We start from the raw sequence: 81,081 nt of genomic DNA on the forward strand, positions 1-81,081 counted from the left end.
ATTGTCGGCCCGCGTGCCGGGCAAATTCAAGCTCCCGGACGGCGGCAAGCAGGTGCTGAAAGAAGCTGCGCGCCGGGTCATTCCAAGCGAAGTGATCGACCGCAAGAAAGGCTATTTCCCGGTGCCGGGGCTCAAGCACTTGCAGGGCGACACGCTCAACTGGGTGCGCGAGCTGCTGCTGGATCCGAGCCAGGATCGCGGCCTGTTCAACCCGACCATGCTCGACAAGCTTTTGACTGATCCGCAAGGCCAACTGACCCCGTTGCGCGGCTCGAAACTGTGGCAACTGGCGGCCCTGAACCTGTGGCTCAGTGAACAAGGAATCTGATCGATGAAACCCCATGCCACGTCCATCAACCAACGCCTGCTGCGTGGTCAGGCCCCATCGTATGAACGTTTGCAGGCGCGCCTGGCCGAAGACGGCAGCGAACCTGCCACCGCCCCGATTGCCGTGCACTGCGGCTGGGGCCGGCTGCTGATCGGACACACCTTTCCAGATCCGGCGTCGCTGGCGCAGGAGCTGCTCAACGAGCAGCCCGGCGAGCGCGATATTGCTCTGTACGTCGCCGCACCGCAGCAGATTCTAGGCCTGGAGCCGACTCAGCTGTTTCTCGATCCTTCTGACACCCTGCGCCTGTGGTTCAGCGATTACCGGCAGGCCACGCGGGTGTTTCGCGGCTTCCGTATTCGTCGCGCGCAGAGCGAAACCGACTGGCAGGGCATCAACCGTTTGTACCAGGCGCGCGGCATGTTGCCGATCGATCCGGAGCTGCTCACCCCGCATCATCAGGGCGGCCCGGTGTACTGGCTGGCGGAAGACGAGGACAGCGGCGCGGTGATCGGCAGTGTCATGGGCCTCAATCATCAAAAAGCCTTCAACGATCCGGAACACGGCAGCAGCCTGTGGTGCCTGGCGGTCGACCCGCACTGCTCACGTCCGGGCGTCGGTGAAGTGCTGGTGCGGCATTTGGTCGAACACTTCATGAGCCGTGGTCTGGCGTACCTGGACCTGTCGGTATTGCACGACAACCGCCAAGCGAAAAACCTCTATGCCAAACTGGGTTTCCGCAACCTGCCGACGTTCGCCATCAAGCGCAAGAACGGCATCAACCAGCCGCTGTTTCTCGGCCCGGGCCCTGAGGCGAATTTCAATCCTTATGCGCGGATCATCGTCGAAGAAGCGCATCGACGCGGTATCGACGTGCAAGTGGATGACGCCGACGCCGGGCTGTTCACCCTCAGCCATGGCGGCCGTCGCGTGCGCTGCCGCGAGTCGCTGAGTGATTTGACCAGTGCGATCAGCATGACCCTGTGCCAGGACAAAAGCCTGACTCACAAGGTGCTCAAGGCCGCAGGCTTGAAACTGCCGGCACAGCAACTGGCGGGCAATGCCGACGACAATCTGGCCTTTCTCGATGAATACCAGCGCGTGGTGGTCAAACCGCTCGACGGTGAACAGGGCCATGGCGTCGCCGTGGATCTGAGCACCATCGAAGAGGTGCAGAAGGCCATCGAAACCGCCAAGCAGTTCGACAGCCGCGTGTTGCTGGAGAGTTTCCACGAAGGCCTCGATCTGCGCATCGTGGTGATCGGTTTTGAAGTGGTCGCGGCGGCGATTCGCAAGCCCGCCGAAGTGGTCGGTGATGGTCAGCATTCGATCGGTGCGCTGATCGAAGCGCAAAGCCGCCGCCGGCAAGCGGCCACCAGCGGCGAGAGCAAGATCCCGCTGGACCACGAAACCCAGCGTACGCTGCACGCGGCCGGTTACGACTACAGCAGCATTCTGCCGGCCGGCGAGCATCTGTTCGTGCGGCGCACGGCCAATCTGCATACCGGCGGTACGCTGGAGGATGTGACTGACATTCTTCATCCGACGCTGGTTGACGCGGCCGTGCGCGCGGCGCGGGCGCTGGATATTCCAATGGTCGGCCTCGATCTGATGGTGCCGGCGGCGGATCAGCCCGAGTACGTCTTCATCGAAGCCAACGAACGCGCCGGCCTGGCCAATCATGAACCACAACCGACGGCGGAGCGCTTTGTCGATCTGTTGTTTCCGCATAGTCAGCCGGCTGTCTGAACCCTTCCTGATCGTTCCCACGCTCTGCGTGGGAACGCCTCATCGCACGCTCCACGTCCATTCGAGGGACGCAAAGCGTCCCGGGCTGCATTCCCACGCAGAACGTGGGAACGATCAGTGCTCAACCCTTCAGGAGTTTCCATGACCATGACCACACAAATCCCTGAACCGGATCTGGCTTACCTGCAAAAAGTCCTGCTGGAAATGCTCGCCATTCCCAGCCCTACCGGTTTCACCGATACCATCGTGCGCTACGTCGCCGAGCGTCTCGAAGAGCTGGGCATTCCGTTCGAAATGACCCGGCGCGGCACCATTCGCGCGACGTTGAAGGGCAAAAAGAGCAGCCCTGACCGCGCCGTGTCTGCCCATTTGGACACCATCGGTGCCGCCGTGCGTGCGGTGAAAGACAACGGGCGCCTGACCCTCGCCCCGGTCGGCAGCTGGTCGAGCCGCTTTGCCGAGGGCAGCCGGGTCAGCCTGTTTACCGACACCGGCGTTATTCGCGGCAGCGTATTGCCGCTGATGGCCTCCGGGCATGCGTTCAACACGCAGGTCGATGAAATGCCGATCAGTTGGGATCACATCGAGCTGCGTCTGGATGCTTACTGCACAACCAAGGCCGATTGTGAGTCGCTGGGCATCAGCGTAGGTGACGTGGTGGCGTTCGATCCACTGCCGGAGTTCACCGAAAGCGGCCATATCAGCGCACGCCACCTTGATGACAAGGCAGGCGTCGCAGCGCTGCTTGCCGCACTGAAGGCGATTGTCGACAGTGGCCAGGAACTGAACATCGATTGTCATCCGCTGTTCACCATCACCGAGGAAACCGGCAGCGGCGCGGCGGCGGCATTGCCGTGGGACGTCAGCGAGTTTGTCGGCATCGACATCGCACCGGTCGCACCGGGCCAGCACTCCAGCGAACACGCGGTAAGCGTGGCGATGCAGGATTCCGGCGGGCCTTATGACTATCACCTGTCGCGGCATCTGTTGCGTCTGGCCGGCGAACACGAATTGCCGGTCCGCCGCGACATGTTCCGCTACTACTTCAGCGATGCGCACTCGGCGGTCACCGCCGGCCACGACATCCGCACTGCCCTGCTCGCTTTTGGCTGCGATGCCACGCATGGCTACGAACGCACGCACATCGATAGCCTGGCGGCGCTCAGCCGCTTGCTCGGCGCATATATCCTGAGCCCGCCGGTATTCGCCAGCGACGCAGCGCCAGCCAATGCTTCACTGGATCGCTTCAGCCATCAGATCGAGCATGACACGCAGATGGAAAGCGAAACCCGCGTACCGCCGGTGGACAGTCTGGTGGGACAGCGTTCCGAAAGTTGAGCCTTCGGTGAACAGATAACCGCCTTCGCGAGCAGGCTCGCTCCCACCTTTGAAATGCGATTCCTGTGGGAGCGAGCCTGCTCGCGAATGGGCCGGCACTATCGATACATAACTGGCAGACGAAACCCAATCCCCGTAGCATCCCGACATTGATTTGACCGAGGTGCCCATGCTCATTCCCCACGACGCGCTTGAAGTCGACACCCTCACCCGCCTGATCGAGGACTTCGTCACCCGCGACGGTACCGATAACGGCGATGACACCCCACTGGAAACCCGCGTGCTGCGCGTGCGCCAGGCATTGACCAAAGGCCAGGCCTTGATCGTGTTCGATCCGGAAAGCGAACAGTGCCAGTTGATGCTCAAGCACGACGTACCCAAGCACCTGTTCGACTGAAAACTTCAGCCAGCCTTCGCAGCGGCCTCCTTGCGCTTGATCCGGTCGTAGACCTCGGCGCGGTGCACATGGACTTGCTTCGGCGCCTCGACGCCGAAGCGAACGCTGGAACCATTGACCGACAGAACACGCAACGTGATGTCGTCACCGATTGAAATCAACTCACCGACCACACGGCTGAGTACGAGCATGGGATTCATCCTTCAGGACTGGCAAACCCTGAAGATGCGCGGCTTACAGCGGCTTAACAATGCGTGACGGGCAAATCAGTCTTGCCCTACAGTCACCCACGCCTCTAGCTGTCAGACGCTTCGCACAAAGACATCAACCGGTGGAAAAGCGCGGCCCGAACAGAATCACACTGGCACCGACCACGCACAGCGCCATGCCGATCCAGTCCGAGCCCAGTGGGCGCACCCGTTCAATCAGCGCCAGCCAGCCAATCGAAGCAACGATGTAGATTCCGCCGTACGCCGCGTAGGCGCGCCCGGCGTAGGCCGCTTCGACACGGGTCAGCAGCAGCGCGAACACGGTCAGGCTGAGCAACGCGGGAATCACCCACAACGCACTCTTGCCCTGGCGCAGCCACAGGTAAAAAGCAAAACAGCCGGCGATTTCAAACAGCGCCGCCAGAAAGAACCACAGGTAATTGAGCATGAACGCGTCTCGACAGGGTGACCATGGCGGCCACCCTAACGACGCGGCAGGCAGCGAACAAGATCAAGCGTTGTTTTGTTTGGCCTTGGCGCGCATTTTCTCGGCCATGGAAGTCATCTCGTTATAGAGCAATTGCGGATTCTTCTGTTTGAGCGCCCAGGCCATACGCCCTTGTTCGTGCGGCAGAATCATGAACTCGCCAGCAGCGACCTGCTGATAGATGTAGTCAGCGATGTCGGCTGCACTGATCGGCGAACTTTCCAGCAACTTGCCGACCTGGGCTTTCATTGCCGGAGTCGGGCCACGAAAAGAATCGAGCAAGTTGGTCTGGAAGAACGATGGGCAAACCACATGCACCGCCACTTCCTGCTGCGCCAGTTCAATCAGCAGACTTTCCGACAACGCCACCACGCCGGCCTTGGCCACGTTGTAGTTGCTCATCGCCGGGCCTTGCATCAGCGCGGCCATGGAAGCGATGTTGATGATCTTGCCTTTGCTCTGTTCCAGCAGCGGCAGGAACGCCTTGCAACCTTTGACCACGCCCATCAGGTTGATCGCGATCTGCCAGTCCCAGTCTTCCAGGGAGAGTTCGCTGAAGAACCCGCCCGAGGCGACGCCGGCATTGTTGACGATGATGTCGATGCCGCCGAGCTTCTCTTCGCAGGCTTGGGCGAAGGCGGTGAGCTGGCTGTAATCGCGCACGTCGCAGCGCTGGATGAAACCGTCACCGCCCGCCTCGCGCACCAGTTTCAGGGTTTCCTGCAGGCCGGGCTCACTGACATCGGACAAGGCCAGCCGCCAGCCTTCACGGGCCCAGCGCAGCGCGATTTCGCGACCCAGGCCGGAGCCTGCACCAGTGATCATCATGCGATTTTGCATAGCGGACAGCCTTGTTGTTCCGGGAAAGATGCGCCGAGTGTAGCGAAGGTTCCACCGCCACCCACGCTCCATCCAGTTGCTGAATGGAGGATCAAAAGATTGCTGCCCCCGGAAACTTCGCAACCCGATCCTGTAGGAGCTGACGAGTGCAACGAGGCTGCGATCTGTTGCTTTAAAGGAAATAACAGAGCAATCCAAATACATTAAAAAAACATTGAATTTTTTTTCATCGGCACAAGTCGGAACATGTAAGCCGGCTGGAATTTAGTTGCTCTCCAGCTGCCCACTGAGCATCAAGACTCTTCCAGACTCTGAACAAGGAAATCACCCATGGGCACAATTCTAATCATCATCCTGATCCTGTTGCTGATCGGTGGTCTGCCGGTCTTCCCGCACTCCAGAAGTTGGGGTTATGGCCCGTCGGGCATTATCGGCGTGGTGTTGGTCGTGCTGCTGGTGCTGTTGTTACTCGGCAAGATATGACGATTTGAAGCTTTAAAAAAAGAGGCCCTTTTTCAAGGGCCTCTTTTTTATTGCACGGACTTTAACCAGTCATCAGTCCGGTTTGCCGTGAATGACACCGGCGGTGTTATCCAGCAGGCTCTTGGTCGCGGTTTGCAAAAACGCCTCGAGCTTGAGTTTAAGTTCGGCAGTACGCGGCGCGTTTGGCACCACTTCGGCGTGCGGATTGGCACCCAGTTGGTATTGCCAGATTTTCGGGCCCATGTCCTTGTCACGTGGCAGTACCAGAATCTGGTCGGCGGTGACGATGGCAGTGGTCTGCTCGCTGCCCGATGGCTTGATCACACCGAAACCGGTATCGCCCTGCGGCAGGTTGAGCAGGTCGCGGCCCCAGCACTGATGACGCACTTCCCCACCGAGACGGCCCATGATGGTCGGCACGATGTCGATCTGCGTACCCACGGTGTGGTCGCGGGTACCGAACTTCTGCTGAATGCCCGGGGCGATCATCAGCATCGGCACGTTGAAGCGACCCAGGTCCATTTCGGTGATCTGGCGCTCGTTACCGAAGCCATGGTCGCCAACGATGACGAACAGGGTTTCGTTGAAGTACTTCTCTTTGCGCGCCTTCTCGAAGAACTGGCCCAGCGCCCAGTCGGAGTAGCGCATCGCGGTCAGGTGTTCATTGAGGCTGCCACGATCAGTCACTCGCTCGACCGGCAACGGCGTCGGCAAGGCGTACGGCGTGTGGTTGGACAGGGTCTGCAGCAGCGCGTAGAACGGCTTGCCGTTTTCTCGTGCCTTGAGCTCCTGCAAGCCACGATCGAACATGTCCTGGTCGGAAACGCCCCAGGTCGGATCGGAGAACACCGGATTGACGAAATCGTTGCGGCCAACAAAGTTGGTCATGCCCTGGTTGCTGAAGAAGCCGGACTGGTTGTCCCAGGCAAAATCGCCGTTGTAGACGTAGACGTCGTCATAGTCGCGGGCGCTGAGCAATTGCGGCAGGCCGGACAGTTTGTGGCTGCCTTCCGGGGTCTGCATCAGGTATTCGAAACCTGGCAGATTGGGGAAACAGGCCATGGTCGCGAACATGCCCTGATGCGTGTGGGTGCCGTTGGAGAAGAAGCGGTCGAACAGCAGACCTTCCTTCGACAGCTTGTCCAGGTACGGGGTGATGTTGCCCGGCGCACCCAGCGCACCGACCGAGTGCCCGGCCATGCTTTCCATCAGGATCACGACGACGTTCTTGATAGGCAGTGTCTTGTCGGCAGGCGGCATGTAATCACGGCGTACGGCAGCGATGTCGGCATCGACCAGTTTGTCGTCCGGCATCAGCAGCATGTCGCGCACCATCTGCTGGGCCTGCTCTTGCGGCAACGTGGCTTTCCAGATGTTGTCGCGGTCCTCGCCCATGCGCGCCTTGGCGGCAGCGATCAGCGACAGCGTGCCGTTGAGGCCGAGCTGGTTGGCGAAGTTGGAATCGGTGGTGTAGACGTCGCCCCAACGCATCGGCGGCCCCTGGCGCAAGGTGCCACGAGCGGCGACCACGCAGATCAGCAGGCAGACCACGAATACCGCCAGACGCGTGTACCACGGCGCAACCTGGCGGGAGCTGACGCTGCCGCCGCTGAACGGCCCACGCGGGCGGGTCGCGCGGTCGGCGCCTTTGAACGCCAGGGTCAGAATGACTGTGCCGATGACCCACGCCAGAAGGTAGCGAACCACCGGAAAACCGTACCAGAGCATGCTCATCACGGTTTTCGGGTCTTCCTTCACGTACTGGAACACCAGACCATTGAGGCGCTGGTGAAACTCGCGGTAGAAGTCCATTTCCATCAGGCCGAGGAACAGCGCGATGCTCGACGCGACGGTCAGCCACAGGCGGAAGAAGCCGCGCGCAGCCATGGCCCGGGCGCTGAACAGTGCCAGCACCAGCGGAATGCACAGGTACACCACCAGGCGCAGGTCGAAACGCAGACCGTTAATGAACGCCTCAAGAAAGGTCGCGGCCGGGGTATCGAGGATCATCTCGCGGTTGTAGACCAGCAGCGCGAGGCGCAGCGCGGAAAACATGACCATCATGACCAGTGCGCACAGCAGCGTGTAGGCCAGATGCGATTTGACGGTTGGTTGCAGCAGGCGAGCAGATGATCGCTGCTGATTCAGGGCGTCCGGGTTTGCCATGTCGTTTTAGGACCCATTGGAAGTTGAAGTTGCAAAAATACAGCGGCGCCAGGCCCTCTATTGGTCATTACAGACCCCGGGGCGTGCGCGGTGCGCAAATGTTGCACGATCGTTCACACCATTGCCATTGATTACTCACCTGCTCTTCGAGACTTTCGTTAACAGGCTGGCAGCGCTGTGGCAGGCAACAAGTGCGGGCGAATTGTCTTGGAGACTTTGTGAAAATTTCGTGCAACGCATATCTGGAAATACAATTTAGAGACAAAACAAAACGCCCCGAACCGGTCGGGGCGTTTTGCTTACAGCGCGGAGATTATTTCTCGGCGCGCTCTTTGAGTGCTTTCAGGGTATTGAATGGCGCATCGACCACGAACTTGTTGGCAACCATGGCTGGCACGCTGCCGCCAGGCTCGGTGTGCACTTGGTACGTCACTTCAACCTGATCGCCTTTGGGCACGAACTTCCAGAAGCCTTTGACCTGCTGAACCCGTACGAAGCCTTTCTCTTCCGGCAGATAGGTCGGCACGCCTTCAAGGTTACGGGTCAGGCTGCCATCGGCGCCTTCAACGGTGGTGATCTTCAACACCGAATCACGCGGGGTCACCGGCCATGGCGTGTTGAATTGCGAATAGGTCCAGCTCAGATCGCCTTCGTGCTTGAGCAGTTTCTGGCTCTTGCACTCGTGGATCCATGCGCAGGCGCCGGAGACGTCTTCCTGCAAGGCGCGCAATTTGGCGATGGTGGTCTTCATCAGCGCGACGCCCTGGTAGGACTTGTAGTCCGAACCCGGCACTTCGGCCAGCGAGACCTTGATGCCATCCTGTTCCTTGGCGACTTTCCAGCCCTCAGCGTGAGCGATGGACGTGGCCAGCACAGCGGTCAAACCACACAACACAGCGATACGGTGCAGCGAACCCATAGTTTTATTCCTTATTGTTGAAGTTCCGTTCGTGAACACATCACGCCGCCGTCATCTGCTCCCACCAGCCGATCAATCTGATCGCTTCTTGCGAACTGCTGCCGCAAACCTCGACATCCGCAGCGAACCCCGAGCAAACAGGCGGACGCTCCGGGCGGCCGAAAATGCTGCACAGGTTATCGACTGACAGCTGCACGCAACGTTCGCCGGCGGGTTTGCCATCGGGCATGCCAGGGATCGGCGAACTGATGGAGGGGGCAATGCAGCAAGCGCCACAGCCTTCACGGCATTTCATGACGTACAGATCCTCGCAACGGGCGATGTGTAAAGAGACGGGAACAGAGTAACCGCTAAAACGACTGTTTCAAATTGCTGCAAGCGGGTTTTCAACGATAAGTAAAAATGACCGGGCAGTCTCCGACGAAGCGTCTGGTCTGCACATTGCAGATGGCCGGGGCCTACTGTTTGAATTCAAAATCCAGTGCCGCGCCTTCCACATCGCGTCGCGCTTCATTGCGCAGTTGCAACTGCATTTCATTGCTGAGCAAACGGCCGTTGAGCTGGAAGCCGCTGTCTTTCTCACCAAACATTTGCGGCAGGATCGCCTCGCGTTTGGGCAGCTCCACGGTACCCTTGGGCTTCAACTCTTCAACCATGTCCTTGGGCAGGCTGAGATCGAGTTTTGCCGGCGGCAATTTGGTCCTCGCCACTTCGCTGGCTGATTTCGATTTCGAGGCAACCGGGCGGCGCTTCTTCACCGTGGCGCTTTTTTTGGCCTGAGTTTTTTTTGCTGGAACCGCAGTTTTCACGGTTTGCTTCGTTGTACTCGTCGCTGCCGGGTTTTCCTGGGCCGCGGCCGCCATGACACCCGGCGCCTGACCGGTCATCAGCAAACCCAGCAATACCCACGCGGCAGGAACAATCGCTTTCATGGACCCAACGAACTGACGGCAGAGGGCCACATGCTCGCCTGTTGTGCGCCACATGACAAGCCTCACCTGCCCACTCGTTCAGAATCCGCCAGCGGTTTCCTGACACAATTGGGTCGCCAACAGACCCAGCGTCATCAGTGCCCTCTCCGCCTCGCGGTTCCACGGAATGCCGCAATTGAGGCGGATACAGTGGTTGAACTGCTCGGTGTTACTGAAGATCAGCCCCGGCGCGATACTGATGCCTTGTTGCAGCGCGCGAACATGCAATTCCTGGGTGTTGACCCGCCCCGGCAAGCTCACCCAAAGGATGAAACCGCCCGTGGGCCGGGACATTTGCGTGCCTTCGGGGAAATGCTGCTGCACCGCCAGCTGGAACGCGCTGAGGTTTTTTCGGTATTCCTGACGGATGTAGCGTAAATGCCGGTCATAACCGCCGTTTTCCAGATAGGCGGCGATCGCCATCTGCGTGACGCTGCATGCCGAATGGGTACTGAAAGTCTGCAGGCGCTGGATTTCCTGCTGGTACTTGCCAGCGATCATCCAGCCGATGCGCACACCTGGCGACAAGGTTTTGGAGAAGCTCGAGCAGTAGATCACCCGATCCAGTCGATCGTAAGCTTTCAGCGCCTTGGTGCGGCCCTGTTCGAACATCAGTTCGCCGTAGATATCGTCTTCGACGATCTGAATATCGAAATCCGAGGCCAGGCGCAGCAACTGTTTCTGTCGCTCCTCCGGCATGGTTCCGCCGAGGGGATTGCTCAGGCGCGTAGTCAGCACCAGCGCCTTGATCGACCATTGGTTGGCGGCCAGTTGCAAGGCCTCCAGGCTCATGCCGGTGGCGGGGTCGCTGGGAATTTCGATGACTTTCAGCCCGAGCAGATCGGCCAGTTGCAGCAGCCCGTAATAGGTCGGTGATTCGGCCGCGATCAGATCCCCCGGCCGGGTCAGCACGCGCAATGACATCTGCAAGGCATCGACACAGCCGTGGGTGATGACCACTTCCGATGGATCGACCACCACGCCGGCGTCACGCATGCGGATCGCGACTTGCCGACGCAGCGGTTCGAAACCGGGGCTGAACATGTAGCTGAACGCCCGAGGGCTGTGAAACCGGGTGACCTTGGCCAATTGCTGATGCAGCGCGCGCACCGGCAGATAATCGACACTCGGCACCGCAGCGCCCAGGGGAAACACGCCTTCGCGGCGGGATTCGACCAGTACCTGTTGAATGATGCTGCTGCGCGTGACCAGCCCCGGCCGCTCGACCCGGGCGATGTCCGGGGTCGGCGCGGTGAGCGCGGGGGTCTGGTGCACGTAATAACCCGATTGCGGACGGGCGCGGATCAGGCCCTGGTCTTCGAGATTGGCATAAGCCTGTAACACCGTCGCATGGCTGACGTTGAGCTGCGAACTCATCTTGCGCACCGAAGGCACGCGCTCCCCCGGTTGATAGACACCACGGCGGATGTCTTCGGCCAGTTGCTGAGCAATACGTTGGTAGAGCAAGAGATTGGTCATGACGCAGCACTCGATTTCACGGGCGTTTTATTCTTGTGTGGAACAATACCGGAACAGTTTAGAAGTGTACTGGGACAGTTGCCAGATTACTCGACAGTACAGTGGGGTGTCTGCCTCATCTGTACGGTTTTGCGCAGCAATCGACAGTCGTAAAAAAGCCCGGCACTGCATGACAGGCCGGGCTCTCCAGAGACGCAGCCCTCAGCGGGCAGCGCCGAGCTGGCCTTTTTCGTCGGAGAAAACAATTTCCACGCGGCGGTTCTGCGCCCTGCCGCGCTCGGAGGCGTTGGCGTCGACCGGGAACTGATCACCGTAACCTTCGACCTGAATACGCTTCTCATCGATACCCAGGTCGACCAGCACATCGGCCACCGACTGCGCACGATCGCGGGACAGCTTGAGGTTTTCCTGCTTGCCGCCCGTGCTGTCCGTATAGCCCTCGATGCGCACAACGCGCTTGGGGTTCAGCTGCAGGAACTGAACAATCTTCAGCACGACCCGGTTAGCCGAGTTTTTCAGTTCAGCCTGGCCGGTGTCGAACAACACATCGCCGAGGGTCATGACCAGACCACGATCAGTCTGCGTGGTAGCCAGCGCCACGATCTGTTCCTCCAGCCACTTGCCTTGCTGCTGCACGCTGAGCAGCTTGGACTCGCGCAGGGCCAGTTGCAGCCGTTGGCGCTCAAGTTCGAGCTTGGCCGCTTGCTCCTCGTTGAGTACCTGGTTGGTGTGCTCGCGGGCAATTTCGCTGTAGCGCTGGCTCAGGTAGGCGTAGTGCACCACATCGGCACCGCTGCCCCAATAGGTCGACAGCCGATCGGCACGCGCGAGGGATTCGCCGGCACGGATCACGTCTTTCGGCGCGATGCGCAGCACATTGGAGTCTTCCTTGACCTTCTGGAAATTAGCGCCGGCCTGTTGCAGCGCCGCCTCGCTGTGCTGGCCGGCGCAGCCGTACAGGCTGGCGCAACCGGCAAGAAGCAGAATGCGGAGCGCGTTGGACTTGAGGCTCATTGCGCGTCCCCCAGTTGCAGCTGCTTGCGCAGGCGGACAATGCGGGTATTGAGCACATTCAGTTGCTCTTCGCTTTTTTTCGTCAGCACCTTGGCTTCGGCCAGACGTGCATCCAGTTCGGCCTGCTCGGCACGCATGCGCGCGTTGCGATAGGACTCGTCCGCCATATTGCCTTTGGCACGGTTGTACTTGGTTTCGGCCAGCTGCATTTCCGGCACTTCGTCAGCGGTGGCGCCGACTGCCCTGGCCTGCATGATGGCTTGTTCGGTCAAACGCATTTGTTCACTGGGTGCCGGATCGCTCGCGCACCCGGCCAGGGCCAGAACGGCCACGGCCGCGAAAAGAGGTCGAATACTCACTAAGAATCCCTACTGTTTTGGGGCACTGACGGGTTGTGGCGGCTGTTGCTGTTGCGCCTTCCAGCGCTCGATGTTGCGTTGCAGCGCGGCTTCCGTCAGTCCGGACGCGGGCAATTCTGTCATCTTTTTGGCGAGCTGTCCGCGCAACCACGGATCGTTGCAGGCCGAGTTATGGGAAACCGCGAGGAACAGACCCGGGCGGTCGATGGGTTGCTCGAACGCCAACAGATCGCTGGTCATGCCCAATGCCTGCGCGGCGGCCAGCCCTGAGTAACGCCCGGCGAGGACATATTCCACCTCGCCCAGCAGCAATTTCTGTAGCGCCTGGGTAAGGTTGGCTGTCCGCGTCAAGGTCAAGTTCTGTTCGGCGAAAGTGCCGAATGCCTGTGTCATCCGAGACTTTTCCGACACCGCGCCGGTGTGGGTTTTGAGGTCGCTGGCTTCGCCGTAGGTCAGCGTCGCGCCTTTGCGCGTCCATACCAGATAGTCGTTCTCCAGCAGTGGCGGATGGATGTAATCGAGGTGTTCAAGCTCATTCACGGTCAGTGGCGCGTCGGCCAGCATGTCCATGCGCCCGCTGCGCACTTCATCGAGCGCCTGTGAGCGTTTGCCGGCATACAGCAGGTCGACTTTAATGCCCAGGTCCTTGGCCACTTGCTGCAACAGATCGGCACTGGCGCCGATCAGGCGCTTGGGGTTTTGCGGGTCCTGCCACAGGTATGGCGGCGCATCCGGGCTGCCGGTGACGATCAGGCGCTCGCACTTGCCAGCCGCCATGACCACACCTGGCAACAGGGCCAATCCCAACAACCATCCGCAGCGCAGATCCATGGCAAAACGCTCCCCACTCAAATCCGTGACAAAAAAAAGCCCGACCAACAGGCCGGGCTCTTTATAAGTGAAGCCGCCGGATTAGACCAGCTTCTCCAGCTCAGGTATTGCTTCGAACAGATCCGCCACGAGGCCGTAATCGGCCACCTGGAAGATCGGCGCTTCTTCATCCTTGTTGATCGCAACGATCACCTTGGAGTCTTTCATACCGGCCAGATGCTGAATCGCGCCGGAGATACCGACGGCGATGTACAGCTGTGGTGCAACGATCTTGCCGGTCTGACCGACCTGCATGTCGTTGGGTACGAAACCTGCGTCGACCGCAGCGCGCGAGGCACCGACGGCAGCGCCGAGTTTGTCGGCCAGCGCGTACAGGTGCTTGAAGTTGTCACCGTTCTGCATGCCGCGACCGCCGGAAACGACGATCTTGGCAGCGGTCAGCTCAGGACGATCGGACTTGGCCAGCTCTTCGCTGACGAAGCTCGAAGTACCGGCATCGTGCGCAGCACCAACAGCTTCAACGGCAGCCGAACCACCTTCAGCGGCAACCGGATCGAAACCGGTGGCACGCACGGTGATCACTTTGATCGCAGCAGTCGACTGCACGGTAGCGATGGCGTTACCGGCGTAGATCGGACGCTTGAAAGTGTCAGCGCTTTCGACCGAAATGATCTCGGAGATCTGGTCGACGTCCAGCGCAGCAGCAACGCGCGGCAGGATGTTTTTGCCGTTGGAAGTGGCGGCAGCGAGGATGTGGCTGTAGCCAGCACCCAACTCGGCAACCAGCGGCGCAACGTTTTCCGGCAACTGATGCGCGTAAGCGGCGTTGTCAGCGTTGAGGACTTTGCTCACGCCAGCGATTTTCGCCGCGGCTTCGGCTACCGGGCCAGCGCCCTGACCTGCTACCAGAACGTGAATGTCGCCGCCGATTTTGGCAGCAGCGGCCACGGTGTTCAGTGTGGCCGGGGCCAGCACTTTGTTGTCGTGTTCAGCAATAACCAAGATAGTCATTTAGATTACCTTCGCTTCGTTCTTGAGTTTTTCAACCAGTTCAGCCACCGACTTGACCTTGATACCCGCGCTGCGTGCAGCCGGCGCTTCGACTTTCAGGGTCTTGTTGGTGGAGGCGGTGGAAACGCCCAAAGCGTCCGGAGTCAGCACTTCGAGAGGCTTCTTCTTGGCTTTCATGATGTTCGGCAGGGACGCATAGCGCGGCTCGTTCAAACGCAGGTCGGTGGTGACGATGGCTGGCAGTTTCAGCGAAACGGTCTGTGCGCCGCCGTCGATTTCGCGGGTCACGGCAACGCTGTCGCCCGAGACTTCGACTTTCGAAGCGAAGGTGCCCTGACCGTAGCCGCTTAATGCAGCGAGCATCTGGCCGGTCTGGTTGTTGTCGCTGTCGATCGCCTGTTTGCCAAGGATCACCAGCTGAGGCTGTTCCTTGTCGACAACGGCCTTGAGCAGCTTGGCCACGGCCAGGGAGGTCAGGTCTTCAGCGGATTCGACGAGGATGGCGCGGTCGGCACCCAGAGCCAGTGCGGTACGCAACTGCTCCTGAGCGGTGGTCGGGCCGATGGAGACGACGACGATTTCAGTCGCAACGCCCTTCTCTTTCAGGCGTACGGCTTCTTCCACGGCGATTTCGCAGAATGGGTTCATCGACATCTTGACGTTGGCGAGGTCGACGCCGGAATTGTCCGCCTTGACGCGGACCTTGACGTTGTAATCCACAACGCGTTTGACAGCTACAAGAACCTTCATGGATTCCTCGTTACTCTCCGGTGAAAAGAAAGTCGCCTAGGCGAACCTGGCGGATGATGCTCATCGGGCGACAAGGGCACCTCTAAAAACGCCGGCTTGAATGTGAGGTGATTCACTTCGCGATGGGAGGTGACCGTTCGTCAGCGGTGACTGTCGGGTCATTCATTCTCACGCTGTGTAAACTGCGCGCCGGACTTGCGCTGCGCATCACCGTCTACTGCCTGTGCCCTGTCTTTAGAGGTGCTCTTGAAACCGCCAGTCTGCCTACGGCGAGCGCAAAACCGCCCGTATCTTGACCGGAACGCCCATTCTGGTCAATACGCCAAAATGCCCCGTCATAAGCCGCGCTTCTTTGATTTATCAGGGCTGGAGGCAATTCAAACAAACGTTTGTATTGGACGCTCGGAGTGGTGTAGATATAATGCGCCGCCTAGAGAGAAAGGTGGATTCGCCAATATTCCCTTTGACGTTAACGTAAAGGCAATACGGATGCGACACCAAACCTCCAAATCAGAAAAAAAACTGTTGAGCCTTGAGTAGGAGATAGCCTGTGGAACGCGAATACATGGAATTCGACGTCGTCATCGTCGGTGCCGGCCCCGCTGGTCTGTCAGCCGCCTGCCGCTTGAAGCAGAAGGCCGCTGACGCCGGTAAGGAAATCAGCGTCTGCGTGGTCGAAAAAGGCTCCGAAGTCGGCGCACACATCCTTTCCGGTGCGGTGTTTGAACCGCGCGCACTGAACGAACTGTTCCCGGACTGGAAAGAACTCGGCGCGCCGCTGAACACGCCAGTCACGCGCGATGACATCTTCGTGCTGAAAAACGCCGACAGCGCGCAGAAGATTCCTGATTTCTTTGTGCCCAAGACCATGCACAACGAAGGCAACTACATTATTTCCCTCGGCAACCTGTGCCGCTGGCTGGCTCAGCAGGCCGAAAACCTCGGCGTGGAAATCTACCCCGGCTTCGCCGCTCAGGAAGCGCTGATCGATGAAAACGGCGTGGTGCGCGGGATCATCACCGGTGATCTGGGCGTCGACCGCGAAGGAAACCCGAAAGAAGGCCTGTACACCCCGGGCATGGAATTGCGTGGCAAATACACGCTGTTCGCCGAAGGCTGCCGTGGTCACATCGGCAAGCAACTGATCAAGCGCTACAACCTCGACAGCGATGCCGACGTTCAGCATTACGGCATCGGTCTGAAAGAAATCTGGGAAATCGACCCGGCCAAGCATCAGCCAGGCCTGGTGGTGCACACCGCCGGCTGGCCGCTGGACATCATGGGCACCGAGAACACCGGCGGCTCGTTCCTCTATCACCTGGAAAACAATCAGGTGGTGGTCGGCCTCATCGTCGACCTGTCCTACAGCAATACTTACCTGTCGCCCTTCGATGAATTCCAGCGCCTCAAGCATCACCCGGTGCTCAAGCAATACCTGGAAGGCGGCAAGCGCGTCAGCTACGGCGCCCGCGCCATCGCCAAGGGCGGCCTGAACTCGCTGCCGAAAATGGTCTTCAAGGGCGGCGCGCTGATCGGTTGCGACCTCGGTACCCTGAACTTCGCCAAGATCAAAGGCAGCCACACGGCGATGAAGTCCGGCATGCTCGCGGCAGAATCGGTGGCAGACGCGCTGTTCGCCGAGCAGGACTGCACGGTCGAACTGACGACTTATGTCGACGCATTCAAAAACAGCTGGCTGCACGAAGAACTGTTCGCCAGCCGTAATTTCGGCGCGGCGATTCACAAGTACGGCGCGATCATCGGCGGTGGGTTCAACTGGCTGGACCAGAACATCTTCGGCGGCAAACTGCCGTTCACCCTGCGCGACACCAAACCGGATTACGCCTGCCTGAAGCTCGCGGCCGATTGCAAAAAGATCGACTATCCAAAACCCGACGGCAAACTGAGTTTCGACAAACTCAGCTCGGTGTTCATCTCCGGTACCAACCACGAAGAAGAGCAGCCGTGCCACTTGAAGCTGACCGACCCGAGCATCCCGATCAGCAAAAACCTGCCGCTGTACGACGAACCGGCGCAGCGCTACTGCCCGGCCGGCGTGTACGAGGTCATCACCAAGGAAGACGGCGAGAAGCGCTTCCAGATCAACGCCCAGAACTGCGTGCACTGCAAGACCTGTGACATCAAGGACCCTGCGCAGAACATCACCTGGGTGGCGCCGGAAGGCGCCGGCGGCCCGACTTATCCGAATATGTAAGTCGTAGCGCTGAACAACAAGGCTCCCGCAATGGGGGCCTTTTTGTTGCCCGCGTCTCCCCCTGCAGGAGCTGTCGAGTGAAACGAGGCTGCGCCTACAGGAATGAGTGATAACTCAAGCAGCGCGCTCATCCCCCGGGCTGCGTTCGAAGTAACGCTTGTACTCGCGACTGAACTGCGACGTGCTCTGATACCCCACGCGATGCGCCACTTGCGCCACACCCAGCCCTTCAGCCACCAGCAACGTCTGCGCCTTCAACAAGCGTAAACGTTTGAGATACTGCACCGGCGACAGCAAAGTGCTGCGTTTGAAATGCTCGTGAAAGGTCGACACGCTCATGTTCGCGCACCCGGCCAGTGTCTCGACATTCAAAGGCTCGGTGTAATGCGCATGCAGATGGCTGATCGACGCCGCCACCCGGGCGAACTGCCCTTGCTGTTCGACCAAGGCGCGCAACACATCCGCCTGCGGCCCGCGCAGCGCGACGAACAATAATTCACGCACCCGCGCCGGGCCGAGAATCTGGCATTCCAGCGGATCGTGCAGACAGCTGAGTAGCCGTTCGACGCAACCGCGCATGCCATCGTCGAGCACCACCGAGGTCATCGATTCCGGCGTCTGCGCCGGAATATGCCGCCCCGGCGCCAGCCCCATGGCCAACACCAGTTCGCCGAGCAGAACGCGATCAATCGCCACCGACACACCAAGCAACGGCGCATTTGGCAAGGCGAAGGTTTCACACTCGAAAGGTACCGGCAGCGCCTGAATCAAATAATGCCCGGCGCCATATTCCATGGTCCGAGGGCCGAGAAATGCCAGTTTGCTGCCCTGAGCGATGATCATCAGGCTCGGCTCGTAAATATGCGGGCCACGGGCGACGTCGCAACTGGCGCGCAATATCTGCACACCGGGCAGACCGGTCTGGCTATAGCCATCGCGTAGCGCCAGCGGTTCGATCAGCGAAACCAGCCGGGCATTGGCATCAAGATGACGGGTCAACTGCATCGAATAGGTCTTCGTAAAAATCAGGGAAAAAGGGAGGAAAACATCATCGCAGATCCGCTGGCCAAAGCGACTGCCACAACCCGCATGCCGGAGGATTAGGCATGAGACCCGGAGAATTCGTCATGGCCGCACCCGCGCTTGGCGCCCAGAATTCACCGCCTCACTTGTCACTGCTTTTGCGAGGTCACCCATGTACACCGCCATCGGCTATGCCGCCCAATCGGCCACCACTCCCCTCGCCCCGATGAAATTCGAACGTCGCAGCCTGCGCGCCGACGACGTGTCGATCGAAATTCTTTACTGCGGCGTCTGCCACTCCGACATCCACCAGGCACGCAACGAATGGGGCATCGCCGTTTATCCGCTGATGCCCGGCCATGAGATCGTCGGAAAAGTCACCGCTGTCGGTGCGAATGTCACCCGTCACAAGGTAGGCGATCTGGTCGGCGTCGGCTGCATGGTCGACTCCTGCCGCAGCTGCGAAGCCTGTCAGGCGAACCTCGAGCAATATTGCCTCGAAGGCCCGACCATGACTTACGCCACCCCGGATCGGGTCGACGGCAGCAATACCATGGGCGGTTATTCCGACAGCATCGTGGTCAGCGAACATTTTGTTGTGCGGATCCCGGAACGTCTGGCGTTGGCCAGTGCCGCACCGATTCTCTGCGCCGGCATCACCACCTACTCGCCGCTCAAGCACTACGGCGTGAAAGCCGGTGACAAGGTCGGGATTCTCGGCATGGGCGGCCTCGGCCACATGGGCATCAAGTTCGCCAAGGCCATGGGCGCTGAAGTGACGCTGTTCACCCGCTCGGCGAGCAAGGCCGAAGAAGGTCGGCGTCAGGGCGCCGATCATGTGATCGTGTCGACCGACGCCGAGCAAATGAAAGCCGCGGCCGGTTACTTCGATTTCCTGCTCGACACCATTCCGGTGCAACACGATCTGAACCCGTACCTCGACACCCTGCGTTTTGACGGCGTGCACATTCTGGTCGGCCTGATCGAACCGATCGATCCGCCGGTGCATGCGGCCAAACTGGTTCTGGGGCGTCGCGTGTTGGCCGGCTCGTTGATCGGTGGCGTCGCGGAAACCCAGGAAGTGCTGGATTTCTGCGCCGAACACAACATCACCTGCGACATTGAAATGCTCGACATCCGCCAGATCAACGAGGCTTACGCGCGGATGATTGCCGGCGACGTGAAGTACCGTTTCGTCATCGACATGGCCACGCTCAAGGCTTAAACCTCAGAGGCTTATACCTTCAAGCCTAGCTCCGCCGACAGCCGGGCTGTGACCCCTTTGATCAGGGGAATCAGCTCGGCCATTTTTTCCAGCGGCATATAGGGCACGGTGCTGGCGATACTGATAGCCGCGACGATGCCCTTGCTCGCATCACGAATCGGCGCCGCCACGCAGCGGATCGACGGTTCGTTGTCTTCCAGGTCGAACGCGTAGCCACCGGCGACGTATTCGCCCATGCGCTGCTCAAGCTGTTCCCACGACTGCTGGGGATGCTGCGGCCAGAACTGACTTTTCCCACCTGCCGGCAGACTTATGTCGTACAGCCGCCGCCAATCCTGCAGCGAATCATCGAGCATCAAGGCCTTGCCGATCCCGGTGCGCACCAGCGGCATGCGATGGCCGACCCGCGAGCGCATTTCCGGGCCGTTGCGGCCAGGATTCTTTAGCAGATACAACACCTCGTCGCCTTCGCGAATGCCCAGGTGCACCGTGTCGCCAGTCAGCGCCGACAACTCATCCAGATACGGCCCGGCCAGGGTCACCAGCGGCAATTCTTCGCGGGCCTGAAAGCCCAGTTCGATCAGCTTCGGCCCGAGCAGATAACCGATTTGCGGCACCACGCGCAGGTAGCGCTCGTCGACCAGGCAACTGGCCAGACGATGGGTGGTGCTGCGCGTGGTGCCGATCAGTCGGGCAATCTCTTTGAGATCACGCGCGCCACTGGCCACCGCTTGCACCACACCGAGGCCGCGCAGCAGCGTCTGGGTGCCGGTGGGCGCGGCGTCCTTGGTTTTTTCCGGGGCGTCTTCCTGCATATCCAGCCTTTTACCGTTGAGCGAAGGAACGGGCGGCATTATGGTCGCCCGACGCAGAGCACTACAACTCGATACGCTCGACCTTGCCCACCAGCAGCACGTAGGACAAGGCACCGACCAGCGCGAGCACGGCGATGTAGGTGATCGCTGGGGCGAACGAATCACCGGTGGCAAGAAAGCCGATAACGATCGGTGTGGCGATCGCCGACAAATTGCCGATGAAATTGAACACCCCACCGGTCAGACCGAGCAAACGCGCCGGTGCCAGCGTCGATACCAGCGACCAGGTGATCGACGCCAGGCCGTTGCCGAAAAATGCCAATGCGAGAAAGGCAATCACCAACGGCGTCGACTCAACAAAGTTGGCACCGATGATCGAGGTCGAAATCAACAGCCCGCCAATAATCGGCAACTTGCGCGCAAAGCCCACGGTGTAGCCGCGACGGATCAGGAAGTCGGAGAAGAATCCCGAGCACAACACACCGACAAAGGCTGCGAGAAATGGCAGCGACGCGAGCAGGCCGGACTTGATGAAGTCCATGCCGCGATATTTCACCAGGTAGGTCGGAAACCAGGTGAGGAAGAACCACAGCGTCGAGTTCAGGCAGAACTGGCCGAGGTAGATACCCCACAATTTGCGCTTGCTCAGGACAATGCCCAGATCGGTCCAACTGAATTTGGCCTTGACCTTCGCCGTTTCCGCCTGGATATCGACCAGGCCGCCACCCTCGCGGATCAGATCGATTTCCGCTTGGTTGGTGCCTTTGAATTCACGCGGCTCGCGATACACCGCGTACCAGATCACTGCCCAGAGAATGCCCACCGCACCGGTGGCGACGAAGACCATGTGCCAGCCGAATTCGTGTTGCAGCCACGCCAGCACCGGGGTCAGGAAGGCCAGACCGACAAACTGCCCGGAGGTGTAGAAACCGATCGCCGTGGCGCGTTCGCGCTCGGGAAACCAGGTGGTGACCACGCGGCTGTTGATCGGATACGCCGGGGCTTCCAGCGCACCAACGGCCATGCGCAGCACAAACAGCGCGATGAAGCTGCTGACGAAACCGAGCATCACCGTGGCCACCGACCACAGCAACAGCGCCACGCTGTAGAGGATGCGTGGCGGCACGCGATCGACCAGCCAGCCGCCGGGGATCTGCATCGCGGCGTACGTCCAGCCGAAGGCAGAGAAAATAAGACCGACGTGAACCGGATCGATGCCCAGCTCGCTGGTCAGCGCCGGCGCGGCAATCGACAGGTTGCTGCGGTCGAGGTAGTTGATGACCACGGTGATGAACAGCAACACCATGATGAAAAATCGCTTGCGGCTAGGCGTGACTAAAGACGCCTGCCCGGAGAGGGTGTGCGTTTGCATGAGAGATGCCTCTTTTTATGTTTGTTTGAGGTCATGACGCAGATCTCCTCTCCCTCGGAGAACTGATCGTTCCCACGCTCCGCGTGGGAATGCAGCCCGGGACGCTCCGCGTCCCAGCAGCGGACGCAGAGCGTCCATTGAGGCATTCCCACGCAGAGCGTGGGAACGATCTGATGCTAGCGAGTCACAGACTCACCACTCGGCAAAACTGCCATCGGCATGGCGCCAGATCGGATTACGCCAGCGGTGGCCGACTGCCGCGCGTTCGATCACGTATTCCTCGTTGATCTCGATGCCGAGTCCCGGGCCATTCGGAATCTTGACGAAGCCCTGGTCGTAGTCGAACACGCGCGGATCCTTCACATAGTCGAGCAAATCGTTGCTCTCGTTGTAATGGATGCCCAGGCTCTGTTCCTGGATAAACGCGTTGTAGCAAGCCGCGTCGAGTTGCAAACACGCCGCCAGCGCAATCGGCCCCAGCGGGCAATGCAGCGCCAGCGCGACGTCGTAGGCTTCGGCCATGTTGGCGATCTTGCGGGTTTCGGTGATGCCGCCGGCGTGTGAGGCGTCCGGCTGGATGATGTCGACGTAGCCTTCGCTCAACACCCGCTTAAAGTCCCAGCGCGAGAACAGCCGCTCACCGAGGGCAATCGGCGTGCTGGTTAGAGGCGCAAGTTCTTTCAGCGCTTCGTAGTTTTCGCTGAGCACGGGTTCTTCGATGAACATCAGTTTGTAAGGGTCAAGTTCCTTCATCAGCACCTTGGCCATGGGCTTGTGCACGCGGCCATGGAAGTCGACGCCGATGCCGACGTTCGGCCCGACTGCGTCACGCACGGCGGCGACGTTGGCCAAGGCGAGATCGACTTTCTCGAAGGTGTCGAGGAACTGCAGCTCTTCGGTGCCGTTCATTTTCACCGCCGTGAAACCACGGCTCACCGCCTCTTTTGCCGCACGCGCAGTGTCGGCCGGACGGTCGCCGCCAATCCACGAATACACACGAATCTTGTCGCGCACCTGGCCGCCGAGCAAATCGCTGACCGAGACACCGAGCGCCTTGCCCTTGATATCCCACAATGCCTGATCGATACCGGCCAGCGCGCTCATGTGGATCGCGCCGCCACGGTAGAAGCCGCCGCGGTAGAGCACGGTCCAGATGTCTTCGATATTGCGTGGGTCTTTACCGATCAGGTAGTCGGACAATTCTTCAACGGCAGCGGCGACCGTGTGCGCGCGCCCTTCGACCACGGGTTCGCCCCATCCGGTCACGCCTTCGTCGGTTTCGACTTTGAGGAAGCACCAGCGCGGCGGGACGATGAAGGTCGTGAGTTTGGTGATTTTCATCTCTGCTCTCTTTTGTAAATGCAGCTTTTATTAGATGCAGCGCACACAGCGCCAAAAAGTCTTAACGCAGGGCTTTCCAGGCAGCCACGTAGGCCTTGGCGTTGACCGCCATCTGCTCAGGCGTCATGCCCGGTTTGAACAGGCCCGAGCCGAGGCCGAAACCTTTTACCCCAGCGTCTATAAAGGCCTGCATGTTGTCCGGCGTAATCCCCCCCACCGGCGCCAGCACCGTGCCGGTTGGCAACACCGCGAGCCAGGCTTTGACGACCGCCGGGCTCATTTGCTCGGCCGGGAACAGCTTGAGAATGTCCGCACCTTCGGCCAGTGCCGCAAAGGCCTCGGTCGGCGTAGCGACGCCCGGCGACAGGTACAGCCCCGCCGCTTTCGCCGCGCGCAGGACCTTGGCGTCGCTGTGCGGCATGACGATCACTTGTCCGCCAGCCGCTTTGACCTGCTCGACCTGCTCGGGGCTGAGTACCGTGCCGGCACCGATCAGGCAATCGGCGGGCAGCGCATCACGCAGGATGCGGATACTTTCGTACGGCGATGGGGAATTGAGCGGTACTTCGATGACGCGAAATCCGGCGCAATACAGGACTTCTCCGACAGCCGCGGCTTCCTGCGGTTGCAGGCCACGCAGAATCGCGATCAGACCGTTTTGTGCCAGTGCTTGCTTGAGCATGTCAGGCCTCCAGTCAGGGTTAACGGGATGAGGAATCGATCAGTCCGGCGGCGCGCGCCAGTTGCCACAGGCCACGCTCGGTAGCTTGCTCGGCCAGCGTCACCTGGGCGAAGCCGCAAGCGTCCAGGGCTCGGCGATAACGCGTGCACAGCTGCGCATTGCCGATGAGCACGATCGCTGGAAGATTCGGTTGGTGGCGCCGGCGACGTTGCACATTGGCGAGTGCGGCCAGCTCATGGCCGATCATCAGACCCGAGAGATAATCCGCCTGAGCGCTCGGGCTCAGTTCGCCAGTGAGGCCGAGGGTGCGGGCGCTGAACAGGGTCGACAGCACGCCGAGTTCAGCATCCACCGACAGCGCGATTTGCACGCCACGATCGAACGCTTGCGCATCGAAGGTCGCGCTCGGTTGTTGGGTACGACCAAGGATGCTGTGCTCGCTGAGCACAGCGAAAACTTCGCCGGTCATGAACGTGTCGAAATGGGTGATGCGACCATCGACCACTTCCACCCATTTCGAGTGGCTGCCCGGCAGGCCGATCAACAGGTCATTACCCGCCGCGTCCGGCAGACTTTGCAACACACCGAGGACTTGGGTTTCTTCGCCACGCATGACATTGGGCAGACGTGAGCGCTGAACCACGCCCGGGACAATATGCACCGGCGTGCCGCGCAAGCTGACAACGATTTGTAGGGAATTTCCGAGATGGGCGACGTCGGCTGGCGTCTCGCAGTAAGCCGCTTCGCGCCAGCCCTGCGCACTGCCGACCATGCCGCAAGCGATCACCGGCAGACCTGGCTGCGCGTCGAGCCAGTCACCACAGGCCTCGTCGAAGGCCAGTTCAAAACCATCGGCGCATTCACGACCGTGGATGATTCGCGGGGTCTTGGGCAACTGCATGATTCCGGACGACAGCGCACGCTGCTCCAGCACCACACCGTCGGCCGCGAGTTTGTAAGCACGTAATGAGGTTGTCCCCCAATCGAGCGCGATCAATTGCGCCTGCATCGCTTCACCTGTTTTGTTTTTGGCAGTGAGTGCGACGGACTATAAACCCGGGGGACAAGAAATCTCAATATATAAATATGAGTCCCATATTATGGGACGGAATTCGTCCATTTCGTCCAGCGCTCGACAACGTTCATCTGAGCGTTGATCAAGACCTTCACCACTTCGTGCTCACTGGCACCCACCTCATGGGTACGGCCTTTTTCGTCGGCGATTCCAGGCTCTTGGCGTCCGTCACCACGAAGTATGGTGTAAGCCGCGAACGGTTCCGGGGCCTGCTCGGAACCAGAGACAATTTTCAGCTTCGTCGTATACGGCGCAAACGATGCCAGCATGCCGGCGTAGGGCACATCACTACAGGATCCCAATCTGTCGATATGGTCATATCCGCCTGCCGGGTCATAACGCCAACGCACAATGCAAACGGACGCAAAAGGCAGCAGCGACCTTGGTTGCTGTGACAACTCAAGGGATATACGCGCAGGGGCCAGCCAAGGATTTTCGACGGCATGGATGAATCGGGATGCAGGCACGTACATGACTTTCGAGTAGTACGCCACGAACGGGAACGCGGTGATGACCACCTTGCACGGGACGTACTGCTGTGGCTTGAGAATTTGTACCAACTCACTGGGCCTGATGTAGTTGCGGCCGTCATCAAGGGCATGATTTTCGACACTGATGGCCGCGAGCATCTCATAGCGGCGATCGCCCTCGATCAAACGCATGCTGCTGACGATTCCCGAGGCTTCCAGGACAATGGTGTGTTCGATGGAAAAGTCTGGGTCACCATTCAGCGAGCAATGAATCCAGGTGCCAATCTGACCTTCGCGTCCATGCGCCTTATACAGGTCGACAAGATTTCTATCGGATGTAAATCGCAAGTCGTAATAAGAAGAGTTCACGCGGTCGATGGAAACAAATTCCAGTCTTGCGGGCGGAACGTTGAGGTGCATGCATGACGAACACAATAAAAAACCGCACAGCATCACTTGCTTGAAGTGTCGAAAACTCAAGATTCAATCCTTTGAAATACAGCTGAAAAGACAACGGCAGGCGACTGCCTGACAAAACGGGCGCAAGGCTATTTCAGCTTGCGGATCGACAGACAGACGTCCGAGCGGCAGTGACTCAGCCTTGCGCAAATTCGCGCAACACCTTGCCATCCATGCGATACCGCACCCACTCTTCCTGCGGCTGGGCACCGAGGGATTTGTAGAATTCGATGGCCGGGGTGTTCCATTCCAGCACGCTCCATTCGAAGCGGCCGCAGTCGTTGGCGCAGGCGATTTTTGCCAGGTGGCGCAGCAGCGTTTTGCCGGCACCGCCGCCGCGTTGTTCGGGGGTGATGTAGAGGTCTTCGAGGTACAGGCAGTTGCTGCCCAGCCAAGTCGAATAACTGAAGAAGAACACCGCGAAGCCGATCGGCAAGCCGTCGCGCAGGCAGATCAGGCCGTGGGCGGTGGCACCTTCGCCGAACAGGCTGCGTTCGATGTCGGCGACGCTGGCGATGACTTCGTGGCGGGCCTTTTCGAAATCGGCGAGTTCGGTGATAAAGGTGAGGATTTGTGGCGCATCGCTGGGGGTCGCCGGGCGGATTTCGATCGTCATGGACGGGCCTTGTGTGCAAATTAAAGCGCCATACTAAGACGCGCAGCGGCGCTCGTCACATGGCAAAACGGGATTAATGTACAGTCATTACCAACACCGCCCCCACAGGTACCAAGCCAACCTGAAAGGAATCTGATGAGCCTTAATGCATTCGTGCCGATGACGACCCTTGCGGCGCAGTTGCTGCCCCACGCACTTGAACCCTCAGACGACGGCGCCCACGACCTTGCCCACCTGCAGCGCGTTTGGCACAACGCACGTACTCTGCAGGCAGCCGAAGGCGGCGATCTCGAAGTTTTGCTGGCCGCCGTGCTGCTGCACGATTGCGTAGCGGTCGAGAAAAACTCCCCGCAACGCTCGCAGGCTTCGCGTCTGGCAGCGGAAAAAGCGGCTTGCGTGCTGAAGGGAGTGAATTGGCCCAGCGAGAAAATCACTAACGTCGCCCACGCCATCGAAGCCCACAGTTTTTCCGCCAACATCACTGCGCTGACCCTCGAGGCGAAAATCGTCCAGGACGCCGATCGCCTCGACTCGCTGGGCATGCTCGGCGTCGCCCGAACCTTCTACGTGGCCGGACGCATGGGCTCGGCGCTGTACGACTCGCAGGATCCCGAAGCGCTTGAGCGTGAGTACGACGACACGCGTTTTTGCCTCGATCATTTCCAGACCAAACTGCTGCATCTGGCTGACGGTTTTCAGACCGTGAGCGGCCAGCGGCTTGCCAAGATTCGTCATCAACGCCTGAAGGGTTTCATGGAGCAGTTCAAGGAAGAGATCGGCATCGTCGAAACCGATTACTCCGGCCAAAAGCGATCCTGACTTCAGCAACCTCACACCTGACGCGCACGCCCTCCGTGGTAAACAGATGGCGCTGATTTCCCCGCACAAGGAAGCGCGTCATGTCGCAAGCAACGCCTGCGGTCTCGAACAAACTGTTCGGCCTGCTCTGTCTCGCCAGTTATCTGTTGTCGCTGTCGTATGGTTCGACGTTTTTGTTGTCGCTGTTGATCGCCGCGCGTGGCGGCAATGAACACGACGCCGGCCATGTGATTTCTGCAGCCATGCTCAGTACCTTTGTCGCCGTACTGGCCTGCGGTCACCTGTCGGATCTGCTGGGCGCGGCGCGTTCGATTGCTTTGTTCGGGTTGCTGCTGGTGGCGGCGAGCCTGGGTTTTGCAACGACGCCGGGGGTCGGTCACTGGCTGCTGTTTTTTGGTTTGCTGCTGGGCTTGGGTTGGGGAGTGTTCTACACCTTGGGGCCGATCATCGTTGCCAGTCTGGTCATTCCCGCTCAGCGCGCGAAGTATTTTGCTTTGTTGTCCGGCAGCATGATGAGCGGCATTGGAAGCGGGCCACTGCTTGGGCGCGCCGCCCGCGCACTCGATCTACCGGTGACGGCAGCGTTTCATCTGGCGGCGCTGGCGAGCCTGATCGGTGCGCTGCTGTTCTGGCACCTCGCAACGAAGCTGAAAGGCACGCAGGTCATGACAGCGGCAAAAATCACTTGGCGTGCGACCACACAAGTACTGAGTTCGCGCGCGGTTTTGCCGATCATCATGGTCGGACTGGGCGGCTGTGTGTTCGGCGGTCTGTCCAGTTTCCAGACCAGCTATGCCGCCGCGCGGTCGCTGGATTATTCGCTGTTCTTTGCGGGATTCACGGGCGCGGCGATTTGCAGTCGAATGTTGATCGCAGGTTACGTGGTCAAACGCGATCCGCTGCGCGCGTCTTGCCTGTTGTCAGGCTTGATGCTGGCCTCGATTGCGCTGCTCACTTTCGGTGTCGACAGTAGCCTCTCCTATCTGCTGGCAGCGGTCATGCTCGGCGTCGGTTACGGGCTGACTTACTCGGTGATTAACGGCCTTGCCGCCAATCAGGCACCGGATGGCACGACCTCCCAGGCGCTGCTGCTGTTCAGTCTCGCGTACTTTATCGGTGTGTTCGGCTTCCCGTTGCTGGCCGGCAAAATCATCGTTGAGCAGGGCCTGCCGGCATTGCTGCTGACGGTATTGGGCGTGGCGCTGGCGAACTGGCTGGTCACTGTCGGCAGGTTGCTCTGGCGCAGATTTCAGGTCACGACCACCACGCCGGTTTAGACCGTTCGTCGATCCTCAGGCACCAATCCGTCACCAGGGCTGACCAACCAAGTGTAAGGATTCCAATCACTGGAGAAGCCCTATGATCCCGTCAAGGTTGACCGCTTTAGTCTTCAGCGCCCTGCTCTGCCCTGCGGTGTTCGCCGCCTCGTCCACGGCAGCGGGCACTGGCCCTACCGATCCGACCCCGCCACGCGCCCCCGCCATCAACAGTGCCCCCGGCATGAACACCGATGGCTCCGGCGTGCCGCTGATCAATCAGCCACCGGCCACCGGCACCGACCCGCGCACTCAAGGCAGTGATCCGGGCCGTCAGGGCGGCATGAATACGCCTGATTCCCCTACCGTGGCGCCTGACAATGCCGGCCCCGGTGTTGGCTCGAAAACCACCACCGGTGGCTCCGGTTCCGAAGGTGCCGGTCAGTAGTTCGCCGACGCGAGCGCCCTATTCACGCCCATGAAGAGGTAACCATGAACGTCGACAAAGACCTGGAAAAAGAAGTTCTCACCCGCCTGCTGCACGCCCATCCCAACGGCCTGGGCAAGGAGGTGCTGGACAATTACCGGGGCGAGAAAGTCGTGGCCAGCGCCCTCGCCGCCCTGCAGGATCGCGGGCTGATTCACCATGGTCATGTGACCTGCAGCGAAGCGGGCGAACACTCGCTGAACCTGCCGATCAAGCTCAGTTCTGCCGGCGTCGAAGCGGCGCGCAAACTGGATCTGCAGTAGTGCCACGCCGCTCGCCGTCGAAGCGGCGAGCGGCCGGATCCGCAAATTGAGGAGAAATCCCATGCCTCGTGGAAGCAAAGACAAATACACCAGCGAACAGAAGCGCAAAGCCGAGCACATCGAAGACAGCTACGAGCAAAAGGGCGTGTCCAAAGATGAGGCTGAGGCTCGCGCTTGGGCGACGGTCAACAAGCAGTCCGGTGGCGGTGAGAAGTCCGGCGGTTCGGGTCGCAAGAAGCCCGCCGGTGCCAAGTCGGAAGATCGCAAAGAGTCATCGCGCCGCGCGGTGGCCAGCCGCAAGGGCCATTCGCGCAAAAGCGAAACTTCGAAGGATACCCAGACTGTCGACAGCCTGATGAAAGAGGCCCGGGCGAAGAACATTCCGGGGCGCTCATCGATGCGCAAGCAGGAGTTGATCGAGGCGTTGCGCAAGGCTGGCTAGAACGACGCCCACTGTAGGAGCTGCCGAAGGCTGCGATCTTGTGCTTTTCAAGATCAAAAGATCGCAGCCTTCGGCAGCTCCTACAGAAGATTTGTATACGACTTAGATCCTGTGTGGGAGCGAGCCTGCTCGCGAAGGCTTGGGGTCAGTCACCGCAGGACTCGCGGATGAAAGCATCCAACTCACCCGCCCCCGGCGATGTCGCCGGCCCCCACCGAGTCACCGCCAGTGCCGCTGCCGCATTCGCCCGCCGCGCCGCTTTCAGTGCATCCAATCCGTGCGCCAATCCGGCGATGAACACGCCAGCGTGGGCATCACCGGCGCCATTGCTGTCCACCGCTTTCACAGCAAACCCCGGCACCTGTCGGCGTTCGCCACGCTGCTGAATCCAGCAACCTTGCGGCCCGTCGCGCACCACCATCAGCACATGGTCCGGCAGGAGTTCCGCGAGGCGATCCATTGCGACGCCAATCTCATCGGCCCCGGTGAATCGCAGCGCCTCGACACTGTTGCTGGTCCAGACATCAATGCGCGGCAGCAACGTCTGCATCATTGGCGCATCGGGGGATTCCACCAACGGCCCCGGATCGAACACCACGTTGACCGCCGCCGGCAGCGCCATTGTCCAGTCGAGCAATGCCAGCGCCTTGCCCTCGTGCAGCAGGCTGTAACCGCTGAGATACACATAATCGCCGGGCTCGGCAGCCACGCTGCTCAGATCCTCCTCCGTCACCTCGCCCTCAGCGCCGATGTAGGAAATGAAACTGCGCTCGGCCGACGAATCGGTCAGCGCCACGCACAAACCGGTGTCGCGCTCGGCCGGCTCGCGGACGCCAATACAGATACCTTCTGCCTGCATCGCTTGGCGCGCCAGATCGCCGAAGCGCCCGCTGCCATGGCGACCGAGATAGACCACCGGCAGCCCGTTACGTACCGCTGCCGCCATCACGTTGAAGCCGCCGCCGGCTTCGAACCCCGCCGACTGCGCCAGCACGTCGCCGCCAATCTGCGGCAATTTATCCACGGCCATGACCAGGTCGATGATGACCTGGCCGGTGTGCAACATCTTAGGCATGAGCATTCTCGGGTTGCGCGGCGCGGCGATCTTTCGCGCCGCCCAGTACCAGGTAAATGCCACCGGCGACGACAAAGGTCACGATCCAGCCGAGGCCGTTGTGGCCTAGCCAGGAGTCGGACAGAAAGCCCTTGAACCAGACGTTTTGCACCGTGGTGCCGATGGTGGTGAAGCTGAAACCGAGGACGATGGCGATCGCCCAGGCGCCGAATGCGCGCCATTCTACGCCGCCGCGATACCAGTAAGCGCTACTCGGGCTGACATCGAGCAGGTCTTTGGGGCTGTAGTAGTGACGGTGAATCAGGTCGACCACAAAGATCCCGACCCATGCGGTGATCGGCACCGCCAGCAGGGAAATGAAGGTAATGAACGGTCCGTAGAAACTGTCGGCGATCAACATGAAGTAGATCGAGCCGGCGAAGATCGCGACGATGTCGACCACCACCGCATAGACGCGTTTGACCTTGAGGCCCAGCGTCAGAGTGGTCAAACCGGCGGAGTACACCGACAGATTGTTCGACAGCAGCAGACCGCCGAACGCGGTGATCAGGTACGGCACGGCCATCCAGGTTGGCAACATGTCGCGGATCGCTACGATCGGGTCAGTTGCGGACGCGAGATCGTTGTTGCCCACCGAGAGCAAGCCGCCGAGGGTAATCAGCAGCACCAGCGGAATGCCCGCGCCGAACGCTGCGGAAGCGACCAGTCGTACGGCTTTGACGCTGCGGTGCTGGTAACGCGACATGTCGGCGCCAGCGTTGGCCCAGCCGATGCCGGTGCCGGCAGCCATGGTGCCGATGCCGATGATCATCGCGCTCAGCGGTGCCGGCGTGGCGTTGAACACCGCGCTCCAGTCGATCGTCGCGCAGAGGAAACCACCCACGAAAATATTCAGCGCACCGAACACGTAAGTCGCCCACTTCTGAATCACCAGCAGGGTCGCGTGGCCGAGGCCGGATACCGACAAGGTCAGCAGCACGAAAATGGCGATAAAGATCAACGTCAGTACCGGCGCACTTTTCGCCTCGACCGGCGAACCAAACAGGATCGAACACAGCGACAGCAGCACGAACGCCGCAGTGGTGGTGTTGACGGTTTCCCAACCCAGACGCGACATCAGCGAAACCAGCGTCGGGCCGATATTGCCGCGTACGCCGAAGATCGCGCGCGACAGCGTCAGACTCGGCGCGCGGCCACGTCGCCCGGCAATCGAAATGATCCCGACCACGGCAAACGAACCGGCGGCGCCGAGGATCGCGACGATGATCGCCTGCCAGATCGCCAGCCCGCGAAACGCCACCAAAGTGGCGCCCAGCGGCAGGCCGAGAATGGAAATATTGGCGGCGAACCAGACCCAGAACAGTTGCAACGGATGACCATTGCACTCGGCTTCCGGCACCGGCTCGATGCCGCGGGTTTCCAATTGCCCGACACTCTGCCCGGCGGTTGATGAACTCATGAAAAATGCTCCTGTTGCCATTCTTGTGTTTATGGGCAATTGAATACCTGCACCTCTCCCCTTTAGGAGCTGCCGCAGGCTGCGATCTTTTGACGTTGATTTTCCACCGACTGAAGACTGCTGAAGATCAAAAGATCGCAGCCTTCGGCAGCTCCTGCACTGGGTTCCTCAGCGTAGGGTGAGGAGTCCTTTTACGAGGGGTTCCAGCTCAAGATGATTGACAGCTTTCACCGTCTCGATCATCTGCTCGGGCCAGCATTCAAGACCCAGGCAGGCCCCGAGCATGGCACCAAGAATCGCCGCGATGGTATCCGTGTCGCCACCGAGGCTGGCGGCCATGCAAAGCGCTTCGAATGCCGTCATCTCACCGATGGCCACTTGCTGGGCCAGAGCGAATGAAACCACCACCGACTCCTGGGACGCCACCGACGTACCGATCACGTCGTAAAGCAGATCGGCGAGCAGTGCCTGGTCGCTGTCGACGCTGATACTGCGCGCCCAACTGATCCGCGAGGCCATGCGCCCGCCCGCCACCCAGTGCCCATGGGCTTCAGCTTGCTGGGCAATCTGTTGGCCGAGGTTCAGCGCTTCGCCCAGATCGACGCCGTTGATCCCAGCGGAGACCACCGCCGCCACCGCCGCCGCGCTGGAGATCCCCAGCGTGGTGTTGTGGGTCACCTGACACGCCTGCACCACTGCCGCGATAAAACGCACGGGGTCGGTCACATTCGCGGCGATCCCCACCGGGGTAATGCGCATTGCCGCGCCGTTGGTGGTGCCGTAGCGCCCGGCTTCTTCCGGAGAATGCCCGGCGAGGATCATTTCAATGGCGCGTTTGGTCGAGGGGCCGAGCAAGTCCTGCGAGCCTTTGGCCTGCATCTCGGCTTCCCATTCAATCAAACGCTGGGCGAGGACGGCCGGCTCGATGCGGCCCTGGCCTTCGACCAACAACTCGCCGACCAGAATCGCCTGTTCGGTGTCATCAGTGATCGAGCCTTTGGGCATGTTTGCGGCGATCGGTTGCAGCGGCCCGGCGTCCTGCAGATCGGTGATCTGGCCGAAACGCGCCTTGATCGTTTGGCGATCGAGCGATTGTGTCGGCATGCCCAGCGCATCACCCAGGGCCAGACCATAAAAAGCGCCGAGGGCACGGTTGAGCGAGGTCATTTCGATTCTCCAAATTGCAGGTGCAGACGAAAATGCACCGGGTCGAGCAGGCTTTCGACCTGTTCCATGAAACGGTTCTGCCGGTCGTAGGTGGTGCGCAGGGCTTTGAGAAACACCGTGCCAACCGGGCGACCGAGCAGTTCGGCATCTTCGGCATTCAAAGGCTCGGCACCGATCCATTGATCGCCGCGCTCGCCGATGTAGCCATAGGCGGCCAGGGTGATGGTCAGGGAGTTGTCAATCAAACCGACGCGCGGCAGGCTTTCCAGGCCACCGGTGGCCGGCATCAAGGAGCGTTCCAGCGACACCAGCGTGCCGTCGGTAGCGCGCCGGCGACGGTCGAGAGTGATGAATTGGTCGGTGCCGAAACGCACCAGCAGATCCGGACGAGTCACGGCTTCAAGGCGCAACACTTCGGTATTGATCAGCGCCCCGCTGTCGGCCAACGCCTGCGCCCAGCCGCTGCGCTGATCGAGGGCGACACCGTCGAAGGTGACGATGGAGCCAACTCCGCTCTGCGTGGCGATGTATTTGCGCCGCTTCAGTTCGGCGAGCGCCTCACGCAAGGTGCCACGGCTGACCTGGAATTCTTGAGCCAACTGATGTTCGCCGGGCAATAGAAAACCGTCCTCCATGAGGCCGCTTTCGATGCGTCGGACGAGCTCGTCGACCACCCTTTGTTTCTTGTCAAATCGTACCTGTCTAATCATGTACAAATTGATAACCGAAACGAGGCGCGGCGGGCAAGGGATATTTGCGCGAGGTGACCGATGGAGAAAGGAGGATGCGATCACTGTGGGAGCGGGCTTGCTCGCGAAAGCGCTGTGGGGCGCCGAACGTGTTGCGCCGGATGACGCTTTCGCGAGCAAGCCTGCTCCCACAGGTTGATGGATGAATTGCAACTTTTGATGCAATCCGAATCTGTGCAGGCGCGAGGGTGTCAGCGCTGTTTCAGGCGGTCGATGACCACGGCCAGCAACAGAATCGAACCACGAATCACATACTGATAAAACGTGTCGATGTTCTTCAGGTTCATTGCGTTCTCGATGATCGCCAGAATCAACACCCCGGCAATCACATGGCGGATCATGCCGATCCCGCCGCTCAGCGAAACCCCGCCCAATACGCAGGCCGAAATCACCGTCAGTTCAAAACCCTGGCCGATCATTGGCTGCCCGGAAGTCATCCGCGATGCCAGAATCACACCCGCCAGCGCACCGATCAAACCGTGCACGGCGAAGATGATGATCTTGGTGCGATCAACGTTGACGCCCGCCAGCAGCGCCGCTTCCTGGTTGCCCCCGATGGCCATGGTGTTGCGCCCGTAAGTGGTGTAGTTCAGCAGCCAGCCGAAGAACAGGAAGCAGACGATAGTGATCAGGATCGGCACCGGCACGCCAAACAGTTGGCCGTTGCCGAACACGAAGAACGATTCCTGCGAAACACCGACCGCTTTGCCGTTGGCAAAGATATAGGCCAGACCGCGAACGATCTGCATGGTCGCCAGCGTCGTGATCAACGCGTTGACGCGCAATTTGGCGATCACGATGCCGTTAATCAGGCCAACGATCAGGCCCATCGCCAGCGCCGCGCTGACGCCGAGAAACACGCTGTTGGTGTCGCGCATCACCACCGCCGCAACCACACCGGCGCAGGCGATTACCGAGCCGACCGACAGGTCGAAATGCCCCGACGCCAGGCAATACAACATGGTGCACGCGGCGATGCCGGTGGTGGAAATCGCCAGGCCCAGACCGCGCATGTTCAAAGGCGAGAGGAAGTTGTCGATCAGCAGCGTACAGGCGACGAAGATGCCGATCGCCGCCAGCAGCATGACCCAGTCATCGAGGAAGCGCCGCATGTCCAAAGGTTTGCGCTCGGTCGGCAGGGTTTCGTTTTGGGTAGTCATCATAGTCACCTCTCAGTTCGCCACGCCGTCAGCGCGGTGGCGTGGCAAAGCCAGTTGCAGCAGGTTGGATTCATTGGCCTGGTCGCGGCTGACTTCGCCGCGCAGGGCGCCTTCGCACAGCACCAGGATGCGATCGGAAATGCCCATCACTTCCATCAGATCGCTGGACACCACGATCACCGAAATGCCGTCGGCGGCGAGGTTATGGATGATCTGGTAGATCTCGGCCTTGGCGCCGATGTCGATGCCACGGGTCGGTTCGTCGAGCAGCAGGACTTTCATCGGCATCGACAGCCAGCGGCCGAGAATGGCCTTCTGTTGATTGCCGCCGGAGAGAAACTTGATCTGCTGGCCGGCGTGCGGGGTTTTCACTTTCAGGGCCTTGATCTGCTTGTCGGCGTTGCCCTTTTCCCACAAGCCGCGGATCAGGCAGCCAAGCCCGGAATGCGCGCCACGGGCACTGATGTTGATGTTTTCGGCAACGCTGGCCAGCGGGATGATGCCTTCCTTCTTGCGATCTTCCGGGCAGAGCAGAATGCCGGCTGCAATCGCGTCACGCGGCGAGCGCAGCTTCAACTCATGACCGCGCAATTCGAGACGGCCGGCGGTGTTGCGTTCCAAGCCACTGAGCAGGCGAAACAGCTCGGTTCGCCCTGCCCCGACCAGTCCGAACAGGCCAAGGATTTCGCCCTTGTGCGCTTCGAAACTGATCGGCTCGCGCAGACCCGGGCCGAGCAAACCATCGACCTTCAACGCCACGGCGCCACGCGGGCGATGGCGATAATCGTAGATGTCCTGAATGTCGCGACCGACCATGCAGGTCACCAGTTGATCGTGGGTCAGCTGGCTCATGTCATCGAAGGTACGCACGTAGCGGCCGTCCTTGAACACGGTGACGGCGTCGCAGATGCGGAACACTTCTTCCATGCGATGGGACACGTAGAGCACCACTTTGCCTTCGTCGCGCAGACGACCGATGATCGCCATCAAGCGATCGATCTCGCGCGCCGAGAGGCTGCTGGTCGGTTCGTCGAAAGCGATAACGTGGGCGCCGCGCGACAAGGCTTTGGCGATTTCTACCAACTGGCGCTGGCCGAGCGACAGGCGCCCGACCTTGGTTTGCGGATCGATTTCATCGGCCAGGCCGTTCAGGCAATTCAAGGCTTTCTGGCGCAGCTCACTGCGATTGATCAAACCGAAGCTGGCCGGCAAGTGGCCAAGAAACAGGTTCTCGGCCACAGTCATTTCCGGAACCAGATGCAGTTCCTGGTGAATCACTGCGACGCCACTGCCGATGCTGTCGGCAGTAGACTTGAAGGCCATTGCCTGCTCGCCGATCTGCAGCTCGCCGCTGCTCGGAATGTAAGCGCCACCGAGGATCTTCAGCAGAGTCGATTTGCCGGCGCCGTTCTCGCCCATCAAGGCATGAACCTGGCCGGGATGGGCGACGAAGCTAATGCCGTCGAGCGCTTTCACGCCGGGAAAGGTCTTGCCGATCCCGTTAAAGCGCAGGCTGCCGCTGGCGCCGTGTTGTTCTTGTGTCTGTAATTGCGCGTGCATAAAGCCACCTCTTCACACCGAAAAACGGCCCGGATGCCCGGGCCGTCGCTGCGTCAGTTCCACAGGCCGATTTTTTCCAGCTCTTGCTTGAAGTTTTCGCGGGTGATCAGGGTGACGTCATCCATGGCGGTGTACTTCGGCGGTTCTTTGCCGGCGGTGATCCACTCGTACATCATCTCGGCGGTCTTGTAGCCTTCGATGTGCGGACTTGGCAGCATCGAACCGAAGAAGCCGCTGTTAGGCTTCTTCAATTCGCCGATGGCGTCGGTGCCGTTGATGCCGATGCCGATCACGTTGCTCGCGGCGAAACCGGCCGCTTCGGTAGCGCGCACGCCGCCCAGCACGGTGTTGTCGTTCATGCCGCCGATGATCAGGTTTTTCGCCGCGCCTGGCAGCTTGACCAGCGCCGAGTTGGTGGCGTCCATGCTGCCCGGTACGTCGAGGGTTTTCAGGGCGGCGAAGAGGATGTGATCTTCCGGCATGCCGGCCTTTTTCAGGGCATCGACCGAACCGTCGGTGCGCTTCTTGCCGGTGTCGAGTTCGTTGTAGGTGTTGACCACCGCGTAGGTGTCTTTCCAGTCCCAGTTACGCTTCTTCGCTTCGGCAGCCATGGCGGCGCCCTGCTTCTGGCCGACTTCGAACGCGGCCATGCCCAGGTACGGCACGTCTTCCATGAACTTGCCGTTGGCGTCGACGAAACGGTCATCGACGGCAATCACTTTCAGGTCGTTGATCTTGGCTTTGGCCATGATGGCCGGGCCGAGGGACACGTCCGGAGGGCAGATCACGAAGCCCTTCGCGCCGTTGGCGGCCAGGCTGTCGATCGCCGAAAGGGTCTTCTCGCCATCAGGCACGGCGATCTTGATCAGTTCAAAGCCTTTGTCCTTGGCGGCTTTTTCGGCAAAAGCCCATTCGGTCTGGAACCAGGGTTCTTCGGCCTGCTTGACCAGAAAACCGATCTTCACCGCGTCGGCGGCGAGCAGCGCGCTGCTCAGGCTGAACGCAGTAACCGCCAGGGCAGTGCTGCACAGGGTACGAATCCCGAATCGACGTTTCATCAGATGACTCCTTGTTATTTTTTTTGAGCAAGGTTTGAAAAGCTTGAAGCGTGTTCTCAGTGAAGCTGTTTGAAAATAGTCATATCGTATGATGATTGGATTTCAAGCGTAGTTCAGCGCTGGAAAATCGTTTTATTCAGTCGTGGTACATCACCGAGCGACCACCATCGATGGTGATGCACGAGGCGTTGATAAACGGCGCTTCATCGCTGGCGAGAAATACCGCCGTCATCGCCACTTCCAGCGGCTGGCCGATGCGTTTCGGCGGGTGCAGGTCGAAGGCGCGTTGGCGCTCGGCATGCGGATCGGCGAAGCCATTCCAGTAATCGACATTCAGCTGCGTTTCGATATAGCCCGGCGCGATGGCGTTGACGCGAATGCCCTTGGGCGCGTATTCGATGCCGAGCGCGCGAGTCAGGCCGAGCAAGCCGTGCTTGGCCACCGGGTACGGAAAGCAGCCGGGAATGATGTGGCTGGAATGGGTCGACGCGATATTGATGATGCTGCCTACGCCCTGTTCGAGCATTTGCGGCAACACCGCTTTGCAGCCATACCAGGCGCCGTCCAGATCAATGGCGAAGCAACGGCGCCAGTCTTCCTCGGTCATCAAGAGCGGATCGCGGAACACATTGACTCCGGCGCAGTTGACCAGCACATCAATGCGGCCATGCAATTCCACCGCGCGTCGGGCCAGAGCGTGCAGATCCTGCTGACTCGACACATCGACCTTGAGCGCTTGCACGTCATGGCCCTGGTCGCGCCAATGAGCGGCGACCTGCTCGACCTTGTCGGCCTGGATATCGCAGATAAGTAATCTGGCTTGCTGTGAGGCGAAGGCGGCAACAATGGCTTCACCAATACCCTGAGCTGCCCCGGTCAATAGCACGACCTTGTTTTTCAGGCGCTCGCCTTTGGGCGGGGCCGGCAATGCCGGCAATGTCAGCGCTTCAGCCACGGCTCAAGCCTCCTGCACACAGACGCAAAAAAACCGGGCATCGGTCGATGTCCGGTTCTGACGGCAACGGGAAGGAAACAGGCAAGCGTCGCTGACGGCATGGAGCCGTGGCGAAAGGCGGATCCCGCTTGCGCGGGCGACAAGAATTCGCTGCATCACTTCACCTGTTTTGTTCTTTTTAAGTGTGAGTGCGTGTTACTGCTGGAGCCGACTATAAACCCGACCACCAAATAATCTCAATATATAATTTTGCATCCCATATTTTGGGATTTAGCCAGCAAAACGCGTACAGAGTTTTCCTGCAACGTCGACGCGCATGCTCAGCACCGCGCCGTCCAGAGGATGATTCAGCGGACTCTTCGCGCTGGTGATGAACAGGGTTTTCAGGTCTTCACCACCAAACACGCAACTGGTCGGACGACTGACCGGCAGATCGATTTTGCGATCCACCTGCCCTTGCGGCGTGAGGCGCAACAAGCAACTGCCGTCCCAGCGCGCGTTCCAGACAAAGCCTTCAGCGTCCATGGCCGAGCCGTCGGGGCCGCCGTGTTGATCGGATGAGTGAAAGGCCTGCGGCGCGTCGAGACTGCCGTCGGTGCGGATGAAATATCGATTGAGCGTGCTGTCGAGACTTTCACCAAACAGCAGCGTGGTGCCATCGTCACTCCACAACAAGGTATTGGGGATGCCCAGACCGAGCAGCAACGGTGTGACGCGCTGATCGGGATCGATGCGAAACAGGCCACCGGAACGGCGCACCAGCGGCAGATCCTCGCCTTGCTCGCCGATGTTGTTTTGCATGGTGCCCAACCACAACCGGCCCAAGGCATCACAACGGGCTTCGTTGGCGCGGTTGCCCGGTTGCGGGTCGGCGACGCAAAACAGCGTCAATCGTGGCTCGAGCCCCGGTGAATCCAGATCCAGTCGGTAGACACCGCTGCTCAACGTCACCAGTGCATCGCCGCTGTTGCAAGGAATGAACGCCGAAACATGTTCGGGCATCTGCCAGATCTGCACATTCTGACCAATCAGACGCAGCGCTTGTTTACCGGCGATATCGACCCAGTACAACGCCTGGGTCGGTGCATCCCAGAACGGGCCTTCGCCGAGTTGCGCGCGGTGTTGGGTCAGGGCGGTGAACGGCATATCAAGTCCTTCTGAGTTGTTGTTTTACTGTGGGAGCGAGCTCGCTCGCGAAGGCGGAGTGTCAGTCAATGAATGATGTATCTGACCTGACGCATTCGCGAACAAGCGCGCTCCCACAGACAGGATGTCTCGACAATTTCAGCTAGCTTTTCTACCGGCCATGACTTTCGGATAGAAACGTTTTATCGCCAGATCGGCATTGTCGATCAAGGTCATGCACGCCCACACGCCACGGGTCGAATCACGCGCCGCGATGGCATCGGCCATGTCTTTATGGATCGGCAAGGTGCGGCGCAGTTCATCGGGGTCGGCGGCGGAGACTTCGAACGACACCGCCAGTAACGCACCGAGGGCCGGGACCATTTGTTCGATGAACTGATTATGGCTGGCGGCGAGAATGCATTCATGGAAAGCCTGGTCGGCGCGGTTGTAATCGATGCCGCTGTCGACAGCACGTTCCAGCGCATTGAAAGCCAGTTGCACTGCTTCGATCTGTTCCGGCGTCGCCCGCTCACAGGCCCAGCGAACCGCCATCGGCTCGATGGTGCGGCGTAAATCGAGCAAGTCATCGACGAAGTTTTCCGGCAAGCCATTGCGCGACAGCCAACCCACCACTTGCGGATCGAACAGATTCCAGCGCCGCACCGGCAACACCCGCGTACCGACTTTCGGCCCGACTTCGAGCATGCCTTTGGCGACGAGGGTTTTGATCGCTTCGCGAATCACCGTGCGGCTGACGCCAAGCTGTTCGCCCAGATCCGCCTCGACCTTGATGGTCTGCCCCGGCTTGACCTGGCCGGCAGCGATCCAACTGCCCAGCCAGTCAACGGTTGACGCATGAAAGCTGCTGGACATGAACACCTCAAGGCGAATCGCGTGGGTGCCTACGCTAATCATCATACGAATAACAGTCAATCGGATTTTGCAGGCGATCCATAAGCCAGATGTGTGTGCGGGCTTGCTCGCGAAGGCGTGGTTTCAGTCAGCGAATTATTGACTGAACCAACGCTTTCGCGAGCAAGCCCGCTCCCACATGAGTTTGATGTCAGGGAATGAAACGCTCAGGGTTCCAAGCCAATGCGGAAGAACTCGCCGCCGCTCCACACGCCCAACCAGCGCTGGCCATCGATCTCACGACTTACCGCCAATTCGACCAACTGGTAAAACACATTGCGGTGAATCAACGCTTCGAGGTTGCTGCGCACATGCACATAGGGCGCAGGCTCTTGAGTCTCGGGATCAATCTCGACACGGATCGGATGCTCAGCCCCCGCCTCGGTGGTTTCCTCTACGTTGGTGGTGAAGCGCAACACTTGCGTCTCGCCCTCGCCTTCCACTTCCAGAGACACCGCTACGAACGGTGCGTCATCGACCTTGATCCCGACCTTCTCGACCGGGGTGATGAGGAAGTAATCATCGCCGTCGCGGCGGATGATGGTGGAGAAGAGTTTGACCATCGGCTTGCGCCCGATTGGCGTACCCAGGTAGTACCAGGTGCCGTCGCGGGCGATGCGCATGTCGATGTCGCCGCAGAAATCCGGGTTCCACAAATGTACCGGTGGCAGGCCTTTGGTCTTGGGGATCTGCCCCAGCAGGTCATTGGCTGTTTGCGGGTCACTCATGGCGTACTCCTTGATTACTGGTCGCCGATCCCCAGCAGGCTGCGTGCGTATTGCGCCAGCGGCGGACCGATGAGGTCTTCGGGTTTGGAGTCATGGAACGTCAGTAAACCGCCACGACTCTTGATCCGTGCAGTATCAATCAAATACTGGGTGCTGGTCTCGATCAACATGATCTGAATCACGCCGCCATCGATACCGAGGCGATCCACGGCTTCCTGGTCCAGCCACTCATCGGAGTTGCCGATACGGTCGTCAGCCTTGGCGAAACGTGTGTAGAGCAGGTAATGCGCGCCGGCATCACGGGCTTCGCCCATGGCCTGATCGAGGCCTTCCGGCGCACGGGCGCGGCGGACCATTGGAAAGTATTCGACAAAGCCCTTGAAGGCTTCTTCGGCGACCACGTTCGGCCGTGGATAGGAGCCCCCCGGCGGTGCGAACGCGCCTTGGGCGATGAAGATGAACGAGTCCGGCTGAATGCGGATATTGTTCACCCGGCGACTGTCGCTGTGATCCAGAAGCCCCGCATCGCTCATGTGAGAGCGAGTGCCTTCGGCCATGTCGCTGACATTCATGCAGCCGCCAAGCGCCAAAACGGCCAGCAGCAAAACCAGGCTACGCATCCTATTCCTCCAGAAGCCGGTGTCGGAAAACCGGCGAATGGCCGTTGGATGCAGCTTTTGCGCCAGCTCGTGAATTTCGCCCTTGATAGATCGCCTTCGCGAGCAAGCTCGCTCCCACATATGAATGCATTCCAAATGTGGGAGCGAGCTCGCTCGCGAAGGCGGATAATCAGCCGCCGATGATCTTCATGACGGTCGCACCACCGGAAAACGCCACCTCCTGCTTGTCACCCAACGCCTTGACCAGCAACCCCTGCAGCGCCGGCAATGCTTGATGGCGCGGTTTGTCGAGCAGATCGCCGACATAGTGACGGTTGCTCGACGACAGGCAGCCATGCAGCCAACCGGTCGATGACAGGCGCAAGCGCGAACAGGTGCGGCAGAACGGCACGCTTTCGTTGGCGATCACCCCGAAGTTGCCGCGACCTGAAATCACGTAGCGCACGGCCGTAGCGTCCACCGGTGCATCGGTCTGGGCGTATTCATAACGCTCGCCAATCAGGCCGAGCAACTGCTCAAGACTGACGAACTGCTGCAGGAAGGCGCTGGAATTCCTGGCCAAGTGGCCCATGCGCATCAGCTCGATGAAACGCAGCTCGAAGCCACGCTCCAGGCAGTAATCAAGCAGCGGCATGACCTGATCGAGGTTCTGCCCGCGCAACGGCACCATGTTGACCTTGATCTTCATTCCGGCGGCGGCAGCCTGATCCATACCATCGAGTACGCTCGCCAGATCGCCGCCACGGGCAATGCTGCGGAAGGCCGCAGCATCGAGGGTATCGAGGGAAACGTTGATCCGACGCAGACCGGCATTCACCAGTAGCGGGAGTTTTTTTGCAAGGAGTTGACCGTTGGTGGTCAGGCTGATGTCGTCCAGGCCCATCTGGCCGACGGCATTCATGAACGATTCGAGTTTGGGGCTGACCAGCGGCTCGCCGCCGGTGATGCGCAGGCGCTCGATACCGGCCGCTTCGATCAGGTATTCGACGCCACGCGCCATGGCTTCGGCCGACAACTCATCCTGCGCAGCCACCAACCGCTTGCCGTTGGGCACGCAGTAGGTACAGGCGTAGTTGCAGGCAGAGGTCAGGCTGATGCGCAGATTGCGAAAACGCCTGCCTTGACGGTCAACGATCATGAAGCACTCCGGCAAAAGAAAATCGAGCGCACAAAACTTGACTGACAAATCAGGTTTTTGCAAGCCCTATGCCCGAGTATATTCCTGTGCTATTGCGCCATGTTGCGAAAACACAGCGCAATCAGCCCGCTGAATGGCTTACGTGCTCGGCGTTTCCGGGTCGCGCTTGCGCTTGTTACCCATGCGCACGCCAATGTCCATCAGGAACTGGAAGAAGCCTTCCTGATCTTCCAGCACATTGCTCCAGAACGGCGAGTGATACAGCGCGACCGCGCCATGCACCAGCGCCCAGGATGCGCAGTAATGGAAGTAAGGCGGCACGTCTTCGAGCTTGCCTTCGCTGATGCGTCCCTTGATCAGCAGCGTCAGGCGTTCGAAATTCGAGGCGCGAATCTTGTGCAGCTCCTCGACCATCTCCGGCACCTGATTGCCCTTGACCACTTTCTCTTCGAGGCGGTCGAACAAGCGATAGCGCTGCGGGTCACGCATGCGAAATTCGAAGTAGGCGCGGGACAGCGCTTCCTTGTCCTTGTCGACATCGGCCGAATGCAGCAACTCGTTCAGATCGCGCTCGTAATCGAGCATCAGGCGCAAGTAGATCTCGGCCTTGGATTTGAAGTGCTTGTAGATCGTGCCTTTGCCGATACCCACGGCATCAGCAATCATCTCGACGGTGACACTGTCTTCACCCTGGTCGAGGAACAGCTTGAGCGCGGTATCGAGAATTTCCTGCTCGCGGCGACGAAATTCACGGACCTTACGAGGTTCTTTATGCATAAGAAAAAGGTCTGAAGGGTCAAAATTCGAAGCCGCGTATTATGCCTAACTTGCACAAAAAAGCACGGTTCATCGACCAAATCTGTGTTTCTTGTTCATTTCGAGAACGATTTGGACGCAATGAGAACTCAACTGAAGCAAACGTATTCCAAATTTGTTTAAAAACCCCGACCGGCTCACTGGACTGCACGCCAGACTGATCAATACTTGAACTGTCGGGCGACATCTCCCCCAAGTGTCGCGCCGGTAAAGGTACCAACGGACCGCGTGCCTTTGTTTTACTCCTAATGGTCTTAACCCGGATTCACCCCCCAGAACCCGGGTTTTTTTTGCCTGCGATTTGACCCACCGTCAAACGGCAGATTTAACACTCGCCAGCGGAAACAGGCGCTTGAAGTTTTCCGTGGTCTGCTCGGCAAAGCGCTCATAGTCCTCACCGCGCAGCATCGCCAGAAACTCGGCCACTTCGCGTACGTATTGCGGCAGGTTGGGCTTACCGCGATACGGGATCGGCGCCAGGTACGGCGAATCGGTCTCTACCAGCAGGCGATCGGCCGGCACTTTGCTTGCCACATCGCGCAGAGCGTCGGCGTTGCGGAACGTGACAATGCCCGACAGGGAAATGTAATAACCCATGTCCAGCGCCGCTTTGGCCATGTCCCAGTCTTCGGTGAAGCAATGCAACACGCCAGCCTGGGACAGCGCCGCTTCGCGCAGCAGTTCGAGGGTGTCGGCGCGCGCACCGCGAGTGTGGATGATCACCGGTTTGCCGGTCTGCTGTGCCGCTTGCAGATGCAGGCGAAACGACTCCTGCTGCAACTCGGCGGCTTCCGGCTCGTAGTGATAGTCGAGACCGGTTTCACCGATCGCCACCACCTTCGGGTGATTGAGTTCGTGCAGCAGCCAATCCAGCGCCGGCGCCGCGCCCGGCTGTACATCCAGTGGATGCACGCCGACCGAACAGTCAACGTCGTCGTAGCGTTCAGCGAGCGCCTTGACGTCGGCGGCGTTGTCGGCACTGACGCCGATGCACAGAAAGTGTCCGACCCCGCGCTCGCGGGCCGCAGCGAGTGCGGCATCCAGCGAGCCGTCATGGGCGGCGAGGTCGAGACGGTCCAGGTGACAATGGGAATCTACGAGCATAAAAAGGACTGCAACTTACATCGTATGAGTAGGACGGTCGGATTTCAGCGCTCCGGCCAGATGAGTTTCGATGCGACTGCGCGCCGTGTCGTCGCCGTCGTTGAATTGCACGCCAACGCCGGCGGCGCGGTTGCCTTGTGCGCCTTTGGGGGTGATCCAGGCGACTTTGCCGGCGACCGGAATTTTTTCCGCTTCGTCCATCAAGTGCAAAAGCATGAACACCTCGTCACCCAACCTGTAGCTCTTGTTGGTCGGGATGAACAGGCCACCGTTCTTGATAAACGGCATATAGGCGGCGTAAAGCACCGACTTGTCCTTGATGGTCAGGGACAAGATGCCGTTACGCGGCCCCGGGCTGACAGGTTCAATCATGTTCACCTCCACTGCTGATCTCCAGAGTCTAGGTAAACATTTCTATCTTTGACCAGGCAATCCCGCCCATTGCACCAACAATGCTTCCAGCAACAGGGCCGGATTGAGGTTGGCCTTGCTCAGCACTTTCTGCCGCTGGGCAAGAATCCAGTCCTGTATTTGCAGCACTTTGCCCTGTGCACTTTTCTGCGCCAGGTACTGCACGACCTTGCGCATATCGGCCAGGCCGAGGCCGGCTTCGTCCTGCGTCAACTGGTAGCGCAGGATCAGGCTCGACCAATCGCAGAACCAGTCGAACAGACGCAGCATCGGAATGCTTTTCCACTCTTCGGCCAGTTGCGTCGGCGATTGCTGGCCCTTGAGCAGCTTCTTCACACCTTCGACCACTTGTGCGCGTTGTTCACGCACACCCTGCGATTGCAGGCTGACCGCCATCAGCGGCGAACCGGCGGCCAGCGTCAGCAGTTCGACGCGCTCTTCCTCCGCGCAATCGGGTAGCGCCTGAGCCAGCCACTGCAGGCTCATCGCCTCGCCCGGCAACGGACAGGCCTGCTGCACGCAACGACTCTTGATGGTCGGCAACAACCGGCTCGGCTGGTGGCTGACCAACAGCAGCACAGTGTCGCCGGACGGCTCTTCGAGGCTTTTAAGCAAGGCGTTGGCCGCGTTGATGTTCATCGACTCGACCGGCTCGATCAGCACCACTTTGCGCCCGCCGAGCTGCGCGGTCTGCACGACGAAGCTGACCAGATCACGAACCTGGTCGACCTTGATCGCCTTGTCCGCCTCTTCCGGCTCAAGAATGTAATTATCCGGATGACTGCCGGCCTTGAGCAGCAGGCAGGATTTGCACTCGCCACACGCCTCCGGCGTCGGGCGCTGGCACAGCAGGCTGGCCATCAAGCGCTCGGCGAGCGCACGTTTGCCGATCCCGGCCGGACCGTGCAGCAGATACGCGTGGGCATGCTGATTGCGTCCGGCCAGTTGCTGCCAGAGGCTGGCTTGCCATGGATAGGCCTCAGCCACGGGCCAGCTCCAGCAAATTCGGCAGCAAGGTGTCGAGCGATTGCTGAACCTTGGCCAAGGGCTGACCGGCATCAATCCGCACATAGCGCGACGGGTCGGCTTCCGCGCGTTTCAGAAACGCATTGCGCACGTTTTCGAAAAACGCCCGGCCTTCGAGTTCGAAGCGGTCCAGTCGGCCTCGGGCACTGGCGCGGGCCAGACCGATTTCCACGGGCAGGTCGAAAATCAATGTCAGATCGGGGCGCAGGTCGCCTTGCACGAAGTTTTCCAGGGTCGCGATGCGTTCCAGCGACAAACCACGACCGCCGCCCTGATAGGCGTATGTCGAATCGGTGAAGCGATCACACAGCACCACAGCGCCACGGGCCAGCGCCGGGCGAATCACTTCAGCCAGATGCTGCGCGCGCGCGGCGAACACCAACAACAGCTCGGCGTCCGGGTGCATCACTTCGTCGGCCGGGGTCAGCAACACCTCGCGAATGCGCTCGGCCAGTGGCGTGCCGCCGGGTTCACGGGTCAACAGCACTTCGATACCGGCGGCGCGCAGGCGCTCGGCGAGGTATTCGCGATTGGTGCTCTTGCCCGCGCCTTCCGGGCCTTCCAGAGTAATAAACAAGCCAGTCACAGGAAGTCCTTCATCAAAGTCATTGCGTGCTCTGCGGTGCAGCGGCATCCGGCTCCGGCGCTGGCGCAGGTTCTTGTGTTGGCACCTGCGGCAGCGCGTCGGGCGCAGTGTTGGGCGAGGCTGCCGGAATCGCCTCATCGGCGGCCGGCGCGGGTGCGGGTGCCGGTGCCGGTGCCGGTGCCGGTGCCGGGCTGGAACGGTAATCGGCACGGCGTTTGAGCTGGTATTCGCGCACTGCGTTGTTGTGTGCATCCAGGTCGTCGGAGAACACATGACTGCCATCGCCACGGGCAACGAAATACAGGCTGGAGCCTTCCACCGGGTTGAGCGCAGCATGAATCGCTTCGCGCCCGACCATGGCAATCGGCGTCGGCGGCAAGCCGGGAATCACGTAGGTGTTATAGGGCGTCGGTTCTTTCAAATGCGCGCGGGTCAGTTTGCCGGTGTAGCGATCGCCGAGGCCATAAATCACCGTCGGGTCGGTCTGCAACTGCATGCCCAGTGCCATGCGCCGCACGAACACCCCAGCAATCTGCCCACGCTCCTGCGGTACGCCGGTCTCTTTCTCGACCAGCGAAGCCATGATCAGCGCCTGATACGGCTCTTTGTAAGGCACATCGGCGGAACGCTGCGCCCACTCTTTGGCGAGCACCTCGTCAAGACGTTCAAAAGCCTTCTTCAGAAGCTCGGCATCGGACATGCCGCGCACGAAACGATAGGTGTCCGGGAAAAACCGGCCTTCAGGAAACAGGCCTTTGTGGCCAATCTTCGCCATGACGTCGCTGTCGCTCAGACCGTTGAGGGTCTGCTCGAGTTTGTCGTCCTTGGCCAGCGCGGCGCGCACTTGATGAAAAGTCCAGCCTTCGACCAGCGTCAGACTGTACTGAACCACGTCACCACGCTTCCACGAATCGATCAAGCCGTTGACGGTCATCCCCGGCTGCATGCGGTACTCGCCGCTATGAATCGGCGTGCCGGCGAGATTGAAGCGCCAGTAGACGCGCAGCCAGAACGCGTCCTTGATGACGCCGTCGGTTTCGAGCTCAAGGAAGGTACGCGTCGGTGTAGAGCCTTTCGGCACATCCAGCAGTTGTTCCTGCGGGATATTGAGGGGCTGCTCCAGTGCCGAATGAATTTTCCAGGCGCTGGCGCCCAACAGCAGCCCTGCCAGAACCAGTCCGGTTTCCAGCAGCAGCAAAAGTTTACGTCTCACGAATCAAGCATCCAGTAGCGCGCGGGCAAGGGTTTGCAGTTTACGGGTGAGCGGGCCAACCGGCCAGCTCAGTGCAGCGCAGGCGCGTACCGGCCAGACGCCATAAACGCTGTTGCAGACAAACACTTCATCAGCCCATTGCAGCTGTTCGAGGGGGATATCGGCGATTTGCGTGGGGATGGCCAGTGAATCGGCCTGAAACAATATTTCAGCGCGCATCACACCAGCGACGCCGCAGCGCTTCAAGTCCGGGGTGATCAGAGCACCGTCGCGCACCAGGAAAATATTGCTGAACACACCTTCGACAACGCGCCCCGCCTGATCGAGCATCAAGCCTTCGGCATGCTGGCTATCCTGCCATTCGGCACGGGCGAGCACCTGTTCCAGCCGATTCAGATGTTTGAGCCCGGCCAGCAACGGCTGCGTGGATAAGCGCGTGCTGCAGGGAAACAGGCGGATGCCGTGCTCGGCGTGGACAGCGGGATAAACCGCCGGCGGATTGCCTTGCAGAATGCGTCGGCCCTGCGCCGCAGGATCGGACGCATAACCGCGCAAGCCGTCGCCGCGAGTGAGGATGAGCTTGAGCACACCCTCCTCCATCGCTGCCGCATAGCTGAGCAGCTCATGGCGAACCAGCTCGAGATCAGTCGCGATGGCCAGACGCGCGCAGCCATCGGCCAGACGCGTCAGGTGCCGATCGAGCAGGACCGGCCGACCACCGTGCACAGCCATGGTCTCGAACAGACCATCGCCGTAAGCCAGGCCGCGATCTTTCAGCGACAAAGCGTCAGCCGGTTGACCGTCGACCCAGCTGTCCATCAGCCTGCGAACCGGCGGAACGCCAGGGTGCCGTTGGTGCCGCCGAAACCGAACGAGTTGGACAGCACGACATCAATGTCCATGTTGCGCGCCGTGTGTGCGACGAAATCGAGATCGCAGCCTTCGTCCGGCTCATCCAAGTTGATGGTCGGCGGTGCCACCTGGCTGTTGATCGCCAGAACGCTGAAGATCGCCTCGACTGCGCCCGCTGCGCCCAGCAGATGGCCGGTCATCGACTTGGTCGAGCTGACCGCCAGCTTGTAAGCGTGATCGCCGAATACCGTCTTGATCGCATTGGCTTCTGCAAGGTCGCCGGCCGGTGTCGAGGTGCCGTGGGCGTTGATGTACTGCACTTGGTCGACATTGATCTTCGCATCGCGCAGGGCATTGGTGATGCAGCGCGCGGCACCGGCGCCGTCGGCGGGTGGCGAGGTCATGTGGAACGCATCGCCACTGGTACCGAAACCGATCAATTCGGCGTAGATCGTCGCGCCGCGGGCCTTGGCGTGTTCGAGTTCTTCGAGAACCAGCGCACCGGCACCATCGGACAGGACAAAGCCGTCACGGCCCTTGTCCCAGGGACGGCTGGCGCGGGTCGGCTCGTCGTTGCGGGTCGACAGCGCACGGGAGGCGCCGAAGCCGCCCATGCCCAGACCGCAAGCGGCCATTTCGGCGCCGCCGGCAATCATCACGTCGGCTTCGTCGTACATGATGTTGCGCGCTGCCATGCCGATGCAGTGCGTACCGGTGGTGCACGCGGTGGCAATGGCGTAGTTGGGTCCCTGTGCCCCCAGATGGATCGACAGGAAGCCGGAAATCATATTGATGATCGAGCCAGGCACAAAGAACGGAGAGATCCGTCGCGGACCTGTCTCGTGCAGGGTGCGGCTGGTTTCCTCGATGTTGGTCAGACCGCCAATGCCCGAACCCATGGCCACGCCAATGCGTTCACGGTTGGCATCGGTGACTTCCAGACCGGCGTTGCGCACGGCTTGAAAGCCTGCGGCCAGACCGTACTGAATGAACAGGTCGAGCTTGCGCGCTTCCTTGACCGACAGGTATTCCTCGACATTGAAACCTTTGACCGAACCGCCAAAGCGGGTCGAATAGGCAGAAAGGTCGGTGTGTTCGATCAGACCAATGCCACTGCGGCCAGCCAGAATGCCCTGCCAACTGCTCGGCACATCCGTGCCCAGTGGCGACAACATACCCATACCGGTGACTACGACGCGTCTACGCGACACAGCACTCTCCTTTTCAAATGACGACTTTGCATCAGGCCTAAAGAAAAAACCGCACGCCATGATGGCAGTGCGGTTTTTCCATGACAGCAAGCAACGATTACAAACTATTACGCCTGATGGCTGGTAACGTAGTCGATTGCAGCTTGTACAGTAGTGATCTTTTCAGCTTCTTCGTCAGGGATTTCGGTCTCGAATTCCTCTTCCAGAGCCATCACCAGCTCAACGGTGTCAAGGGAGTCGGCACCCAGGTCTTCTACGAAGGAAGCGGTGTTGACCACTTCTTCTTCTTTAACACCCAGTTGCTCGGCAACGATTTTCTTGACGCGCTCTTCGATGGTGCTCATACCTTGTTTTCACTCCTAATGGACAAATTCAGGCAGCTGGCCAGTGGGTAAGTGTATAGAAAGACTTTTCAGCTTTTCAACTGAAAGCTTCACTCCTCAAACCCTGCGACCCTCTGCCTATAAATAGATTGCAGCTTTATAACGGATTTTAGACAGCTCGTATGACATTTTTTTGAAGCAATCCGTCACATTTTACTTACATGTACATCCCGCCGTTCACCGGGATTGTAGCCCCGGTAACGTATGCCGCACCGTCGGATGCAAGAAAAGCGACCACGGACGCAATCTCTTGAGCTTGTCCCAGACGGCCCAGCGGAATCTGCGTCTGCAAGGCTTCACGCTGTGCTTCAGGCAGCTCGCGGGTCATATCGGTGTCGATAAACCCTGGGGTTACCGAGTTGACCGTAATAGAACGCGAACCGACTTCACGCGCCATCGCCCGGCTGAAACCTTCCAGACCGGCCTTGGCGGCTGCATAGTTTACTTGGCCGGCGTTGCCCATGGCACCCACCACCGAGCCAATACTGATAATTCGCCCCCAACGAGCCTTGGTCATGCCGCGCAGAACGCCCTTGGACAGGCGATACAGACTGTTCAGATTGGTATCGATCACGTCGTACCACTCGTCGTCTTTCATGCGCATCATCAGGTTATCGCGGGTGATACCGGCATTATTGACCAGAATCGCCACCGGCGCACCGAACTGTTCCTGAATGGCTGCCAACACGGCGCTGACCGATTCGTCGCTGGTGACATTGAGTTCGAAACCGGCACCCTGGATACCGTTTTCCTTCAGGGTCGCGGCAATGCGCTCAGCGCCCGACGCGGAGGTCGCGGTGCCAACAACGATGGCGCCCTGACGACCCAGTTCCAGTGCGATGGCCTGGCCGATACCGCGGCTTGCACCGGTAACCAGTGCAACTTTACCTTGCAGACTCATGCAAGTTTCTCCTGATTCAGGCCTGCGCTGCGCGAGCGGCAGCGAAGGCGTCTGGGGTATTGAGATTGGAAGTCGAAACGCCTTCAGCGCAACGCTTGTTCAGGCCAGCGAGGACTTTGCCTGGGCCGCATTCGACCAGATTCGTGGCGCCCTTGGCGGCCAACGTCTGCACCGATTCAACCCAGCGCACTGGCTTGTAGAGCTGTTCGAGCAGATCGCGCTTGAGGGTTTCCAGATCGGCCGGCACTTGCGCGCTGACGTTCTGCACCACCGGGATCTGCGGAGCCTGCCAGTCGATGGCAGCAATGGATTCGGCGAAACGCTCGGCAGCCGGACGCATCAGCTCGCAGTGCGAAGGCACGCTTACCGGCAATGGCATGGCGCGCTTGGCGCCACGGGCCTTGCAGCCCTCAATGGCGCGCTCGACGGCTGCCTTGGCACCGGCAACCACGACTTGGCCCGGCGAGTTGAAATTCACCGCGCTGACGACTTCGCCTTGCGCCGCTTCGGCGCAGGCAGCCAGCACGTCGGCGTCTTCCAGACCGAGGATCGCGGCCATGCCGCCCTGCCCGGCCGGAACCGCTTCCTGCATCAACTGACCACGGCGCTCGACGAGCTTGACCGCATCAGCAAGGGTCAGGCTGCCGGCAGCAACCAGCGCGCTGTATTCGCCAAGGCTGTGGCCGGCAACGAATGCCGGACGCGCACCACCTTCGGCCAGCCACAGACGCCACAGGGCGATCGAGGCGGTCAGAATGGCCGGTTGGGTCTTGTCGGTTTGGTTGAGCAGCTCTTCCGGGCCCTGCTGGGTCAGTGCCCACAGGTCGTAGCCCAGTGCAGCAGAGGCTTCTTGAAAGGTTTCGAGGATCAGCGGATGTTGCGCGCCCAGCTCGGCCAGCATGCCGAGGGACTGCGAACCCTGTCCTGGAAAGACGAATGCGAGGGAAGCAGACATGTAACAAGCCCCTAATGATCTTGTCGTCGGAAAATAACGCCCCGTTGGGACGCCAGAAACTGACAGTTTGGATGGCCCTTTGAACCGGGCGGTCACATTTAAGCATTGTCCGACGAAAACGCCTAAGACAACAGATCCTCCAGGCGACCGTGAAGACGCTCGGGCAGGTTCTCCTCAATCTCGATCAGCGCCCGCTGAATCGCACTCTGAAAGCCTTGAACCCCGGCCGATCCGTGACTCTTCACAACGATGCCCTGCAGGCCGAGAAAGCTTGCGCCATTATGTCGCGCCGGAGCCAGATCGGCCTGCAGACGCTTCATCAACGGCAGCGCCAAGGCGCCGACCGCGCGAGAAGCCATGTTTTTCTTGAACAAGGCTTCGATGCGCGCCGCAATCATCGTCGCAAGGCCTTCGCTGGACTTCAGCAGAATGTTGCCGACGAAGCCGTCACACACCACCACATCCGCCTCACCGCGATACAAGCCGTCGCCTTCGATGAAGCCGACGTAATTGATCCCGCGTGCAGCCTGCAGCAGCGTCGCTGCCAATTTGACCTGCTGATTGCCCTTGATGTCTTCGGTGCCGATGTTCAGCAACGCCACACGCGGACGGACGATGCCCAGGGTTTGCGCGGCCACCGAACCCATCACCGCGAACTGCAGCAGGTGCTCGGCGCTGCAATCGACGTTGGCGCCAAGATCGAGCAACTGGCAATAACCGGTCTGCGTCGGAATCGCCGCAACCATCGCCGGACGATCAATGCCTGGCGATGTCTTGAGCACGAATCGCGACAACGCCATTAACGCGCCGGTATTGCCAGCACTGACACAGGCTTGCACCTTGCCATCGCGGAGCAACTCAAGGGCAACACGCATCGACGAATCCGGCTTGCCACGCAGGGCCTGGGCAGGTTTTTCATCCATGGTGATGACTTCGCTGGCCGGCACAATCGTCAGGCGCGCGCGATCGGCAGCCGATTGGCCGTTGATCAGCTCTTCAAGAAGGGAGGGTTGACCGACGAGGGTCAGGTGCAGCGAGGGCGTAGCAGACAGGCAAGCGAGGCTGGCCTGAACAATGCTGCGGGGACCGAAGTCCCCGCCCATTGCGTCAATCGCGATGACTTGAGCGGACAAGTGATTACTCGTCAGCGCCCTTGTCGATCACTTTACGGCCACGGTATACGCCTTCTGGCGATACGTGGTGACGCAGGTGAACTTCACCGGTGGTTTTTTCTACAGACAGGGTGCTAGCCTCGAGAGCGTCGTGCGAACGGCGCATGTCACGGGCAGAGCGGGATTTTTTGTTCTGCTGAACAGCCATAATTGATTAACTCCTAAACGTTTGGGTCACGCTTTAACTGCGCCAATACACTGAACGGGTTGGACCGCGTTACCTCGTCCTCGCTCGGTTCGGGCTCATCTGCTCCCGCCGGCTGCTGGCATTCTTCCGGATGATGAGCAGGCACAATGGGCAAGGCGAGCAGAAGCTCCTCCTCGATCAGTGACTGCAGATCCAATGGATCTTCGCCCAGTTCCAGCACGTCATAACCTTTCGGCAACGACTGGGTATTCGCACCCTCCTTCACCACGGCATAACTGCATTCGCTGTGGATCGGCAGGGTGACCAGCTCAAGACAACGCTGGCAGACCATTTTGACTTCGGTGTCGATAAAGCTGTGGATCACCACAGATTTACGTTCATCTCGTTCAAAAACGAATTTGGCCTGCACCGTACCGACATTGTCGGAAAGCGGGTCGCAGAGTCTCTTCAAATCGGCCAGCAGCAGTTCACCTTGAAGGGTGGTGCCACGGTCAGCCAATTTGCGCGGGTCAACGTGAGGTGGAATCGGGTCATTCAACATAGGCGCAGCATTATAGGGATGCACCCACCCATGTCAAAGGAAATTGTGCCCTGTCCGTCACCTGCGCGCCTCCGCTAGAATCCGCACCTGCCCCAGGAGACGTCCATGCTGCCTTTATTGCTCGCTTCAAGCTCGACTTATCGCCGCGAACTGCTCGCCCGCCTGCATCTGCCGTTCGTCTGCAGCGCCCCAGACATCGACGAACGTCACCGTCCGGGCGAGTCCGCGATCGACCTGGTCAAACGCCTCGCCGAAGAAAAGGCTCGGGCATTGGCCGGCAGCCATCCCGGCCATTTGATCATCGGCTCGGATCAGGTAGCTGTACTCGGCGAGCAAATCATTGGCAAGCCGCACACCTTCGAGAAGGCTCGCGAGCAATTGATGGCGGCCAGCGGCGCAAGCGTGACATTCCTAACCGGCCTGACCCTGCTCAACAGCCAGACCGGGCAATGCCAGGTCGACTGCGTGCCGTTTACCGTGCACATGCGTCAGCTGGATCAGGCGCGCATCGAACGCTATCTGCGCATCGAGCAGCCGTACGACTGCGCGGGCAGCTTCAAGGCAGAGGGATTGGGCGTGAGCCTGTTTCAATCGACCGAAGGCCCGGATGCCACCAGCCTGATCGGCCTGCCGCTGATTCGCCTGATCGACATGTTGTTGGTCGAAGGCGTGCAAATCCCTTGAAAGCAAAAGATCGCAGCCTTCGGCAGTCCTGCACCGATCCATGCAAGAGCTGTCGCAGACTGCGATCTTTTGAGCTTGAAACGATTTAACGCAACGAAGGCCCGTGGAAACCCATCCACATCGCCAACTGCTCAGCCACGCTGGCACCGAGCTTTTTCGAAAAGCGATCGAACGGCGATTCCTGCACGGTGAAATCCACCAACTCCTTCTCGCCAATCACATCACGCGCTACCGAACTGGCGCTGCCCAGGCCATCGATCAGGCCCAGCGGCAACGCCTGTTCACCCGACCAGACCAGCCCGGAAAACAGCTCAGGATGCTCCTTATCCTTCAGGCGATCGCCGCGACCCTGCTTGACGCTGTTGATGAACTGCTTGTGAGTGGTGTCGAGCACGCTTTGCCAGAACGCGGTTTCTTCAGGCTTTTGCGGCTGGAACGGATCCAGGAACGCCTTGTGCTCGCCCGAGGTGTAGGTGCGACGCTCAACACCGAGTTTTTCCATGGTGCCGACGAAACCGTAACCCGCCGCCGTCACGCCGATCGAACCGACCAGACTGGCCTTGTCGGCGTAAATTTGATCCGCCGCGCTGGCGATGTAATAGGCGCCCGAAGCACCAAGATCGGAAATCACTGCGTAGAGCTTGATCTCCGGATGCAAAGCACGCAGACGCTTGATCTCGTCATAGACATAACCGGACTGCACCGGACTGCCGCCCGGGCTGTTGATGCGCAGGACCACACCTTTGACCTTTTCGTCCTCGAACGCCGCGCGCAGACTGCCAACGATATTGTCGGCGCTGGCCGGCTCCTTGTCGGCGATTACACCGTCGATCTCGATCAACGCCGTGTAGTTCGGCCCGCGGGTGGCGCTTTTTTCCATATCCATCAGCGGCGTGAACAGCAGCAGCGCAACAAACAGATAAACAAACGTCAGCAACTTGAAGAAAATCCCCCAGCGCCGCGAACGACGTTGCTCCTGGACTCCGGCCAGCAGGGTCTTTTCCAACAGCTTCCAGCTTTTCGCGTCACCGTCGTCGGCACTTGCCTTGGCCGGTGCTTTCCATTCGTCGGTCATGCCATCTACCCCAGCAAAAACGTATTAAGCCCGCTGACCCAGCCAGGCATGCAATTCAGAAAAACGGTCGATCGACAGGCGCGGCTCGAACTGCTGCAGGGACTCGATCGATTGCGCGCCATAACTGACCGCCACCGAATCCATCCCCGCGTTGCGTGCCATCAGCAGATCGAAGGACGAGTCGCCGACCATCAGCGCCTGCTCCGGACGCACGCCACAGTGACTGACGATCTGCTCAAGCATCAGAGGGTGCGGTTTGCTGGCAGTTTCATCGGCAGCGCGGGTGATATCGAAATAATCGTCCCAACCGTTGGCTTTGAGCACACGATCCAGTCCGCGACGGTTTTTGCCCGTCGCTACCGCCAGGTGATAACCCTGTTCGCGAAACGACGCCATCGACTCGACCACGCCTTCGAACAGCGGCGAAGGCACCGCTTCGGCAGCAATGTAGTGATCGGCGTAGTACTCGCGAAACGCGAGCATTTCTGCGTCGCTGATTTCGGGATACAGCGTGCGAATCGCTTCCGGCAAGCCGAGACCGATGATGCCTTTGACGGCGAAATCATCGCGCAGCTCGAAGCCGGAACGCCCGGACGCCGAGTGCATGGCCTCGACGATCCGATGAATGGAATCGGCGAGGGTGCCGTCCCAGTCGAAAATCAGCAGCTTGTAATCAGATGGGCGCACTCAATCGCTCCACTGTTTTGGCCCACATTTCATCGACGGGCGCTTGCAAATTCAGCTTGCCGCCGTCGGGTAGCGGCACGGTCAGCATGTAGGCGTGCAGGAACAGACGCTTGCCGCCCAGATCGCGGATTTCCCTGGTGAAATCCTCGTCTCCATACTTGCTGTCACCCGCAATGCAATGGCCAGCATGCAAGGTGTGCACGCGAATCTGGTGGGTACGACCGGTAACCGGTTTAGCCTCGACCATGGTGGCGAAATCGCCGAAGCGGCGCAGCACCTTGAACATCGTCAGGGCTTCTTTGCCTTCATCGTTGACCTCGACCATGCGCTCGCCGGAACGCAGATTGCTCTTGAGCAACGGCGCGCGAACCTGCTTGATCGACGTAGCCCAGTTGCCACGAACCAAAGCCATGTAGCGCTTGTCGACGCCATCGCCGCGCAGTTGCTCGTGCAGGTGGCGCAACATGCTGCGCTTCTTGGCAATCATGAGCAGGCCGGAGGTGTCACGGTCGAGACGGTGAACCAGCTCCAGCTCCTTGGCATCGGGACGCAACTGACGAAAAGCTTCGATCACACCAAAATTCAGCCCGCTTCCGCCGTGAACCGCAATGCCGGCAGGCTTGTTGATCACGATCAGGGCCTTGTCTTCGAAGACGATCGAAGCTTCCAGGCGCTGCAACAGCCCCTGGGCCAGCGGCACCGGTTCGTCGCGTTCAGGCACGCGAACCGGCGGCACGCGCACGATGTCGCCGGCCTGCAGCTTGTATTCGGGCTTGATCCGCCCCTTGTTCACGCGCACTTCGCCTTTGCGCAAAATGCGGTAAATCAAGGTCTTGGGCACGCCTTTGAGCCGGGCGAGGAGAAAGTTGTCGATTCGTTGGCCGGCATACTCCGGCGAGACTTCAAGCAATTGAACGCCTGGAGTCGAAGGGGCAGTAGTTGTCATGCCGCGGATGATAACAATTTTTATGGAATTGAAGCACTTAATCATTGCTGCTATAGTCGCGAACGCCGCCAAAAGCGGCCTGGACAGCGGAACCACGGTCAACGACCGGCCCTGACCAACGCAATTCACCAGGGCGCGAGGCCGTCCTACGGGGCTTTCGCTACGTAACGGTGGAGTTTGCGGTTGTAACGAGCGCAGGTGACATGAGGCCTGAATTACACCGCCGAGCAGAGTTCTGACTCGCACGGCAGGCAACATTCAAGGCCAGTTCACAAAGTGCAGTCGACTGCGAATGACCCCGAGCGAATGTTCCGGAAACATCGCCTGAATTAGCCATGATGCGTGACCTCCCCTTTCGGAGCTCACGGTAAATGCCAACCCGCTGCGGATTCTGCGCGCGGCAGCACCCGAATTATCAGGGAACGTGTAGGGTGGAGATGCACAACCGCCGGACTGTGTAGCAACAAGCTTTGATCAAGACGCTTCATCTCGTCCACAGCCGCTGGTTGATTCCTCCTCCTGACTGAGTGCTTAAGTAGCCACAGCAAGCAGGACGCGTACGTCGCGGTGTCGGCCCAATTGGTCGGACATCGCTGGACACGGGAATGGCCAACCACTCCCGACGCACCTGACACCGACCGTGAGAAGTCGTGTGTGCCGAACGCCGTTTCCGGCAGCCCGGAAACCGACGGTACTACATGAAAAGAATGCTGATTAACGCAACTCAACCCGAAGAGTTGCGTGTTGCACTGGTAGATGGCCAGCGCCTCTACGACCTGGACATCGAATCCGGTGCACGCGAGCAGAAGAAGGCCAACATCTATAAAGGCCGCATCACTCGCATCGAACCAAGCCTTGAGGCTGCCTTTGTCGATTTCGGCTCCGAGCGCCACGGCTTCCTGCCCCTCAAAGAAATCTCCCGCGAATACTTCAAGAAAGCCCCTGAAGGCCGCGTCAACATCAAGGACGTCCTGAGCGAAGGCCAGGAAGTCATCGTTCAGGTCGAAAAAGAAGAGCGTGGCAACAAGGGCGCCGCCCTGACCACCTTCATCAGTCTGGCCGGCCGTTACCTCGTGCTGATGCCGAACAACCCGCGTGCCGGCGGCATCTCCCGTCGCATCGAAGGCGAAGAGCGCAACGAACTGCGTGAAGCGCTGAACGGTCTGGTTGCTCCAGCCGACATGGGCCTGATCGTGCGCACTGCCGGCCTTGGCCGCAGCAGCGAAGAAATGCAGTGGGACCTCGATTACCTGCTGCAACTGTGGACCGCCATCAAAGAAGCCTCGCTGGATCGCTCCGCGCCATTCCTGATCTACCAGGAAAGCAACGTGATCATCCGCGCCATCCGCGATTACCTGCGCCAGGACATCGGCGAAGTGCTGATCGACAGCGTTGAAGCCCAGGACGAAGCCCTGACCTTCATCCGCCAGGTGATGCCGCAGTACGCCAGCAAGATCAAGCTGTACGAAGACAGCGTGCCGCTGTTCAACCGTTTCCAGATCGAAAGCCAAATCGAGACCGCATTCCAGCGCGTCGTCGAACTGCCTTCCGGCGGCTCCATCGTCATCGATCCGACCGAAGCCCTGGTGTCCATCGACATCAACTCGGCGCGCGCTACCAAAGGCAGCGACATCGAAGAAACCGCCCTGCAGACCAACCTTGAAGCCGCCGAAGAAATCGCCCGTCAGTTGCGCCTGCGCGACATCGGCGGCCTGATCGTCATCGACTTCATCGACATGACTCCGGCCAAGAACCAGCGCGCCGTGGAAGAGAAAGTCCGCGAATGCCTGGAAGCCGACCGTGCACGCGTGCAGATCGGTCGCATTTCGCGCTTCGGCCTGCTGGAAATGTCCCGCCAACGCCTGCGTCCATCGCTCGGCGAAAGCAGCGGCATCGTCTGCCCGCGTTGCAACGGCACCGGCATCATCCGTGACGTTGAATCGCTGTCGCTCGCAATCCTGCGCCTGATCGAAGAAGAAGCTCTGAAGGACCGCACCGCCGAAGTTCGCGCACAAGTGCCGATCCCGGTCGCCGCGTTCCTGCTCAACGAAAAACGCAACTCGATCACCAAGATCGAACTGCGCACCCGTGCCCGCATCGTCATTCTGCCGAACGATCATCTCGAGACGCCGCACTTCGAAGTCCAGCGTCTGCGTGATGACAGCCCGGAAGCTGCGACCAACCAGTCCAGCTACGAAATCGCTGCAGCCGCTGCCGAAGTCGAAGAAGTCCAGCCAGCCGCCGCGACCCGCACCCTGGTTCGCCAGGAAGCTGCAGTGAAGACTGCGCCGGCCCGTGCCAACGCGCCGGTGCCGACTGATGTTGCACCTGCCGCGCCTGCTCCGGCACCGGTTGCCGCACCTGAGCCAAGCCTGTTCAAGGGTCTGGTGAAGTCGCTGGTGAGCCTGTTCGCCACCAAGGAAGAGCCAGCCGCACCGGTTGCCGTTGCGAAACCGGCTGCCACCGAGCGTCCGGCCCGTAACGAAGAGCGCCGCAACGGTCGTCAACAGAGCCGCAACCGTAACGGTCGCCGCGATGAAGAACGCAAGCCGCGCGAAGAACGTGCTCCACGTGAAGAACGCGCACCTCGCGAGCCACGTGAAGAGCGTCAGCCACGTGAAGCCCGTGAGCCGCGTGAAGCGCGCAGCGAAGCACCGGTGGCCCGCGAAGAGCGCGCACCACGTGCCCCGCGCGAAGAACGTGCACCGCGCGCACCGCGTGAAGATCGCAAGCCGCGTGGCGAGCGTGAAGAACGCGTGCGTGAACTGCGCGAACCGCTGGACGCCGTGCCAGCCGTAGCCGCAGCAGCCGTAACCGCTGAAGAGCGTCCGGCTCGTCAGCCACGCGAAGAGCGCGCTCCACGTCCGCCGCGTGAAGAGCGTCAACCGCGTGCCGAACAGGCCGCTGCTGCCGTTGCCGAAGAAGAAGTGAACACCAATAACGAAGAGCAACTGCCGGAAGACGGTCAGGACAACGCCGAAGGCGATCGTCCACGTCGTCGCTCCCGCGGTCAGCGTCGTCGCAGCAACCGTCGCGAGCGTCAACGTGATGCCAACGGCAACGTGATCGAAGGTTCGGAAGAATCCGAGTCCGGCGAAAACGCTGGCGAGCCAAGCAATGCCGATCTGGCCGCTGGCCTGGCCGTTACCGCCGCCGTTGCCAGCAGCACCATTAGCGCTCCGGCTGAAGCCGAGGCCCACGAGCAGGCTGAACGCGCCACCGCCGCTACTTTGGAAACTGTTCCAGTTGAAGCACCGGCTGTCGAAGCCACCTCCCCAGTGGAAGTGACTGCTGCACCGGAAATCGAAATGGCCCCGGTCAGCGAAGCTCAGCCTCAGGTTGAAGCGGCTGCGCAAGCTGTCGTTGAAGCGCCCGTTGTTGCAGCCGAGCCAGCGGTTGATACCGTCACTGAAGACGTGACCAAAACCGTGCGCGAAGTTCGCGAAGAGCAGACTGCGTTCAACTGGGTTGCCGAGCCGGCCGTCACCGAAGCTCCGGCGCCAGTCGCTGAAGCCGAAGTACCGCCAGCCATGGTCTCCGAGCCAGTTGTTGCAGCGGCCGAACCGGCACCGGCGCCAGTGGTTGAAGCACCGGTTGCTGAAGCTCAGGTTGAGGAAGCGCCAGCTGCAGTCGAAGCGCCAGCCCCGGTGGTTGAAGCACCGGCTCCGGTCAGCGCCCTGACGCCAAACGGCCGCGCGCCAAACGATCCGCGTGAAGTGCGCCGTCGCAAGCGTGAAGCCGAGCGCCTGCAGAAGGAAGCCGAACTGGCTGCCGCTTCGGCGCCAGCCGCTGCAACTGAAGTGGTCGAGGCAGCCCCTGCCCCTGTCGCTGAAGAAGCATCGGTCGAAGCGGTAATCGCCGAAGCGCCCCGCTCCGTTCAGGACGCGGTCGAGCAGCGCGAAGAAGCCCAGGAGAAAGAGCACGAGCCTAAACCACTCGTGTAATTCCTGAAGCTGTTAAAAAGCCCCGCCCGGTGAAAGCCTGGCGGGGCTTTTTATTGCCTGTTTCAGATCAAAAGATCGTCCGAAGGCTCGGGCCGCGTTCGGAGGATCTTTTGCTGTTATTTGAAAACCAAAGCCTCTGGCACATCGACATCCCACAACACCCCGGGATCATCCACCGCCACTTCAACCACCCGAGCCTGCGCAAACAACTGCCGCGCCCCGCGATCGCCGATCAGGGCCTGCAACTGCGCGCCGAACCCACGGCCAAACCCTACCGGATGGCCAAATTCGCCGTTCAGCACCGGCACGCTCACCGCCTCATCCGCCATCGCCGCGAGCACTCGCTCGATACTCGAAGGCAAGATAAACGGCATATCGCCGAGCACAATCAACCAGCCATCAGCGTCCGGGCAAGCGGCAACACCTGCGGCAATGCTGTCGCCCATGCCGGTCGATTCGATCGACACCACGTCGCAGCCGTAAGCCTGGGCCATGCGCATTGCCTGCGGGCGCGCTTCGGTCGTAACCAGTACGCGCTGGTTGAGACTGGCCGGCAGGTTCACCAGGACCTGCTCGATGACCGAACGCACTGCGCCGTCACGTCCGGTGCAGTCAGCGAGCAATTTGTCCTTGTCGGGGCCGGCGATCTGGCGAAAACGATTGCCCTCGCCCGCCGCCAGCACGATCACTGCGATGGATTGGCTCATGCGCCCTCCAGCGGTTTCTTCTGTTTGAGCTCCACACCGTTCTTGATCGCAACAATTTCCGCCAGCAGCGACAAGGCGATTTCTGCCGGCGAGTGGCTGCCGATGTGCAGGCCGATCGGCCCGTGCAAGCGATCAATCGACGCTTGGGGCAAACCTAGCTGAGCGAGGTTTTCCCGTCGCTTTTGGCTGTTGACCCGCGAGCCCAGCGCGCCGACGTAAAACGCCGGCGAGTCGAGCGCGGTGAGCAAAGCCATGTCATCCAGACGTGGATCGTGAGTCAAGGCAACAATCGCCGTACGCTCGTCGGTCTGAATGTTCAACACCGCCTCGTCCGGCATGCCAGGAACGAAGCGGCCATGCTGCTCTTCCCAGCCGTAAACGAACTCGGTGCGTGGATCGCAGATCAGCACCTCGAAATCCAGCAGCCGCGCCATGTCGGCAACGTAGCGCGACAACTGCCCGGCGCCGATCAGTAACAAGCGCCAGCGCGGGCCGTAAATCGCTCGCAAAACCTTGCCGTCGAATACCAGCGAATCGGACTTGGTTGCCGAAGCCAGCGACACGTCGCCGGTCTGGATGTTCAGTTCCCGGGCCACGATTTCATGGTTTTCGCAACGCTGCAGCAGCTCGGCCACCCACGCCGGGTCGCCGACATGCTCCTCGGTCAGGCGCAACGTGCCGCCGCAAGGCAGGCCGAAACGCGCGGCCTCCTCACGGGTCACGCCGTAGGTAATCATCTGCACCGGCGGGCCGTCGGTGGCGATGCGACCGTCGTGCAGTCGCGCGATCAGGTCATCTTCCACACAGCCGCCCGACACCGAACCGATCACCACGCCATCTTCGCGCAAGGCGAGCATGGCGCCGGGCGAGCGCGGCGCCGTGCCCCATGTCTGCACGACGCTGAACAGCACCACCCGCTGTCCGGCGCGGCGCCATTCAAGCACGCTACGCAGAACGTTGAGATCGACGCTGTCCATTTACGCCTCCGCCTTCTGCCAGCCTTGCAGCTGATAACGCACCGGCAGATTGCGAATGCGTTTGCCGGTCGCGGCGAAGATCGCATTGCACAGCGCCGGCGCAATCGGCGGCACACCAGGCTCGCCCACGCCACCCAACGGCACGTCACCCGGCGGCGTGACCAAGTGCACCGCAACCTCCTTGGGCGCCAGCGACATGCGCGCGACCTCGTACATATGGAAGTTATCCTGCTGGACCTTGCCGTCCTTGAAGCTGATTTCGCCAAGCACGGCGTTGCCCAAGCCCATGACGCACGCGCCTTCGAACTGCGAACGGATGCGCTCAGGGTTGATTTGCGGCCCGCAGTCCACGGCGATGTCGGCTTTGTGCACGATCAGGGAACCGTCGTCCTTGACCTCGACTTCGATCACTGCCGCCACATAGGTGACGAAGCTGTAATGCACCGCCAGACCGAGGCCGCGGCCCTTGGGCAGTTTGCGCCCCCAACCGGCAGCCTTGGCGGCAGTTTCCAGCACCGTGCGCATGCGTCCGGTGTCGATCGGATAACGCTCGGGCGATTCGCCGTAATTCCACTCCTCGCTCAAGGTGCGTGGATCGATCTGCCGATCCGGGCCGAGCAATTTGATCTGGTACTTGAGCGGATCTTCACCGGCCTTGTGCGCCAGTTCATCGACGAAGCTCTGAATGGCGAAACCGTGGGGAATGTTCGACACCGAGCGATACCAGCCGACCCGCGTGTGCACCTTGGCTTCGGGGTTTTCCAGGCGCACGTTGGGAATCGCGTAAGCCATGTTGGTAAAGCCCATGCCCAGCTCGAACGCCGCTTCATGGTTCATGTCCGGCGCAAACAGCGCGGTGATGCTCGGTGCCACGGTGCGATGCAGCCACCCGGACGGCATGCCATTCTTGTCGATGCCGGCCTTCAGATATTCCGCCGAGACGGTGTGGAAATACGAATTGTGGATGTCGTCTTCGCGCGTCCACTGCACACGCACAGCCTTACCCGGAAACTCCTTGGCGAGAATCGCCGCTTCGACGACGAAGTCCGGTTTGGACTTGCGCCCGAAACCACCGCCCAGCAGCGTTACGTTGAAGGTGACCTTTTCGAACGGTACGCCCAGGCGCTCGGCGATGCGCTCACGAGTGACCTGCGGTGCCTGACTCGGCGCCCAGGCTTCGCACACGCCGTCCTTGTACCGGGCAATGGCAACCATCGGTTCCATCGGCGCCTGGGCCAAGTGCGGCAGGTAATACGAAGCTTCAAGGGTACTGGCAGCGCCGCTCAAGGCCTTGTCGATGTCACCGGTATTGCGCACCACTTTGCCGGTTGTCAGCGACGCGGCTTCAAGCTCCTTGCGATAGGCAATCGAGTCATAACTGGCATTCGGGCCATCGTCCCACTCGATCTTCAGTGCCTCGCGACCTTTGATCGCCGCCCACGTATTGCTCGCCACGACTGCGACGCCACCCAGCGGCTGAAATTCCGAGGGCAACGGTCGGCCTTCGATCTGCATGACTTTTAGCACGCCAGGGACTTTCAGCGCGGCACTGTCATCGAGGCTTTTGACCTTGTCGCCATACACCGCCGGGCGGGCGATGGTGGCGTAGAGCATGCCGTCAAAATGCACGTCGGCGCCGTACACTGCGCGGCCATTGACGATATCGGCACCGTCGATGGCCCTGGTGCCTTCCTTGCCGATGTAGCGAAATTCCGACGGCTGCTTGAGACGCAGGCTGTCACGCGCCGGCACCGCCAGCGCACTGGCCGCAGCGGCGAGTTCGCCGTAGCCCAGTTCGCGGCCGGAGGGTTTGTGAATGACCTTGTGCAGTTGCGCATGGCATTCGCCGACCGGCACTTTCCACTGGGCGGCGGCAGCCTGCTCAAGCATGGTTCGCGCCGCCGCACCGCAACGACGCATCGGCTCGTACCAGTGACGCATGCTGCGCGAGCCGTCGGTATCCTGGTTGCCGAAGCGCACTTCATCACCCGGCGCCTGCTGGACTTTAACCAGCGCCCAGTCGGCCTCGAGTTCGTCGGCAACCACCATGCTCAGGCTGGTGCGCACGCCCTGGCCCATTTCCGAGCGATTGCACACCACGGTGACGCTGCCATCGGCAGCAATGCTCACGTAAACCTTGGGGTCGTCGATCCATCCATTGGGCATGCCGTCCGCGCCGAACTTCTTCGGCGCGTCATCGGCCAGCGCATCCTGCCAGCCCCAGCTCGCCGCGAGGACCAGCGCACTGGTGGCGCCAACGCCTTTGAGAAAGCCACGGCGGCTGAGATTGCTCAGGGCGAAATCATTCGGGACGCGGCTCATGCCTTCACCTCCTTCAGGTGAGTGGAGGCCTGGCGGATTGCGGTTTTGATCCGGTTATACGTGCCACAGCGGCAGATGTTGCCAACCATGGCTTCTTCGATCTGCTCATCGCTTGGGTTCGGGTTGGTTTTCAGCAATGCCGTTGCCGACATGATCTGCCCGCCCTGGCAATAACCGCATTGAGCGACTGCGGTGTCGAGCCACGCTTGCTGCACTACCATGCCCACCGGGTCGGCGTGAAGGTTATCGATGGTGGTGACGTTCTGGCCGATCACCGAGCCGATCGGCGTGATGCAACTGCGTGCCGGCAGACCGTCGATATGGATGGTGCAGGCGCCGCACAGGCCCATGCCGCAACCGAATTTGGTGCCGTTGTAACCGGCGACGTCCCGAATCGCCCACAACAGCGGCATGTCTTCGGTGACATCGAGGGAATGGTCTTGACCGTTGAGTTTCAGGGTAATCATGGGCACGCCCGCATATTTTTTAGTGGTTATGGGGTCGAGTAATCTGCCGCCGGAAAATCAGCGGTGGGTTCGCGCAGATCGACTCAGGCTAATCAGGCTCTCTTGCACCGACGGAGACGTCTGCACCGGGCCTTTGGGTGGAGCAAATGGTTGGTATCGTTAGCTCGCTAAATTAACCCAGCATTAACAAAAAAGCCCTGCACTTTTTCATCAGTGCAGGGCTTTTGATGGCCTCAGGCAAGCGTAGCCTCAATACCGATTGGGCTCCATTTCCAGTTCGACCTGGAAGCGCTCGGCGATGTCTTTCTGGATACGTTGCGCCAGGTCGAGCAGTTGCAGGCCGGTGGCCGTGCCGTAGTTGACCAGCACCAGCGCCTGCAACTTATGCACGCCGGCATCGCCGTCGCGGAAACCCTTCCAGCCGGCGCGTTCGATCAGCCAGCCAGCGGCCAGTTTCATCTGCCCGTCCGCTTGCAGGTAAGCCACCAGATCCGGGTGCTGCGCTTTGATCCGCGCGACCACAGCGGCAGACACCAGCGGATTCTTGAAGAAGCTGCCGGCGTTGCCGAGCACCGCCGGGTCCGGCAGTTTTTCACTGCGGATGCTGCAGATGGCGCGGCTGACGTCGGTGGGCGTCGGCTGCTCGACCCCCTGCTCGCTCAAGCGCTGACGCACCGGGCCGTATTCCAGATGCAGGTGCGCCGCGCGATCCAGTCTGAAACGCACCCGCAGAATCAGCCAACGTCCCGGCTGCTGCTTGAACAAGCTGTCGCGGTAGCCGAAATTGCATTCTTCCAGGCTGAAATCCCGTAGCTCGCCGCTCTCGCGATCCAGCGCGGTCAGGCCGGCAAACACGTCCTTGATCTCGACGCCATAGGCACCGATGTTCTGCATCGGCGCGGCGCCAACAGTGCCAGGGATCAGGCTGAGGTTTTCCAGCCCGGCCAAACCCAGGGCCAGCGTGTGCTGGACGAACGGGTGCCAGGGCTCGCCCGCTTCTGCCTCGACAACCACTTGACTGCCATCATCGCTGAGCAGGCGAATGCCACGGGTGGCCATGCGCAGCACCAGCGCCGGAATATCCGCCGTCAGCAGCAAGTTGCTGCCGCCGCCGATCACCAGCAACGGCACGTTATGGGACGCGGCATAGGCCAGCGCTTCGCGGACATCGTCATCGCTGTGGGCTTCAGTGAACAGTTGCGCGCGCACATCGACGCCGAACGTGTTGAAGGCCTTTAGGGATGCCTGAGGTTGGACCTGCAGACTCATAACCGCCCCTTCACTTCGATCACCAACTGGTCGCAGGCCACTTCGATCAGATCAAGCACCTGTTCGAAACCCTGATCACCGTCGTAATACGGGTCCGGCACTTCATCGACCAGCCCGGCATAACGACGCAGGAACAGGTCCAGCTCGGCCCTGCCAGTAGACGGTTGCAGGGCCTTGAGGTTGCGCAGGTTGCTGTTGTCCATGGCGAGGATCAGGTCATAGCTGGCGAAATCGGCCCGACTGACCTGCTGCGCGCGCTGCGTCGACAGGTCATAACCGCGCAGTTTCGCCGCAGCCTGGCTACGCTTGTCGGGCGGGTTGCCGACGTGCCAGTCACCGGTGCCGGCGGAGGCCACCTCCACTACATCCGCCAATCCCGCGTCACGCAACTTGTGGCGTAACACACCTTCGGCGGTGGGCGAGCGGCAGATGTTGCCCAGGCACACAAACAGAACGCGCATCAGGCCCCCAGCAGGCGACGAACCCGCTCCAGGTCTTCTGCAGTGTCGACGCCGGTCGGCGGCGCGATCAGTGCATCGGCGACATGAATGCGCACGCCGTGCCACAAGGCACGCAGTTGCTCAAGGGATTCGGTGTTTTCCAGCCAGCACGGGCCCCAGCTCACAAAGTCGTGGAGGAACCCGGCGCGGTAGGCGTAAATGCCGATGTGACGGCGATAGGGCACGCCTTCCGGCAGTTGCTCGCGGCTTTTGGCAAACGCATCGCGAGCCCACGGCAAGGTGGCGCGACTGAAAGTCAGCGCGAGGCCGTTGATGTCACTGGCGACCTTGACCACGTTAGGGTTGAACAGCGTTTCCACATCCTCGATCGGCTCGGCCAGCGTGGCCATGCGCGCCTCGGTGTGGGCGGCGAGATTGGCGGCGACCTGATCGATCACGCTCGGCGGAATCAGCGGCTCATCGCCCTGGACATTGACCACGATCGCATCAGGTTCAAGGCCCAGTTTCGCTGCCACTTCGGCCAGACGATCGGTGCCGGAGTTGTGATCTTCACGGGTCAGCACCACTTCGGCGCCAAAGCTTTTGCACGCTTCGAAAATGCGCGCGTCATCAGTGGCAACGACGACGCGGGTCGCGCTGCTTTTGCTCGCCTGTTCCCAGACATGCTGGATCATCGGCTTGCCGGCAATATCCAGCAACGGCTTGCCCGGCAAACGGGTCGAGGCGAAACGCGACGGGATGACAACAGTGAAGGCTGTGGTCATTTATCCAGACGCTCATCGGTGGTCAGGGTGCGCGCTTCGCTTTCCAGCATCACCGGGATGCCGTCGCGGATGGGGTAAGCCAGGCCGGCGCCCTTGCTGATCAGTTCGGTCTTGTCGGCGCTAAGCTTGAGCGGGCCTTTGCATACGGGGCAGGCGAGGATGTCGAGCAGTTTGGTATCCATGAACATTCCCAGAAAGAAAAAACAATTAAGGCAACAGACGATCCGGCAACAGGCGCATCAGCTGCGTGTCGAACCAGGCCACAAAGGCCGGAGACGGCACGGCATCGACCGCCAGATACCACCAGTCGGCAGCAGCGAAGGCACGGCACTTCACCGCATCCTTTTCGGTCATTACCAACGGCAATGACGGGGTGAAATTCAACGCCTGTACGCTGTATTCGGCGTGGTCGGCAAATGCATGCGGGACTGGCCGCCAGTCTAGCGCTTCGAGGGTATTGAAGAAACGTTGCGGATTACCGATGCCGGCCACCGCATGCAGCGCTTGCCCGGGCGGAAAATATTCGAGCGACTGACGTTCACCGCTGCGCAGATTAACCAGCGCCGTGGGCTGCAGGCGAAAGGCGAAACCGTCGTCGCGATCAGCCAATGCACCGTTGAACAGCACGCCGTCAACACTCTGCAGGCGCTCGACCGGCTCACGCAACGGCCCGGCCGGCAGACAACGCTGATTGCCCAGCCCCCGAGCCGCATCGATCAGCACCAGCTCCAGGTCTCGCGCGAGGCGATAGTGCTGCATGCCATCGTCAGACAGAATCAGATCCAGCGGCTCACTGGCGATCAAGGCTTTGACGGCGGCGCTGCGATCAGGGTCGATCATCAGCGGCACACCGGTGCGCTGGACGATCAGCAACGGCTCGTCACCAGCAATCTCGGCGCTGTGCTCGACCTCGACGCGCCAGGGCAGATGCGCCGGCTTGGCGCCGTAACCGCGACTGACCACGCCGACGCGCAGTCCACGGCGTCGGCAATGCTCGATCAGCCAAAGAATCATCGGCGTCTTGCCGGTGCCACCGACCGTAATATTGCCGACCACGATCAGCGGCACGGGCGACTGATAGATCTCACCCTCGCCGTCGAGAAAGCGCTGACGCTTGTTGATCACCACGCGGCGATACAGCATTTCCAGTGGCCGCAGCAGCGTCAGGGCCGGGTGCCCCTGATACCACGCGTTGAGCAGGCGATCGGACAGGCTCATCAGGATTTCGGCGCCGCCTCGACCGTGGTCATGCGCAGGTGGCTGAAACCAAGCTTGCCGGCCGCGTCCATGGCGGTGATCACCGATTGATGCTGGGCCTTGCCATCGGCACTGATCGACAACGGCATGTTGGTGTCGCCGTTGGATTCTTTCTGCATGGCTTCCATCAGCGTCGGCAGATCATTCTTCGGCAGAATCTTGTTGTTCACCGAAAACACGCCTTCGGCACTGATCGCGACGTCCAGTTGTTTGACCTGCTGATCTTCGGCGGGCGAGCCGCTGACCGCTTCCGGCAGATCCACGCGCAGCTGGGTTTCGCGAGTGAAGGTGGTAGTGACCACGAAAAACAGCAGCAGGATGAACACCACGTCAATCAGCGACGCGAGGTTGATGTCTACGGTTTCCCGGGGCTTGCGACGGAATTTCACGCTTTGCCCTCGGCCAGATCGACATCACGGTCGCCCTGCACCACTTCCACCAGTTTGATCGCTTCCTGCTCCATGCCGACCACCAGCTCGTCGATACGACGCTGCAGGAAACGGTGGAAGAACACCGCCGGGATGCCGACCATCAGGCCTGCAGCGGTGGTGATCAGGGCTTTGGAAATACCGCCGGCCAGCACCGAAGCGTTGGTGGTCATGCCGGAACCGGTAAAGGCACTGAAAATATCGATCATGCCCAGCACGGTGCCGAGCAGGCCGAGCAACGGCGCCATGGCAGCAATGGTGCCGAGGGCATTGATATAGCGTTCGAGTTCATGAATGACGCGCGCGGCGGCCTCTTCGATGCACTCCTTCATGATCTCGCGACCATGCTTGGAGTTGGCGAGGCCCGCGGCGAGGATTTCCCCCAGCGGCGAGTTGGCGCGCAGTTCCTTGAGTTTTTCCTTGTTGAGCTGCTTGTCCTTGATCCAGACCCAGACCTGACCCAGCAAATGCTCGGGGGTGACGCGACTGGCGCGCAGTGTCCACAGGCGCTCGGCGACAATCGCCATGGCCGCGATGGAACTCAGAATGATCGGCAACATCATCCAGCCGCCGGATTTGACCAATTCCCACACAGTGACAGTCCCCTCGAAAAAGTGCGCCACTTTACCATACCGATCCGCGATTAAGACCCGCCACCCCGACGACCGTGAGGTGGCAACCATGCTGGCACCGATCAACGGCCAGGCGTCGGCGGATCACGCCAGAAACGCCGCTGGTGACGCATCGTCCACGGCGCTTTGAAGCTGCCCAGTTGCAGATGGATGGCGCCCTGGTCGGCGCTGTCGTAAATGCGCAGGCCTTGCTTGCGGTAGCGTGCCAATACCGTTGGATGCGGGTGACCGAACGAATTGCCGTGGCCGCGGGAGATCAGCACCGTTTCTGGCTGCAAGGCTTTGAGCAGAGCCATCGACGATGAGCTGCGACTGCCGTGATGGGGCGATTGCAGCCACTGCGTCGGTACGGCAAGTGGGCTGTCAAGCAGGACGCGCTCGGCGTGGGTGTCGATGTCGCCAGTGAGCAGCAGGCGTTCGCCGTTGGCCTCGATTTGCAAGACACAGGAGCGCTGGTTGCTGTCATCGGCCGCCGACCATTGCCAGAGCTGGAACTGCACGCCATCCCACTGCCATTGTTTGCCACTTTCGCAAGCTTCGGCGTTCAATTCGGGCGGCAGGTTCGGCGGATCGCCGCTGACGATGCGGTGCACATTCACTCCATGCATGATCGCCCGTGCGCCGCCAGCGTGATCGGCGTCGGCATGGCTGAGCAGCATCAGGTCGAGCGCTTGCACATTGAGTTTGCGTAACGCTGGCAACACCACGCGTTCGCCGATATCGAAATCGCCAAAGCGCGGGCCGGCGTCATAGAGCAATGCGTGATGTCGAGTGCGGACGAGGATGGCCAGGCCTTGGCCGACATCCAGTTGCCAGACATCTGCCCGCCCTTCATCTACTCGCTCTCGCGGCGGTAACACCAACAGCAACATCAGCGGCCAGCCCAACGGACGCAGCGGCACGCCACGGGGCAACAACAATAATGATGCGCCGAGGCTGCCCAAGGCCAACGCCCAGAAGGGGATCGCGGCAGGCACCCACGCTGGCCATTGCCCGGCAATCAGCGCCAGCGCGATGAACAGCCAGTCGATCAAACCACCGGCCAGCCACAACAGCCCTTCACCAACATGGGGCACGGGCAGCAACAGCGTGCCGAGCAGGGCCGGCGGCAGTACCACGAGGCTGACCCACGGTACTGCCAGCAGATTGGCTACAGGCCCACTGATGCTGATCGGCAAGCTCAGCGCCAGCAATACCGGACACAAGCCGATTGCGATCAGCCACTGCGCGCGAGTCCAGGTCTGCCACCAACGCCAAGCGCCCAGCCGCCCGCCGAAGGTGAAGATCAACACCGCCACTGCGGCGAACGACAGCCAGAAGCCGGGACGCAAACTGGCCAGCGGATCAAGCAGCAGTACGCCATTGAATGCCAGCAGCAACGGCCACCACGCGCCGAGATGGCGAAAACGCAGGCGCCACAACAGCACTAGCGCCACCATCACGCAGGCGCGCTGCACCGGCACATCGAAGCCGGCGAGCAAGCCGTAACCCAGCGCCGCCGCGAAGGCCAGGCCGCACGCCCACGGCAGCCATGGCCAGCGCAACGGCCAGATTCCGAAACGCGCCAACCCGGCGACCAGCATATACATCACCGCCGCCAGCAAACCGATGTGCTGGCCGGAAATCACCAGCAAATGCACGGTGCCGGTGTCTTGCAGTACCTGCCAATCCTCGCGCCTGAGCCCAGAGCCATCACCGAGTACCAGCGCCGCCAACGCGCCCTCGCGTCCTTGCGCATCCACGGCCAGCAGGCGCTGACGAACCCCGTCGCGCCATGCATTGCGCGCCTCAGCCAGACGCTGACCATCCTTGATCGTGCCGGTCGCACCGATCCGTTGCGCCAGCAGCCACGCCTCGTAATCGAAGGCGTCCGGATTGAGCAAACCAGTCGGGCGCTTCAACTTCACCGCCAGACGCCAGCGTTCGCCGCTATTGACCGCAGGCCCGGCATACCAGGCCAGGCGCAGCAGCGACGGCAACCTTTCGTGGCGTGAGTGGGCATCGGCCAACTCGAAACGCACCACGCCCGCGTCGTGCTGTGGCAAGCCGACCACGCGCCCTTCAAGCCAGCGGCTTTCACCATCCAGGCTCGGCGGCAAACGATCATTCAAGGCCCACTGCGCGCCGACACAGGCCCACGTGTAGCCAAACAGCAAAAACGCCAATGGATAGCTGCGAAACGGCAGCAGCATCAGCGCCACCACCGGTAGCACCAGCAACCAACCGACCGGCGGCAAGACCGGTAAAAAAACCGGGGCCAGCAGACCGACTGCCAGCGCCATCATCCCTGTGCGCATATGCCCGTCCTTGAGAGTCCCCTCCTTAGGCATAGCGGGTCTGCGGCACGACCGTCGTCAACAATTGTCACAAAGTCTGAATGGGCGGCTCATAGAATCCAGACATACTTGCCGCCTTAACCGACCGAGAAGCCTTATGCCCCGGCGCTTATTCAAACGTTACATGCCCGACCCGACGAGCATCAGGGAACACAAATCCTTACGCTTTCTCGGCACGTTGCTGCATGACCCGAACCTCTGGCACCTCAATCGCCACTCGGTGGCCCGGGCGATGGCGGTTGGCCTGTTCGCGGCGTTCTTGCCGATTCCGGCACAGATGCTGGTCGCGGCGGCGTTGGCGGTGATGGTGCGGGGCAACATGCCGATCGCGGTGAGTCTGGTCTGGCTGACCAATCCGATCACCATGCCGGCGGTGTTTTTCTGCACCTACCAGGCCGGGGCGTTTCTGATGGATGTGCCAGCGCGGCATCTGCCGGACGAGTTGACCTGGGAATGGATCAGCGGTGAATTGTCGACGCTGTGGCAGCCGTTTTTGCTGGGTTCGGTGGTTGTCGGCCTGGTGCTGGGCATCCTCGCCTACTTCCTTGTGATGCTGTATTGGCGCTGGTGGGTGGCGCGGCAGTGGCGGCGGCGCAAGCTAAGTCGGCAGAAATGAATGCAAAACGGCCTCCGCGATGGGAGGCCGTTTTTGATTGTCAGACATGCAGGGTATCGCGTGCTTCAGGTGCGCATCCCGCGTCCACTCACCAGCAACCGCGCACAGCCGAGATACAGCACCACGGTCGCTACCAGCATGAAAGTGATCGCGATGCCGATACGAATATCCGAGACACCAAGGATGCCGTAGCGGAAGGCATTGACCATGTGCAGCACCGGATTGGCCAGCGAGACGGTCTGCCAGAACGGCGGCAGCAAGGTGATCGAATAGAACACTCCACCCAGGTAGGTCAGCGGGGTCAGGACAAAGGTCGGGATGATCGAAATATCATCGAAGTTGCGCGCAAACACCGCGTTGATGAAGCCCAGCAGCGAAAAGATCGTCGCCGTCAGCACCACCACCAGAATGGTCACGCCAAGGTGATGCACCTGCAAATCGGTGAAGAACAGCGACAGAATCGTCACGATCAGACCCACCGCCAGACCGCGCAACACACCACCAATGGTGAAGCCGATCAGGATCGTATGCGGGGATACCGGCGAAACCATCAGCTCTTCGATCGAGCGCTGGAACTTGCTGCCGAAGAAGCTCGACACCACGTTGCCATAGGAGTTGGTGATCACCGACATCATGATCAGCCCCGGCACGATGTACTCCATGTAAGTGAAGCCACCCATGTCGCCGATCTGCCGACCGATCAGGTTGCCGAAGATCACAAAGTACAGAACCATAGTGATCGCCGGGGGCAGCAACGTCTGCGGCCAGATCCGCATGAAGCGCTTGACCTCCCGGTAGACAATGGTTTGCAAGGCGACCAGGTTGGGGCCGAACTCGGAACTCATACCGCCACCTTCGACAGATTTTTCTCCACCAGGGACACGAACAACTCCTCGAGGCGATTGGTTTTGTTACGCAGGCTCAGCACTTCGATGTTCTGCTGCGCCAACTGGGTGAACAACGCCGTGATGCCCATGGATTTGTCGACCTGGACTTCAAGGGTGTGGCCGTCGATCAACCGGGCGGGGTAGCCGAGCAATTGCGGCGCAACGTGCAAATCGCCTTTCAGGTCGAGCAAAAAAGTTTCCACATGCAACTGGCCCAGCAACTGTTTCATGCTGGTGTTCTCGACAATGGTGCCGTGGTCGATGATGCCGATGTTGCGGCACAGTTGCTCGGCCTCTTCCAGATAATGCGTGGTCAGAATGATGGTGATGCCCTTCTGGTTGAGCTCAGTGAGGAAGGTCCACATCGAACGGCGCAGTTCGATATCGACACCCGCAGTCGGCTCATCAAGGATCAGCAGGCGCGGTTCATGCACCAGCGCACGGGCGATCATCAAACGGCGTTTCATGCCGCCGGACAGCGAACGCGACGGCACATCGCGCTTGTCCCACAGGCCGAGCTGCGTCAGGTATTGCTCGGCGCGTTCCTTGGCGACTTTGGCCGGGATGCCGTAGTAACCGGCCTGGGTCACGACGATATCGAAGGTCTTTTCGAACTGATTGAAATTGAATTCCTGGGGCACCACGCCGATCGAGCGCTTGAGCGCTGCCGGGTTTTTATCCAGGTCATGGCCAAAGACATTGACCGTGCCGCTGGTCTTGTTGACCAGGGTCGAGAGGATGCCGATGGTGGTGGATTTGCCGGCACCATTGGGGCCAAGCAAGGCGAAAAAGTCACCTTCGGCGACGTCCAGATCGATACCACTCAAGGCCTGGAACCCGTTGCCGTAGGTTTTGGTTAGCTGCCGGATGGACAGAGCGGAACTCATATCGGATTTACGCACCAAGAAGGAAGGAAAGAGATAAATAAGGGCGGACGGCGAGGGAAACAACCGCGGCGCAAGTTCGCAATGGTGCTTGCCGCCGCCGCACAAGTACAGTCAAGTGTGTCGATAGTAATTATCAAGTCAACGCGGTCATGACCGCTTTCTGATAGGCCGGACGCTGTTTCAAACGTTCATACCAGGCTTGCAGATGCGGTTGCGGGGCGCGCTCGATGGGCATTTCGAACCAGGCATAAATGAAGCTGCCCAACGGGATGTCGCCCATACCGATGTCGTTGCCCGAGAGGTAAGGCTGGCTGATCAGGGCATGGTCGGCCATGTTCAGCAACTCATCACACTCTTTGATCGCGGCATTGATCGCCTTCCAGTCCTGCTTCTCTGCAGGCGTGCGTAGCACACCCCAGAACACCGTGCGAAACGGCCCGGCGAAACTGGAAGTGGTCCAGTCCATCCACTTGTCCGCCGCGGCGCGGGCTTGCGCATCCGCCGGGTACCAGGCGCTTTCCGGCGCGTGTTTGGCCAGCAGATAGCGAACGATGGCGTTGGATTCCCACAGCACGAAACCGTCATCCTCGATCACCGGCACCCGGCCGTTCGGGTTCATCGCACGGTACTCGGGCGTATCGACCACACCGAACGCGCCGCCGGCATCGATAGCCTCGTAAGCAAGGCCCAGCTCTTCGGCCGCCCACAGGGGCTTTCTGACGTTCGATGAATTTTTCCGTCCCCAGATCTTCAGCATGACCGCCTCTTTACAAGTGAGTGGACGGCCAGCATACGCCGGATCAGGTGCGACTCAAATCGGTCTGCATATCGCCCAGCAGCACCGGCAATTGCTCGCTGAACAGATGCGGATAGCACTTTTGCAGGTGCTCGAAGAAGAAAGCTTCCGGCACATCGGTGAACTGGCCGTGATCGATCAGATACTCCATCAACTGCGCGCCGTCACGGTTGAACGGGTGGAAAACGCTGTCGTTGACACCATCGAACTCGAGCGCGGCGACGTTGAATAACTCGCACAGTTGCTGATTGAACGCCGGCGTCGCCTTGACCCAACGGCCGTCGAGAAACAACTCGGTGTAGCCATGCATGGCGAACACGTCGCTTTTCAGTAACTCGAGCAGACGCGGCGTCGACAGGTGATTGCGCACGTCGGCCAGACCGATACGCGCCGCAATTCCGCAATGCCGCGCACAACCGGCGAGAAGCGTGGCTTTCGGCACGCAGTAACTCTGCCCTGCGGCGAGTGCATAACTGCCGCGCAAGGTTTGCGGATCGCGACTGAACGTATAGGGGTTGTAGCGCACCGCCTCGCGCACGGCGTAATAAAGACTGATCGCCTGATCACGCGGATCATTACTCGCGCCGCGATGCCGCTCGGCGAACTCCACCACTGCCGGGTGGTCACTATCGATGAAGCGGCCGGGGCTCAGATACTCGTGCATGACGGCAATCTCCTGGGTAAGCCACGAGTCTAGCGACAGCGTGAGCACAGAGATAACGACGTTTCGGCCAAACCTGAAAGCAAAGCTGCGCAGCAACGAACGATTTCCCACACGTGTTGCCCACCGAACCTACGAAAACCATCCGGGGTTTCCCACGATTTCAATCACCATGCTCTGACCACCCGGATTTACAGATGCCGTCTAAGCTCTGGAGGGTCGATTTGCCTTGGTTCACGGAGGACTGAATATGCTGTTGTTGTGGATACTGGTTTTGATCGTCGGGGTGGCGTACCTCGCCCATCGACGCATCGCCCCGCTGCCTGCGTTGGGCGTGGTCGCTGCCTACCTGGTGGCGATGGGGATTTTCAGTCACGCGCCGGGCTGGCTGCTGTTCATTTTCTGGGTCTTGCTGGCGGTGGTCGCCGCACCATTGTTGCTGCCTGACCTGCGCCGCAAACATTTCACCGCGCCGCTCTTCAACTGGTTCCAGAAAACCCTGCCGCCGATGTCGCAGACCGAACGCGACGCGATCGATGCCGGCACCGTGTGGTGGGACGGCGAGCTGTTCAGCGGGCGTCCGGACTGGGACAAACTGCTGTCCTATCCCAAAGTGCAGTTGAGCGAAGAAGAACAGGCTTTCATCGATGGCCCGACCGAAGAGCTCTGCGCGATGGTCAGTGACTGGCAGATCGGTCAGTCAATGGACCTGCCGCCCGAGGCGTGGACGCATATCAAGGAGCACGGCTTTTTCGCCTTGATCATCCCCAAGGAATACGGCGGTAAAGGCTTCTCTGCGTACGCTCACTCGCAAGTGGCAATGAAACTGGCAACCCGCAGCGGCGACCTCGCATCGACCGTGATGGTCCCCAACTCCCTCGGCCCGGCCGAACTGCTCTTGCATTACGGTACCGACGAGCAACGCAATCACTACCTGCCACGCCTGGCCCGTGGCGACGATATTCCGTGTTTCGCCCTCACCGGTCCGCTCGCCGGCTCCGACGCCGGCGCGATGCCTGACACCGGGATCATCTGCAAAGGCCAGTGGCAAGGTGAAGAAGTCATCGGCCTGCGCCTGAACTGGGAAAAGCGCTACATCACCCTCGGCCCGGTCGCCACCCTGCTCGGTCTGGCATTCAAGGCCTACGATCCGGATCATCTGCTCGGTGAAGAGGAAGACCTCGGTATCAGTCTGGCGCTGATTCCGACCGATACCGCCGGCGTGGAAATCGGCCGGCGCCACCTGCCGCTGGGCGCTGCGTTCATGAATGGTCCGAACTCCGGCAAGGACGTGTTCATTCCGCTGGACTACCTCATCGGTGGTCAGGAAATGCTCGGCAAGGGCTGGATGATGCTGATGAACTGCCTGTCCGTGGGGCGTTCGATCTCGCTGCCGGCGGTCGGCACCGGCGCGGCCAAGTTCACCAGCCTGGTCACCGGGCAGTACGCGAATATTCGTGAACAGTTCAACGTGCCGCTTTCAGCCTTCGAAGGTATTCAGGAGGCCATGGCGCGCATTGGCGGCAACGCGTGGATGATGGACGCCGCACGCATGCTCACCGCTAACGCGGTGGATCTCGGGGAAAAGCCTTCGGTGCTGTCGGCGATCCTCAAATACCACCTCACCGAACGCGGCCGCGAATGCATCAGCCACGCCATGGACGTACATGGCGGTAAAGCCATCATCATGGGACCGAACAATTACCTGGGCCGCAGCTGGAACGGCGCGCCAATCTTCATCACCGTCGAAGGCGCGAACATTCTGTCGCGCAACCTGATGATCTTCGGTCAGGGCGCAATCCGCTGCCATCCGTTTGTACTCAAGGAAATGGCCCTGGCAGGTCGCGAAGACAAGGAACAGGCACTTAAGGAATTCGATGGCCTGCTGCTCAAGCACATCGGTTTTGCCGTCAGCAACGCGGCCAGCACACTGGTACTGAACCTCGGGTTTGGTCACTTTGAACATGCGCCGGGCGACAAGATCAGTCAGGGCTACTTCCGGGCGCTCAACCGTCAGGCCGCTGCCTTCGCCATGCTCGCCGACTTGAGCATGATGCTCCTGGGCGGCGAACTGAAACGCCGCGAACGCCTGTCGGCACGCCTAGGCGATGTGCTGAGCAACCTGTATCTGGCCTCCGCCGCGCTCAAGCGTTATCACGATCTGGATTCGCCGGCCTACATGGAACCGCTGTTCCGCTGGGCCATGGAAGAAAGCCTTGGCCAATCGGAGCGCGCACTGGATGAGTTGCTGAGCAACTTTCCGAACCGGGTGTTCGGCTGCCTGCTGCGGGTCATCGTCTTTCCGTTCGGGCGCCGGCACAAAGGCCCATCGGACAAACTCGGCGCCGAAGTTGCTGCGGTCATTGGCCGCGCCAAAGGCGATCCGGCCCTGGAGGAACTGCTCGCCGGCTGCTATCGCCCGCAATCAGCAGACGATGCTGTGGGCGCGCTGCAACACGCCAGCGACCTGCTCAACGCTGCGCAACTGCTGCACAAAAAACTGCACACCGCACTGAAAAGCGGCCAGGTCAAGCCGGCAGCCGGTGAACACGCCATCGATGCCGCACTGGAAGCCGGCGTGCTGCAACCGGTCGAAGCGCAAAGTCTGCACGACGCCGAGGCCGCCCGCCGCAAGGTGATCGACGTCGATGATTTCGACAAAGAGGAACTGACCCAGGCAGCGGGCAAAGTCCGCTGATCCCGGTTTTTGTGAAAAAACGGCGCGAGAGCTTTATACTCCCGCGCCCGTTTTGCTCTTGAGGACTTATCTCGTGTCCAACGTCGTTGCCGATCATCTCGTGTTGCTCGACCACCTGCGCAGTATCCTGGTCGCCGTAGGTGAGGCCGAACAAGTGCCCGAAGAAAGCCATGCCCTGTTCCTCGAGCGCTTCGATGAACTGCTGGCTTCCCTGCCGATCGACCCTATCGAAAGCCAATACCTGGGCCAGGACATCCTCACCCAAGTCATCAGCCGCTACCCGCAAATCGCCCACCTGATTCCACGCGATCTGCTGTGGTTCTTCGCCGGCGACTGCCTGCACTACCTCTCCGACGAAGAAATCGACCTGTACCAGGCCCTCGAAGAACGCCGCTACGAAGCCGAACAGAACGATGAACCGTTCGACTGGAACCAGGAAAAACAACTGCTGGCCATGTCCGTGCAGGACAGCAAGCACTGATATCCGACAGGTAATCAAAAGGCCCGCACTGGTGATTCCATGCGGGCCTTTTTTTGAAAATTGTCTCGTCCTGAATAAGGTTTACACCTTCTGACCTATCCTCAGGAGGAACCAATGGAATCAGGAAAAAGGCGCAGTCAACGTGATTACACGCTGGGCTTTAAATTAGCGGTCGTCGAT

Annotated in this window: 84 protein-coding genes (1 of these 84 cut by a window edge); 17 read left to right on the forward strand and 67 right to left on the reverse strand. The window is 60.3% G+C overall.

Annotated features, from left to right (window positions below; translation table 11 throughout):
- From ACP7D9_RS22210 to ACP7D9_RS22225, 4 genes are all read left to right on the forward strand, one after another.
- Window positions 1-328, forward strand: the end of a protein-coding gene (locus tag ACP7D9_RS22210; protein WP_101156356.1) for an N-acetylglutaminylglutamine amidotransferase. It extends 1,445 nt beyond the left edge of the window; only the last 328 of its 1,773 coding nucleotides appear in the window; the start codon falls outside the window, past its left edge; the stop codon is at window positions 326-328.
- Between the two features lie 3 nt (window positions 329-331).
- Complete coding sequence (gene ngg / locus ACP7D9_RS22215; protein WP_101156353.1) at window positions 332-2,077, forward strand: N-acetylglutaminylglutamine synthetase; 1,746 nt, start codon at window positions 332-334, stop codon at window positions 2,075-2,077.
- A gap of 147 nt (window positions 2,078-2,224) precedes the next feature.
- Entirely contained in the window at window positions 2,225-3,415 is a 1,191-nt protein-coding gene (locus tag ACP7D9_RS22220; RefSeq protein ID WP_426159655.1) for an osmoprotectant NAGGN system M42 family peptidase, read from the forward strand.
- Window positions 3,416-3,584: 169 nt separating this feature from the next.
- A complete protein-coding gene (locus ACP7D9_RS22225) occupies window positions 3,585-3,812 on the forward strand; it encodes a YheU family protein (RefSeq protein WP_003172962.1) in 228 nt (75 codons plus the stop codon).
- Between the two features lie 5 nt (window positions 3,813-3,817).
- Here the strand turns inward: ACP7D9_RS22225 and csrA are convergent, their stop codons facing one another.
- From csrA to ACP7D9_RS22240, 3 genes are all read right to left on the reverse strand, one after another.
- Window positions 3,818-4,003: a carbon storage regulator CsrA gene (csrA, locus tag ACP7D9_RS22230; protein WP_101156350.1), complete on the reverse strand. Its 186-nt coding sequence runs from the start codon at window positions 4,001-4,003 to the stop codon at window positions 3,818-3,820.
- Window positions 4,004-4,136: 133 nt separating this feature from the next.
- Window positions 4,137-4,469, reverse strand: a complete 333-nt coding sequence (locus tag ACP7D9_RS22235) for a YnfA family protein (protein ID WP_101156347.1) — start codon at window positions 4,467-4,469, stop codon at window positions 4,137-4,139.
- A 63-nt stretch (window positions 4,470-4,532) separates the two neighbouring features.
- Window positions 4,533-5,348 carry an SDR family oxidoreductase gene (locus tag ACP7D9_RS22240; RefSeq protein ID WP_101156344.1) on the reverse strand — a complete coding sequence of 272 codons (816 nt, stop codon included), beginning with the start codon at window positions 5,346-5,348 and terminating at the stop codon, window positions 4,533-4,535.
- A gap of 330 nt (window positions 5,349-5,678) precedes the next feature.
- Between ACP7D9_RS22240 and ACP7D9_RS22245 the strand changes: the two genes are divergently transcribed.
- On the forward strand, window positions 5,679-5,831 hold the full coding sequence (locus tag ACP7D9_RS22245) for a DUF3309 family protein (RefSeq protein ID WP_003183939.1): 153 nt from the start codon (window positions 5,679-5,681) through the stop codon (window positions 5,829-5,831).
- Between the two features lie 72 nt (window positions 5,832-5,903).
- On the opposite strand, the gene ACP7D9_RS22250 is transcribed toward ACP7D9_RS22245, so the two are convergent.
- The 10 genes from ACP7D9_RS22250 to ACP7D9_RS22295 form a co-directional block, all read right to left on the reverse strand.
- On the reverse strand, window positions 5,904-7,997 hold the full coding sequence (locus ACP7D9_RS22250) for an LTA synthase family protein (RefSeq protein ID WP_101156341.1): 2,094 nt from the start codon (window positions 7,995-7,997) through the stop codon (window positions 5,904-5,906).
- 313 nt (window positions 7,998-8,310) lie between these two features.
- Entirely contained in the window at window positions 8,311-8,916 is a 606-nt protein-coding gene (locus ACP7D9_RS22255) for an START domain-containing protein (protein ID WP_101156324.1), read from the reverse strand.
- Window positions 8,917-8,956: 40 nt separating this feature from the next.
- A complete protein-coding gene (locus ACP7D9_RS22260; protein ID WP_101156321.1) occupies window positions 8,957-9,211 on the reverse strand; it encodes a YkgJ family cysteine cluster protein in 255 nt (84 codons plus the stop codon).
- A 163-nt stretch (window positions 9,212-9,374) separates the two neighbouring features.
- On the reverse strand, window positions 9,375-9,848 hold the full coding sequence (locus ACP7D9_RS22265; RefSeq protein ID WP_426159624.1) for a translation initiation factor 2: 474 nt from the start codon (window positions 9,846-9,848) through the stop codon (window positions 9,375-9,377).
- A 78-nt stretch (window positions 9,849-9,926) separates the two neighbouring features.
- Window positions 9,927-11,366 carry a PLP-dependent aminotransferase family protein gene (locus ACP7D9_RS22270; protein ID WP_024013893.1) on the reverse strand — a complete coding sequence of 480 codons (1,440 nt, stop codon included), beginning with the start codon at window positions 11,364-11,366 and terminating at the stop codon, window positions 9,927-9,929.
- Window positions 11,367-11,567: 201 nt separating this feature from the next.
- The gene (locus tag ACP7D9_RS22275) at window positions 11,568-12,380 is read right to left on the reverse strand and encodes an OmpA family protein (protein ID WP_426159625.1); all 813 of its coding nucleotides are present in this window, start codon (window positions 12,378-12,380) and stop codon (window positions 11,568-11,570) included.
- Entirely contained in the window at window positions 12,377-12,739 is a 363-nt protein-coding gene (locus tag ACP7D9_RS22280) for a DUF4398 domain-containing protein (RefSeq protein ID WP_312999865.1), read from the reverse strand. Before ACP7D9_RS22280 ends, ACP7D9_RS22275 begins: the two co-directional genes overlap by 4 nt.
- Before the next feature lie 9 nt (window positions 12,740-12,748).
- The gene (locus ACP7D9_RS22285; protein WP_397479489.1) at window positions 12,749-13,570 is read right to left on the reverse strand and encodes a substrate-binding periplasmic protein; all 822 of its coding nucleotides are present in this window, start codon (window positions 13,568-13,570) and stop codon (window positions 12,749-12,751) included.
- Window positions 13,571-13,651: 81 nt separating this feature from the next.
- Window positions 13,652-14,581 (reverse strand): electron transfer flavoprotein subunit alpha/FixB family protein, encoded by a 930-nt coding sequence (locus tag ACP7D9_RS22290; RefSeq protein ID WP_186633199.1) that lies wholly within the window; start codon window positions 14,579-14,581, stop codon window positions 13,652-13,654.
- A complete protein-coding gene (locus tag ACP7D9_RS22295; RefSeq protein WP_007908338.1) occupies window positions 14,582-15,331 on the reverse strand; it encodes an electron transfer flavoprotein subunit beta/FixA family protein in 750 nt (249 codons plus the stop codon).
- 550 nt (window positions 15,332-15,881) lie between these two features.
- On the opposite strand from ACP7D9_RS22295, the gene ACP7D9_RS22300 reads away from it, so the two are divergent.
- The gene (locus tag ACP7D9_RS22300; RefSeq protein WP_130888463.1) at window positions 15,882-17,546 is read left to right on the forward strand and encodes an electron transfer flavoprotein-ubiquinone oxidoreductase; all 1,665 of its coding nucleotides are present in this window, start codon (window positions 15,882-15,884) and stop codon (window positions 17,544-17,546) included.
- 114 nt (window positions 17,547-17,660) lie between these two features.
- On the opposite strand, the gene ACP7D9_RS22305 is transcribed toward ACP7D9_RS22300, so the two are convergent.
- A complete protein-coding gene (locus ACP7D9_RS22305; protein ID WP_101156308.1) occupies window positions 17,661-18,551 on the reverse strand; it encodes an AraC family transcriptional regulator in 891 nt (296 codons plus the stop codon).
- Between the two features lie 190 nt (window positions 18,552-18,741).
- Here ACP7D9_RS22305 and ACP7D9_RS22310 point away from each other — a divergent pair, with 190 nt between their 5' ends.
- A complete protein-coding gene (locus ACP7D9_RS22310) occupies window positions 18,742-19,794 on the forward strand; it encodes an NAD(P)-dependent alcohol dehydrogenase (RefSeq protein WP_101156305.1) in 1,053 nt (350 codons plus the stop codon).
- Window positions 19,795-19,805: 11 nt separating this feature from the next.
- On the opposite strand, the gene ACP7D9_RS22315 is transcribed toward ACP7D9_RS22310, so the two are convergent.
- The 7 genes from ACP7D9_RS22315 to ACP7D9_RS22345 form a co-directional block, all read right to left on the reverse strand.
- Entirely contained in the window at window positions 19,806-20,609 is an 804-nt protein-coding gene (locus ACP7D9_RS22315) for an IclR family transcriptional regulator (RefSeq protein ID WP_426159656.1), read from the reverse strand.
- A gap of 61 nt (window positions 20,610-20,670) precedes the next feature.
- Window positions 20,671-21,981, reverse strand: coding sequence for an MFS transporter (locus ACP7D9_RS22320; RefSeq protein ID WP_426159626.1), 1,311 nt, complete (start codon window positions 21,979-21,981; stop codon window positions 20,671-20,673).
- Window positions 21,982-22,173: 192 nt separating this feature from the next.
- Window positions 22,174-23,322 (reverse strand): galactonate dehydratase, encoded by a 1,149-nt coding sequence (dgoD, locus tag ACP7D9_RS22325; protein ID WP_016770960.1) that lies wholly within the window; start codon window positions 23,320-23,322, stop codon window positions 22,174-22,176.
- A gap of 61 nt (window positions 23,323-23,383) precedes the next feature.
- On the reverse strand, window positions 23,384-24,004 hold the full coding sequence (locus ACP7D9_RS22330) for a 2-dehydro-3-deoxy-6-phosphogalactonate aldolase (RefSeq protein WP_426159627.1): 621 nt from the start codon (window positions 24,002-24,004) through the stop codon (window positions 23,384-23,386).
- A gap of 19 nt (window positions 24,005-24,023) precedes the next feature.
- The gene (locus ACP7D9_RS22335) at window positions 24,024-25,013 is read right to left on the reverse strand and encodes a 2-dehydro-3-deoxygalactonokinase (protein WP_426159628.1); all 990 of its coding nucleotides are present in this window, start codon (window positions 25,011-25,013) and stop codon (window positions 24,024-24,026) included.
- Window positions 25,014-25,102: 89 nt separating this feature from the next.
- Entirely contained in the window at window positions 25,103-26,029 is a 927-nt protein-coding gene (locus ACP7D9_RS22340; RefSeq protein ID WP_426159629.1) for a hypothetical protein, read from the reverse strand.
- A 115-nt stretch (window positions 26,030-26,144) separates the two neighbouring features.
- Complete coding sequence (locus tag ACP7D9_RS22345) at window positions 26,145-26,624, reverse strand: GNAT family N-acetyltransferase (protein ID WP_101156289.1); 480 nt, start codon at window positions 26,622-26,624, stop codon at window positions 26,145-26,147.
- A 135-nt stretch (window positions 26,625-26,759) separates the two neighbouring features.
- Here ACP7D9_RS22345 and ACP7D9_RS22350 point away from each other — a divergent pair, with 135 nt between their 5' ends.
- The 5 genes from ACP7D9_RS22350 to ACP7D9_RS22370 all read left to right on the forward strand — a co-directional run bounded on the left by ACP7D9_RS22350 (window position 26,760) and on the right by ACP7D9_RS22370 (window position 29,891).
- Window positions 26,760-27,443, forward strand: coding sequence for an HD domain-containing protein (locus ACP7D9_RS22350; protein ID WP_426159630.1), 684 nt, complete (start codon window positions 26,760-26,762; stop codon window positions 27,441-27,443).
- Between the two features lie 80 nt (window positions 27,444-27,523).
- The gene (locus tag ACP7D9_RS22355) at window positions 27,524-28,720 is read left to right on the forward strand and encodes an MFS transporter (protein ID WP_426159631.1); all 1,197 of its coding nucleotides are present in this window, start codon (window positions 27,524-27,526) and stop codon (window positions 28,718-28,720) included.
- An 82-nt stretch (window positions 28,721-28,802) separates the two neighbouring features.
- Window positions 28,803-29,147, forward strand: coding sequence for a hypothetical protein (locus ACP7D9_RS22360; protein ID WP_101156280.1), 345 nt, complete (start codon window positions 28,803-28,805; stop codon window positions 29,145-29,147).
- 44 nt (window positions 29,148-29,191) lie between these two features.
- Window positions 29,192-29,449 (forward strand): hypothetical protein, encoded by a 258-nt coding sequence (locus tag ACP7D9_RS22365; RefSeq protein WP_282387986.1) that lies wholly within the window; start codon window positions 29,192-29,194, stop codon window positions 29,447-29,449.
- 61 nt (window positions 29,450-29,510) lie between these two features.
- Window positions 29,511-29,891, forward strand: a complete 381-nt coding sequence (locus tag ACP7D9_RS22370) for a Rho termination factor N-terminal domain-containing protein (protein WP_101156275.1) — start codon at window positions 29,511-29,513, stop codon at window positions 29,889-29,891.
- A 145-nt stretch (window positions 29,892-30,036) separates the two neighbouring features.
- Here ACP7D9_RS22370 and ACP7D9_RS22375 read toward each other — a convergent pair whose 3' ends face one another.
- The 27 genes from ACP7D9_RS22375 to ACP7D9_RS22505 all read right to left on the reverse strand — a co-directional run bounded on the left by ACP7D9_RS22375 (window position 30,037) and on the right by ACP7D9_RS22505 (window position 54,919).
- Complete coding sequence (locus ACP7D9_RS22375; protein WP_426159632.1) at window positions 30,037-30,966, reverse strand: PfkB family carbohydrate kinase; 930 nt, start codon at window positions 30,964-30,966, stop codon at window positions 30,037-30,039.
- On the reverse strand, window positions 30,959-32,425 hold the full coding sequence (locus tag ACP7D9_RS22380; RefSeq protein WP_426159633.1) for a purine-cytosine permease family protein: 1,467 nt from the start codon (window positions 32,423-32,425) through the stop codon (window positions 30,959-30,961). Before ACP7D9_RS22380 ends, ACP7D9_RS22375 begins: the two co-directional genes overlap by 8 nt.
- A 168-nt stretch (window positions 32,426-32,593) precedes the next feature.
- Entirely contained in the window at window positions 32,594-33,592 is a 999-nt protein-coding gene (locus ACP7D9_RS22385; protein WP_426159634.1) for an ADP-ribosylglycohydrolase family protein, read from the reverse strand.
- Window positions 33,589-34,302 (reverse strand): GntR family transcriptional regulator, encoded by a 714-nt coding sequence (locus ACP7D9_RS22390; RefSeq protein ID WP_101156264.1) that lies wholly within the window; start codon window positions 34,300-34,302, stop codon window positions 33,589-33,591. Before ACP7D9_RS22390 ends, ACP7D9_RS22385 begins: the two co-directional genes overlap by 4 nt.
- Before the next feature lie 230 nt (window positions 34,303-34,532).
- Window positions 34,533-35,501, reverse strand: a complete 969-nt coding sequence (gene araH, locus ACP7D9_RS22395) for an L-arabinose ABC transporter permease AraH (RefSeq protein ID WP_101156425.1) — start codon at window positions 35,499-35,501, stop codon at window positions 34,533-34,535.
- A gap of 12 nt (window positions 35,502-35,513) precedes the next feature.
- On the reverse strand, window positions 35,514-37,061 hold the full coding sequence (araG, locus tag ACP7D9_RS22400; RefSeq protein ID WP_101156261.1) for an L-arabinose ABC transporter ATP-binding protein AraG: 1,548 nt from the start codon (window positions 37,059-37,061) through the stop codon (window positions 35,514-35,516).
- A gap of 53 nt (window positions 37,062-37,114) precedes the next feature.
- Window positions 37,115-38,119, reverse strand: coding sequence for a substrate-binding domain-containing protein (locus ACP7D9_RS22405; RefSeq protein ID WP_101156259.1), 1,005 nt, complete (start codon window positions 38,117-38,119; stop codon window positions 37,115-37,117).
- A 136-nt stretch (window positions 38,120-38,255) separates the two neighbouring features.
- A complete protein-coding gene (locus tag ACP7D9_RS22410) occupies window positions 38,256-39,074 on the reverse strand; it encodes an SDR family oxidoreductase (RefSeq protein WP_426159635.1) in 819 nt (272 codons plus the stop codon).
- A gap of 270 nt (window positions 39,075-39,344) precedes the next feature.
- Window positions 39,345-40,220: an SMP-30/gluconolactonase/LRE family protein gene (locus tag ACP7D9_RS22415; protein WP_101156253.1), complete on the reverse strand. Its 876-nt coding sequence runs from the start codon at window positions 40,218-40,220 to the stop codon at window positions 39,345-39,347.
- A gap of 138 nt (window positions 40,221-40,358) precedes the next feature.
- On the reverse strand, window positions 40,359-41,075 hold the full coding sequence (locus ACP7D9_RS22420) for a FadR/GntR family transcriptional regulator (protein WP_101156423.1): 717 nt from the start codon (window positions 41,073-41,075) through the stop codon (window positions 40,359-40,361).
- 206 nt (window positions 41,076-41,281) lie between these two features.
- Window positions 41,282-41,842, reverse strand: a complete 561-nt coding sequence (locus tag ACP7D9_RS22425; protein ID WP_426159636.1) for a DUF1285 domain-containing protein — start codon at window positions 41,840-41,842, stop codon at window positions 41,282-41,284.
- A 14-nt stretch (window positions 41,843-41,856) separates the two neighbouring features.
- Entirely contained in the window at window positions 41,857-42,462 is a 606-nt protein-coding gene (locus ACP7D9_RS22430; protein WP_101156249.1) for a DUF4823 domain-containing protein, read from the reverse strand.
- Between the two features lie 169 nt (window positions 42,463-42,631).
- The gene (locus ACP7D9_RS22435; RefSeq protein ID WP_426159637.1) at window positions 42,632-43,600 is read right to left on the reverse strand and encodes a GTP 3',8-cyclase MoaA; all 969 of its coding nucleotides are present in this window, start codon (window positions 43,598-43,600) and stop codon (window positions 42,632-42,634) included.
- A gap of 138 nt (window positions 43,601-43,738) precedes the next feature.
- Complete coding sequence (locus ACP7D9_RS22440; protein WP_016770981.1) at window positions 43,739-44,377, reverse strand: TetR/AcrR family transcriptional regulator; 639 nt, start codon at window positions 44,375-44,377, stop codon at window positions 43,739-43,741.
- A gap of 351 nt (window positions 44,378-44,728) precedes the next feature.
- The gene (locus ACP7D9_RS22445; protein WP_426159638.1) at window positions 44,729-45,520 is read right to left on the reverse strand and encodes a TatD family hydrolase; all 792 of its coding nucleotides are present in this window, start codon (window positions 45,518-45,520) and stop codon (window positions 44,729-44,731) included.
- A gap of 15 nt (window positions 45,521-45,535) precedes the next feature.
- Window positions 45,536-45,892: a PilZ domain-containing protein gene (locus tag ACP7D9_RS22450; protein WP_016770983.1), complete on the reverse strand. Its 357-nt coding sequence runs from the start codon at window positions 45,890-45,892 to the stop codon at window positions 45,536-45,538.
- A gap of 42 nt (window positions 45,893-45,934) precedes the next feature.
- Entirely contained in the window at window positions 45,935-46,918 is a 984-nt protein-coding gene (locus ACP7D9_RS22455) for a DNA polymerase III subunit delta' (protein ID WP_312999854.1), read from the reverse strand.
- A complete protein-coding gene (gene tmk, locus ACP7D9_RS22460; protein WP_312999853.1) occupies window positions 46,911-47,543 on the reverse strand; it encodes a dTMP kinase in 633 nt (210 codons plus the stop codon). The genes ACP7D9_RS22455 and tmk overlap by 8 nt, the downstream gene beginning before the upstream one ends.
- Before the next feature lie 19 nt (window positions 47,544-47,562).
- Window positions 47,563-48,756 (reverse strand): endolytic transglycosylase MltG, encoded by a 1,194-nt coding sequence (gene mltG / locus ACP7D9_RS22465; protein ID WP_426159639.1) that lies wholly within the window; start codon window positions 48,754-48,756, stop codon window positions 47,563-47,565.
- A 3-nt stretch (window positions 48,757-48,759) separates the two neighbouring features.
- Window positions 48,760-49,575, reverse strand: coding sequence for an aminodeoxychorismate lyase (pabC, locus tag ACP7D9_RS22470; RefSeq protein ID WP_426159640.1), 816 nt, complete (start codon window positions 49,573-49,575; stop codon window positions 48,760-48,762).
- Window positions 49,575-50,819, reverse strand: a complete 1,245-nt coding sequence (gene fabF / locus ACP7D9_RS22475) for a beta-ketoacyl-ACP synthase II (RefSeq protein ID WP_101156232.1) — start codon at window positions 50,817-50,819, stop codon at window positions 49,575-49,577. Before fabF ends, pabC begins: the two co-directional genes overlap by 1 nt.
- Window positions 50,820-50,926: 107 nt before the next feature.
- A complete protein-coding gene (gene acpP, locus ACP7D9_RS22480; RefSeq protein ID WP_003175607.1) occupies window positions 50,927-51,163 on the reverse strand; it encodes an acyl carrier protein in 237 nt (78 codons plus the stop codon).
- Window positions 51,164-51,359: 196 nt separating this feature from the next.
- Window positions 51,360-52,103, reverse strand: a complete 744-nt coding sequence (gene fabG / locus ACP7D9_RS22485) for a 3-oxoacyl-ACP reductase FabG (RefSeq protein ID WP_101156229.1) — start codon at window positions 52,101-52,103, stop codon at window positions 51,360-51,362.
- 16 nt (window positions 52,104-52,119) lie between these two features.
- Window positions 52,120-53,058: an ACP S-malonyltransferase gene (gene fabD / locus ACP7D9_RS22490; RefSeq protein ID WP_101156226.1), complete on the reverse strand. Its 939-nt coding sequence runs from the start codon at window positions 53,056-53,058 to the stop codon at window positions 52,120-52,122.
- A 122-nt stretch (window positions 53,059-53,180) separates the two neighbouring features.
- Entirely contained in the window at window positions 53,181-54,191 is a 1,011-nt protein-coding gene (plsX, locus tag ACP7D9_RS22495; RefSeq protein WP_426159641.1) for a phosphate acyltransferase PlsX, read from the reverse strand.
- A 4-nt stretch (window positions 54,192-54,195) separates the two neighbouring features.
- Entirely contained in the window at window positions 54,196-54,378 is a 183-nt protein-coding gene (gene rpmF, locus ACP7D9_RS22500; RefSeq protein ID WP_003179396.1) for a 50S ribosomal protein L32, read from the reverse strand.
- A gap of 13 nt (window positions 54,379-54,391) precedes the next feature.
- Window positions 54,392-54,919: a YceD family protein gene (locus ACP7D9_RS22505; protein ID WP_014339505.1), complete on the reverse strand. Its 528-nt coding sequence runs from the start codon at window positions 54,917-54,919 to the stop codon at window positions 54,392-54,394.
- Window positions 54,920-55,024: 105 nt separating this feature from the next.
- On the opposite strand from ACP7D9_RS22505, the gene ACP7D9_RS22510 reads away from it, so the two are divergent.
- Window positions 55,025-55,603 carry a Maf family protein gene (locus ACP7D9_RS22510; protein WP_426159642.1) on the forward strand — a complete coding sequence of 193 codons (579 nt, stop codon included), beginning with the start codon at window positions 55,025-55,027 and terminating at the stop codon, window positions 55,601-55,603.
- A gap of 85 nt (window positions 55,604-55,688) precedes the next feature.
- On the opposite strand, the gene sppA is transcribed toward ACP7D9_RS22510, so the two are convergent.
- The 3 genes from sppA to rluC are packed head-to-tail and all read right to left on the reverse strand — an operon-like array spanning window position 55,689 to window position 58,311.
- A complete protein-coding gene (gene sppA / locus ACP7D9_RS22515; protein ID WP_312999847.1) occupies window positions 55,689-56,678 on the reverse strand; it encodes a signal peptide peptidase SppA in 990 nt (329 codons plus the stop codon).
- A 24-nt stretch (window positions 56,679-56,702) separates the two neighbouring features.
- A complete protein-coding gene (locus ACP7D9_RS22520; protein WP_101156199.1) occupies window positions 56,703-57,365 on the reverse strand; it encodes an HAD-IA family hydrolase in 663 nt (220 codons plus the stop codon).
- Window positions 57,352-58,311 carry a 23S rRNA pseudouridine(955/2504/2580) synthase RluC gene (gene rluC, locus ACP7D9_RS22525; RefSeq protein WP_101156196.1) on the reverse strand — a complete coding sequence of 320 codons (960 nt, stop codon included), beginning with the start codon at window positions 58,309-58,311 and terminating at the stop codon, window positions 57,352-57,354. The genes ACP7D9_RS22520 and rluC overlap by 14 nt, the downstream gene beginning before the upstream one ends.
- 698 nt (window positions 58,312-59,009) lie before the next feature.
- Here rluC and rne point away from each other — a divergent pair.
- Window positions 59,010-62,255 carry a ribonuclease E gene (rne, locus tag ACP7D9_RS22530; RefSeq protein ID WP_426159643.1) on the forward strand — a complete coding sequence of 1,082 codons (3,246 nt, stop codon included), beginning with the start codon at window positions 59,010-59,012 and terminating at the stop codon, window positions 62,253-62,255.
- A gap of 116 nt (window positions 62,256-62,371) precedes the next feature.
- Here the strand turns inward: rne and ACP7D9_RS22535 are convergent, their stop codons facing one another.
- The 12 genes from ACP7D9_RS22535 to ACP7D9_RS22590 form a co-directional block, all read right to left on the reverse strand.
- Window positions 62,372-62,962, reverse strand: a complete 591-nt coding sequence (locus ACP7D9_RS22535) for a nucleotidyltransferase family protein (protein ID WP_426159644.1) — start codon at window positions 62,960-62,962, stop codon at window positions 62,372-62,374.
- Window positions 62,959-63,939 (reverse strand): XdhC family protein, encoded by a 981-nt coding sequence (locus ACP7D9_RS22540; protein ID WP_312999844.1) that lies wholly within the window; start codon window positions 63,937-63,939, stop codon window positions 62,959-62,961. The genes ACP7D9_RS22535 and ACP7D9_RS22540 overlap by 4 nt, the downstream gene beginning before the upstream one ends.
- Window positions 63,940-66,261 (reverse strand): molybdopterin cofactor-binding domain-containing protein, encoded by a 2,322-nt coding sequence (locus ACP7D9_RS22545; RefSeq protein WP_426159645.1) that lies wholly within the window; start codon window positions 66,259-66,261, stop codon window positions 63,940-63,942. It abuts the gene before it with no gap.
- On the reverse strand, window positions 66,258-66,728 hold the full coding sequence (locus tag ACP7D9_RS22550; protein ID WP_312999842.1) for a (2Fe-2S)-binding protein: 471 nt from the start codon (window positions 66,726-66,728) through the stop codon (window positions 66,258-66,260). Before ACP7D9_RS22550 ends, ACP7D9_RS22545 begins: the two co-directional genes overlap by 4 nt.
- A 249-nt stretch (window positions 66,729-66,977) precedes the next feature.
- Window positions 66,978-67,997, reverse strand: coding sequence for a UDP-N-acetylmuramate dehydrogenase (murB, locus tag ACP7D9_RS22555; protein ID WP_426159646.1), 1,020 nt, complete (start codon window positions 67,995-67,997; stop codon window positions 66,978-66,980).
- Window positions 67,994-68,458 carry a low molecular weight protein-tyrosine-phosphatase gene (locus tag ACP7D9_RS22560; protein ID WP_101156176.1) on the reverse strand — a complete coding sequence of 155 codons (465 nt, stop codon included), beginning with the start codon at window positions 68,456-68,458 and terminating at the stop codon, window positions 67,994-67,996. Before ACP7D9_RS22560 ends, murB begins: the two co-directional genes overlap by 4 nt.
- A complete protein-coding gene (kdsB, locus tag ACP7D9_RS22565) occupies window positions 68,458-69,222 on the reverse strand; it encodes a 3-deoxy-manno-octulosonate cytidylyltransferase (protein WP_426159647.1) in 765 nt (254 codons plus the stop codon). The genes ACP7D9_RS22560 and kdsB overlap by 1 nt, the downstream gene beginning before the upstream one ends.
- Window positions 69,219-69,404, reverse strand: a complete 186-nt coding sequence (locus ACP7D9_RS22570) for a Trm112 family protein (RefSeq protein WP_003179363.1) — start codon at window positions 69,402-69,404, stop codon at window positions 69,219-69,221. The genes kdsB and ACP7D9_RS22570 overlap by 4 nt, the downstream gene beginning before the upstream one ends.
- A 25-nt stretch (window positions 69,405-69,429) precedes the next feature.
- Window positions 69,430-70,440 carry a tetraacyldisaccharide 4'-kinase gene (gene lpxK, locus ACP7D9_RS22575; RefSeq protein WP_426159648.1) on the reverse strand — a complete coding sequence of 337 codons (1,011 nt, stop codon included), beginning with the start codon at window positions 70,438-70,440 and terminating at the stop codon, window positions 69,430-69,432.
- Window positions 70,440-70,868 (reverse strand): ExbD/TolR family protein, encoded by a 429-nt coding sequence (locus ACP7D9_RS22580; protein ID WP_041479458.1) that lies wholly within the window; start codon window positions 70,866-70,868, stop codon window positions 70,440-70,442. The genes lpxK and ACP7D9_RS22580 overlap by 1 nt, the downstream gene beginning before the upstream one ends.
- Window positions 70,865-71,500, reverse strand: a complete 636-nt coding sequence (locus ACP7D9_RS22585) for a MotA/TolQ/ExbB proton channel family protein (RefSeq protein ID WP_016771007.1) — start codon at window positions 71,498-71,500, stop codon at window positions 70,865-70,867. The genes ACP7D9_RS22580 and ACP7D9_RS22585 overlap by 4 nt, the downstream gene beginning before the upstream one ends.
- A 101-nt stretch (window positions 71,501-71,601) precedes the next feature.
- Window positions 71,602-73,836: a DNA internalization-related competence protein ComEC/Rec2 gene (locus ACP7D9_RS22590; RefSeq protein ID WP_426159649.1), complete on the reverse strand. Its 2,235-nt coding sequence runs from the start codon at window positions 73,834-73,836 to the stop codon at window positions 71,602-71,604.
- Window positions 73,837-73,972: 136 nt separating this feature from the next.
- Between ACP7D9_RS22590 and ACP7D9_RS22595 the strand changes: the two genes are divergently transcribed.
- Window positions 73,973-74,491: a DUF2062 domain-containing protein gene (locus tag ACP7D9_RS22595; protein ID WP_101156166.1), complete on the forward strand. Its 519-nt coding sequence runs from the start codon at window positions 73,973-73,975 to the stop codon at window positions 74,489-74,491.
- A gap of 65 nt (window positions 74,492-74,556) precedes the next feature.
- On the opposite strand, the gene ACP7D9_RS22600 is transcribed toward ACP7D9_RS22595, so the two are convergent.
- From ACP7D9_RS22600 to ACP7D9_RS22615, 4 genes are all read right to left on the reverse strand, one after another.
- The gene (locus ACP7D9_RS22600; RefSeq protein ID WP_039760202.1) at window positions 74,557-75,336 is read right to left on the reverse strand and encodes an ABC transporter permease; all 780 of its coding nucleotides are present in this window, start codon (window positions 75,334-75,336) and stop codon (window positions 74,557-74,559) included.
- Complete coding sequence (locus ACP7D9_RS22605) at window positions 75,333-76,265, reverse strand: ABC transporter ATP-binding protein (protein ID WP_426159650.1); 933 nt, start codon at window positions 76,263-76,265, stop codon at window positions 75,333-75,335. Before ACP7D9_RS22605 ends, ACP7D9_RS22600 begins: the two co-directional genes overlap by 4 nt.
- Window positions 76,266-76,398: 133 nt before the next feature.
- Entirely contained in the window at window positions 76,399-77,022 is a 624-nt protein-coding gene (locus ACP7D9_RS22610; protein ID WP_101156159.1) for a glutathione S-transferase family protein, read from the reverse strand.
- A 43-nt stretch (window positions 77,023-77,065) separates the two neighbouring features.
- Window positions 77,066-77,725 carry a transglutaminase-like domain-containing protein gene (locus tag ACP7D9_RS22615; RefSeq protein ID WP_101156157.1) on the reverse strand — a complete coding sequence of 220 codons (660 nt, stop codon included), beginning with the start codon at window positions 77,723-77,725 and terminating at the stop codon, window positions 77,066-77,068.
- A gap of 247 nt (window positions 77,726-77,972) precedes the next feature.
- On the opposite strand from ACP7D9_RS22615, the gene ACP7D9_RS22620 reads away from it, so the two are divergent.
- Together ACP7D9_RS22620 and ACP7D9_RS22625 are read left to right on the forward strand one after the other, a co-directional pair.
- Window positions 77,973-80,420 carry an acyl-CoA dehydrogenase gene (locus ACP7D9_RS22620; RefSeq protein ID WP_426159651.1) on the forward strand — a complete coding sequence of 816 codons (2,448 nt, stop codon included), beginning with the start codon at window positions 77,973-77,975 and terminating at the stop codon, window positions 80,418-80,420.
- Between the two features lie 73 nt (window positions 80,421-80,493).
- Complete coding sequence (locus tag ACP7D9_RS22625; protein WP_101156153.1) at window positions 80,494-80,901, forward strand: PA2817 family protein; 408 nt, start codon at window positions 80,494-80,496, stop codon at window positions 80,899-80,901.
- Window positions 80,902-81,081: the final 180 nt, after the last annotated feature.

Origin of the sequence: Pseudomonas sp. TSRC2-2 (genome assembly GCF_049897785.1) — a bacterium.
Lineage (GTDB): Bacteria > Pseudomonadota > Gammaproteobacteria > Pseudomonadales > Pseudomonadaceae > Aquipseudomonas.

Coding starts and splice junctions, on each gene's coding strand:
- ngg (WP_101156353.1), top strand. CDS start 332: ATGAAACCCCATGCCACGTCCATCAACCAACGCCTGCTGCGTGGTCAG.
- ACP7D9_RS22220 (WP_426159655.1), top strand. CDS start 2,225: ATGACCACACAAATCCCTGAACCGGATCTGGCTTACCTGCAAAAAGTC.
- ACP7D9_RS22225 (WP_003172962.1), top strand. CDS start 3,585: ATGCTCATTCCCCACGACGCGCTTGAAGTCGACACCCTCACCCGCCTG.
- csrA (WP_101156350.1), bottom strand. CDS start 4,003: ATGCTCGTACTCAGCCGTGTGGTCGGTGAGTTGATTTCAATCGGTGAC.
- ACP7D9_RS22235 (WP_101156347.1), bottom strand. CDS start 4,469: ATGCTCAATTACCTGTGGTTCTTTCTGGCGGCGCTGTTTGAAATCGCC.
- ACP7D9_RS22240 (WP_101156344.1), bottom strand. CDS start 5,348: ATGCAAAATCGCATGATGATCACTGGTGCAGGCTCCGGCCTGGGTCGC.
- ACP7D9_RS22245 (WP_003183939.1), top strand. CDS start 5,679: ATGGGCACAATTCTAATCATCATCCTGATCCTGTTGCTGATCGGTGGT.
- ACP7D9_RS22250 (WP_101156341.1), bottom strand. CDS start 7,997: ATGGCAAACCCGGACGCCCTGAATCAGCAGCGATCATCTGCTCGCCTG.
- ACP7D9_RS22255 (WP_101156324.1), bottom strand. CDS start 8,916: ATGGGTTCGCTGCACCGTATCGCTGTGTTGTGTGGTTTGACCGCTGTG.
- ACP7D9_RS22260 (WP_101156321.1), bottom strand. CDS start 9,211: ATGAAATGCCGTGAAGGCTGTGGCGCTTGCTGCATTGCCCCCTCCATC.
- ACP7D9_RS22265 (WP_426159624.1), bottom strand. CDS start 9,848: ATGAAAGCGATTGTTCCTGCCGCGTGGGTATTGCTGGGTTTGCTGATG.
- ACP7D9_RS22270 (WP_024013893.1), bottom strand. CDS start 11,366: ATGACCAATCTCTTGCTCTACCAACGTATTGCTCAGCAACTGGCCGAA.
- ACP7D9_RS22275 (WP_426159625.1), bottom strand. CDS start 12,380: ATGAGCCTCAAGTCCAACGCGCTCCGCATTCTGCTTCTTGCCGGTTGC.
- ACP7D9_RS22285 (WP_397479489.1), bottom strand. CDS start 13,570: ATGGATCTGCGCTGCGGATGGTTGTTGGGATTGGCCCTGTTGCCAGGT.
- ACP7D9_RS22290 (WP_186633199.1), bottom strand. CDS start 14,581: ATGACTATCTTGGTTATTGCTGAACACGACAACAAAGTGCTGGCCCCG.
- ACP7D9_RS22295 (WP_007908338.1), bottom strand. CDS start 15,331: ATGAAGGTTCTTGTAGCTGTCAAACGCGTTGTGGATTACAACGTCAAG.
- ACP7D9_RS22305 (WP_101156308.1), bottom strand. CDS start 18,551: ATGCAGTTGACCCGTCATCTTGATGCCAATGCCCGGCTGGTTTCGCTG.
- ACP7D9_RS22310 (WP_101156305.1), top strand. CDS start 18,742: ATGTACACCGCCATCGGCTATGCCGCCCAATCGGCCACCACTCCCCTC.
- ACP7D9_RS22315 (WP_426159656.1), bottom strand. CDS start 20,609: ATGCAGGAAGACGCCCCGGAAAAAACCAAGGACGCCGCGCCCACCGGC.
- ACP7D9_RS22320 (WP_426159626.1), bottom strand. CDS start 21,981: ATGCAAACGCACACCCTCTCCGGGCAGGCGTCTTTAGTCACGCCTAGC.
- dgoD (WP_016770960.1), bottom strand. CDS start 23,322: ATGAAAATCACCAAACTCACGACCTTCATCGTCCCGCCGCGCTGGTGC.
- ACP7D9_RS22330 (WP_426159627.1), bottom strand. CDS start 24,004: ATGCTCAAGCAAGCACTGGCACAAAACGGTCTGATCGCGATTCTGCGT.
- ACP7D9_RS22335 (WP_426159628.1), bottom strand. CDS start 25,013: ATGCAGGCGCAATTGATCGCGCTCGATTGGGGGACAACCTCATTACGT.
- ACP7D9_RS22345 (WP_101156289.1), bottom strand. CDS start 26,624: ATGACGATCGAAATCCGCCCGGCGACCCCCAGCGATGCGCCACAAATC.
- ACP7D9_RS22350 (WP_426159630.1), top strand. CDS start 26,760: ATGAGCCTTAATGCATTCGTGCCGATGACGACCCTTGCGGCGCAGTTG.
- ACP7D9_RS22355 (WP_426159631.1), top strand. CDS start 27,524: ATGTCGCAAGCAACGCCTGCGGTCTCGAACAAACTGTTCGGCCTGCTC.
- ACP7D9_RS22360 (WP_101156280.1), top strand. CDS start 28,803: ATGATCCCGTCAAGGTTGACCGCTTTAGTCTTCAGCGCCCTGCTCTGC.
- ACP7D9_RS22365 (WP_282387986.1), top strand. CDS start 29,192: ATGAACGTCGACAAAGACCTGGAAAAAGAAGTTCTCACCCGCCTGCTG.
- ACP7D9_RS22370 (WP_101156275.1), top strand. CDS start 29,511: ATGCCTCGTGGAAGCAAAGACAAATACACCAGCGAACAGAAGCGCAAA.
- ACP7D9_RS22375 (WP_426159632.1), bottom strand. CDS start 30,966: ATGCCTAAGATGTTGCACACCGGCCAGGTCATCATCGACCTGGTCATG.
- ACP7D9_RS22380 (WP_426159633.1), bottom strand. CDS start 32,425: ATGAGTTCATCAACCGCCGGGCAGAGTGTCGGGCAATTGGAAACCCGC.
- ACP7D9_RS22385 (WP_426159634.1), bottom strand. CDS start 33,592: ATGACCTCGCTCAACCGTGCCCTCGGCGCTTTTTATGGTCTGGCCCTG.
- ACP7D9_RS22390 (WP_101156264.1), bottom strand. CDS start 34,302: ATGATTAGACAGGTACGATTTGACAAGAAACAAAGGGTGGTCGACGAG.
- araH (WP_101156425.1), bottom strand. CDS start 35,501: ATGACTACCCAAAACGAAACCCTGCCGACCGAGCGCAAACCTTTGGAC.
- araG (WP_101156261.1), bottom strand. CDS start 37,061: ATGCACGCGCAATTACAGACACAAGAACAACACGGCGCCAGCGGCAGC.
- ACP7D9_RS22405 (WP_101156259.1), bottom strand. CDS start 38,119: ATGAAACGTCGATTCGGGATTCGTACCCTGTGCAGCACTGCCCTGGCG.
- ACP7D9_RS22415 (WP_101156253.1), bottom strand. CDS start 40,220: ATGCCGTTCACCGCCCTGACCCAACACCGCGCGCAACTCGGCGAAGGC.
- ACP7D9_RS22420 (WP_101156423.1), bottom strand. CDS start 41,075: ATGTCCAGCAGCTTTCATGCGTCAACCGTTGACTGGCTGGGCAGTTGG.
- ACP7D9_RS22425 (WP_426159636.1), bottom strand. CDS start 41,842: ATGAGTGACCCGCAAACAGCCAATGACCTGCTGGGGCAGATCCCCAAG.
- ACP7D9_RS22430 (WP_101156249.1), bottom strand. CDS start 42,462: ATGCGTAGCCTGGTTTTGCTGCTGGCCGTTTTGGCGCTTGGCGGCTGC.
- ACP7D9_RS22435 (WP_426159637.1), bottom strand. CDS start 43,600: ATGATCGTTGACCGTCAAGGCAGGCGTTTTCGCAATCTGCGCATCAGC.
- ACP7D9_RS22440 (WP_016770981.1), bottom strand. CDS start 44,377: ATGCATAAAGAACCTCGTAAGGTCCGTGAATTTCGTCGCCGCGAGCAG.
- ACP7D9_RS22445 (WP_426159638.1), bottom strand. CDS start 45,520: ATGCTCGTAGATTCCCATTGTCACCTGGACCGTCTCGACCTCGCCGCC.
- ACP7D9_RS22450 (WP_016770983.1), bottom strand. CDS start 45,892: ATGATTGAACCTGTCAGCCCGGGGCCGCGTAACGGCATCTTGTCCCTG.
- pabC (WP_426159640.1), bottom strand. CDS start 49,575: ATGGACAGCTGGGTCGACGGTCAACCGGCTGACGCTTTGTCGCTGAAA.
- acpP (WP_003175607.1), bottom strand. CDS start 51,163: ATGAGCACCATCGAAGAGCGCGTCAAGAAAATCGTTGCCGAGCAACTG.
- fabG (WP_101156229.1), bottom strand. CDS start 52,103: ATGAGTCTGCAAGGTAAAGTTGCACTGGTTACCGGTGCAAGCCGCGGT.
- fabD (WP_101156226.1), bottom strand. CDS start 53,058: ATGTCTGCTTCCCTCGCATTCGTCTTTCCAGGACAGGGTTCGCAGTCC.
- rpmF (WP_003179396.1), bottom strand. CDS start 54,378: ATGGCTGTTCAGCAGAACAAAAAATCCCGCTCTGCCCGTGACATGCGC.
- ACP7D9_RS22505 (WP_014339505.1), bottom strand. CDS start 54,919: ATGTTGAATGACCCGATTCCACCTCACGTTGACCCGCGCAAATTGGCT.
- ACP7D9_RS22510 (WP_426159642.1), top strand. CDS start 55,025: ATGCTGCCTTTATTGCTCGCTTCAAGCTCGACTTATCGCCGCGAACTG.
- sppA (WP_312999847.1), bottom strand. CDS start 56,678: ATGACCGACGAATGGAAAGCACCGGCCAAGGCAAGTGCCGACGACGGT.
- rluC (WP_101156196.1), bottom strand. CDS start 58,311: ATGACAACTACTGCCCCTTCGACTCCAGGCGTTCAATTGCTTGAAGTC.
- rne (WP_426159643.1), top strand. CDS start 59,010: ATGAAAAGAATGCTGATTAACGCAACTCAACCCGAAGAGTTGCGTGTT.
- ACP7D9_RS22535 (WP_426159644.1), bottom strand. CDS start 62,962: ATGAGCCAATCCATCGCAGTGATCGTGCTGGCGGCGGGCGAGGGCAAT.
- ACP7D9_RS22540 (WP_312999844.1), bottom strand. CDS start 63,939: ATGGACAGCGTCGATCTCAACGTTCTGCGTAGCGTGCTTGAATGGCGC.
- ACP7D9_RS22545 (WP_426159645.1), bottom strand. CDS start 66,261: ATGAGCCGCGTCCCGAATGATTTCGCCCTGAGCAATCTCAGCCGCCGT.
- ACP7D9_RS22550 (WP_312999842.1), bottom strand. CDS start 66,728: ATGATTACCCTGAAACTCAACGGTCAAGACCATTCCCTCGATGTCACC.
- murB (WP_426159646.1), bottom strand. CDS start 67,997: ATGAGTCTGCAGGTCCAACCTCAGGCATCCCTAAAGGCCTTCAACACG.
- ACP7D9_RS22560 (WP_101156176.1), bottom strand. CDS start 68,458: ATGCGCGTTCTGTTTGTGTGCCTGGGCAACATCTGCCGCTCGCCCACC.
- kdsB (WP_426159647.1), bottom strand. CDS start 69,222: ATGACCACAGCCTTCACTGTTGTCATCCCGTCGCGTTTCGCCTCGACC.
- ACP7D9_RS22570 (WP_003179363.1), bottom strand. CDS start 69,404: ATGGATACCAAACTGCTCGACATCCTCGCCTGCCCCGTATGCAAAGGC.
- lpxK (WP_426159648.1), bottom strand. CDS start 70,440: ATGAGCCTGTCCGATCGCCTGCTCAACGCGTGGTATCAGGGGCACCCG.
- ACP7D9_RS22590 (WP_426159649.1), bottom strand. CDS start 73,836: ATGCGCACAGGGATGATGGCGCTGGCAGTCGGTCTGCTGGCCCCGGTT.
- ACP7D9_RS22595 (WP_101156166.1), top strand. CDS start 73,973: ATGCCCCGGCGCTTATTCAAACGTTACATGCCCGACCCGACGAGCATC.
- ACP7D9_RS22600 (WP_039760202.1), bottom strand. CDS start 75,336: ATGAGTTCCGAGTTCGGCCCCAACCTGGTCGCCTTGCAAACCATTGTC.
- ACP7D9_RS22605 (WP_426159650.1), bottom strand. CDS start 76,265: ATGAGTTCCGCTCTGTCCATCCGGCAGCTAACCAAAACCTACGGCAAC.
- ACP7D9_RS22610 (WP_101156159.1), bottom strand. CDS start 77,022: ATGCTGAAGATCTGGGGACGGAAAAATTCATCGAACGTCAGAAAGCCC.
- ACP7D9_RS22615 (WP_101156157.1), bottom strand. CDS start 77,725: ATGCACGAGTATCTGAGCCCCGGCCGCTTCATCGATAGTGACCACCCG.
- ACP7D9_RS22620 (WP_426159651.1), top strand. CDS start 77,973: ATGCTGTTGTTGTGGATACTGGTTTTGATCGTCGGGGTGGCGTACCTC.